Source organism: Paracidovorax sp. (assembly GCF_057642795.1).
The window spans coordinates 114,234-227,530 of record NZ_JBXYZY010000002.1 but is presented as its reverse complement, the minus strand read 5'-3'; the positions used below and the strand labels follow the sequence as shown (position 1 = coordinate 227,530).

The window sequence follows — 113,297 nt, the reverse complement described above, 5'->3', positions numbered from 1 at the left end:
TTGACCCAGAGCATGCGGGCAGTGTACGGGCGGCGGCGCCCGCAGGCCCGTACCGGGACAATGTGGCGCACAATTTCGGGCATGCATCTGTCCAGCCCCACCCCCTTCCCCGCCAACCGCCCGCGCCGCCTGCGCCGCGATGCCTTCACCCGCAACCTGGTGCGCGAGAACGCGCTCACGCCGCACGACTTCATCTACCCGGTGTTCGTCCACGAGGGCACCAACCTGCGCCAGGCCGTGACCTCCATGCCCGGCGTGGACCGGCTGAGCCTGGACCTGCTGCTGCCCGTGGCCGAAGACTGCGTCAAGCTCGGCATCCCCGTGCTGGCGCTGTTCCCCTCGCTGGACCCGGCGCTCAAGACGCCCGACGGCAAGGAAGCGCTCAACCCCGACGGCCTGATCCCGCGCGTGGTGCGGGCGCTGAAAAAAGAATTTCCTGACCTGGGCGTGCTGACCGACGTGGCGCTCGACCCCTACACCAGTCACGGCCAGGACGGCGTGCTCGACGAGACCGGCTACATCATCAACGACGAGACGGTGGAACTGCTGGTCGGCCAGGTGCTCGCGCATGCCGACGCCGGCGTGGACATCGTCGCGCCCAGCGACATGATGGACGGGCGCATCGGCGCCGTCCGCGACGCGCTGGAAGCACACGGCCATGTCCACACCCGCATCATGGCCTACAGCGCCAAGTACGCCAGCGCCTTCTACGGCCCCTTCCGCGATGCAGTGGGCACGCGCGGCGCCCTGGGCAAGGCGGACAAGAACGTCTATCAGATGGACCCGGCCAACACCGACGAGGCCTTGCGCGAGGTGGCGCTGGACATCGCCGAGGGCGCCGACATGGTCATGGTCAAGCCCGGCATGCCTTACCTGGACGTGGTGCGCCGCGTGAAGGACGAGTTCCGCGTGCCCACCTTCGCCTACCAGGTGAGTGGCGAATACGCCATGCTCAAGGCCGCCGCCGCCAACGGCTGGCTCGACCACGACGCGGTGATGATGGAAAGCCTGCTGGCCTTCAAGCGCGCGGGCGCGGACGGAGTGCTGACCTACTTCGCACGGGATGCGGCCCGACTGCTGCGCCGCGCCTGACACTACTAAACTGGTAGCTGTCGGCGCCCATAGGACGGGCGCTGGAGCCCGTCTTGACTGAAAACCCCACCGCCACCGCCGGCGCCATCCGCGTCTTCCACATCGAGCCCGGCAGCGTGAGCGAGCTGGCCGAGCTGCCCACCGCGCCGCCCGCGCGCGGCTTCTTCTGGATCGCCAGCACCCGCTCAGCCTTCGGCGCCTCGCTGCCACGGCTGCAGACCATGCTGCAGGCCACCGCCGGGCTGCAGCTGGTGGACCTGCACGTTTCCGACCTGCTGAACGCACAGCTGCCCTCGCACTACGACTACACCTCGCAGTACGACGTGCTGGTCTTTCGCCGGCTCACCGCCACCCAGTGCGCCACTGCCATCCCCCCCGGCGCGGGCACGGCCGGCACGCCGGACGGCAGGGGCGGTCCGCCGGTGCTGCGGCGCATCGACACCAGCCCCGTGGGGTTTGCCGTTTTCGACCAGGTGCTGCTCACCGTCCACCCTGAGGACTGCACCGTGCGCGACGCCTTCGCCGCGCGCTTGCTTGCGCCGCCCCAACCCGTGGTGGCGGCCTCGGCTTCCGCCGGCTCCATGGGCATGCACCAGCCGCAGGGCCTGGCGGCGGCACAGGCTGGCGCCTCGGAAACCGCCGCGCGCGACCAGCGCAACGCCCCGGTGGCCAATGGCCGCCTGCCCGCCAGCCCCGCCGACCTGATGCTGCGCGTGGTGAACCTGATCGTGGACAACTATCTCGACCTGCGCCGCGAGCTCTCGCGCCAGCTCGACCACTGGCAGTCCGAGCTACTCAAGCCCCGCGCGCGCTTCGCCAATTGGAGCGCGCTGCTCGACGCCCGCCTCACGCTGCACCAGCTCGACGAGATCTGCGAAGACCAGCGCGCCGCCGTGCAGGACTGGGTGGACACGCTGGAGACCTGGACGCCGCCCGACACCACGGCCGCGCTGCGCGAGCTGGATCTGCTGAAGGTGCGCAGCCGCGACGTGCTGGAGCACATCGAGCGGGTGGTGCACCACGTGCGCCGGCTCGAACAGAGCACCGAAACCGCCGTGCAGATGCACTTCAGCGTGCAGAGCAACCGCACCAACGACATCATGCGCACCCTTACGGCGCTCACCGCCGTGTTCCTGCCGCTCAACCTCATCGCCGGCATCTTCGGGATGAACTTCGAATTCATCCCCCTCGTCCACAAGCAGGATGGGTTCTGGTGGGCCATGGGCTCCATGACGGTGATTGCCGTCGCGCTCATCGCGCTGTTCTGGCGCAAGCGCTACCTAGCGCGCACCGGCCACCACTGACCTCCCGGCGCCGGGCCCGCCGTCGCACGCATGAGGCGCTCCCGGGCGCTCCCACCGCCGGTCCAACCGAAGCCGCCAGGCCCCGCGGAACCACGGGCACCCCGCATTAACCCTGACGCCATGTAGGCCATATCAAACACTGCCGGATCATTAATTGTCTAGTCAATTAATATCGACAGCATGAATTCCAACTCCGAAGACATCTCCGTCTATCTGGACCGCCCGGGACCCGCGCCACACCCCGTCGAGCAGCACCTGGGGTACCAGCTGCGGCGCATCGTGACGCTGCTAACCGCCCATATCGACCGGCAGGTCGAGCCCCTAGGCCTGACCGACGCCCAGTGGAAGCCGCTGCTGCGCCTGCTGCTGGACCAGACCGGCACCGTGGCGGCGCTGGCGCGCATCTGCCAGTTGGACGCAGGCGGCATGACACGTCTGCTCGACCGGCTGGAGACCAAGGGCCTGGTGCGTCGGGAACGCTCCCAGGAAGACCGCCGCGTCGTCAACCTCGAACTGACCGACGAAGGCCGCGCCGCCGCGCAACAGCTGCCGGATCTGCTGCTGGGCCTGCAGCGCTCCATGCTGCAGGGCTTCAGCGCCGAGGAAGAAGCGCAGCTGCGCGGCTATCTCTCACGGGTGTACGACAACGTCAGGACCCTCGAGCCCGGCAACGAAGCCGGCCCGGGCGCCTGAGTCGCAGCGCCCCAGCCCACCCGCCTTTCCCCTGAGCACAACATCATGAAAAACCAGCTCTTTCTCTCTTCCCCGCCCGACCGCGCTGCCGATACGTCGGCCGCCACGCCGGCACGCGGGTGCCTTCAGGGCGCCGCGCTCTACTTCGCCACGTTGGCGCTGGCCATCGCCGCCCTGCCCGGGCTGACCGGCTGCGCCGACATGTCCGGCATCGCCTCGCACGCCCAAATGCGCGACGCCGCCTCGCTGGGCCTGAGCCCCGCCACGCCCGCCGCCCCCGGCACATTGCAGGTCGATGCCTCCGTGCCGGCCGACTGGTGGCGCGGCTTCGGCGATGCGCAGCTGGACGCGCTGATCGACCGCGCCCTTGCCAACAACCCCAGCCTGAAGCAGGCCGAAGCCCGCGTCGCGCGCGCCAATGCCTTCACCGAGTCGGCCCGCGCCGCCGAAGGCCCGCGCCTGACCGGCAGCCTGGACGTGAACCGCCAGCTCTACAGCGCCAACGGCCCCTACCCGCCGCCGCTGGCCGGCAACATCTACAACAGCGGCACGGCGCGCCTGACCGGCAGCTGGGAGATCGACTTCTTCGGTGAACACCGCGCCGCTCTGCAGGCCGCGCTGGGCACGGCCAACGCCGCGCAGGCCGAGGCCCAGTCCGCCCGCCTGCTGCTGGCGGCCAACGTGGCGCGCAGCTACATCCAGTGGGCACGACTGCAGGCCCAGCTGACGGTGGCCGAGCGCACGCTGGCCCAGCGCAGAGAAACCCTGCAACTGGTGCAGGACCGCTTCACTGCCGGGCTCGACACGCAGCTCGAGCGCCGCCAGGCCGAGGGGGGCCTGCCCGAGGCCCGCCAGCAGATCGAGTCCCTGCGCGAGCAGATGGCTCTGGCCCGCAATGCACTGGGCGCTCTGGTCGGCGACCCCAACGCGGCGCAGACCCTTGCATCACCCTCGCTGGCTGCTATGCATTTCATAGCATCTCCGGCACGCCTGCCGGCCGACCTGCTGGGCCGCCGGCCCGACGTGGCTGCCGCCCGCTGGCGCGTGGAAGCCGCCACGCAGGACGTGGCGGTGGCACGAGCGCAGTTCTATCCCAACGTGAACCTCACGGCCTTCCTCGGTCTCTCCAGCATCGGCCTGGACACCCTCGCCCGGGCAGGCAGCAAGGAGTGGGGCGTGGGTCCGGCCATCCGCCTGCCGATCTTCGACGCCGGCCGCCTGCGCGCCAACCTGCGCGGCAAGTCGGCCGACCTGGATGCCGCCGTGGAGAGCTACAACGCCGCGCTGCTCGATGCAGTGCATGACGCAGCCGACCAGATAGCCTCGTCCAGTGCCATCGACCGCCAGATCGCCGAGCAGCGCCAGGCGCAGCAGGCCGCCGAATCCGCCTGGGCCCTGGCCCGCGAGCGCTACCAGGCCGGCCTGGGCAACTACCTGAACGTGCTTTCGGCCGAGACCGCCGTGCTGGCCCAACGCCGGCAAGCCGTGGACCTGGTCGCACGCCGGCTCGACACCCAGGTGGCGCTGATGCGCGCACTGGGCGGCGGCTGGCAGGACGGCGCGCAGCCCGGCACCAACGCGGCCGCAGCGCCCTGACGGCGCTCCTCCTCTCGAACAGGGCCCCAAGCGGCATGCGACACGACCGGCCCGACGCCCCGTATCTCCCCTTTTCTCCCAGACATCCATCATGAACGACGCATCGCAACCCTCTTCCTCCAAGCCGGCAGACAAGAAGGCCTCCCGCCGCAAGGCGCTCCTGACGCTGGCCGCCGTGGTCGTGCTGGCCGGCGCCGGCGCCGCCGTCTATGACTGGCTGGTCGCCAGCCATTACGAGGACACCGACAACGCCTACGTGCAGGGCAACCTCATCCAGATCACGCCCCAGACGGGCGGCACCGTCATGGCCATCCTGGCCGACGACACCGACTTCGTGAAGGCCGGCTCGCCTCTCGTCCAGCTGGACCCGGCCGACGCCCGCGTGGCCCTGCAGCAGGCCGAGGCCAACCTGGCCCAGGCCGTGCGGCAAGTGCGCACGCTCTACGTGAACAACAGCGCACTGTCCGCGCAGATCCGCCTGCGCGAGGCCGACGTGGCCCGCGCCCAGTCGGACCTGAGCCGCGCGCAGGACGACCTGCGCCGCCGGCAGTCGCTGTCGGGCAACGGCGCCGTCTCCAAGGAAGAGCTGGAACACGCCCGCAGCCAGGCCGATGCGGCCCGCACCGCGCTGGCCGCAGCGCAAGCCGGCGCCGCCGCCGCACGCGACCAGCTGACCAGCAACCAGTCGCTCACCCAGGGCCTGGCCGTCAAACAGCACCCCAGCGTGCAGGCGGCCGCCGCCAAGGTGCGCGAGGCCTACCTCGCCGAGCGCCGCACCGAGCTGCCCGCCCCCGTCGATGGCTACGTCGCCCGCCGCACCGTACAGCTGGGCCAGCGCGTGGCCCCGGGCGCGCCGCTGATGACCATCGTGCCGCTGAGCGGCGTGTGGGTGGACGCGAACTTCAAGGAAAACCAGCTGCGCAACCTGCGCATCGGCCAGCCCGCCACGCTCACCGCCGACCTCTACGGCAAGAAGGTGGAATACACCGGCACCGTCGCCGGCCTGGGCGTGGGCACGGGCGCGGCCTTCGCGCTGCTGCCCGCGCAGAACGCCACCGGCAACTGGATCAAGGTGGTGCAGCGCGTGCCGGTGCGCATCGCGCTCGACCCGGCCCAGCTCAAGGACCATCCCCTGCGCGTGGGCTTGTCGATGGACGTGACGGTGAACACCCAGCAGCGCGACGGCGCCCTGCTGCCCGCAACGCCGCGCTCCACGCCCGTGGCGCAGACCGCCGTCTATGGCGGCCTGGACGAAGGCGCCAGCGCCGAGGTCGATCGCGTCATCGCCGCCAACCTGGGCACCGGCGCAGCCGGCCACTGATCGCAGGCAGGCACCACCATGGCATCGCCCGAACAACGCCCCCTGCCGCCGCCTCCGCTGGAAGGCAGCGCGCGCATGTGGGGCACGCTGGCCCTCTCGGCCGCGACCTTCATGAACGTGCTGGACACGTCCATCGCCAACGTGTCCCTGCCCGCCATCGCGGGCGACCTGGGCGTGAGCCCCACGCAGGGCACCTGGGTCATCACCAGCTTCGCGGTGGCCAACGCCATCGCCGTGCCGCTCACCGGCTGGCTGTCGCAGCGCTTCGGGCAGGTGCGCCTGTTCGTGGCCAGCGTCACGCTGTTCGTGATCGCCTCGCTCATGTGCGGCCTCGCGCCCAACATGGCCACGCTGATCGCCTTCCGCGCGCTGCAGGGCTTCGTCGCCGGGCCGATGATCCCGCTGTCGCAGTCGCTGCTGCTGTCGAGCTATCCCAAGGCGCTGGCCGGGCTGGCGATGGCGATGTGGTCCATGACCACGCTGATCGCGCCGGTGATGGGGCCGCTGCTGGGCGGCTGGATCACCGACAACATGAGCTGGCCGTGGATCTTCTACATCAACGTGCCGGTGGGCATCGGCGCCGTGCTGGTCACCTGGGCCATCTTCCACAAGCGCGAGAGCGAGCGGCGTTCGCTGCCCATCGACTCCATCGGCCTGGCGCTGCTGGTGATCTGGGTGGCCGCCATGCAGGTGATGCTGGACATCGGCAAGGAACACGACTGGTTCGCCTCGCCCTGGGTGGTCGCCTGCTGCGTGGTGGCGGTGGTGGGCTTCCTGGCCTTCATGTTCTGGGAGCGCGGCGAGGACCACCCGGTGGTGGACCTTTCCCTCTTCAAGATCCGCAACTTCTGGGCCGGCGCACTGGCCACCTCGGTGGGCTACGGCCTCTTCTTCGGAAACGTGGTGCTGCTGCCGCTCTGGCTGCAGCAGTACATGGGCTACACCGCCACGCAGGCCGGCGAGGTGCTGGCGCCGGTGGGCCTGCTGGCACTGGTGCTCTCGCCCGTGGTGGGCAAGTACATCTCCAAGGTGGACCCGCGGCGCTTCGCCACGCTGGCCTTCCTGATCTTCGCACTGGTGCTGTGGATGCGGTCGCGCTTCAACACCCAGGCCGACCTGACCACCATCATGGTGCCCACCATCATCCAGGGCATCGCCATGGCGTTCTTCTTCATCCCGCTGGTGACCATCACGCTCTCGGAGATCACGCCCGAGCGCATCCCCTCCGCCTCCGGGCTGTCGAACTTCATGCGGATCACGGCCGGGGCCATCGGCACCTCCGTCTCGACCACGCTTTGGGAACGCCGCGCGGAGCTGCACCATGCGCAACTGACCGAAGGGCTGCAGCAGGGCGGCCTCGCCGTCACGCAGACGCTGCAGGGCCTGCAGGCCGGCGGCCTCACGCAGCAGCAGGCGCTGGGGCAGGTGGAGCGGCTGGTGAACCAGCAGGCTTTCATGCTGGCGGCCAACGACATCTTCTATGCATCGGCCGTGCTGTTCCTGCTGCTGATTCCCCTGGTCTGGCTGGCGCACCCGGTGCGCGCGAGCGAAGGCAGCGCCGACGCAGCCGCAGGCGCGCATTGACGACTGCCGGCGTCGCGGCAGCGCAAGGATGCGGGAGGCGCTAACCTCGGCCCTCTTCCTTTCCCCACCGCCACGCCACACCATGACCGCCCCCGACGCACCCCAAGCCCCCGCGCAACTCGTCGCCTTCGGCCTGGCCCTGGAGGGCCTGCAGCAGGGCACCCTGGCGCCGCATGCCTTCAGCGCGCAGGCGCGCGACCTCGCCGTGTTGCGGCAGACCTTGCCGCCGCGCTACGACGAGGTACTCCTGGGCCTGCTGGACCGGCTGGAGTCCGGCGCGCTCTTCGCCGAGGAAAGCTGCTCGTTCAGCCAGCAGGACCTGATCGACAGCCTGCGCCTGTGGGCCGGCAAGGCGGCCGGCGTGCTGAACGCCTGAACAGCGGGCCCACCGAGGGCGCAGCGCGCGCCTCGCATCGTTCTCTTCGGGCCGATGGCGCCCTGGGCGCGGAAGGCAGGCGCTTTTACAAGCCCCCCTAAAGGCTTGCTCTTGCCTGCCTGTCGAGGTCGGGCGTGCCATTGAATGATTCCCCCGCGAGCGTCGATCCGCAGATGCGCCGGCGGGACTGCCGCGCTTCCACGACGATCGCGCGACAAGACATCACCTCAGTACCCGGCATTGGTACGTGAGTGGGCGGCGGCGGCGCCGCGTCAGAAACTCTCCCACTCATCGTCATTGCCTTTGGTCACCGGGGCAGGTGCCTTGGCCGGCCCGGCTGCCGGGGCGCTGTCGGTGAGTTTGGCCGATGGCGCTGCCGTAGGCCTGCCGGCCCCCGCGGCCTTCACCCCCACCCGGACCGGGGTGGGCGTTGGGGTCGGGCTCGCTGCGGGGGCGACGGTACGGGGGGTGGGGTCTGACACGGCGCCGCGCGCGCTGGCACCCACGTTGAACACGGCCACCACGTCGGCCAGGCGCTGCGCCTGGTCGCGCATGGACGCGGCCGCGGCGGTGGACTCTTCCACCAACGCGGCGTTTTGCTGCGTCATCTGATCCAGGTGGGCCACGGCCTGGTTGACCTGGGCGATGCCATCGCGTTGTTCGCCAGACGATGCGGTGATCTCTCCGATGAGGTCGCTCACGCGGCGCACGCTGGAGACGATTTCATCCATGGTCTTGCCGGCCTGGGCTACCTGCTCGGAGCCGCTCTCGACGTTGTCGACCGATGTGCCGATGAGCGTCTTGATCTCCTTGGCGGCTTCGGCGCTGCGCCCGGCCAGGCTTCGCACTTCGCTGGCCACGACGGCGAACCCACGGCCTTGCTCGCCGGCGCGGGCAGCCTCCACTGCGGCGTTCAGCGCCAGGATGTTGGTCTGGAAGGCGATGCCGTCAATCACGCCGATGATGTCGCTGATCCTGCGCGAGCTCTCTGTGATCTGCTGCATGCTGGACACCACCTGGGCCACGACTTCCCCACCACGGGCTGCAGCCTGCGCGGCGGTGCCCGCCAGTTGGTTGGCTTGGCGGGCGGTGTCTGCGGATTGGGTGACGGTGGCAGTGAGTTCCTCCATGCTGGAGGCCGTTTCTTCCAGGTTGGCCGCGGTCTGCTCGGTGCGGACGGACAGGTCGTGGTTGCCGTTGGCGATCTCGATGGAGGCGCTGGAGACGGAGTCCACGCCCTGGCGCACTTCGCTCACCACGCTACGCAGGCGGGCCGACATGCCAGAGAGTGCGCGCAGCATCTGGCCGAGTTCGTCTTTGCGGCTGGATTGCAGTTCACGTGTCAGGTCGCCTGCGGCGATGGCGTTGGTCGTTTCGACGGCCAGCCACAGTGGCCGGGTAATGGAGCGCACCAGCCACCACGCCGTCAGCGTGCCCAGGCCGAACAGCAGCACGGCCGTAATGCCGCCGATCACCCCGGAACGGATGCGCCGGGCCATGGCCTCCTCGCGCACGGCGCCACGGCTGCGCTCCAGCACGGCGATGAAGTCATCCTGCGCCTTGAGATAGCGCTCCACCATGGGCGTCAACTGCTCATCGGCGTAGCGCTGGGTCTCCACGCCGTCGCCCGCACCTTTCAGCTCCCACGTCTTGGCCGTGGCGGCCAGTACCTGTTCGCGTGCGGCCAGCACCTTGCCGAGCGCGGCCTTTTCGTCCGGTTCGACAGCACTGGCAACAATGCTTTCCTGGATCTTGTTGATGCCGCCAATGATCTCCTTCACACGGGCGTCGTACTGCTGGGCCAGCACGGCATCGGTGGTGACGGCTCCACCGATCACCATATTGACCATGGCCTCCGTAGCACCACGCCAGCGCACTGCAGCCACCACACGCCCATCAATCTCCAGCACCTCATCCATGGCGCGGGCCATCGCGGAGTTGCCCCGATTTTGCGCCGTGGCAGACACCACGGCCATGGCGATCATCAGGCCCAAAAATGCAAGCCAGAGCTTGCGTGAAACAGAAATATCGTCGAGCCGCATCGTATTTCCAACATTCAGATGTGCACTCGGACCAGGGATCGACAAAGACGCCAGAAGTCCGAAACATTCAATTACAAAAGCGCAAGCGTAAGCGAATGTGCTCCCGTGATGCACCCTTGCGGCACGGGGGAAAACCCTTGAAACAGGCGGCAAACGGACCTTCCGGCGGCACTTTCCTCAGCGGCACGCCGTGCCTGCCGCAATGGCCACGCACGAGCTGATCCCCAGCTTGCTGCAGAACGGCCTCCGCTGCGTGGCGGAGGTCGAGCCCCGGTCGGCTCTCGAGGGCGAACCACAACAGCGCAGGATTTTGCTGCCCCGCGGCCGCCGCACGGGCTGCTTCCGAGTTCGGCTCCAGGCGGATCTTTGTGCCGGTGGTCGGTGCGCCGAAACCCCGCGGTCAACGCACAAGGGGCGCCTGGGCACCCGCCCCTCTCTATTGCTTGCGCCCTTGTCCGCCCGGCCTAGCGCGCAGCGCAGGCCTTGCACAGCTGCAGTGCCAGCCGCTGCAGGGCCTGCCAGCCGTCGGCGGGCCAGTCCGGCACCTTCAGGCCCTTGACGATGCCGTCCACCGTGTGGGCGGACTGCAGCAGACGTGCGGCAGCGGCATCGGAAAAGCGCGGCACGATGCGCTCGAAGAGCCGCTCCTTCGGGCCCCAGACGCGGTTTTCGCGCAGCGCCATGGGCAGGGGCTTGCCGGCGTTGACGGCGTCCTTCACGCGCTTGAGGGCCCGGATGTCCTCGGCCAGCGCCCAGTGCACCAGCACCTCGGCCTCGCCCTCGGCCTGCAGCCCGTCGAGCATGCGCTGCACGCGCAGCACCTGGCCGGAGAGCACGGCCTCGGAGAGCTTGAACACGTCGTAGCGCGCCACGTTGAGCACGGCGGATTCGACCTGGCTCCATGAGAGCTCGCCCGCCGGGTGCAGCAGGGCGAGCTTCTGGATCTCCTGGTGGGCGGCGAGCAGGTTGCCCTCCACCCGGTCGGCGAAGAACTGCAGCGTGCGCTGGCCCTCTTCGCCCGGCGCCACGCGCTGGCCCTGCGCGGCCAGGCGCTGGGCGATCCACTGCGGCAGCGCCGCGCGATCCACCGGGTCGATCTGCACCGAGGCGCCGTGCGATTCGAGCGCGGCGAACCAGGCGCCGGTCTTGGTGGCCTTGTCCAGGCGCGGCAGCAGCACCAGGGTGAGGGTGCTGTCGTTGCCATCGGCCAAGGCCGCGATCTGCTGCAGCGCGACGCTGCCGTCCTTGCCGGGCTTGCCCGAGGGGATGCGGATCTCCACGATCTGCTTGTCGGCAAAGAGCGAGAGCGAGCCACCCGCGGCCAGCACGGCGCTCCAGTCGAAGTGCGCGCCCGCCACGGTGTAGCTGCTGCGCTCGGTGTAGCCCTGGGCGCGCGCGGCGGCGCGGATGGCGTCGGCCGCCTCCTGCTGCAGCAGCGGCTCGTCGCCGTGCAGGGTGTAGAGCGGGCGCAAGCCCTTGTGCAGCTGCGCAGCCAGCTGGTTCAGCGCGATCTGCATGCCAACCCCTTCTTACCAGTCAAAAATGCGCGCAGCGCGCTACGGATGCACGCCGCAAGCTATCAAAAAAGTAGCAGCCCGACCTGGGGCTGCCAGCCGCGCTCACTCGGTGGCAGCGGCTGCCGGCGGCGTGGAGGCGCCGGCCGGTGCGTCGTCCGTGGCGGCGGCGCCGGACTTGACGGCCGCCAGGCGCCGCATGAGCTGCTGCACCAGGTCGGTCTGCATGTTGCGGTAGAGCAGCGCCTCTTCGCCTTCCTTGGAGAGGGCGACCGATTCGTTGTAGCTCACGTCGCGCTGCTGCATCAGCTGCGTCTCGGGAATCAGCTCCGCGCCCTGACGGTTGAGCAGGCGAAAGCGCAGGCCCAGCCGCAGTTGCAGCTCGCGGACCTGGCCGGAGGAGTTCACGCCGACGATGACGCGGTCGCGCTGCTCGGAAAGGATCTCGAGCACCGCATCCGCCTGCGGCTTCTGCGCGGCATCGAGCAGCAGCTGCAGCTTGCCGCCCGAAGCCAGCAGCGTGCGCTGCAGCTCCCGGGTCACGCCCAGGCCGGGCGGCGACTGCACGTAGAGCGAACGGAAGCTGAACTCCGGCGCGCCCCGCAGGTGAAAGCCGCAGGCGGCCAGCGGCGCGGCCGCCAGCAGGGTGAGGAGGGTACGTTTCTGCATGGGCTTGCCTGTCTTGCTGCGGGGTGGCGGTCGTGGGGCTCGCCGGCTCAGATCACGATGTTGACCAGACGGCCAGGCACCACGATGACCTTCTTGGGCGTGGCGCCGGCGGCGAACTTCTGGAAGTCCTCGCTCGCGACGGCCACGCGCTCGATCTCGGCCTTGTCGGCGGCGGCAGCCACGCGGATGGAGCCGCGCAGCTTGCCGCCCACCTGCAGCATGAGCTCGATCTCGTCCTGCACCAGCGCGCTTTCGTCCACCTGCGGCCAGGCGGCGTCGAGCAGGTCGCCCAGCACGCCGGCGTAGCCCAGGCGGCTCCAGAGCGCATGGGTGATGTGCGGCGTGGCGGGGTAGAGCACGCGCAGCAGGATGCCGAAGCCTTCGATCAGCGCGATCGTGGCGCCCGTGCTGTCCATGGCCTTGAAGCTCTCCAGCGCGTTGATCATCTTCATCGCACCCGAGACCACGGTGTTGTACTGCATGCGCTGGTAGTCATAGTCCACCTGCTTGAGCACCGTGTGGATCTCCAGACGCAGGGCCTTGGCCTCCTTGCCGAAAGGCACGTCCTGCAGGCTGCGGGCGCCGGCGACGCTGGGCAGAGCGGCCGAATGGTCGGCCACGGAGAGCTTGTAGCCGAAATTCCAGACGCGGCGCAGGAACCGGTAGCTGCCTTCGACGGCGGCGTCGTTCCACTCCAGCGTGGCTTCGGGCGGAGCCGTGAACATGGTGTAGAGGCGTGCCGTGTCGGCGCCGTACTTCTCGATCAGGTCCTGCGGGTCGATGCCGTTGTTCTTGGACTTGGACATCGTGCCCACGCCCTCGTAGTCGATCGGCGTGCCCACGGGCAAATCGCCCACTGCGTTCTTGAGCTTGGCGCCCACGATCTTGCCGTCATCGCCCAGCACATGCTCCACGTCGTGCGGCCAGAAGTATTCCTTGGCGCCCTTGTCGGTGCGGCGCGAATAGATGTGGTTGAGCACCATGCCCTGCGTGAGCAGGCGGGTGAAGGGCTCATCGACCGTGACCAGGCCCAGGTCGCGCATGACCTTGGTCCAGAAGCGCGCGTAGAGCAGGTGCAGGATGGCGTGCTCGATGCCACCGATGTACTGGTCCATGGGCATCCAGTACTTCGCGCCTTCGGCCACCATGGCCTCGCTGTTCTTCGGATCGCAATAGCGCATGAAGTACCAGGACGAGTCCACGAAGGTGTCCATGGTGTCGGTCTCGCGGCGCGCGGGCTTGCCGCACACCGGGCAGGTCACGCCGGCGTGGAAGCCTTCGTGCTTGTGCAGCGGGTTGCCCGAGCCGTCCGGGATGCAGTCCTGCGGCAGCACCACGGGCAGATCCTTCTCGGGCACGGGCACGGCGCCGTGCTCGTCGCAGTGGATGATCGGGATGGGCGTGCCCCAGTAGCGCTGGCGGCTCACGCCCCAGTCGCGCAGGCGCCAGGTGGTCTTGAGGTCGCCCAGGCCCTTTTCGTTCAGCGCGTGCGCCACGGCGGCCACGGCGTCCTTGTGCGAGAGGCCGCTGAAGCTGTCGGAGTTGACGGTGACGCCGCGCTGCTTGTCGCCGTACCAGTCCTGCCAGCGGTGGTAGTCGTAGGTCTCGCCATCGACCAGCACGACCTGCTTGATCTCGATGCCGTACTTCAGCGCGAAGGCGAAGTCGCGCTCGTCGTGCGCGGGCACGCCCATCACGGCGCCGTCGCCGTAGCTCATCAGCACGTAGTTGCCGACCCAGACCTCCACCGGCTCGCCGGTCAGCGGGTGGGTGACCGTGAGGCCCGTGCGCACGCCCTTCTTCTCCTGCGTGGCGAGCTCGGCCTCGGTCGTGCCGCCGCTCTTGCACTCTTCGATGAAGGCGGCGATCTCGGCGTTGCCGCGCGCGGCGTGGGCGGCCAGCGGGTGTTCCGGCGCCACGGCGCAGAAGGTGACGCCCATGATGGTGTCGGCCCGCGTGGTGAAGACGTACATGCGGCCGTCGCCGATCAGCGCACCGTCATCGCCGCGGATGTCGTGCGTGAAGGCGAAGCGCACGCCCTCGCTCTTGCCGATCCAGTTCTCCTGCATCAGCTTCACGCGCTCGGGCCAGCCGGGCAGCTGGTCGCCGGTGACGGAACCCAGCAGCTCTTCAGCGTAGTCGGTGATCTTCAGGTAGTAGCCCGGGATCTCGCGCTTTTCCACCAGCGCGCCGGTGCGCCAGCCGCGGCCGTCGATCACCTGCTCGTTGGCCAGCACGGTCTGGTCCACCGGGTCCCAGTTGACGACCTGGGTCTTGCGATAGGCGATGCCCTTTTCCAGCATCTTGAGGAACAGCCACTGGTTCCAGCGGTAGTAGTCCGGGTCGCAGGTGGCGATCTCGCGCGACCAGTCGATGGCCAGGCCCATCGACTGCATCTGCTTCTTCATGTAAGCGATGTTCTCGTAGGTCCACTTGGCCGGGGGTACGCCGTTTTTCAGCGCCGCGTTCTCGGCCGGCAGGCCGAAGGCGTCCCAGCCCATGGGCATGAGCACGTTCATGCCTTTCATGCGCAGCTGGCGCGTGAGCATGTCGTTGATCGTGTAGTTGCGCACGTGGCCCATGTGCAGCTTGCCGCTGGGGTAGGGCAGCATGGAACAGGCGTAGAACTTGGGCTTGCTTTCGTCCTCCGTCACGCGGTAGGCATCGGAAGCCGCCCAGTGGCTGTGCGCGTCGCGCTCGACATCGGTGTGTTGGTACTTGTCTTGCATGGATAGGCGGGGCCGGTGGGGCGCGGCCGCTGAAGAAGAAGAGAGGGGAAAGCGGAAATCAGCCGGCGATTTTAGGCGCGATGACAGCGCCGCCCCGCCCGCCCCGGCCCCGGGGCCAACCCACGCATCCATGCGGGCCGGGCAGGCCGGCGCATCGGCGCTGCGATCAGTGCTGATGCATGTGCTCGTGGCCGCCTTCGCCGCCGCTGGCGCCGGCGGCCTTGGGCGGCTGCACGTTGACCTTCACGGTGGTCTCGCCGGCCTTCTCGAACTTCAGCGTCAGGTCGAACCGGTCGCCCGCCTTGAGCGGCTGGCGCAGGCCCAGCAGCATCAGGTGGTAGCGCTGGCCCTGGCGCAGCTGCACTTCCTGGCCGGCGGGCAGGTCGATGCCGGTCACGGCGCGCATGCGCATGATGTCGCCCTCATGGCTCATCTCGTGCACTTCCACGCGCTCGGCCACGGGCGTGCTGGCGGACACCAGCCGGTCGGGCGCGGCGCCCTGGTTGCGGATGCCCTTGAGATAGGCCGCTCCGTTGGTCGTGCCCGCGAGCGAAGGCGGCGCATAGGGGTGGTCGATGACGAGCGGGCCCAGACGGAAGTCGTGGGCCTGGGCCGCGCCGCCCGCGCCCAGCGCGAGGGCAGCGGCGGCGACGGCGTTCAGCAGGGCTCGGCGCGCGAAGCCCCGGGCAATGGCGCTGCGCAAGGAGGGGATGGCTGTCATGGTCTGAATCTCCTGTGGAAACGTTGAAGGCAAGGAAAAACCGAAACGGAGCGGTAGCCGAAGCGGGGGCCGGGGCCACCCGTGAGCGGATGCGCTGCGCGCCGCACGGAGGGGCGCGCGGGGCTCAGGCGGAGCGGATGCGGGATGCCCGAAGGCGCGGGAACGAGGCGCCCCGCTCAGGCGGCGCTGCGCGCGGCTTGCGGCGGCGGCGTGAGAGGCCTGCGAGGACCCGCCTCAGGCAACGAAGGCCGGAGGCCCGCGCGGGGGCAGCGGCGCACCCGCGATGGCCGGCAGGGCGGCGGCCACGATCCACCGCAGCACATGGGCCAGCGGTTGCGGACGCACCCCCGACAGGGGCTGCGCCGGGGGGAGTGGCGCGCTGCAATGCAGGCAGAGGGGGCAGTCCAGCGCGTGAAAGGCGGACGGGGCGCCAGGCGCGTCCTCATCCCCCAAGACGACCAGCTTCGCGGTGCCGCCGGGCGTGCAGACCAGCTCCATCGCCTGCGGATGCACCAGCGGGGAAGCGGTGGCCACGCCTAAGGTCAACACGAACCACGCCAGGATCAGGCGGGCCAGCATTGATGAAGTGCGCAGCAGGTGCATGCGTGGAATTATGGCCGTGAAGCCATGCGGTGCGGCGGGGCACTTTGTCCAGCCGCGCACAGGGTCGGCCAGCCCTACCGGCCGGAGTCCGAGGATGGCGGCTCGGCCACGAAGGCGATACGCGAGATGCCCACGGACTGCGCCACGCCCATGACCTCCACCACGCGGCCATAGGGCACGCTCGTGTCGGCGCGCAGCTGCACCTCCGCACCCGGGCCGGCGTGCTCGGCGGCCTGGGACAGCCGGGCAGCGAGCACATCGGCCGGCACCGCCGCATCGTCCAGGAAGACCTGGCCCGTTCGGTCCAGCGACAGCGTGATCGCCCGGGGCGGCGTGCCCGCCGGCGCCAAGCCCTCGGCGTGCGGCAGGTCGAGCCGGATGGAGCTGGCCAGCAGCGGCGCCGTGAGGATGAAGATGACCACCAGCACGAGCATCACGTCCACCAGCGGCGTGACGTTGATGTCGCTGAAGGGCCGGGGCCCGGGGTTGCGCTCGAATCGGCCGAATGCCATGGAGGTCGCGCGGGCGGGGACGGTCAGTGGCCTGTGCCGGGTGCGTCCAGCAGCAGCTCGCGCAGGTCGTGCGCGAAGCCTTCGAGCTCGGCCTCGACCGCACCGAGGATGCGGCCGAACACGTTGTAGGCCAGTACGGCCGGCAGGGCGACGGCGAGGCCCGCGGCCGTCATCACCAGCGCCTCGCCCACCGGGCCGGCCACTCGCTCGATAGTGATCTGCCCGGCACCCGCGATGGCCGTGAGCGCATGGAAGATGCCCCACACCGTGCCCAGCAGCCCCACGAAGGGCGCCGTGGCGCCGACGGTGGCCAACAGCACTTGGCCGAACTGCAGCCGCGCCACCACACCCTGCAGCGCGCCGCGCAGCAGGCGAGTGAGCTGCTGCGAGCGGCTGCCACGCGTGGCCAGCGTGGCACCGGAGGCCGCGGCCTGGGAACCGCCGTTAGCTACGTTTTCAATAGCAACAACCAGCGGTAGCACCAGAGCATCCGGATCGAAAGGCTGCAGGCGCCGGGGCGCCTCGGCGAGCGAAGGCGCCTGCCAGAACGCGGCCGCGCTGCGCTGCACGTCGCGCCGGGCATGACGCAGCAGCCAGGCCTTCCAGCAGATCACGACCCAGCTGGAGACGGACATGGCCAGCAACACCAAGGCCACTGCTTGCGTCACCCCATCGCCCTGACGCCACCAGTGCAGCAGGTCCATGCGTGGCTTTCGGTGGGTCGGCGGGTAGCGCTGCGGCCGTGCTCAGCGCAGGCCGAGCACGTCGAACATATCGAACAGGCCCGTGCGGTGCGCCCGCAGGAACTGCACGGCCCGCAGGCTGCCCTGGGCATAGCCGGCGCGGCTGGAGGACTTGTGCGAGATCTCGATGCGCTCGCCCGTGCCGGCGAAGAGCACCGTGTGGTCGCCCACGATGTCGCCGCCGCGGATGGTGGAGAAACCGATGGTGGACGGGTCGCGCTCGCCGGTCACGCCTTCGCGCGCATAGACGGCGCAGTCCTTCAGATCACGGCCCAGCGCCTCAGCGATGACCTCGCCCATCTTGAGCGCGGTGCCCGAGGGCGCATCCACCTTGTGGCGGTGATGGGCTTCGATGATCTCGATGTCGTAGCCGGTGGACAGCGCCTTGGCGGCCATCTCCAGCAGCTTGAGCGTGACGTTCACGCCCACGCTCATGTTGGGCGCGAAGACCACGGCGGTCTTCTGCGCGAAGGCGGCGATCTCCACCTTCTGCGCCTCGGTGAAGCCCGTGGTGCCGATGACGGCCTTCACGCCGAGCTCGGCGCACAGCGCCAGATGCGCCAGCGTGCCTTCGGGACGGGTGAAGTCGATCAGCACGTCGGCATTGTGCAGGCCTTCGCGCAGGTCGGCCGTAATGGCGACGCCGCTGGGCTGGCCCAGGAAGGCCGTGGCGTCGGAGCCGATGGCGGCGCTGGTGGGCACGTCGAGCGCGCCGGCCAACACCAGACCCTCGGTGGTCCGCAGGGCTTCGATGAGCATGCGGCCCATGCGGCCAGAGGCGCCAGCGATGGCGACGCGGCAGGGAGCGGAAGAGGTTGCGGTCATGGCAGGAAAGAAATTAGCGGTGCCTGCGCCGGCCCGCCCGCGCAGGCCGGCATGCCTGCGGCCCGGGAGGGGCGCGGCGATCAGCGGGCGGAAGATTCGAGCGGCGGGTAGCTGGAGGGCGGCGGCGGCACCGGGGTCGCGGCCGGCTCGGCCTGGGGCGGCGCCTTGGGGAAGCGGGCCAGCTGGGCCTCGGTGGCTTCGAGTTCGGGGACCTTGGCCTTGGCACGCTTGGAGCCCAGCGAGGCGACGAATTCCGCCTCGGTGGGCATCTCGTCGCCTTCCACGTGGTCGAAGGCATCACCCTTGAAGAACACGGCGAGCTTGCGTTCCTGCACCTCGAGGCCCGGACGTTTCAAGGTGAAGACGTAGTCCCACCGATCGGCCCGGAACAGGCTGGTGACCAGGGGCGTGCCCAGGATTTCCTTGACCTGCTGGCGGGTCATGCCAGGCTGCAGGGCCTGCACCTGCTCGCGGGACACGAAGTTGCCCTGCACCACATCCACTTTATAGGGGGTGACCACGCTGGACACGCGGTTGCTGACACTGTCGAAGCTGCTGCAGGCTGCAAGGCCGGCGCCGATCAACAGGATGGCAGCCCAACGGGCGCTGCAATGGACGAGAGCGGACATGGAAAAGACCATAGCGATATGATCGGATCATTGTAGCGGCAGGTTTTCCGAGCCCCGCCCCGCCCTCTTGCGAAGGCCGCACACCGGGTGCAGGAACGCCTGGCGCCCTCCCGAAAGACCCCTTGTCATGACGAATATCGACGAACTCAAGAGCACCGGTCTGAAGGCCACCCTGCCCCGCCTGAAGATCCTTGAGATCTTCCAGAAAGGCGCCCAACGCCACATGACGGCGGAAGACGTGTTCCGCGTTCTGCTCGAGGAGCGCTCCGACATCGGCCTGGCCACCGTCTACCGCGTGCTCACGCAGTTCGAGCAGGCGGGCATCCTCAACCGCAGCAACTTCGAGAGCGGCAAGGCCATCTACGAGCTGAACGAAGGCCAGCACCACGACCACTTCATCTGCACGATGTGCGGCAAGGTCGAGGAGTTCTACGACGCCGAGATCGAGAAGCGCCAGCAGATCGTGGCCAAGGCCAAAGGCTGGGTGGTGCACGACCACTCCATGGCGCTCTACGGCCAGTGCGCCGACTGCGCCAAACTGCCTTCGCGCCAGTAATCAGGAACAGGCAACGGCCACTAGCACGCGGCCGGCCTTTGCGCAGGGCCGCGGCAGCCGGTCCGATCAGGAGCCGTCGCGCTCCATGGCGCGCCGGTGGCGCTCCACGAATTCCTGGTAGGTGTCGATGCCGCGGAGGTTGAGGATGGTGTTGCGCACGGCCGCCTCCACCAGCACGGCGATGTTGCGGCCCGCAACCACCTGGATGACCACCTTGAGCACCGGCACGCCCAATACGTCCTGGGTCAGCGGCTCATAGGGCAGGCGTTCGTATTCGCGCTCCAGCGTTTCCTTGCGCACCAGATGCACGATGAGCTTCAGGCGCATCTTGCGACGCACCGCCGTTTCGCCAAAGATGGCACGGATGTCCAGCAGACCGATGCCGCGCACTTCGAGCAGGTTCTGCAGCAGCTCGGGGCACTTGCCTTCGATGGTGGTCTGGTTGATGCGAAAGAGATCGACCGCATCGTCCGCCACCAGGCCGTTGCCGCGCGAAATCAGTTCAAGCCCCAGCTCGCTCTTGCCCAGACCCGATTCGCCGGTGATGAGCACACCCAGCCCCAGGATATCCATGAAGACGCCGTGCATGGTGATGCGGTCGGCGAAGTGCTTGGACAGATAGGCGCGCAGCACGTCGATCACGAAGGCCGACGACTCGTGCGTGGCGAACATCGGGATCTGCGCCCGCTCGCACATGGATAGCAGCGCATCGGGCGCAGCCTGCCCGTCAGCCAGCACCAGCACGGGCGGCTCGAGCGTCACGATGCGCGCAATGCGGCGCTTGCAGTCTTCGGGCGTCGAGGCGTTGACCAGGTAGGAGATCTCGCGCTCGCCCAGGATCTGCACCCGGTAGGGATGGATGTAGTTCAGGTAACCGACCAAATCGGCACCCGAACGTGCCGACCGGACGGCCACCTCGTCGAAACGCCGCTCGGATGCACCGAGCCCGGCCAGCCATTCCCACTTCAGCGGGCCGCGGAATTCCTCGAAGAGGACATCCGCGCTGACGACATTGGGCTTCACGACGCCACCATGAGAAGGTGTGGAGCCCGCCGCTCAGGCGGCCTGGGCAGACTGCCAGTTGGCAATCAACGCATGCAGCTGGGCCGCGTCGGTACTGGACTTGATGCGTTCGCGCAGCGCGCTGTCGCTTAGCAGTTCTGCGATCTCGGAGAGGATCTCCAGGTGCTTTTGCGTCGCGGCCTCGGGCACCAACAGAAAGATCAGCAGGGCAACCGGCTGTTCGTCAGGGGCGTCGAAGCCGATGGGATTCTGCAGCTGAAAGACCGCAGCCATCGGCGCCTTCAGGCCCTTGATCCGGCCATGGGGAATGGCCACGCCGTGACCGAGCCCCGTGGAGCCCAGCCGCTCGCGGGCGAACAGGCTGTCGGTGATCAGGGCCCGCGACAGGCCGTGCTGACTTTCAAACAGCAGGCCCGCCTCTTCGAAAGCACGCTTTTTGCTGGTGGCATCGACGCTCACCAGCACTTGGGCTGGCGGCAGTATGGAAGCGAGACGGTTCATGGTGTGAAAACGATTATGCACGTCCCGCGGAGGACCCTATCGAAAACCCTCGCAGTGTAACGACGAGCAACAGGCAAGGCCAGACAACGAAAAGCCGCCCCGAGAGGGCGGCTGTGTCACCGGACCGGCCGGCGCGGGGGTCACGAGCGAGGGTTGCCGTGACGCATCGGAGGGTGAGGGATAAACCGTCGCGGGAAGGATCAGGCTGCCGCGACGGCAGCAGTTTGCATGGAGGCGCGCTTCAGGGGAGCGTGACTGTGGTTCTGCAGGCGGTCCTTGTGGCGCACGACTTGGCGGTCGAGCTTGTCCACCAATTCATCCACGGCGGCGTAGAGGTCGGCATGGCAGGTTTCGGCGAACAGATCGCTGCCTTTCACATGAACATTGCATTCGGCACGTTGACGCTTGTCCTTTTCCTTCTGGTTTTCCACGCTGAGCAGCACCTTCACATCGACCACCTGGTCGAAATGGCGGGTGATGCGCTCCAGCTTGGAAGTCACGTAGCTGCGCAGGGCGGGGGTCACTTCCAGGTGATGGCCGCTGATCGTCAGGTTCATAGACGAATCTCCTATGTTTACCGTTGAAAACATGGCTGCCCTTGCCGGTCAGGGGCAGGCCGCGGAACTGAATGGATCCATGACTTGCTTGGGTTCACTATGCGCCCGCACCCCGCCGAACGCAAACCCGATCCCTGTGCCAGGCTGCGGGTTAATGGCCGAAGGTGCCGAACTGCCAAAAAAGCTTCACAATCTTCAGGTTGGCCGGAACGCAGCCCCCGGCCCTGGCCCTGCAGCCCCTCCGGCTGGCGCCGCGGGGCCGGCCGCTAGAATCCCTACGCCCGGCCCGAAGCCTCTGGCCGGGCGTTTTTTTCGCTTGCCTTCCGCCCCTTTTCCCGCAGCCATGACCTCAACCAGCGCTTCCGCCGCCCTGCATACCTCCGCCCTCACCTCGCTGCCGCTGCTGGCTCGCGGCAAGGTGCGCGACAACTACGCCGTGGGTGACGACCGCATCCTGATGGTGGCGAGCGACCGGCTCTCGGCCTTCGACGTGATCATGGGCGAACCCATTCCGGGCAAGGGCGAGCTGCTGACGCAGATGGCGCTCTTCTGGTTCGACAAGCTGGGCCACATCGTGCCCAACCACCTGACGGGCGACGACCCCGAAAGCGTGGTCACGCCGGCCGAAGCGCCCCAGGTGCGCGGCCGTTCGATGCTGGTGCAGCGCCTGCAGCCGATCCCGGTCGAGGCCGTGGTGCGCGGCTACCTGGCCGGCAGCGGCTGGAAGGAATACCAGGCATCGCGCTCGGTCTGCGGCGTGCCGCTGCCCGAGGGCCTGACCAACGCCTCGCGCCTGCCCCAGCCCATCTACACGCCGGCCGCCAAGGCCGCCGTGGGCGAGCATGACGAGAACATCACCTTCGAGCGCACCGTGGAGATGGTCGGCATCGACCTGGCCACGCGTATCCGCGACATCAGCATCTCGCTGTACGAAGCGGCCGCGGCCATCGCGCTCGAGAAGGGCATGATCATCGCGGACACCAAGTTCGAGTTCGGCCTGACCCCGAGCGGCGAGCTGGTGCTGATGGACGAGGTGCTCACGCCCGACAGCTCGCGCTACTGGCCGGTGGAAGGCTACGAGTCCGCGCTGGCCGCCGGCGAGAACCCGCCCAGCTACGACAAGCAGTTCGTGCGCGACTGGCTGGAACAGGCCCAGGTGGGCGGCAAGCCGTGGGACAAGACCGCCCCCGCACCGCGCCTGCCGCGCGAGGTGGTGGAAAAGACGGCCGCGAAGTACCGCGAGGCGCTGGAGCGCCTGACGGCAGCCTGATACCGCAGCGCCCACCCCAACAAAAAACGGCCCGCCAGGGCCGTTTTTTCATGGCGCCGGGAGCTGCAACCCCCCGGATCGATCAGCCGACGAGATCAGCTCAACACCACGCTGGACAGGCGCCGGCGGTACGTGGCAAGCACCGGGTCTTCGGGCGGGATCTGCCCTTCGGCGACCTTGACCTTGGGCGGCTCGATGATCTCCAGGATGGCCACATAGGTCTTGCGTGCGGCCTCGTCGTTCCAGGCCTTGTCGCGCATGAGGATCTCCAGCAATTCGTCCATGGCGTCGGTCCAGCGCTGCTGGGCCATCAGCCACTGCGCGCGGCCGAAGCGGGCGTCGAAGTCGCGCTTGTTGGCGGCGATCCGGGCATCGAAATCGGCACCAGCGCTCTCGAAACCTGCACCGAATGCTACCGAATCAATAGCATCCATCCAGGCCTTGAGCGCGCCGATCTTGCGCGACACGCCGGCCTTGGCGATGACCGGGGCGAAGGCGACCTTGGCGTCGTCCTCGCGGCCCATCTGCAGCAGCAGCTTGACGTAGTCGAAGCGCGCATCGTCGTTGGCCGGGTCGGTGGCGACGGCGTGCTGCAGCTTTTCCAGCGCGGCAGCGGGGTCTTCAGCGCCCGGGGCGGCCAGCGCTTCTTCGGGCTCTGCAGGGGCCTCTTCACCGGCGGGCGGCACGTGCTTGTCGAGGAAGGCGCGCACCTGGCCTTCGGGCTGAGCGCCCATGAAGCCATCGACCGGCTGGCCGTTCATCAGCAGCACGCAGGTGGGGATGCTGCGGATGCCGAACATGCCGGCGATCTGCTGCTCCTGGTCGGAGTCGATCTTCACCAGCTTGAAACGGCCGGCGTATTCGGTCTCCAGCTTTTCCAGCACGGGGCCCAGCGACTTGCAGGGGCCGCACCAGGGGGCCCAGAAATCCACCAGCACGGGCACTTGCATCGAGGCGGCGATGACCTCGGTTTCGAAATTCTCTACGGTGACATCGATCATTGGTTCAGGCCCGTTGGGTGTGCAGCCCCCAGGGGGCGCGCACAAAAGTAAAATCGCGGGTTCCACTTCAGCGCGCCGGAGCAAGACCGGCGCGCGCACTCCACATGAAACCCTTCCAGATCGGTGTGGTCATGGGCTCTTCCAGCGACTGGGAGACCATGCAGCACGCAGTGCAGATTCTCCAGCAATTCGGTGTCGCTCACGAAGCGCGCGTGGTCTCGGCCCACCGCATGCCCGACGACATGTTCGCCTACGCCGAGGCCGCTGCCGGCCTGGGCCTGAAAGCCATCATCGCGGGCGCGGGCGGCGCCGCCCACCTGCCCGGCATGATCGCCGCCAAGACCACCGTGCCGGTGCTGGGCGTGCCGGTCGCCAGCCGCCACCTGTCGGGCGTCGATTCGCTGCACAGCATCGTGCAGATGCCCAAGGGCGTGCCGGTGGCCACCTTCGCCATCGGCGCGGCGGGCGCGGCCAATGCGGCGCTCTTCGCCGTGGCCCTGCTGGCGAACGAAGACCCGGCCCTGCGCGCCCGGCTCGAAGCCTTCCGCGCCGAACAGACCGCCGCAGCCCGCGCCATGACCCTGCCCCCGGTGGCGGCATGAGCGTGCCGCCCGACATGAGCGCCGCCGGCCCATCCCAAGGCACGAAGGCCCCATTGCTTCCAGGCGCCACGCTGGGCGTGCTGGGCGGCGGCCAGCTGGGCCGCATGTTCGTGCATGCCGCGCAGGCCATGGGCTACTTCACCGCCGTGCTGGACGCCGACCCGAACAGCCCCGCCGGCCTGGTGAGCCATCACCACATCCGCACCGCCTACGAAGACCCGGACGGCCTGGCGCAGCTGGCCGGCCTGAGCGATGCCGTCACCACCGAATTCGAGAACGTGCCGGCGCAAGCCCTGCGCACGCTGGGCGCCGAGCGCCCGGTGGCGCCCGCGGCCGACGCCGTCGCCATCGCGCAGGACCGCGCCGCCGAGAAGGCCCACTTCGGTCGCTGCGGCGTGCCCTGCGCGCCCTATGCGGTGATCGCCTCGGCCGCAGAGCTGGCCGCCGTCGATGCGGCCCTGCTGCCCGGCATCCTCAAGACCGCCCGCATGGGCTACGACGGCAAGGGCCAGGCCCGCGTGCAGACGCGCGAAGAGCTGGCGGACGCCTGGCAGGCCATGGGCGAAGTGCCCTGCGTGCTCGAGAAGATGCTGCCGCTGGCGCTGGAATGCTCGGTCATCGTTGCCCGCGGCGCAGACGGCGCCTGCGTCCACCTGCCGCTGCAGCGCAACCTGCACCGCGCAGGCATCCTGGCCGTGACCGAGGTACATGAGGGCAACGTGCCTCCAGCCTTGGCAGAACAAGCGGTGGCTGCTGCGAAGTCGATAGCGGAAGGCCTGCGCTACGTGGGCGTGCTGTGCGTCGAATTCTTCGTGCTGCAGGACGGCTCGCTGGTGGTCAACGAGATCGCCCCGCGCCCGCACAACAGCGGCCACTACAGCCAGAACGCCTGCGATGTGTCGCAGTTCGAGCTGCAGGTGCGCACCATGGCCGGCCTGCCGCTCACGCAGCCGCGCCAGCACAGCGCTGCGGTCATGCTCAACCTGCTGGGCGACCTGTGGTTCCCGCAGGGTACGCACGCCCAGCCGCAGACGCCCCCCTGGGCCGCGGTACTGGCCCTGCCAGGCACGCACCTGCACCTCTACGGCAAGGCCGACGCCAAGCCCGGTCGCAAGATGGGCCACCTGAACGTGACCGCGGCCACCGCCGAGGCGGCCCGCGCCACGGCCCTGCAAGCCGCCGCACTGCTGGGCATCGAAGCCTTTTGAGCGGCGCTCCGCTCCGCCACTGCCCACCACACGCCATGATCCTCGACGGCCAGCTCCCCGAATCCATCGCCGCTGCCGCCAGCGCCCTGCGCAGCGGCGCGCTGCTGGGCCTGCCGACCGAGACGGTCTATGGCCTGGCTGCCGACGCCGCCAGCGATACGGCGGTGGCGCAGATCTTTGCCGCCAAGGGCCGGCCCAGCGACCATCCGCTGATCGTCCATGTGGCGGGCGCGGCCGGCATCGCGCACTTCGCGCGCGAAGTGCCGCCCTTCGCCCAGGCGCTGGTCGATGCGTTCTGGCCCGGGCCGCTCACCCTCATCCTGCCGCGCCGTCCCGGCATGGCCACGGCGGCCACGGGCGGGCAAGACAGCGTCGGCCTGCGCTGCCCCGACCATCCGGTGGCGCTGGCCGTGCTGCGCGCCTGCGCGTCGGACGATGGCACGCTGCCGGGCCCGCCCGTGCTGGGCCTGGCCGCGCCCAGCGCCAACCGCTTCGGCCGCGTCAGCCCGACCACGGCCCGGCACGTGGAGGAAGAATTCGGCGATGCGCTGCTGGTGCTCGACGGCGGGCCCTGCGGCGTGGGCATCGAATCGACCATCATCGACTGCACGCGCGGCGTGCCCGTGCTGCTGCGCCCCGGCGCCATCACGCGCGAGCAGGTGGCCGCCGCCTGCGGCATGGCACCGCTATCGAAAGAAGAGCTGCCTACCCATACACCGCGGGCGTCGGGCACGCTCGAAGCCCATTACGCCCCCGAGGCCCGCGTGCGCCTGATGGATGCCCGAGCCCTGCAGGCCGGGCTGGACGTACTGGGCGCCGATGCGGCGCATCTGGCCGTCTATGCCCGCACGCCGCTGCGCACGGCCTCGTCGCGGGTGGTGCAGCGCCGCATGCCGGACGAAGCAGCCGCCACGGCCCAGCAGTTGTTCGCCGCGCTGCGCGGTTTTGACGACGCCGGCGTGAAGCTGATCTGGATCGAGACCCCGCCCGACAGCCCCGACTGGGAAGGCGTGCGCGACCGGCTGCAGCGCGCCGCGGCCGCCGGCTGAGCGCCGGCGCACAGTCCACGCGCGCTCGGCTCTGATTCCGCTTGCGTCGGGACGACCTTTGCGCCGGCTTTGCATCTCTTTACCTGGCGCACGTCCGGGGACACAGGCCGAAAGCCGGTCCGCGCCGGCGTAATGATTAAACTCACGCCACCTTTCTGGAGAAAAAACACCATGGCAGCAAACTGGATGCGCCGCACCCTCGTGGTCGCCGCTTGCGCGGCGGCCGCGTTGATCGCGGCCTGCGGATCGAGCACCGTTGAATCGGCCTTCACGCCGACGCGGCTCATCGCCTTCGGCGACGGCCTGGCCGATGTCGGCCAAAACGGCGCCAAATACACCGTGAACGACGGCTCGATCAACAACTGGACGGTACAGCTGGCCTCGCGCTACGGCGTGACCATCGCCCCCCTGTCGGCCGCTGGCCTGAGCTATGCGCGCGGCAACGCCCGCGTGACGGCCACGCCGGATGCTGCGGGCAACGCCTCCACGCTGACCGTCAAGCAGCAGGTGGATGCGTTCCTGGCCGGCGGCAGCTTCGCCGATGGCGACCTGGTCCTGATCGACGGGGGCGTGAGCGACGTGATCGTCGGCATGCGTGCCGTGCTGGCAGGCCAGCAGACCTCCGACCAGTACCTGGCCGCCGCCCGCCAGGCCGGCAAGGACCTGGCCACCCAGGTGCGTCGCCTCTCCAACGCAGGCGCCAAGCACATCGTGGTGACCGGCACCTACGATCTCAGCCGCTCGCCCTGGGCCACTGCCATCAACAACACCGACCTGCTCGGCAGCGCCAGCAGCGCCTTCAATCAGGGCCTGCTGGTGGACATCGTGGATCTGGGCAGCACCGTGCTCTACGTGGACTCGGCCTACTACGTGAACGTGTTCCAGGGCTCGCCGTCCGCCTACGGCTTCGACAACGCCACCACGCCGGTCTGCACCTCGGTGGACCCGGGCCCCGGCATCGGCATCGGCGCGGGCGAGGTCAACTCCGCCCTCTGCAACACGTCCACGCTGCTGCCCGGCGCGAACCAGGACAAGTACCTGTTCGCCGACAAGGTGTACATCACGCCTTCGGCCCAGCGCCAGTTCGGCAACTACGCCTTCGACCGCCTGCGCGCGCGCTGGTAAGCCAGGCAAGACCCAGGAGCGGGGACGGCTGGCCAACGGTCCATCCCCCGCCCCCGGCTGGCTCAGTCGGGTTGATGGCCATGAAAAAAGCCGACCTCTGCGAGGTCGGCTTTTTTTGTTGGAGGGACTGTGCCGTCAGAACCGATAGCCAATGCCCACCGCGAACACGTTGGGGTTCAGGCGGATGTCCACGGTCTGGCCGGTGGACAGCGTCGTCTTGGTCTTCAGGAAGCTCTTGTAGTAGGCCGCATCGACGAACCAGCGCTCGTTGAAGTTCCACACGAAGCCGACCTGCGGCGTCAGGCCCCAGCGGTCTTCGATGCTGGCCGTGGTGGGGTTGGCGGGGGTGCCGCCGCTCAGCGCGCTCAGCGTGGCCGTGGTGCGCTCCTTGAAGAACTTGGCATAGGTCACGCCCAGGCCCAGGTAGGGACGGAACTTGGCATTGGCCTCGCCGAAGCGGTACTGCGCGAACACCGTGGCGGGAATCACCTTGGTCTCGCCGACCTGCCCCACGCCGGCGATGGCGCCGTCACCGTAGAACTTGTGCTTGAAGGGCAGGCCCAGGGGCACGTCCACCGCCCAGTTGTCGGTCACCATGTAGTTGATGCCGCCGGTCAGCGCGCTGGCAGACTCGACATCCACCTTGGTGCCCGGAAAGCTGGGCGCGCTCAGATCACCGCTTTTCACCTGGGGCGAGATGTGGGTTGCACCGAGGCGCACGCTCCAGGTGCCAGCGACCTGCGCCTGGGCTGCGCCGGCGAGCGCGAGGGTGGCGAGGGCCGCACCGGCCCAGACGATTTTTTTCTGTTGTTTCATGGCAGACGAGTCCTGATGGGTATCGCTCGGTAACGGTCAGAGGGTCAGAGCCAGCCGGCGGAGGCCAGGGTGCGCGAGACCAGTTGGCCGACCAGTTGATGGCCGTAAGGCGTGGGGTGGAAGCCATCGGCGAAGCCGTAGGTCTGCCACCAGGCAGCGCCTCCCGTGGCGCCGGCCGGCGGAGTCGCAGCCGACAGCGCCGCCGCCGTGCAGGTCGGGAAGTTGTAGGTGGGCAGGCCATCGCTGCCGATACCGGTGGCCGGGCAGGCCGGGGTGGTGACGTTGGTCAGCTGGTACTGGGCCGGATTGCTGGCCTGGTCCTTGAACGAGCTGTAGAGGTCGGCCACCGCCAGGCGGCTATCGCCGGCCAGGCCCGCGGCCAGCTTGGCGTTGAAAGCCTGCACCCATCCATCGAACAGGGCACCGGCCTGCGCGGCCGCGGCGGCACCGCTGCTCGCTGCTACCGACTGCAGCACCAGGCGGAAGCGCGGCGTCAGCGTGACGCCAGGCATGTTCACGACGGCCACGCGCGTGGCGCCCTTGGCCACGGTCTGCGCCTTGATGTTGGCGGCGAACTGGGTGCCCAGAGTCTGCATGTAGAGGCCGCCGACCTGCGCCAGGCCTGTGGCGCCGGCCGCGAAGGCGGCGTTGACCGTGGCGGAGTCGAGCAGCGAGCTGAGCACAGCGCGGTAGGCGGCACCCTTGTCGCGCTGGATGCTCAGGTAGGCGCCGATGAGGTCAGCGGCGTCGTTGCCGCCACCGTCGATCAGCACCAGCTCGGAGCCGTTGTAGCCGGCAGCGCCGGCGTCCTGCAGCTGACGTGTGATCGACACCGGCGAAGTGGGCGCGGTGAAGTTGTTGATGCGTCCGCCGCCGACCGCGTAATTGGAGCAGGCGGCGTTGACGTTGAAGCTCGTGCCCGTGAAGACGTAGCGCGGGCACAGCGTCTGGCTGTACGTGGCGGCCACTCGCTCGGGCCAGATGGCGGAGGAGCCGGCGCCGGTGGCCGCTGTGCCCTGCACGGTGAACTTGTAGCCGAAAGTGCCGCTGTCGGCCAGGCTGTCGCCCATGACGCGGACGGAAGAGACGCTGGTGGCAGTGCCGGTGTCCGACCCACCGCCGCCGCAAGCGGCGAGCAGGGCGGCGACAGCGGAAGCCACGGCCGCGCGAGCAGCCCATTGCATGCGAGGTTTCATCTAAAGCTCCTGTTATTAAATAGAACGATCGTTCTTTTTTACAAGGCACATCGTATGCGCAGCGCTGGCACACGCCTGCCCGGGTAAATACTGACGCGCGAAAAAGCCACTGACAGCGTTGCCGTCAGGGGCTTTCAGCGACTCCAGCCCTTGAGCCTCGCGTGCGGCCAGCTCAGTCGGTGTGCAGCCCGTCAGCCGCTGCCCATTCGACCAGTGCCTCGATCGCGGGCCGCGCAGCGGGCGCATTGGCGTGGTTGACGATGGCCACCAGCACATAGCGCCGGCCGCCGGCCCCCAGAACGTAGCCGGCCATGGCTGTGACGTCGCGCAGCGTGCCGGTCTTCAGGTGGGCGCTGCCGGCGGCGCGGCCCTGCACGCGGCGCAGCGTGCCATCGACGCCCGCGATGGGCAGCGACGCCATGAGCTCGGGCATCACGGGCGAAGCCCAGGCCGTCTGCAGCAGCCGCGCCAGAGCCGCAGGGCTGATGCGGCCGTCACGGCTCAGGCCCGCGCCGTTGTCCAGCACGGGCGCATCCGTGACCGAGCCCATGCGCTGGCGCCACCATTGGCCCAGCACGGCCCGAGCGCCGTCGAAGCTGCCCGTTCCGCCGCGCTGCAGCGCGAGCGTGAGGAACACCTGCTGCGTCATCACGTTGTTGCTGTATTTGTTGATGTCGCGCACCACCTCGGCCAGCGACGGCGAGCGCAGGCTGAAGGCCGGCTGCAGGCCAGCGGGTACCCGCCCTTCGCGCACCGCGCCCAAAAGGCGGCCGCCGACCTCGCGCCACATGCCTTCGATGGCCCGGGCCGCGAAGCCCGACGGATCGGCCGATGCCACGGCCCACTGGCGTTCTCCGCAGGCCGCGGGATACGTGCCCTGGAAGCCGATGCGCGCTGCCTCGCCCAGTTGGGCCTGCAAGCCGGCGCGCCAGTCACCGCAGGGCGTTCCCGGCGCGGCCAGGGGCACCGCGGGCTGCAGCTGCGCGGGCGCCAGCGGCGGCTCGTAGGCCACGCGGGCCACGCCGGCGGCCGCATCGGGCACGAAGGTCATGACCACGCTCTTGTAGTTGACCAGCAGCGCGTCGGGCGCGGCGTTGTAGGGGCGCAGCGGCTCGCCGTCGAACAGGCCCGGGTCCGTGGGCGGCACCTCGAAGGCGCTGCGGTCGAGCACGATGTCGCCCGCGATCGTCTGCACACCCTGGGCGCGCAGGCGCTGCATCAGCAGCCACAGGCGCTCGACCACCAGCTTGGGATCGCCCTGGCCCTTGATATAGACATTGCCGCGCAGGGTGCCGCCCTGGGGCACGGCATCCAGATAGACCGGCGTCTCCCACGTGAAAGCCGGGCCGAGCAAATCCAGCGCCGCATAGGTGGTGACCAGCTTCATCACCGAAGCCGGATTGGCCGGCACCTGGGCGCGGTAGGCCAGGCGCGGTGGCGCCTGCCCGCCCACCTCCACCACCAGCGCGGACAGGGCATCGCGCGGCACTTTGGCGCGCTGCAGGGCGGCGTCCACCGCCGGGGGCAGCGCGGAGGACGGTGCGATACCCTGCGCCCCGGCGGGCCCCGCATGGGCGCCGGCCAGCAGGGCGATGGCCGCATGCAGCGCCAGAGCGGCTGCAGCAGCAGCCGGAGCACGGCCGCATTGCGAGAGAAATTTCACCATGCGGGCAAGTCTAGGGCCTGAATGCGTCAGCGCCGGCGTGCGCCGACCGCATCCTGCCCGGGGCCATCGCGGCCCGCCGATAATCGGAGCCCGCCTTCCGGCTTTCCCCGGGGCCGGCCGTTCGCGCCAGAGCCCTCAGCGCCTTTTTTCGCCACGATGCATCTGCTAGCTCTCGACACCAGCACCGACACTCTGTCCATCGCCGTGCGCAACGGCGCGGAGGTGCGCGAGCATCGCGGCCCCGGCGGCGCGCAGGCATCGGCCACGCTGATCCCGGCCATCCACGCGCTGCTGGCCGATGCCGGGCTCTCCTTCGACACGCTGGACGCCGTGGTGTTCGGCCGCGGCCCGGGCTCGTTCACCGGGCTGCGCACCGCCTGCGCGGTCGCCCAGGGCCTGGCCTTCGGCGCGCGGGGCGGCCAGGGCGTGCCGGTGCTCCCCATCGACACCCTGCTGGCCGTGGCCGAGCAAGCCCGCGCCGAGCACGGCTGCACCCAGGTGATGGCCGTGCTGGATGCGCGCATGGACGAGGTTTATGCCGCCGCCTTCACCTACCAGGCGGGCGGCAGCTGGCTCTCGCCCGAAGACTTCACCCTCTGCGCCCCGCAGGCGCTGGTGGTGCCCGACGGCTTCACCGTCGCAGGCAACGCCCGGGCCGCCTATGCCGAAAGGCTCGCGCCCGGCGCCCCGCACGTGCAGGCTCTGCCCACGGCCGCGGCGCTGCTGCGGCTGGCGCCGGCGCTGCTGGCGGCCGGTGCTTCCCTGCCCGCCGCCGCCGCGCTGCCGCGCTACATCCGCGACAAGGTCGCGCAGACCACCGAAGAGCGCGCCGCCGCCAAGCTGGCCGCAGCGGCGGCCTCGGCCACCGCCACACGCATCCCGCCTGCCGCATGAGTGCCCTGCCCCGCCCGCCGAGCGCGCCGCCCGGCACCGAGGTGCGCTTCGAGCCGCTCACGCCGGAGCGGCTCGAAACCCTGCTCGAAGTCGAAAACACCGCCTATCCGCACCCATGGACGCGCGGCAACTTCATCGACGCGCTGGCCGCCGGCTACCAGTCGCAGCTGTTGCTGGCCGGCGAGACGCTGGTCGGCTACTTCGTCGCCATGCGCGGCGTGGACGAGGTGCATCTGCTCAACCTCACCGTGGCGCCCGAATTCCAGCGCCAGGGCTGGGCGCGGGTGCTGCTCGACGCGCTGGCCCTGTGGTCGCGCGGCCAGCAGGCCGAATGGCTGTGGCTGGAGGTGCGCGTGAGCAACCTGCGCGCGCGCCAGATCTATGCCGCACACGGCTATGCCGTGGTCGGCGAACGCAAGCGCTACTACCCGGCCCATGGGGGCCAGCGCGAAGACGCCATCGTGATGAGCCTGAAACTATGAGCCTGGACCTCGACGCCCGCCAACGCGCCATGCTGCTGGAGATGGGCATCTCCGTCTGGGCGCCCGCGCCCGGGATGGCGGCCCCGGCAGCCCGGCAAGCGGCTGAGCCCGAGTCAGCCTTCGCGCCGGCCGAACCGCCACCGGCAACGCCTCGCATGGCGCCATCGCACGACGCTGCGGCAGCGCAGCCACAGCGTGCCGCCCCGCCCGTTCCCGCGCCCCGCCCGGCCGCCTCTGCACCGGCCCAGGGCGCGCCCACCACCACGCAGACCGCCGCAGCCGGCCCGGGCCTGGTCTGGCACGCCCCGGCGGCGGCCTACCCGCAGGCCGACCCGGCCGCCACGCCTGCCGCGCTGGGTGCGGGCTGGCTGGTGGTGGTCGAGAGCGCCCTGCCCGGCCAGCCCCTGCAGGGCGATGCCGGCAAGCTGCTGGACAACATGCTGCGCGCCATGCAGTTGCACCGCCACCCGCGCACCTGGATCGCCGCGCTGGGCCGTGGAGGCGCCGCGACCGAAGGTGCTGCCGACCCGGCCGACGGCATGGCCCTGGCGCTGGAACAGCTGCGCCCGTCGATGGTGCTGGTGCTGGGCCTGGGCGCCGCACGCGCCGTGCTGGGCAGCCGCGAGCCACTGGGCCGGCTTCGCGCGGGCGTGCAGTCGCTCACCGGGCCGGGCGGCCTGCAGGTGCCGGCCATCGTGAGCTACGACCCGGCCTATCTGCTGCGCGCCCCCGACGCCAAGGCCGCGGCCTGGGCCGATCTGTGCCGGGCACTGGCCCTGGTGCGGGGCGCGGGCTGAAGGGCCCCGATGCCGATCGCCGGCGGGCGCGCCACCGGGCCTCTAAAGCCCTGCGCCGCGGCTGCGGCACGCGCCGGTGCAGCGGGCTGCGATGCCATAATCCGGCGCTTTCTCAATCATGGAGAACCCTCTCGTGGAAACCTACCCCAGTCGGTAGCTTTCAACGCCCGGCCGGTCGCCTGCCGCGGGGTTGAAAGCGCCTCTCGCCCGCCCCTCATCGCAGTCGCCAACCTCACACCGGGAGTGAGCCCCCATGCTCAACATCTTTACGCTGGCCAACGGCCGGCTGGTCCAGGAAGAGATCGAATCCCTGGAAGAGCTCGCGCAGTTCCAGCCCATCTGGGTCGATCTGGAATCACCCACCCTCGAAGAAAAGCGCTGGATCAAGCAGCACTACGGCCTGTCCATCCCGGAAGACGCGATGGACGAGGACATCGAGGAATCCGCCCGCTTCTACGCCGAAGACAACGGCGAGCTGCACATCCGCAGCGACTTTCTCATTGATGACGACGAAGACCCGCGCTCGGTGCGCGTCGCCTTCATCCTGAACCTGGTCAACGACTCGCTCAAGAGCAAGGGCGTGCTGTTCTCCATCCACGACGAGGACGTGCCCGTCTTCCGCCTGCTGCGCATGCGCGCACGCCGGGCACCGGGGCTGATCGAGGATGCGCGCGAGGTGCTGCTCAAGCTGTTCGACGCCGATGCCGAGTATTCGGCCGACACGCTGGAGAACATCTACGACGAGCTCAAGGAAGTCAGCACCCAGGTGCTGGCCGGCGACGTGACCGACACGCGTGCCGGCGAGGTGCTCTCGGCCATCGCGCGACAGGAAGACCTGAACGGCCGCATCCGCCGCAACGTGATGGACACGCGCCGCGCCGTGAGCTTCATGATGCGCAGCAAGATGCTGAACGCCGAGCAGTTCGAGGAAGCGCGCCAGATCCTGCGCGACATCGAATCGCTGGACAACCACACGGCCTTCCTCTTCGACAAGATCAACTTCCTGATGGACGCCACGGTCGGCTTCATCAACATCAACCAGAACAAGATCATCAAGATCTTCTCGGTGGCCAGCGTCGCGCTGCTGCCGCCCACGCTGATCGCGAGCGTGTACGGGATGAACTTCCAGTTCATGCCGGAGCTGCAGTGGGACTACGGCTATGCCTACGGCATCGCGCTGATGGTGGCGAGCGCCATCGGGCCCATGTGGTACTTCCGCAAGCGCGGCTGGTTGAAATAATCCCCCTGAGGCGCTGGCGCGCCATCCCCCCGAGGGGGACGACCCCTCAGAACGTGTTCACGATCTCGCAGGGGATCATGAACATGTTCTGAGGACCGGGGGTGCCGGATCCGTAGCGTCTGCTGGTGAAGGCACGCCCAGTGCCTGAAGCCGTCTTCGCGGGCATGCCAAGAGCCGGTGTTTTCATACCAAATCTGCCCGCAGCGCTTATTCCGCAAGCGCCACCAGCTATCCATTTCATAGCGACTGCATGAACTCGCCGATGATTTCGTCGGCGTAGCGGCTCGCGACCTCGGTGACGAAGCGGGAAAAGTCGACGTGTGCGGCGTCGTCGGCGCGGTCGGAAATGGTGCGCATGGCGGCAAAGGGCACACCGTAGTCTGCGCACACCTGGGCCACGGCGGCGCCCTCCATTTCCACGGCCAGCACATCGTGGCCGGCTTCTGAGAGGCCCTGGTGCAGAGTGCGTGCCGCAATGGCCGAGCCCACGAACACGTCGCCGCTGGCGATCAGGCCGGTATGGCGGCGCGGCGCGGCCATGCGCTGCAGACAGGCATCGGCTGCGGCCTCAAGACGCGACGTGAGTGCGGCGTCGCATTCCCAACGGGCGCGGCCATAGCCTGGCACTTCCCAGCGCGGAAAGAGCGGCGAGGCGTCCATGTCGTGCTGCACGAAGTCGCGCGCCACCACCACGTCGCCCACCGCCACGCCCTGGCCCAGGCCGCCGGCCACGCCGGTGAAGACGATGCGCGTGGCGTGGAAGCGCTCCACGAGCGCCGTGGCCGTGGTGGCAGCGGCCACCTTGCCGATGCCCGAGAGCGCGAGCACCACGACCTGGCCGTGCAGCGTGCCCTGCTGGAAGACGCGCCCGGCATGCGTGGTGCGGCTGATGGGGTACGCCGGGTCCAGCGCGGCGGCCAGCCCGGCCTGCTCGGCCGGCAGGGCGCTGAGGATGGCGGTGACGGGGCCGGCGCTCACGCCCGCTTGTCGCGCAGTTCGCGCCGCAGGATCTTGCCCACCGGCGTCTTGGGTAGTTCCGTGCGGAATTCGATCACCCGCGGCTGCTTGTAGCCCGTGAGGTTGGCCTTGCAGAATTCGCGCACGTGGGCCTCGGTCAGCTCCTCGCCGCCCGGGGCGGGCGGGCGCTTGACGATGACCAGTTTCACGGCCTCGCCCGTCTTGTCGTCGGGCACGCCCACCACGGCGCATTCCAGCACGCCGGGCATGCCGGCGACCACGTCCTCCACCTCGTTGGGATAGACGTTGAAGCCGCTGACCAGCACCATGTCCTTCTTGCGATCCACGATCTTGAAGAAGCCGCGCTCATCCATCACGCCGATGTCACCGGAGCGGAAGTAGCCGTCGGCCGTCATCACCTTGGCGGTCTCGTCGGGGCGCTGCCAGTAGCCGGCCATGACCTGCGGGCCCTTGATGGCGATCTCGCCCGCACGGCCGACGCCGGTCACCTCGCGGCCCTCATCGTCGATGAGCTTCATGTAGGTGCTGGGCAGGGGCACGCCGATGGTGCCGGTGAATTCCTTGGCCGTGATCGGGTTGCAGCTGGCCGAAGGGCTGGTCTCCGAGAGGCCGTAGCCCTCGCAGATCGGGCAGCCGGTCTTCTCGAGCCAGAGCTTGGCGACCGCGCCCTGCACCGCCATGCCGCCGCCCAGCGAAACGCGCAGGTTCTTCCAGTTCACCGTGCCGAACTGCGGGTGGTTCGCGAGGCCGTTGAACAGCGTGTTGACGGCAGGAAAGCTGTGGAAGGTGTGCTTGGACAACTCCTTCAGCACCGCTGGCAGGTCGCGCGGATTGGGAATGAGGATGGTCTTGCCGCCGGTGCGCAGCGACAGCATCATGTTCACGGTGAACGCGAAGATGTGATAGAGCGGCAGTGCGCAGACGGTGGTGGGCTGCTCGCCGGCCGGCACCCGGGCCATGGCCGGCAGGTTCCAGGCCTCGGACTGCAGCACGTTGGCGATCACATTGCGGTGCAGCAGCACGGCGCCCTTCGAGACGCCGGTGGTGCCGCCCGTGTACTGCAGCAGCGCCACGTCGTCGGGCTGCAGGCTGGGCTGGGCGAGGGGCATGCCCGCCCCCTGCGTCAGCGCGTCGTTGAAGCGCACCGCGCCGGGCAACTGGAACAGAGGCACCAGCTTCTTGACGTTGCGCACCACGTAGTTGACCACCGCGCCCTTGAGAAAACCGAGCCGGTCGCCCATCGAGGCCAGCACCACGTGCTCGACCGGCGTGTGCGCGAGACAGGACTGCAGGGTGTGCGCGAAGTTCTCGATGATGACGATGGCCTTGGCGCCTGAATCCTTGAGCTGGTGCTCCAGCTCGCGAGGCGTGTAGAGCGGGTTGACGTTGACCACCACCAGCCCCGCGCGCAGCACGGCGGCGACGGCGACCGGGTACTGCGGCACGTTGGGCATCATCAGCGCGACGCGATCGCCCTTGGCGAGGCCCAGGCTCTGGAGGTAGGCGGCGAGATCGCGGCTCTGGGCATCGGTCTCGGCATAGCTGACGTCCTTGCCCATGAAGCTATAGGCCACGCGGTCGCCATACTTGCGGAAGGACTCCTCCATCAGCGCCACCAGGGAAGCGTATTGCGAAGGATCGATGTCGGCAGGCACGCCAGGGGGGTAGCTGCCGAGCCAGGTGCGGTCATTCATGTCCATTGTCTCCAGGTAGATTCCCGGCGCCGTCACGCCGGAGGTTGGTCACCTGACCGTTGCCGAGTCGAATTCAGCACGATCGTTCTTTTTTTCGGATTATGCCCTCTCCACCTGCAATTCAGGCCTTGAGCGCGGCGAGCACCTCGTCCAGCATCTTGCGGGCATCGCCGAAGAGCATGCGGTTGTTCTCCTTGTAGAAGAGCGGGTTGTCCACGCCGGCATAGCCCGAGGCCATGGAGCGCTTCATCACGATGGAATGCCCGGCCTTCCACACCTCCAGCACCGGCATGCCGGCGATGGGGCTGGCCGGGTCGTCCTGCGCCGCGGGGTTCACGATGTCGTTGGCTCCGATGACGATGGCCACGTCGGTAGCGGGGAAGTCGGCGTTGATCTCGTCCATCTCCATCACGATGTCGTAAGGCACCTTGGCCTCGGCCAGCAGCACGTTCATATGGCCCGGCATGCGGCCCGCCACGGGGTGGATGGCAAAGCGCACCTGCACGCCCCGGCCGCGCAGCGTCCTGACGATCTCATTGACCGTGTGCTGCGCCTGGGCCACGGCCATGCCGTAGCCGGGCACGATGACGACGCTGCGGGCCTCGCGCAGCATCTCGGCCGTTTCGGCAGCCGTCACGGGCACCACATCGCCCTGCGGCTCGGCGCCCTGGGCTGCAGGCGCCGCGCCGCCGCCCGTGCCGAAGCCGCCCGCAATCACGCTCAGGAAATTGCGGTTCATCGCATTGCACATGATGTAGCTGAGGATGGCGCCCGAGGAGCCCACCAGCGCGCCGGTGACGATCAGCAGGTCGTTGCCCAGCATGAAACCCGTGGCCGCCGCCGCCCAGCCGGAATAGCTGTTGAGCATGGAGACCACGACCGGCATGTCGGCCCCGCCGATGGCCATCACCATGTGCACGCCGAACAGCAGCGCGATGGCCGTCATCACCGCCAGCGGCAGCATGCCATCGGCCACCGAGCCGGCCTGCAGGAAGGCCCGGCCGAACCACACCACCACCAGCAGCGCGGCCAGGTTGAGCCAGTGGCGACCCGGCAGCAGCAGCGGCTTGCCGCCGATACGGCCGTTGAGCTTGCCGAAGGCGACGAGCGAGCCCGAGAAGGTGACGGCGCCGATGAGGATGCCGACGTAGATCTCCACCTCGTGGATGGCCTTTTCGGCGCCGGCCAACGGCATGGAGGTGTCCACGTAGCTCGCGAAGCCCACCAGGCAGGCCGCCAGGCCGACCAGGCTGTGCATGAGCGCCACCAGCTCGGGCATCTGCGTCATCTTCACGGCCCGGGCGGCGTAGAGGCCGACACCGCCGCCGATGGCCAGCGCGCCGACGATCCAGGCGATGCCCGTGGCCCCGACCCGCGGGCCGAACACCGTAGCCAGCACGGCGAGCGCCATGCCGGCCATGCCGAAGAGGTTGCCGCGGCGCGCGGTTTCGGGGTTGGACAGTCCGCCCAGGCTCAGGACGAACAGAATGGCGGCGCCGAGATAGGCCACCGTGGCGAGGTTGTGGGACATGGTGCGGTGCTCCTCGTCGTGGCTGCCGTTATTTCTGGAACATGGCCAGCATGCGCCGCGTGACCGCGAAGCCGCCAAACATGTTGACGGCCGTGAGCACCAGGGCGGCGAAGGCCAGCCAGAGGATCAGCCCGTCCGGGCGCCCGTTGGCCGCAGCCTGCGGCGGCGCGATCTGCACCAGGGCGCCGATGGCGATGATGCTGGAGATCGCGTTGGTCACGCTCATGAGCGGCGTGTGCAGCGCGGGCGTGACGTTCCACACCACCATGTAGCCGATGAAGCAGGCCAGCACGAACACCGTGAAGTGCCCCAGGAAGGCCGCCGGCGCATGGGCGCCGATGAACCAGAAGGCCACGGCGGCGACGGCGAACAGGAGGGCCAGCGTCTTCGCCGGGAGCGGGCCGGCGCTGCCATGGCCGTGGCCGCCTGCCTTCTTCTCGGCCACGGGGGCCGCCGCGGGCCTGGCGGCGGCCGGTGCCGGCGCGGCCTTGAGCGGCGGCGCGGGCCAGGTGATCTCGCCCCCCTTGACGACGGTGAGGCCGCGGATAGCGTCGTCCTCCATGTTGACCACCGCCACCCCGTCCTTGGCCTTGCAGAGTTCCTCGGCCAGGCGCAGCAGGTTGGTCGCATAGAGCGTGGACGACTGCTTGGCCAGGCGCGAGGGCAGATCCGTGAAGCCGATGATGGTCACCCCGTGCCGCACCACGGCTTCGCCGGGCACGGTGAGCTCGCAGTTGCCGCCCTGCTCGGCCGCCATGTCCACGATGACGCTGCCGGGCTTCATGCCCTGCACCATCTCGGCGGTGATGAGCTTCGGGGCCGGCTTGCCGGGGATGAGCGCGGTGGTGATGATGATGTCCGCGTCGCGGGCCTGCTCGGCGTACATCCGCCGCTGCGCGGCCTGGAAGCCCTCGCTCATGACCTTGGCGTAGCCGCCGCCGCCTGCGCCGTCCTCCTCGTAGTCCACCTTCACGAACTCGCCGCCCAGCGACCTGACCTGGTCGGCCACCTCGGCACGCGTGTCGTTGGCACGCACGATGGCGCCCAGGTTGGCCGCCGTGCCGATGGCAGCGAGGCCCGCCACCCCGGCCCCGGCGATGAAGACCTTGGCCGGCGGCACCTTGCCCGCGGCGGTGATCTGGCCGTTGAAATAGCGCCCGAAGGCGTTGGCGGCCTCGATCACGGCGCGGTAGCCGGACACGCCCGCGGTGGAGGTGAGCGCATCCATCTTCTGCGCCCGGCTCAACGTGCGCGGCAGGCAGTCGATGGCGAGCACCGTGGCCTGCCTGGCGGCCAGCTGCGCCATGAGTTCCGGGTGCTGTGCCGGCCAGACGAAGCCCACCAGCAGGCCGCCCGGGCGCATCAGCGCCACTTCGGCGGCGCTGGGCGGGCGCACTTTGAAGACGATATCCGAGGCGGCCCAGAGGGCTGCGGCATCGGGCAGCACCTCGGCGCCAGCGGCACGGTAGGCGTCATCGCTGCAGTGCGCGGCCTCGCCGGCACCGGCCTCGACGGCGACCGAGAAGCCCAGCGCCACGAGTTTCTGGACCACTTCGGGCACCGTCGCCACGCGCTTTTCGCCGGCAAAGGTTTCGCGCGGCACGCCGATGCGCTGCGCTGTCGGGCTGGGGCTCGCCTGCATGGGAAGTCTCCTGGAGTGTCGCCATGAATCTCCGGGCAACACGCCAGACGTGCCACCCACCGCGTCAACCGGCGGCCAGCTTACATGAAGTCACATTCCGCCCCGTCCCGCAGGCGCTAAGGCCGATGCGAAGGCCCACAACGCAAAACCGGCAGCGCGCGGCTGCCGGTCTGGCGGGGAGGGAAACGCGATGCGATCAGTTCACGATCTGCGACAGCTCGCCCTTCACGTAGCGCTCTGCCATGACCTGCAGGGTGTGGCCCTTGATCTTGGCTCCCTGGCCTTCGCAGCCGAATTCGATGTAGCGCTGCTTGCAGACCTGCTTGGCGGCTTCGCGGGCGGGCTTGAGCCACTCGCGGGCGTCGAACTTGTCAGGGTTCTCGGCCAGGAACTTGCGCACCGCGCCAGTCATGGCGAGGCGGATGTCGGTGTCGATGTTGATCTTGCGCACGCCGTACTTGATGGCTTCCTGGATCTCCTCGACCGGCACGCCGTAGGTTTCCTTCATCTTGCCGCCGTACTGGTTGATGATCGCCAGCAGTTCGGCGGGCACCGACGAGGAGCCGTGCATCACCAGGTGGGTGTTGGGGATGCGGGCGTGGATTTCCTTCACGCGGCTGATGGCAAGGATGTCGCCCGTGGGCTTGCGGCTGAACTTGTAGGCGCCGTGGCTGGTGCCGATGGCGATGGCCAGCGCGTCGAGCTGCGTGGCCTTGACGAAGGTGGCGGCCTCTTCGGGATCGGTCAGCATCTGGCTGTGGTCCAGCTTGCCCACGGCGCCGATGCCGTCTTCCTCGCCGGCGTCGCCGGTCTCGAGGTTGCCCAGGCAGCCGAGTTCGCCTTCGACCGTCGCGCCGACCTTGTGGGCCATGTCCACGACCTTACGGGTGACGTCGACGTTGTAGTCGAACGACGACGGCGTCTTGCCGTCGGACATCAGGGAGCCGTCCATCATCACCGAGCCGAAGCCCAGGTTCAGGGCGCCCTGGCACACCTCGGGACTGGTGCCGTGGTCCTGGTGCATCACCAGGGGGATGTGGGGGTACATCTCGGCAGCGGCCAGGATCAGGTGCTTGATGAAGGGCTCGCCGGCGTACTTGCGGGCGCCTGCGCTGGCCTGCAGGATGACCGGGGCGCCCACTTCGTCCGCGGCGGACATCACGGCCTGGACCTGCTCCAGGTTGTTCACGTTGAAGGCGGGAATGCCGTAGCTGTGTTCAGCGGCATGGTCGAGCAGTTCGCGCATCGAGACGAGAGGCATGGGTCAGATCCGTTCAGAGTGGGAAAGAAGGAAGGGCTCTGGGAGCCGGTGCAGTATGGCCGCACGGCGCCTGTAACCGCTTGGTAACCACTGATTTTACTGCCCCGCCGTGTCGGCGGAAACGCCGAAAGTGAGGCGATAGCAGGTGGTGAAAGGCGCGGGCGCCGGAGCGGACCCGAACCGCCCGCCATGCACGCGAGCCACGCGGGTCACGATCTCGTGGCCCAGGTGCAGGCTGTCCACTGCGCCGGCACAAGGCGCGGCGCCCGCTCGGGCCCCATCGTCGCATACCTGCAGCCAGGCGGCCCTGCCGCCCTCAGCGTCGGCATCCGTGGCGGGGCCGGCCTGCACCTCGATGCAGGTACCTGCAGGCGTGTGGCGCAGCGCGTTTTCGATCAGGTTGCGCAAGGCCAGCTCCAGCAGCACGGCGTTGCCCTGCACCTGCACCGGCGCATCGATCACGATGGCGATGCTGCCGCCGTGCTCCCAGGCCGCCTGCGCGTAGTCGGCGCCCACGCTGCGCGCCAGCGCGGCCAGGTCCACCGGCGCGGCCACTTCCTGCAGGCGGGTGCGGCTGGTGCGCGCCAGCGCCAGCAGCTGGTGCAGCACATGGCCGGCGCGCAGCGCCTGCTTGCCGATGCTGTCCAGCGCCGCCGCCTGCTGGTCGGCCGGCAGCCCCCGCGCCAGCGCATCGGCATGGAGCACGATGGACGATAGCGGCGTGCGCAGCTCGTGTGCCACCTCGTTGGCCAGCCGGCGTTCGCGTGCCAGCAGCACCTGCTGGCGGTCCAGCAGCGTGTTGATGGAGGCGACCACCGGCGCGAATTCGCGCAGCGGCACCCGCGCGGCGAGCCGCTGCGCGCCCGACACGTCGAGCGCGGCCACGTCGTCCGACAGGGTGTAGAGGGGGCGCAGACCGCTGCGCACGGCCAGGCCCAGCACCAGCGCCACCACGGGCAGCAGCCAGAGTCCGGGCAGCACCATCTGCCCGGCGATGTCCTGGGCCAGCGCATCGCGCTCCTGGACTTCGAGCAGCACCATGACCTTGCGGTCACCCGCCTGGCTCCACTGCGCGAAGCCGCGCCAGGTGCCGCGCTCGCCCTCCGGCTCGAATTCGGAAAAGCCGAGCGGCGTGTCGAAGGGCGGCAGCGGCGCTGCGCCGGTGCGCGTGAGCAGCCGGCCTTCGGCATCCCACATCGCCACGCCCAGGGACTGCTGGTAGTCGTGCGCCTTCAGCCTAGGCAGCCGGGTGCGCTGGGTGGTGCGCGCGGCGTCCACGGCGGCGCCTGGCTCCAGGTTGAGCAGCAGCGCCGCCACGCTGGCCAGATGGCCGTCCGTCAGCTCGTCGGCTTCCTGCACGCCGGTCTGGTAGGCCATGGCGACGAAGCTGGCCCAGACCACGACCAGCGCGCCCAGCGTGCCGCACAGCAGGCGCCAGGTCAGCGAGGGCTGGCGCCTGGCCGACACGGAGTCCGGGCGGCGGGCTGCTGGTTCGGAAGATGCGTCGGCCATGGATCTCACTCCGCGGGGATGAAGTAGCCCACGCCGCGCATGGTCACGATGCGCTCGTTGCCCAGCTTGCGGCGCAGGTGGTGGATATGGACCTCGACGGCGTTGCTCTCCACCACGGTCTGCCAGTTATAGAGACGCTCTTCGATCTGCTGGCGCGAGAGCACCCGGCCGCGCGACTCCAGCAGCACCAGCAGCACCGAGAATTCGCGCGGCGACATCTCCACCAGCTGGCCGGCGCGGCGCACGGTGCGCGCGGCCGGGTCCACCTCCAGGTCGCCGTGACACAGGGTGGGTGCAGCCCGGCCGGCCGAGCGCCGCAACAAGGCGCGCAACCGGGCCTCCAGTTCATCGACATCGAAGGGCTTGACCAGGTAGTCGTCGGCGCCCAGGTCCAGCCCGGCAATGCGCTGGCGCACCTGGTCGCGCGCGGTGAGGATCAGCACCGGCGTGGCCGGATCCGGCAGGTGGGCGGCGCTCGCCGCGCCGACTTGCGCCGTGGCGCGCAGGCGCTGCAGCAACTCGCCGCCGTCGCCATCGGGCAGCCCCAGATCCAGCAGCACGGCGGAGAAGGACTCCGCACACAACGCGCTCCACGCGCTCGCGAGACGGTCGCACACGTCCACCGCATAGCCACGCTGCTGGAGCGTGGCGCTCAGGCCGGCGGCAATGCCGGCATCGTCTTCGACCACGAGGATTCGCATGCGGCGATTGTGCTTGCGAATGCCGTCTGGCCCGTGCCATAAGAAGCCGTTAAGCCGGCCGGGCTATGGTGCGCGGCCATGATGCCCCCCGCCCCGCCGCCGCCCCTTGCCGCCCTGACGCTGCGCTCGCGTTTCCAGCGCCTTCCGCACATCGACGGAGCGCTGCTGGCCATTCTGGCGGGGGCCGCGTTGCTCGCACTCTGGGACTCGACCGGCCTGGACCTCACGCTCGCCCGCTGGTTCGGCTCGGCCAACGGCTTTCCGCTGCGGGATGTCTGGCTGTACTCGCGCCTGCTGCACGACGACGCGCGTCTGCTGGGCTGGGTCATCGCCACGGCGTTGATCGTGGGGGTCTGGCTGCCCTGGGGACCGCTGCGCCGCATTGATCTGGAGCGCCGCGTGGCGCTGGCCGTGGCACTGCTGCTATCGCTGGCGGTGGTGTCGATCGCCAAGCGGCTGAACCACACCAGCTGCCCCTGGGACCTGGCGGAGTTCGGTGGCGTAGCGCGCTACGTATCCCACTGGCGCTGGGGCGTGACCGACGGCGGCAGCGGCCACTGTTTTCCCGGAGGCCATGCGTCGGCCGGCTTCGGCTTCCTGGCGCTCTACTTCGCCTGGCGCGACGACGCGCCGCGGCTGGCGCGCATCTGCCTGGTGGCGGCCCTGGCGGGCGGCTTCGCGCTGGGCTGGGTGCAGCAGGTGCGCGGCGCGCATTTCATGAGCCACAACCTCTGGACCGCCTGGCTGTGCTGGACCACGGTCTGGGCCGTGGATGCGGGGCGCCAACGCTTCTTCGCGTCGCCGCGGCCGGCAGGCGCCGGCATGCCGGCCGCCTGAGAACCCGCACGGCAACGGTGCAGCTGCCGGCTCAGTTCGCCCGGCAGATCTTGAGCATGTTGGTGCCGCCCGGCGCGCCCATGGGCTCGCCGCAGGTGATGACGTAGAGATCGCCCTGCTGCACGATGTTGCGGGTCTTGAGGTGGCCTTCGGCCTGCTCCAGCGCGGTGTCGCGGTCGGCGCTGGTGTCCATCAGCAGCGGGCGCACGTTGCGGTACATCGCCATCTTGCGCTGCGTGGCCACCTTGGGGGTGAGCGCGTAGATCGGGATGTGGATGCGGTGGCGGCTCATCCAGAGCGCGGTGGAGCCGCTGTCGGTCAGCGCCACCAGCGCCTTGGCACCCAGGTGGTGGGCCGTGAACAGCGCGCCCATGGCGATGGACTGGTCGATGCGGCCCAGCGTCTGGCCGATGAAGTCGGAATCGCGCTCGGGATCTTCGGCGGCCTCGGCGGCGGCGCAGATCTTGGCCATCTCCTCCACCGTCTCCAGCGGGTAGCGGCCGGCGGCGGTTTCGGCGCTGAGCATCACGGCGTCGGTGCCGTCGAGCACGGCGTTGGCCACGTCGCTCACCTCGGCACGGGTCGGCACGGCGTTGGTGATCATGCTCTCCATCATCTGCGTGGCGGTGATGACGACCCGGTCCATGTCGCGCGCCATGCGGATCATCTTCTTCTGCAGCGCGGGCACGGCGGCGTTGCCCACCTCCACGGCCAGGTCGCCGCGCGCCACCATGATGCCGTCGGACACGCGCAGGATCTCTTCGAGCAGCGGCACGGCCTCGGCGCGCTCGATCTTGGCGATCAGGCCCGGGCGGTGGCGGTATTCGGCCGCCGCCACGTTGCACAGCTGGCGCGCCATTTCCATGTCGGTGGCGTTCTTGGGAAAGCTCACTGCCACGTAGTCGGCCTGGAAGCTCATGGCGGTCTTGATGTCCTCCATGTCCTTGGCCGTGAGCGCGGGCGCGGTGAGGCCGCCGCCCTGCTTGTTGATGCCCTTGTTGTTGGAGAGCTCACCGCCGATCTTCACCGTGGTGTGCACGGCCTCGCCGCGCACCGCATCGACGACCAGCACGATCAGTCCGTCGTTGAGCAGCAGCACGTCGCCGGCCTTCACGTCGCGCGGCAGCTCCTTGTAATCGAGGCCCACACCGTTCAGGTCGCCCGGCTCGGTGCGCGATGCGTCCAGCACGAAGGGCTGGCCCGCCTGCAGCATCACACGGCCTTCGGCGAACTTGCCCACGCGGATCTTGGGGCCCTGGAGGTCGGCCATGATGGCCACTTCGCGGCCGGCACGCTGCGCGGCCTCGCGCACGGCGGCGGCGCGGTCGATGTGGTCCTGCGCCTTGCCGTGGCTGAAGTTCAGCCGCACCACGTTGACGCCGGCGCGGATCATGCGCTCCAGCAGCTGCGGGTCGCTCGAGGCGGGGCCCAGGGTGGCGACGATCTTGGTGGCGCGGCGGATCTGCATGCGTTGTCTCTCTTTCTTTATGGGATGGCATGGAACGCGGTCTTGTAACCGCGTTTCAATTCTGGCACGACGCCGGTTACATGCCAGTTTCATGCGGCATGGCGCGGCCCGGGCCAGTTCCGCGCACCGCGAACTGCCCCCGGATCACTCAACGCATCAGCGCTTCGATCTCTTCCGCCCGCACCGGCACGCCCCGGGTAATCAGCTCGCAGCCGGTCTCGGTGACGATGGCGTCGTCCTCGATGCGGATGCCGATGTGGTGGAAGGCCTCGGGCACGCCGGGCGCGGGGCGCACGTAGAGGCCGGGCTCGATGGTCAGCACCATGCCCGGGCGCAGGATGCGGCTGGGGCGGTTGGTGATGGTCTCGCCCGAGAGCGGGTCGCGCCGCTCGCTGGTCTGGCCGATCTCGGTGGGTTCCACGTAGCTGCCGCAGTCGTGCACGTCCATGCCCAGCCAGTGGCCGGTGCGGTGCATGTAGAACGGGAAATAGGCCCGCTTTTCGATCACGTCCTGCACGGTGCCCACCTTGTTCCTGTCGAGCAGGCCCAAATCCAGCAGCCCCTGCGACAGCACGGCCACGGTGGCGTCGTGCGGGTCGTTGAAGCGGGCGCCGGCCCGGGTGGCGGCCACGGCCGCTTCCTGGCTGGCCAGCACCAGGTCGTAGAGCGCGCGCTGCGGGCCGGTGAAGCGGCCATCGGCCGGGAAGGTGCGGGTGATGTCGCTGGCGTAGCCGTCGAGCTCGCAGCCGGCGTCGATCAGCACCAGCTCGCCCGCGCGCACCGGGGCGGCGTCGGCGCGGTAGTGCAGCACGCAGGCATTGGCGCCGGCCGCGACGATGGAGTTGTACGCCACGGCCTGCGAGCCCTGGCGGCGGAATTCGTGCAGCAGCTCGGCGTCGAGGTGGTATTCGCGCACGTCCTCGCCGGCGCGCAGCATGCGGGCGCTGCACTGCATGGCGCGGATGTGGGCCTGGGCACTGATGGCGGCAGCGCGGCGCATCACGTCCTGCTCGTAGGCATCCTTCACCAGCCGCATCTCGTCCAGCAGCGTGCAGAGGTCGCCCTGCTCGCCCGGGCAGAGCGCGCCGAAGCGCACCCGCGCCCGCACCTTGCCGAGCCAGCCTTCCACGCGGGCGGCCAGGCCCTCATGCGTGGCGAAGGGGAACCAGACGCGGCTGCGGTTTTCCAGCAGGCGCGGCAGCTGCGATTCCAGCGTGGCCGACGAGTGCGCGGCATCCACGCCCAGGGCGGCGATGGCGGCCTCGGGGCCCAGGCGGTAGCCGTCCCATATCTCGCGCTCCAGATCCTTGGGCTGGCAGAACAGCGTGCTGGTGCCGTCCGCAGCCAGCACCAGGCAGGCGCCGGGCTCGGTGAAGCCGGTCAAGTAATAGAAGTAACTGTCGTGCCGGTAAAGAAAGTCGCTGTCGCGGTTGCGCGCGCTTTCCTTGGCCGTGGGGACGATGGCGATGCCGCCTTCACCCAGCTGCGAGGCGAGGCGGGCGCGGCGCTGGGCATAGAGCGCGGTGTTCGGCAGGGGGGTCATTCGCGCATTTTGGATCGAACGAAAGGCCCGCCCGGTGCCGAGGTGTCCACTTTACATTTCGCTGCAATCGCGGGCGATGGATCTGCCCGCGCCCGCCCCGGCGCAGGCTTTCAGCGATTGAGCTCCGCCAGCCGCTCGGGCGTGCCCACGTCGGTCCAGCGGCCGGTGTAGAGCGCGCCCGTGACGCGGCCCGCATCCATGGCGCGGCGCAGCAGGGGCGCGAGCGGCGCGGGCTGGCCCTGCGGGTTGCCGGGCGGGATGTCGCACCAGGGAGCAGTGAAAAGCTCGGCACGCAGCAGGGCAATGGTGCTGTAGGTGTGGCGCGGGCCGGGGTGATCGGCCGGCAGGTTGAGCACACGCCCGTCGGGCGCCAGGCCGAAATCGCCGCGCGGGTGGTGCGCCGGGTTCGGCACCAGCCACAGGTGGGCCAGCGCGTCGCCGGCGGCGAAGCGGGCTGCGGCCTCGGGCGCGAAGACGAAGTCGGGCGCGAACACGTCGCCCGCCGCCAGCCAGAACACCGGGCCCAGCTGCGGCAGCGCGCGGGCGATGCCGCCGGCGGTCTCCAGCGCGCCGCCGAAGTCGCGGCCTTCATGGGAGTATGAAATCGATAGCACACTGCGCCCATCGGATGCGGGCTGCAGGCCGAATTCGCTACCGAAGGCATCGCCGATCTGCGCGCCCAGCCAGGCGGTGTTGATGACCGCGCGCGGCACACCGGCCGCCGCCAGGGCGCGCAGGTGCCATTCCAGCAGCGGCCGGCCCCGCACGGGCAGCAGCGGCTTGGGCGTGGCGTCGGTCAGCGGGCGCATGCGCTCGCCGCGGCCGGCGGCCAGCAGCATGGCGGGAGGCTGCGCGGGCAGCGGACGGGTCGGGGCGGCGTGATCGGCGGGGGTGGGCAGGTCGGACATGCGCCGCACTGTAGTGCAGGGCGAGGCCCCCGCGGGCATGCCAGCGGCGGCCCGCCCGGCCGGACGGCAAAGGGCGCCGGTAAAATGCGCGTTTTCTCCCACAGCCCTTCCGGAGCCGCCCTCGATGGCCAATTCTCAACAGATGGCGAATGCGATCCGCGCACTCGCAATGGATGCAGTTCAACAGGCCAATTCCGGCCACCCCGGCGCCCCGATGGGCATGGCCGACATGGCCGTGGCGCTCTGGGGACGCAACCTCAAGCACAACCCGGCCAACCCGCAGTGGGCCGACCGCGACCGCTTCGTGCTATCCAACGGCCACGGCTCCATGCTGCTGTATGCGCTGCTGCACCTGACCGGCTACCCGCTGCCGATCGAAGAGCTGAAGAACTTCCGCCAGCTGCACAGCAAGACGGCCGGCCACCCCGAATACGGCATCACGCCCGGCGTGGAAACGACGACCGGCCCGCTGGGCCAGGGCATCACCAACGCCGTGGGCTTCGCGCTGGCCGAGAAGCTGCTGGCCACCGAATTCAACCGCGAAGGCCATGCCATCGTGGACCACCACACCTTCGTGTTCCTGGGCGACGGCTGCCTGATGGAAGGCATCAGCCAGGAAGCGATCTCGCTGGCCGGCGCCTGGAAGCTGAACAAGCTCATCGCGCTCTACGACGACAACGGCATCTCCATCGACGGCCAGGTCGCCCCCTGGTTCATCGACGACACCCCCGCCCGCCTGCGCGCCTGCGGCTGGAACGTGCTGGGCCCGGTGGACGGCCATGACGCCGACGCCGTGGACGCCGCCATCCGCCAGGCCAAGACCAGCACCGACAAGCCCACGCTGATCGTCTGCAAGACGGCCATCGGCAAGGGCTCGCCCAACCGCGCCGGCACCTCCAAGGCCCACGGCGAACCGCTGGGCGCCGACGAGATCACGCTGACGCGCAACGCCATCGGCTGGAGCAGCGCACCGTTCGAGATCCCTGCCGAGGTCTATGCGGATTGGGACGCCAAGGCCGCCGGCACCGCCGCCGAAGCCGCCTGGAACGAGCGCTTCGCCGCCTATTCCGCCGCCTTCCCCGAACTGGCCGCCGAATTCACCCGCCGCATGGCGGGCGACCTGCCCAAGCACTTCGCGCAGACCGCCGTCGACACCGTGGTCGGCGCGCACACCAAGGCCGAAACCGTGGCCTCGCGCAAGGCGTCACAGCTGGCGCTGGAATCGTTCACGGCCAAGCTGCCCGAACTACTGGGCGGCTCGGCCGACCTGACCGGCTCGAACCTCACCAACACCAAGAGCACGCCCGCCCTGCGCTTCGACGAAGCCGGAAAAGTCGTGCAGGTGGAACTGGCTGTGGGCGCCGAAACGGCGAAGGTCGGCGGCCGCCACATCAACTACGGCGTGCGCGAATTCGGCATGGCCGCGATCATGAACGGCATCGCCCTGCACGGCGGCTTCATCCCCTACGGCGGCACCTTCCTCACCTTCAGCGACTACAGCCGCAACGCCATCCGCATGGCCGCGCTGATGAAGCTGCGCGTGGTGCATGTGTTCACGCACGACTCCATCGGCCTGGGCGAAGACGGCCCCACGCACCAGTCCATCGAGCACGTGGCCAGCCTGCGCCTGATCCCCAACCTGGACGTCTGGCGCCCGGCCGACACGGCAGAAACCGCCGTGGCCTGGAGCGTGGCCCTGTCCAACCGCGACAAGCCCACCGTACTGGCCCTGTCGCGCCAGAACCTGCCCTATGCCCCCAAGCGCGACCTGGGCGACATCTCGCGCGGCGCCTACGTGCTCTCCGAGCCGGCTGACGCAGGCATCAAGAAGAAGGCCCAGGCGGTGATCATCGCCACCGGCTCCGAAGTGCAGCTGGCGCTGGCCGCGCAGAAGCTGCTGGCCACGATGAAGATCGCCGTGCGCGTGGTCTCCATGCCCAGCACCACCACCTTCGACCGCGAAGACGCCAAGTACAAGGCCAGCGTGCTGCCGGCCGGCGTGCCGCGCATCGCCGTCGAGATGGGCTCCACCGACGGCTGGTGGAAGTACGGCGTCGCCGCCGTGGTCGGCATCGACACCTTCGGCGAATCGGCCCCGGCGCCGGTGCTGTTCAAGCACTTCGGCTTCACGCCCGAGAACGTGGCCGACACCGTGCGCGTGGCCATCGGCGCCGCTCGCCTGAAGAAGCAGCCCGCCGCCAAGAAGAAGGCGCACTGATCCATCCCCCGCCCGTCGCGCCGGCCCGCAGCGGGCGGGCGTGTCGTGGTGGCGGTTCCGAGTTTTCAACTTTGCAACTTTGGAGAGACAAACCATGACGATCAAGATCGGTATCAACGGCTTCGGCCGCATCGGCCGCAACGTGCTGCGCTCGGCCGTGCAGAACTTCAGCGACATCGAAGTCGTTGCCATCAACGACCTGCTGGAGCCCGACTACCTGGCTTACATGCTGCAGTACGACTCGGTGCACGGCCGCTTCGACGGCCAGGTCTCCGTCGAAGGCAACACCCTGGTCGTCAACGGCAAGAAGATCCGCCTGACGCAGGAACGCGACCCCGCGAACCTGAAGTGGAACGAGGTCGGCGCCGACATCGTGATCGAATCCACCGGCCTCTTCCTGGACAAGACCACCGCGCAGAAGCACATCGACGCCGGCGCCAAGAAGGTGCTGCTGTCGGCCCCGTCCAAGGACGACACGCCCATGTTCGTCTATGGCGTGAACCACCAGACCTACGCCGGCCAGGCCATCATCTCCAACGCTTCCTGCACCACCAACTGCCTGGCCCCGCTGGCCAAGGTGCTGAACGACAAGTGGGGCATCAAGCGCGGCCTGATGACCACGGTGCACGCCGCCACCGCCACGCAGAAGACGGTGGACGGCCCCTCCAACAAGGACTGGCGCGGCGGCCGCGGCATCCTGGAAAACATCATTCCCTCCAGCACGGGCGCTGCCAAGGCCGTGGGCGTGGTGATTCCCGAACTCAACAAGAAGCTGACCGGCATGTCCTTCCGCGTGCCCACCTCCGACGTGTCGGTGGTGGACCTGACGGTGGAACTGAACTCGGAAGCCACCTACGAAGAGATCAAGGCCGAGATGAAGGCCCAGTCCGAAGGCGCGCTGAAGGGCGTGCTGGGCTACACGGAAGACAAGGTCGTCGCCACCGACTTCCGCGGCGACACCCGCACCTCCATCTTCGACGCCGACGCCGGCATCGCCCTGGACAAGACCTTCGTCAAGCTCGTGTCCTGGTACGACAACGAATGGGGCTACTCCAACAAGTGCCTGGAAATGGTGCGCGTGATCGCTGGCAAGTAATCACCAGCCCCACCAGCCCCTGACGCTTGTTCAGCAAGCGCAGGGCGCTATCAAAAAAGAGCCAGGCCGCCCCCGTGCCTGGCTTTTTTATGGCCGCCGCGCGCATCTATAGTGGAGCGTTGCCGGCCCACTTACTGCCCATGAGCTCTTCCAAGATTCGATCCCTCTCCATCCGCAAGCAGGTCTTGCTGGTGTGCCTGCTGATCCTGGGACTGTGGCTGCTGGCGGTGTTGCTGAGCTTGCTCCCGGCGGTCAAGGAATACACCAACCAGCCCGTCGCCGATGCGTTCAGCGGCATCAATGCCTTGTTTGCGGGCTGCGCTTTCGGCGGCGTGATCCTCACCATCTGGCTGCAGATCAGCGAGTTGCAGGATACGCGGGAAGAACTGCAGAAAACCGCGCAGGCCAACCTGGAGATGGCGCACGCCAACGTCGCCATCGCCCGGCATGCGGGGGAACGCTCGGTCCTTGACTTGTTCCAGACTTATTGCAGCGAGTACTTCCAGCAGGTGAAGGACAGCTCCATGAGCGTGCTCATTCCCTGCGTGGCCAGCAAAGCCTATTGCGACTTCGTCGTCAGCCGCCTGTTCGTGGCCGGGCAGTTGCCGCTGCCGGAGGCCGCCTGGCCCGAGATTGCGCGCGTGTCGTACTGCAGCAGCCCGGATGAGTTTCGCCAGCAGGAGCAGCGCTGGCGCTACAAGCTCGACGAGCTCATCAACTTCTTCACTCTGCTCACCGGCCAGAGCAACTCGCGCGACATCATCTCGCGCTGCGACTTCTCCTATTCCTGGTGGCGGCCGCTGCTGTGGATGCTGGCCACGCTGCAGGAGGAGCGCTACGCCGCTCACGAGGACGTGCGCCGCTATGCCACCCCGCTGTATTTGAAGTCGGTGGTGCAGCGCCTGGACGAAGTCTATGGCTTCGCTCCGCTGGAGACGCCCCAGCAGGTGTGGGCGTTCTTTACCGCCCACCCCAAGGTGCGCGGCTACGGCATGGACCCAGCTTATCTGGCGCTGGCGCAGGCCGCGCCCCCGGGTGAAGGCATCGTTGGGCAGACCGAGCCGGCAACCGTACCTTGATGAGCTGACGCTGGCTGACCGGGCGCGTCGTGCAGCGGTTGCCGGCCGATCCACCGCCACGTTCACGGCACCGGTAGCGCGCTCACCTCGGACGGCGGCGAGGCGGCGAGGCTCGCAGTCCCCACCAGCTATCGGAAGCGCAGACAGCCGAGCCCCACCGGTCCCTTGGTCAGCTTGAGCGCCCAGGCGGATCGGCAGACCTCGTCAGCCCCTGGCGGGCAGGCCGCGATACTGTCGCCATGACTTCACAAGACGTTCTGCACTTCTGGTTCGTCCAGAGCACGCCCGCCCAATGGTTCAAAAAGGACGCGGCCTTCGACGCCGCCCTCCGCGAACGCTTCGGCGCGCTGCATGCCCGCGCGGCGCAGGGCGAACTCTGGGACTGGCGCCATGACGCCGCCGGCCGGCTGGCCGAGGTGATCGTGCTGGACCAGTTCTCGCGCAACCTGCTGCGCGGCCGGCCCGAGGCCTTCGCGCAGGACGGCATGGCGCTGGTGCTGGCGCAGGAGGCCGTCGCCCGCGGGCTGGACGCGCAGCTCGCGCCCGAGCGCCGCGCCTTTCTCTACATGCCCTTCATGCACAGCGAATCGGCGCGCATGCAGGAGGAATCGGTGCGGCTCTTCACCGCCCTGGGCCAGGCCAACAACCTGGACTACGCCCACCAGCACCAGGCGATCGTGCAGCGCTTCGGCCGCTTTCCGCACCGCAACGCCACGCTGGGCCGGGCGACGACGGACGAGGAGGCCGCCTTCCTGCAGCAGCCGGGCAGTTCGTTCTGAGGCACCAGCCCGCAAGGCCCGGAATAGGCATCAAAACAGCCTTCTGCCCTTTATTCACAAGGGTGAGTTGCTACATTGAACATAGCGATTGGCAAGACAAGCGGCAAGGTCTTGCCCAGCGGATTCCCGCAAAACACTGTAAATTAGCACAGTGCTCACGGAATCCAAACTCGCCATCCTCGCCGACGCCGCCAAGTACGACGCCTCCTGCGCGTCCAGCGGCACGTCGGCGCGCAATTCGGTGGGCGGGCGCGGCATCGGCTCCACCGAGGGCATGGGCATCTGCCACAGCTACGCGCCGGACGGGCGCTGCATCTCGCTGCTCAAGATCCTGCTCACCAACTACTGCCAGTACGACTGCCTCTACTGCGTGAACCGCATCAGCAGCAACGTGCCGCGGGCGCGCTTCGCGGTGCAGGAGGTGGTGGATCTCACGCTCGACTTCTACCGCCGCAACTGCATCGAGGGGCTGTTCCTCTCCAGCGGCATCATCCAGAGCCCCGACTACACCATGGAGCGCGTGGTGGAGGTGGCCCGCGTGCTGCGCGAGGAGCACGACTTCCGCGGCTACATCCACCTCAAGACCATTCCCGACGCCTCGCCCGAGCTGCTGCAGCGCGCCGGCCGCTATGCCGACCGGCTCAGCATCAACATCGAGCTGCCCACCGAACAGGGCCTGGCGGCCCTGGCGCCCGAGAAGGACGGCGCCGCCATCCAGCGCTCCATGGGCCGGTTGGCGCTGCACATCGACGACGCCCGCCAGCAGGCCCGCGACCAGCGGGGGCGCCCGGGCAGCCCGCAGATCGTCTCCCTGCCCGGCCGCACGCGCCGCGCCGAGGCTCCGCGCTTCGCGCCCGGCGGGCAGAGCACGCAGATGATCGTGGGCGCCGACGCGGCCGACGACCGCACCATCCTCGCCACCAGTGCCCGGCTCTATGGCGGCTACGGGCTGCGGCGGGTCTATTACTCGGCGTTCAGCCCGATTCCCGATGCCTCGCGCGCCCTGCCGCTGGCCGCGCCGCCGCTGGTGCGAGAACACCGGCTCTACCAGGCCGACTGGCTGATGCGCTTCTACGGCTTCACGCACGACGAGATCGTGCCGCCGGCCCCGGCCCTGGGCAGCGGCGACGAGCCTCGCGGCAGCGGCATGCTGTCGCTGGAGATGGACCCCAAGCTCGCCTGGGCCGTGGCCCATCCCGAATGCTTTCCGGTGGACCTGAACACCGCCCCGCGCGAACGCCTGCTGCGCGTGCCCGGCCTGGGCGTGCGCACGGTCGAAAAACTGCTGGCCGCCCGCCGCGTGCGCCGGCTGCGCCATGCCGACCTGGGCCGACTGCACATGCCGCTGGCCAAGGTGCTGCCCTTCGTCGCCGTGACCGACCACCTCCCGCACGACCGACTGCGCGCGCCCGCCCGCCTGCGGGCCCAGCTGGCGCCCGCACCGGTGCAGGCATCGCTCTTCGCCTGAAGGCCAAAGCCGCCGCCATGCAGCGCAGCATCACCCTGAGCCACGCGGCCGACTGGCCGGGCTTTCGCCAGGCCGCCCGCGCCTGCCTGCAGGCCGGCCTGCCGCCCGAGGCCGTGCATTGGCAGGTCGCGGGCGATGCCGAAAGCGATCTGTTCGCGGCCGATCCGCTGCCGGAAGCAGCGCCGGCCGACGCAGCCAGCGATGCCAACGAGGGGCAGACCCAGCCCCCCACAGCCCGCGTGCCCCGCGCCTTCCTGGCGCTGGCCGAGCACGCGGCCCTGCACAGCGACCCGGAGCGCCACGCGCTGCTCTACCGCGCCCTGTGGCGCCTCGCGCACGAGCCGGCCCTGCGACACGATGCGCTCGACCCCGATCTGGCGCGCCTGCAGCGCCTGGCGGCCGCCGTGCGGCGCGACATGCACAAGATGCGCGCCTTCGTGCGCTTTCGCGCCGTGGACGACGGCCAGGCCCAGCCGCTGCACGTGGCCTGGTTCGAGCCGGACCATCACATCGCCCGGGCCAATGCCGCGTTCTTCGTGCAGCGCTTCACGCAGATGCGCTGGGCCATCCTCACGCCCGACTGCAGCCTGCGCTGGGACGCGGGCACGCTGCAGACCGGGCCCGGCGCCACGCGCGCCGAAGCGCCGCCGCCCGATGCGGGCGAGGCGCTCTGGCTCACCTATTACCGGCACACCTTCAACCCGGCGCGCCTGAAGCTGGACATGATGCGGCGCGAGATGCCAACGCGCTACTGGAAGAACCTGCCCGAGGCGGCGCTCATCGACGGGCTGGCGCGCGATGCGCACGAGCGCAGCGCGCGCATGGTGGCGGCCGGCGGCACGGTGCCGCAGCGGCGCATCACCGCCACCCGGTAGGCGCGACCCCGCTCAGAACGTGTTCACGTTCTCAGGCCAGGCCGCTTTCGGCCGTGCGGATGGTCTCGCGGCCGGCGCGGTCGCGCAGGCGGCCCTGATCGGTGTCGAGGGCGCGGACCAGCTTGTCGATGGCAGCGGTGAAAGCCTCGGGCACCTTGGCCGCATCGGCGTTCACGGCCACCGGCGGGCGGCCGGAGACGCGTGCCTCGATATTGCAGCGCTTGTCGGCGCCATTCGAGCGGCCGCCGTCCAGATCGGAGAAATGCACCTCCACCCGCGTCAGATGGTCGCGGAAGCGGGCCAGCCGGCTGATGGTTTCCGTTTCGATCCAGCGGTTCATGGCCTCGCTGCCCTCGATGTGATCGTCGGTCTGTACTTGTACTTGCATGGCGGACTCCTTGTGGTTGGCACCTTCAGTGTGGGGCTGTAGCGCCGCGCTTCAACCGGGTTTTGCGAATGCTTGCCAAACGTTGCGTTTGCTCAAGGTCTCTTCACGCTTGCGCCCTCGTGCGCCCCCGCGCCCGAACCCTGCCGCGCAGCGCCCGTGCGGCCACCCAGACGGTCACCGCACCCCACCCGGCCAGCACCGCCGCGGCCGGAAACACCGGCGGCCACCACAGCCCACGCTGGAACAGCATCCACGAAGTGCCCACGGCCCCCGCAGACAGCAGCAGAGACAGGGGCGCCGCCGCCACCGGCCAGCGCCAGCCGGCGGCCAGCAGCAGGGGCAGCACGAGCATCAGCACCACGGGCGACCAGCCGGAATCCACGCTGCGCAGGCGGGCGCCGGTGAACTGGTTGTCGATCAGCGTGGCGTGCAGTTCCATGGGCGGGAACGGGCGCGCATCGCTCCAGCCCCAGCCGAAGGGCGAGCGCAGGTCCGCCTGCACGGCGCCGACGAGCACCACCTTGCCCCGAAAGAAGTCCGGCGGCAGCCGGCCGGGCAGCAGCGCGTCCTCGTAGGGCCGCGTGTCGAAAGTGCCGGCCGGCCCGCGATACACCACGTATTCGGAGAGCGCCGTCGCCCGCGCCTCGCGCGCGGCGCGGGCATCGGCCAGGGCCGCCAGGCGACTCGCCAGGCTGTGAACGTGCACAGCGGCCCGGCGCACCACGCCGTCGCCGTCGGGCAGCAGCGATGCATCGCCCACCAGCGCCCCCGCAGCGACGAAGCGTTGCAGCGGCAGGCTGGCATCCCCCGCCCCCGCAGAGGGCAGCACCACGGCGGACGATGCGGCGATCGCCCGCTCGAAAGCGGCGTCGTCGTCGGGCGTTGAGGGCTCGGAGAACGGCAGGTCGAACCCCACCGCAGCCGCACCGCCGGCATGCAGACGCTCCAGCAGCTGCGCATGCGTGCGGCGTGAGGGCCCGCCAGAAGGCGATGCACCGTCCACGGCCAGCAGCACCACGGGCAGCGTGCTGCGGCCGGGCGCGGACAGGCGGGTGAAGGCGTCGAAGGCCATCGTCTCCAGCCGGCCCCAGGGCTGCGACAGGCTGGCGGCCCAGACCAGCAGCACGGCCAGCGCGCCCACCGCCGCCACCTGCGCGAAAGGCGGCCGGCGCGCACGCAGGCGCCTGGCCGAGAAGAGCGAAAAACCTTGCATGGGCAAAGTATCGCGCCGCGGCACCGGCAGCCGGGAACGAAATGCATCCAGGCCATAGCGCCACACGCAGGCCCGACGCGGCGCAGGGGCCCGTTCCTACAGCGACACGGCGCGTTCGGCGTTACAACCGGAACCATGCTTTCTGCACAGCGGACCCCAGCGCCAGCGCGCCCAGCCACGACCTCCACCTCCGCCCGCCTGAAGATCGGCCTTTCCGCCTGCTTCTCGCACGCCGACCCAGCCCGCTCCCTCTTCACCAACAAGACGCTGCAGTACGTGGAGCAGTCCATTGCGCACTGGATCATGTCGGCCGGCGCCATGGTGGTGATGGTGCCCTGCCCCACCGGCGAGACCGCGCGCGGCGACGTCACGCTGGCGCACTATGCCGAATGGCTGGACGGCGTGGTGATGCATGGCGGGGCCGACGTGTGGCCCGGCAGCTATGGCGAGGTGCCGCTCAAGGACGCCTGGCTGGGCGACCGCGTGCGCGACCTCTACGACCTGGCGGTGGTCGAGGCCTTCGAGCAGGCGGGCAAGCCCATCTTCGGCGTCTGCCGGGGGCTGCAGCTCATCAACGTGGCCTTTGGCGGCACGCTCTACCAGGACATCGAGACCCAGCACCCGGGCGCGCAGCAGCACCGCAACGCCGTCACGTACGACCAGCATTTCCACGAGATCGACATGGTGCCGGGCACGCGGCTTTCGGCGCTCTACCCGCAGCAGCAGCGCGTGGTGGTCAACAGCATCCACCACCAGGGCATCAAGAACCTGGCGCCGGGCTTCGACGTGGAGGCCTGGAGCTACCCCGACGGCGTGCCCGAGGCGATCCGCCGCCGCCCCAGCCGGGGCAAGGGCTACATCGCCGCGACGCAATGGCACCCGGAGTTCCGCGCCAAGGAAACGGAAGCGCTGGACGACACGCCCATCCTGCAGGATTTCCTCGCCGCCTGCGCGATGGCCAAGGTGCGCCCGGCGCCCGGCCACAGCCCGTTCCAGATCCGCGACCGCGCTTCACGGCTCTTGCGCCAGGCACTGCTGCTGCGCCGCTGAGAGCCGCTCAAAAAGCCCTTCTGGCATCGTTGCCGCATCTTGCGGTAGCGCCGCTACGGGCTGCGATGCGGCGCCTCGCCAGAACCGCTTCGCTGGGCTTTGTGAGCCGCTCTGGAAATATGCGGCGTTCTCAGGCGCTGGCGCGGCAGACGCGCAGCACATCCGCCCCGTAGGCTTCGAGCTTCTTGGCCCCCATGCCGGTGATGCCTTGCAGGTCGTCCAGCGAAGCGGGGTCGCGCTCGGCGATGGCGGCCAGCGTCGCGTCGTGGAAGATCACGTAGGCCGGCAGGTTGTGCTCGCGCGCCACCTCGGCGCGCCAGGCCTTGAGGTTGATGAAACGCACCTGCCCGTCGGGTCCCCGGTTGGCCGCGGCGGCCGGCGGCGCCGTGCTGCGGCGGGTGCGCTTGGCCGGCGCGCTGGCCGTGGATTCGCGCAGCAGCACCGGCGTCTGGCCCTTGAGCACGGGGCGCGAGCCGTCGGTGAGGCTCAGCGTGTCGAAGCTGTGGCCGCTTTCCAGCATCACCTTGTGCAGGCCCACCGCACCCGTGGCCAGCAGCTGGCGCAGCACGCCGCGCAGCTGCGCCTCGGAATATTCCTTGCCCAGCCCGAAGGTGGAGAGCTTGTCGTGCCCAAACTGCTTGACCTTCTCGGTGTCCTTGCCGCGCACGATGTCCATGATGTGGCCTGTGCCGAAGGTGAGGCCGCTGGCCTCGTGCACGCGGTAGATGGTCGAGAGCAGCTTGCGCGCCGCGTCCGTGCCGTCCCACACCGCGGGCGGGTTCAGGCAGTTGTCGCAGTTGCCGCAGGGCTCCGAGGCCTCGCCGAAATAGCCCAGCAGCCGCACGCGCCGGCAGTCGGTGGCTTCGGCCAGGCCCAGCAACGCATCGAGCTTGCCGCGCATGACCTGCTTGAATTCCTCGCCCGCCGGACTCTCGTCGATCATGCGGCGCTGGTTCACCACGTCCTGCAGGCCGTAGGCCATCCAGGCATCGGCGGGCAGGCCATCGCGGCCGGCGCGGCCGGTCTCCTGGTAGTAGCCCTCGATGTTCTTGGGCATGTCCACGTGGGCGACGAAGCGCACGTCCGGCTTGTCGATGCCCATGCCGAAAGCGATGGTGGCCACCATCACGATGCCCTCCTCGCGCAGGAAGCGGTCCTGGTTCTCCTGGCGCACCTCGGGCGGCAGGCCCGCGTGGTAGGGCAGCGACTTCAGGCCCGCATCGACCAGCGCGGCGGACATCTCCTCCACGCGCTTGCGCGACTGGCAATAGACCACGCCCGCGTCGTCGGGATGCTCTCGCTCGATGAAGCGCAGCAGTTGGGCGAGCGGCTCTTTCTTCTCTTCGATGCGATAGCGGATGTTGGGCCGGTCGAAGCTGGAGACGAAGTGCTGCGCGCCTTCGAGCTGCAGCCGCTCCACGATGTCGGCGCGGGTCAGCTCGTCGGCCGTGGCGGTGAGGGCGATGCGCGGCACGCCGGCATAGCGTTCGTGCAGCACGGTGAGCGCGCGGTACTCGGGGCGGAAGTCGTGGCCCCACTGGCTCACGCAATGCGCCTCGTCGATGGCGAACATCGACAGCTGCCCGCGCTGGTGCAGGCCGTCCAGCAGCTCCAGGAAGCGCGGCGTGGTCAGCCGCTCCGGTGCGGCATAGAGCATGGTGATGTCGCCGCGCGCCACGCGCCGCTCCAGCTCCTGGGTCTGCTGCCAGTCGAGCGTGGAATTGAGATAGGCGGCATCCACCCCGGCCTCGTGCAGGGCGCCGACCTGGTCGTGCATGAGCGCGATCAGCGGCGACACGACGATGGCCACGCCCCGGCCCGCATCGCGCCGCACGATGGCCGGCACCTGGTAGCACAGCGACTTGCCGCCGCCCGTGGGCATGAGCACCAGCGCGTCGCCACCGGCGATCACGTGCTCGACGATGGCCTGCTGAGGGCCGCGGAACTGGTCGTAGCCAAAGACGTCGTGCAGGACGAAATGCGCGGGGGACACTACTGGGATACTCACTTTTTGATAGCTATAGGCGCCCGGAAGACGGGGGCCAGAGGCCGATTCGACCCCGAATCCGCCACGGCTGCGCGGCAGGGGCCGCACGCGGGGGAAAGCCCAGTATTGTGCGCCGGCCGGCCAGCGCGCCCCGCACCACCTTCCTACAATTGCGGGATGAACCTGCCCCGCTACACCCGAGCCGCACAACTGCCCGCCATCCTGGCCCAACGCATCGCCATCCTCGACGGCGCCATGGGCACCATGATCCAGCGTTTCAAGCTGGGCGAGGCCCAGTACCGGGGCGAGGGCTACCAGGGCGCCGATGGCGCGGGCGACCGGTTCAAGGATTTTCCGCGCGACGTGAAGGGCAACAACGAGCTGCTCTCGCTGACCCGGCCCGACGTGATCCGCGACATCCACGAGGCCTACCTGGCCGCGGGCGCCGACCTGATCGAAACCAACACCTTCGGCGCGACCACCATCGCGCAGGAGGACTACCACATGGCCGACCTCGCGCGCGAGATGAACCTCGCCTCGGCCAGGCTGGCGCGCGCCGCCTGCGACAAGTTCTCCACGCCCGACAAGCCCCGCTTCGTGGCCGGCGCCTTGGGCCCCACCCCCAAGACGGCCAGCATCAGCCCCGACGTGAACGACCCCGGTGCGCGCAACGTCGATTTCGAGCAGCTGCGCGCCGCCTATTACGAACAGACCGCAGCCCTGGTCGAGGGCGGCGCCGACGTGCTGCTGGTCGAAACCATCTTCGACACCCTCAACGCCAAGGCCGCACTCTTCGCCATCGACGAGTACTTCGAGGCGAGCGGCGAGCGCCTGCCGCTCATCATCAGCGGCACCGTCACCGACGCTTCCGGGCGCATCCTCTCGGGCCAGACCGTGACCGCCTTCTGGCACAGCGTGCGCCACGCCCGCCCGCTGGCCGTCGGGCTGAATTGCGCGCTGGGTGCCACGCTGATGCGCCCCTACATCCAGGAGCTGAACCGGGTGGCGGAAGACACCTTCATCAGCTGCTACCCCAACGCCGGCCTGCCCAACCCCATGAGCGACACCGGCTTCGACGAGACGCCCGAGGTCACCAGCCGCCTGGTGCATGAGTTCGCCGCCGAGGGCCTGGTGAACATCGTGGGCGGCTGCTGCGGCACCACGCCGGACCACATCGCCGCCATTGGCCGCGCCGTGGCGCCCGTACCCACGCGCCGCCTGTTCTACCCCGAAGCGGCCTGAGAACGTGTTTACGATCTCCCAGGGGTCGCGCAGCTACGTCGGCGGGATGGGATGCAAGGCGCGGTGCGCAGTGGATAGCACGGCGATCCACAAGCGCCGCAACGCCGCAGACCGCCCGTCGACGTAGCTGCCCTTGGGGTTGGAGCGAAATCGTAAACACGTTCTGACGCCCGAGGCGGGCCACCCGCACTGCGGACCCGCCGTTCTCCTACCGGCCGGGCCGGCCGCCGCCGTTAACATCCGCCGTCCCTCACTCCGGTGGTCTGCCGTGCGGTCCTTGCGCGTTCAACTGATCCTGTTCTGGGCCTTCCTGATGGCCGCCTGCGCGCTGGTGGCGGCCATCATCGTCGTGCTCTACCAGACGGGCCCCGGCGCCCAGGTGGCCGCCAGCCAGGCGAGCGCCATCCAGGCCTGCGAGAACATCGCCAGCCGCTATGCCCGGTCGGTGCCCGGCGTGGCGGCCGACGCGCCCCAGGCCGACCTGCTGCGCGTGCTGCTGCACGTGGTGCTGCTGGAGTCGCCGCAGGTCGAAGGCGGCGTCTGGAGCGCCAGCGCCACCCCGCCGGGCGGCAGCATGCTGGCCTATGCCTACCCCACCTATGAAGGCAGCAGCGCCAAGATCGACGTGCCCGCCGCCGAATCGCCGCTGATCTTGGAGACCGCCCGCCAGGCCGGCAGCACCGGCCGCACCGCCGTGAACCTGGTGCGCGGCAGCCGCGAGGTGCTGATCGTCGCCGCCTGCCCGCTGGCCGCCCACCCGGGCACGGCCGTCTGGACCATGACGCGCGCCCACTCCGGCGCCATCACCGCGCAGAAGAGCCTGCGCACCGCCATCGCGCTGCTGGCGCTGCTGGTGGTGGCCTCGGGCGTCTGGCTGGGCTGGGTGCTGCTGCGCGGGCAGCGCCAGATCCGGCGGCTGGAAGAGGCCCTGGCCAGCGCGGCGGACGGCACCGTCCCCCGGCTGGAGCGCACCGGCATCCGCGAGCTGGACCGCATCGTCGATGGCTTCAACGCCTTCGGCACGCGCCTGCAGGACGCCCGCGCCCGCCTCAAGGAAGCCCTGGCCCAGCGCCATCGCGACCTGCGCCTGACGGCCCTGGGCCGCATGACCGCCTCGGTCGCGCACGAGATCCGCAACCCCATCGCCGCCATGCGCCTGAAGGCCGAGAACGCCCTGGCCGCGCCGCCGGCCCGCCATGCCGAGGCGCTGGGCGCCATCGTCACGCAGATCGACCGGCTCGAAGGGCTGGTGCAGAGCCTGCTGGCCCTGGTGCAGCCGCTCCACCTGCAGCCCCGCAGCGTGGCGCTGACCGCGTGGCTGCAGGAGCGGCTCGACACGGCCCGCCCCGCCGCCCAGGCGCGCGGCGTGCGGCTGGCGCTGCAGGGCGGTGCGCCGGGCGACGCGGCCGAAGCCGTCTTCGACCCCGCGCATGCCGCGCGCGCGCTCGACAACCTGCTGGACAACGCCGTGCGCCACGCGCCCGAGGGCGGCGAGGTGCGGCTCTCGGCCCGCGTGGATGCTGACCGCTCCACCTGCACGCTGGTGGTGGAAGACGACGGCCCCGGCGTGCCCGAGGCGCTGCAGGCCCAGCTCTTCGAGCCCTTCGCCACCGGCCGCGCCGACGGCAACGGCCTGGGCCTGGCACTGGCCCGCGAAGTGGCGCTGGCCCACGGCGGCGAACTGCATTACGCGCCCCGCCATGCCGACGGCAGCGGCGGCGCACGATTCACACTGGAGCTGCCATGGCGCGCCTCTTAGTCGTCGATGACGACGACGCCTTCCGCGAATCCCTGGTCGAAACCCTGCAGAGCCTGGGCCACGAAGTGCATGCCGCCGGCGGCGGCGAAGAGGCGTTGCGCCGGGTCGAAAGCCACCGCTACGGCGCCATCTTCCTGGACCAGCGCATGCCCGGCATGGACGGCCTGCAGACGCTGGCCGCGCTGGCCGCACGCACGGCGCGGCTGCCGCCCGTGCTGGTGCTGACGGCCTATGCCAGCGGCTCCGGCACCATCGAGGCGATGCGCCTGGGCGCCTTCGACCACCTGACCAAGCCGGTCAGCCGTGCCGCCGTGGTGGAGGTGCTCGACCGCGCCCTGCGCGCGGGCGCCGAAGCCGGCGATGCCCTGGCCGCGCCCGCGCCGGACACCGATGCGGCGCAAGACGGCGAACTCATCGGCATCAGCGAATCCATGCGCGAAGTCCACAAGCGCATCGGCCTGGCCGCCGCCAGCGAGGCGCCGGTGCTCATCGAAGGCGAGACCGGCACCGGCAAGGAGCTGGTGGCGCGCGCGCTGCACCGGCATTCGGCACGCTCGGGCGGCCCCTTCGTCGCGCTCAACTGCGCGGCCATCCCCAAGGAACTGCTGGAAAGCGAGCTGTTCGGCCACGTCAAGGGCGCCTTCACCGGCGCGCAGGCCGACCGGCTCGGCTGCTTTCGCGCGGCCGAGGGCGGCGTGCTGCTGCTCGACGAGATCGGCGACATGGCGATGGACGTGCAGGCCAAGCTGCTGCGCGCGCTCCAGGAAAGCGAGGTCACCCCGCTGGGCAGCCACCGGCCGGTGAAGGTGAACGTGCGCGTGGTGGCCGCCACCCACCGCGACCTGGCCGCCGCCGTGCGCGAGGGGCGCTTCCGCGAAGACCTGCGCTTTCGGCTGGACGTGCTGCACATCGTGCTGCCGCCGCTGCGCGAGCGGCTGGCCGACATCGTGCCGCTGGCTGAGCACTTCCTGCGCCGCGCCGCCGCGCCGCAGCCCGCCCGGCGCCTGTCGGCCGAGGCCGCCCGCGCGCTGCTGGACCACCCCTGGCCCGGCAACGTGCGCGAGCTGCGCAACGCCATGGAGCGCTGCCAGGCGCTGCAGCGCGGCGCGGTGGTCTCGGCCGCCGACCTGGACCTGCGCGCAGACACAGGGGCCGTCGCTGCCGCAGCCGCCCTGCCCGCCGCCTGGCTGGATGCGCCGCTACCTGAAGCCGTCGAGCGGCTGGAGCGGCTGATGCTGGAGCACGCGCTGCGCCAGTCCGACGGCAACCGCTCGCAGGCCGCGCGGCGCCTGGGCATCCACCGCCAGCTGCTCTACAGCAAGCTCGCGCAGTACGGGCTGGGCTGAACAGGGTGGCCGCCCGGGCGACACGGCACCGCAGCAGGCGTCCGAAAACCGGACAGACTGTCGCCATTCCACCCAGGCCCATGGCCGACGCTCCGGCGCAAGTGCTTGATTTGCAAGGGTTTCGCAGGTGGCACGCATCTTGGGATACCTGTGGCGTCACCAACCCTCAAGGATGATTGCCATGCCACCGAATTCCCACCCCATCGACCGTAACGGACTGGCCCGCGCAGCCCTCGCCAGCGCCGCCGCCCTGCTGCTGGCCGCCGGCGCCCAGGCCCAGCCGGCCCCAGCTCCGCGCGGCCCGGCGCCGCTGCTGGTGCAGACCGCACCGATGGAGCAGGCCACGGTCAGCGGCACCGTGCAGCGCTGGCTGGTCAACCCCAACGGCGAAGCCGACGGCCTGCTGCTGCAGGACGGCACGCAGATCGCCTTCCCGCCGCATCTGTCGGCCGAGCTGACCGCCTGGCTGCGCGTGGGCGACGCGGTACAGGCCACCGGCTGGAACCGCCGCGACATCGGCGTGCTGCGCGCCGTGAGCCTGCAGTCGCAAGGCCGCGTGGTGCAGGACACGCCCCCCGTGCCCGGCCAGCGCCCGCTGCCCCCGCCGCAGGAAGCGCTGACCGCGCTGCAGGCCGACGGCCGCGTGGCCCGCGTACTGTTCAACAGCCGGGGCGACGCCCACGGCCTGCTGCTGGAAGACGGCACCGTCGTGCGTTTTCCGCCGCACATGGGCAGCGCCGTGATGCCGCTGCTCAAGACTGGTGCCACCGTCTCGGTGCGCGGCTGGGGCACGCGCAACGCGCTGGGCACCGGCATCGAGGCCGCGCAACTCGGCGCATCGCCCAGCACGCTGCAGGACATGCTGGCCCCACCCGGCGGCCCCGGCGCCCCCGGCCTGCCCGGCGCGCCCATCGGCCCCGTCGGCCCGCGCCCCTGACGAGCCGCCATGCACGGCGCCAAAGGAGCCCGCACATCCCGGCCTGCCCTCAGTAACGCCGCAGATCGGGTCGCTGCAACGCCGGTATCTGCAGCCGCTCAAGAGCCCGCGCTGCGGCGTCGAAGGCGTAGCGTTCGATACGGGCGACTTCATCCACACCCGGCCCAACGGCTGCGCGGCGCTGGCGCCCACGGCGAGCCGCTGGCCGGACGACCGCCCCCTCAGGAGTGACACCCCATGACCGCCGCACCCACCCCGACTGGCTCGACAATCCGGGCCTCTTCGTCGGTGCCACCTTCTGCCAATGCGGCAAAGACAGCGGCGGCGGCTACCGGCACCTCGCTGTCCGCGCTGGCGTGGATGGCCTTCTTCATGGCCGACGTGCGCGACGGCCTGGGCCCGTTCCTGGCCACCTACCTGCAGGCCCAGCGCATCGACCAGACCCTGATCGGCGTGGTGCTCACCGCCGGCGGCCTGGCCGGCATGGCCGCCACGCCGCTGGCCGGCGCCTTCGTGGACCGCACCCGGTCCCAGCGGGCGCTGGTGGCGGTGGCGGCCCTGCTGGTGCTGGGCGCGAGCGCGCTGGCCTTCTCCACGCGCTCCTCCGGCCTGCTGATCGCCTCCCAGGTGCTGACCGGCACGGCCGGCGCGGTGCTGGCGGCGGCCCTTGCCGCGCTCACGCTCGGGCTGGCGCGCAGCAGCGGCCTGCGCCACCAGACCGGCCGCAACGAGGCCTACAGCCACGCCGGCAACATCGTCTCGGCGCTGGGCGCCGCCGCCTTCGCGCACTGGCTGGGCGCACCGTGGATGCTGGCCGTCATGACGGCCATGGCCGTGGGCGCGCTGGCCTGTCTGCGCGCCATCCGGCCCGGCGACATCGACCATATGGCCGCGCGCGGCGGCGATGCCGAGCCCGCTGCCGCGCCAGCCCCGTCCGCATCCGCCAACGACCCGCGCGCCGTGGCCCCCGAGGGCCTGCGCGCCTTCCTTCGCCACCGGCCGCTGTGGTGCTTCGGCCTGGCCTGCGCGCTCTTCCACCTGGGCAATGCGGCCATGCTGCCGCTGCTGAACCAGCGGCTGGCCGCCACCGTGCCCGACGCGTCCCCGCTGCTGTGGACGGGCATCGCCATCGTCGTCGCGCAGCTCACCATGGTGCCGGTAGCGCTCTGGGTCTCGCGCAGCCGTCACTGGGACCTGCAGGTCTTCATCTACCTCGCCATCTGCGCGCTGCCCGTGCGCGGCATGATCGCCTGGGCCATCCCCGACGCCTGGGCCAACATTCCCGTGCAGGTGCTGGACGGCATCGCCGCCGGCGCACTGGGCGTGGCCACGCCGCTGATGGTGGAACGCTACGTACGCGGCAGCGGCCGCTACAACACCGCCCTGGGCCTGGTGATGACCCTGCAGGGCGTGGGCGCCGCCATGAGCCCGGCCGTCGCCAACACCGTCGTGGGCGCGGGCGGGCATTTCGGCCTGGCCTTCGCCGTGCTCGCCGGCTGCGCGCTGCTGGCGCTGCCCGTCTTCTGGATCGCCCAGCGCACGGCCGCCCAGCGCAACGCCGCGGGACCCACGGCCGGCGCCGGCGTGCCGGCCTGAACCGGCACAAACCGCTCGCCGCACGCCAAGGGCGGCTGACGGTCCACGCCGCATGCCGTACGCTCGGGCCCTCCGGCCGCAGGTGGCGGCCGGCCCTTCGCTGGAGCCGCCCATGCCCGCTGCCGCCTTCGCACACGTCGCCCGTACCGGCCTGGTGGCCCTCGTGGTCTGCGGCTGCACCACCCAGGGGGTGCCACCACCGCAACCCGCACCGGAAAGCCCCGACTCCGCCGCGCAGGAAGCGCTGCGCGCCCGCTACCCCGCCGACCTGCGGGACTGCCGCGCCCAAGCCAGCCAGGTCGGCGTGCTGCAAGAGACGCTGAACGGCATGGTCGAAGGCGCCGTGGCCGCCGCCGCCCTGGTCTGGGCCCTGGGCCGCAGCCACACCGCGGTGCAGGACTGGGCCGCGGGCGGCGCGGTGCTGGGCGCGGGCCAGTACGGCGCCGAAGCCCTGCAGCGCCAGCAGCGCCTGCTGCAGACCTGCATGGCGGCGCGCGGCCATGGCGGCGGCCCGCAGCCCTATGCCTACGGGCCCGTGGTACCCGCCATGCCTGCGGCCCCCTTCGTGCCGCCCCGCCCTACCGGCACCGACACCTTCAACGCCGAACGCCTGGCCCGCGACCGCGCCTGCAGCGCACAGCCCCTGGCCACGCTGGCCGCCAAGGGGCCGGGCTTCGAGACTTACACCGTACCTTGCGACAACGGCGACGCGCTGGCCGTGCGCTGCGAGTTCGGCAACTGCCGCGTGCTGCGATGAGCGACAGCCAGCGGCAGCGAGCCGCCACCTCGGCATCTCCCGACGATCTCGCAGGGGAGCGCCCGGAGGCCCTGAGATCCAGCTCAACGTCTCCTGACCATCAGAGCGAGCATTGCGCACGTTCTGCAAGGCTGTCCTGAACGCGCGTGCACGCCGGGTCGGGTGCGTGCACCATGGCGGTCCCGGCGCACGCCGCCGCATCCCTCTGGAGGAGACAGCCATGGCCCAGGCCACCCACGAGGTTTTCAACCAGTTCCCGGAGCTCACCGACTACGACCTGCTCGCCACCGATGCCGCGCTGCAGGAAGCGCTGCAGCGCGCAGGCGCCGGCCACGCCCTGCCCGCGCTGGGCGACTACGCCCGCCGGCTCGGCAGCGCCGGCACCTACGCCCTGGCCGAGCAGGCCAACCACCACAAGCCCGTGCTGCACCGCTTCGACAGCCGGGGCCACCGCATCGACCGGGTGGAGTTCCATCCCGCGTGGGACGCGCTCATGGCGCTCTACCGCGGCCAGGGCCTGGTCTCCATGCCGTTCGACAGCGACCGGCCCGGCCGCTGGTCCGCCTGGGCCGCCGGCTTCTACCTGCACGGGCAGGTGGAGCAGGGCACGCTCTGCCCGGCCACGATGACGCAGGCCGCCATCCCGCTGCTGCGCAAGGAGCCCGCGCTCTGGGCGCAGCTGGAGGGACGGCTCCACAGCCGCACGCACGACCCGCGCGACCTGCCCGCGCACGCCAAGGCCGGCATCTGGCTGGGCATGGGCATGACGGAAAAGCAGGGCGGCTCCGACGTGCGGGCCAACACCACCGTGGCCACGCCGCTGGGCGCGGGCGGGCGCGGCGGCGAATACTTGCTACGCGGCCACAAGTGGTTCTTCTCCACCCCGCAGAGCGATGCGCACCTGGTGGTCGCGCGCACAGGCGAAGGCGGGCCTTTCGCCTGCTTCTACGTGCCACGCCGCCTGGAAGACGGCACGCTCAACGGCGTGCATGTGCAGCGCCTGAAGGACAAGGTGGGCAACCGCAGCAACGCCAGCGGCGAGGTGGAGTTCGACGGCGCCTGGGGCGTGCTCCTGGGCGAGGAAGGCCGCGGCATTCCCACGATCATCGAGATGGCCACCTACACGCGCCTCAACTGCGTGGCCGGCAGCGCCGCCATCCTGCGCCAGGCCACCGTGCAGGCGATCGCGTACGCGCGCCGCCGCCACGCCTTCGGCAAGGCCCTGGCCGAGCAGCCCCTGATGCGCGCCGTGCTGGCCGACCTGGCGCTGGAGAGCGAGGCCGCGGTGGCCCTGCTGATGCGCCTGGCCGAGGCTTTCGAGCGCGATGCCGACGGCAGCGCGAGCCCCGCCGACCACGCCTGGAAGCGCGTGATGACGCCGGCCGCCAAGTTCTGGGTCTGCAAGCGCGGCGTGGAACTGGCGGGCGAGGCGATGGAGGTGTTCGGCGGCAACGGCTACGTGCAGGAGGGCGTGATGGCGCGCCTCTTCCTGGAGTCACCCGTCAACTCCATCTGGGAGGGCTCGGGCAACGTGATGTGCCTGGATGTGCTGCGGGCCCTGGCCCGCGAGCCCGGGGCGGCCCAGGCGCTGCTGGAAGAGCTCGCGCCCGCCGCTCGGGGCGAGCCGCGCATCGCCGCCGCGCTGGGCGCATTGCAGGCCCTGATGGCCTCACCCCCCGAAGCGCTCGAAGCCCTGGGCCGCGTGCTGGTGCAGCGCCTGGTGCTGGTGGCCCAGGCCTGCCTGCTGCGCCGGCATGCGCCGCAGGCGGTGTCCGACGCATTCATCGCCACGCGCCTGGGCGGTGCGGACGCGGCTCGCGTGGCGGGCGCCATCGACACGCGCGGGCTGGATGTGGAGCGCATCCTGGAGCGCGCTTTCCCCGCATGAAGGGCCGTGGCCCGGCAGCGCGCTGACGGCCGCCGTGGGAGCTGCCGGCCATGGGTCGGCAGGGCGCGCCATAAAATGCGATCCATTCTCATTCGCAGGCTACCGCCATGTCCGCGCCCTCCTCGCCCCATGCTGCCGCCACCCAGGCCCTGTACCAAGAGCACCATCGCTGGCTGGTGGGCCGGCTGCGCCACAAGCTGGGCTGCGCGTGGGACGCGGCGGATCTGGCGCAGAGCACCTTCGTGCGCGTGCTCACCGCCACCGGCCAGCGGCTGGACGACGTCGCCGAGCCGCGTGCCTATCTCACCACCATCGCCCAGCGCCTGCTGTCCAACCACCTGCGGCGCCGGCAGATCGAGCGCGCCTACCTGGATGCGCTCGCCCAGCTGCCCGAGGCCGTGGCGCCGCCGCCCGATGCGCGCCTGATGGTGCTGGAAACGCTGCTCGCCATCGACCGCCTGCTCGACGGCCTGCCCACCATGGCCCGCCGCGCCTTCCTGCTGTGGCGGCTGGAGGAGCTGACGCAGGACGAGATCGCCGTACAGCTGGGCATCTCGCGCACCAGCGTGCGGCGGCACCTGGCGGCCGCTGCAACGCGCTGCTACTTCCACGACCCGGCGCAGGACAAGGCATGACGGCCTCTCACCACCCCGGCGCGCACGATGCCGCCGTCTCGCCCCGCGTGGCACGCGAGGCCGTGGACTGGCTGCTGCAGCTGCACCCCGGCAACGGCACCGAAGCGCGCAGCGCCCACCAGCAATGGCAGGCCTGGATGGCCGCCGACCCGGCGCATGCCCGCGCCTGGCAGCGCATCGCCGAGGTGGACGGCCAGCTGCGCGGCGTGCCGGCCGCCGTCGCCCTGCCCACCCTGGCCGCGCCCGGCATGGGCCGCCGCCGCGCGGTGCAGCTGGCCGCAGCGCTGACGGCCGGCGCCGGCGGCCTGCTGGCGGCGCGGCAGACCACGCCCTGGCAACAACTGGCGGCAGATCTCTGCACCGCCACCGGCGAGCGCCATGCGACGGTGCTGGCCGACGGCACGCGGCTGCAGCTCAACACCGCCTCCGCCGTGGACGTGCGCTACGGCCCTGCCGAGCGGCTGATCGTTCTGCGCGCCGGCGAGATCCTGGTACACAGCGCCCCCGACGCCTCCGGCCGGCCGCTGCGGGTGCGCACGGCGGCGGGCATGGTGCGCGCCATCGGCACGCGCTTCACGGTGCGGCACCTGGCGGACGGCAACGGCATCCCCTTCGTGCTCGGCGCCCCCTCCGCCGCCATCGCCCTCGTCGCGGTGCTGGAAGGCGCGGTCGAACTGACACCCGCTGCCGCGCCGACCGCCACGCTGCAGTTGAACGCCGGCCAGCAGGCGCCGCTGACTGCGGCCTCGGCCGGCCCGCCCGAGCCGCTCCCCGAGGGCGCCGCCGCCTGGAGCGAGGGCATGCTGGTCGCCGATGCGATGCCGCTGGCCGGCTTCATCGCAGAGCTATCGCGCCACCGCCCTGGCGTGCTGCGCTGCGCGCCTGAGGTCGCCGGCCTGCGCGTGTCAGGCGCCTACCCGTTGGCCGACACCGACCGGGTGCTGGCCGCCCTGGCCCGTGCGCTGCCGGTGCAGGTGCAGTCGCGCACACGCTGGTGGGTGACGGTGGCGGCGCGCGATGGCTGATCGCGGGCGCCAGCAAAGCTATTAATTTGATAGCTACCAGCGCTTGATGAACAAGCGCCACCGGGCTTTTTCATTCGAAGCCAGCAAAAAGATGGCCCAAAGCGCAGCCATGGGTGTCAAGGAAAGCAAGGCCAGCGCGGACGGCGGCAACACCACCCCGCCCCAACCGCCCTGCGCCCATTGCTTCTCCCCCGCTTGCCTGAAAGATGCCCTCCACCATGACTGCGCCCGCACCCGCCGCCGCCACCACCTCCTCCATCGCTCCCCATCCCCCGCACGCCCCGGCCCCGTGGCTGGCCGCGCCCCTGCTGTGCGCGGGCCTCGCACTGGGCTGCGCCCTGGCCGCGCCTGCGGCCCAGGCCCAGCCGGGCCGCACGGCCAGCGCCGACGCGCCGCGCCAGCGCTATGCCATCGCCCCCGGCCCGCTGGGCGCGGCGCTCAACCGGCTGGGGCGTGAATCGGGCACGCTGATCAGCTTCAGTCCGCAGCTCACCGACGGCCTGTCCTCGCCCGGCGTGTCGGGCGAACACTCGGTGGCGCAGGCGCTGGCCGCGCTGCTGGCCGGCACGCCGCTGCAGGCCGTGCCGGCGGCGGACGGCAGCTACACCCTGCGCCCCATGGCCACCGCCACCGAACGCCCCGCCGCGGGCGCCACGCTGGGTGAAGTGCGCGTGACCGCCAGCGCCCCGCTCACGCCCGACGACCTGCCCGCGCCCTATGCCGGCGGCCAGGTCGCACGCGGCGGCCGGCTGGGCCTGCTGGGCCAGACGGACGTGATGGACGCCCCCCTGCACATCACCAGCTACACCGCCCAGGCGCTGGCCGACCGGCAGGTGACCACGCTGGGCGAGGCCCTGGCGGCCGACCCGTCGGTGCGCAGCGCCGCGCCCAGCGGCGACGTGGCCGACGCCTTCTTCATCCGCGGCTTCGCCATCGGCGACAACAACATCGGCGAGGTGGCGTTCGACGGCCTCTACGGCGTCGCGCCCAACTACCGGCTGCTGACCGACTATGCGGAGCGGGTGGAAGTGCTCAAGGGCCCGGCCGCCATGGTGTACGGCATGTCGCCCAACAGCGGCGTGGGCGGCGGCATCAACGTGGTCCCCAAGCGCGCCACCGAAGACCTGACCCGCCTGCGCGCCGACTACGGCACGCGGTCGCAGGTGGGCGGCCATGTGGACGTGGCGCGCCGCCTGGGCGAGGACCGGCGGTTCGGCGTGCGCTTCAACGGCAGCTGGCGCGACGGCCGCACGCCCCTGGACCACCAGCGCCGCGAAGCCACGCTGGGCGCGCTGGCGCTGGACTACACCAGCGACCGCACCCAGGTCACGCTGGATCTGATCGACCAGCGCGAAAACGTGGACGCGCCCACGCGCCGGCCCTCGCTGGCCGCCGGACTGGCGGTGCCACCCGCGCCCGATGCGCGGCGCAACATCACCCAGCGCTGGGAGTGGTACGACAGCACCGAGCGCTCGGCCCTGCTCAAGGCCCGGCACGATCTGAACGCGCAGTGGTCGCTGTTCGGCAGCCTGGGCGCGGCCCGCTCCGAGGTGGACCGGCTCTTCAACACGCCGACCATCACCAACGCCGCGGGCGACACCCGCGTGACGCCCACCCGCGCCCGCTTCGACGTGCGCCGCCAGGTGGCCGAAGCCGGCCTGCGCGGGCGCTTTTCCACCGGCGGCGTGGCGCACCAGGCCACCCTGCAGTGGAGCCGCTACGAAGACCGCTACCGCATGGGCTCGGTCGCTGGCACGGCCTACACCTCGAACCTGTACGCGCCCATCGAGCGGCCGGCGCAGGACGTGGCCGCGCCTGGCACCGTGCCGATGCGCTCGGCCAACGTGCTGCAGGGCCTGGCGCTGGCGGACACGCTCTCGCTCTGGGACGACCGCTTGCTGGTCACCCTGGGCCTGCGGCGCCAGCAGGTGGATTCGGACAATTTCGATGCCGCCGGCGTGCGCACCGGCACCTACCGCCAGAGCGCCACCACGCCGATGGCGGGCGTGGTGGTCAAGCCGTGGCAGGGCGTGTCGGTCTATGCCAACTACATCGAAGGGCTCAGCAAGGGCGATACGGCGCCCAGCAGCACCGTCAATGCGGGCGAGGTGTTCGCGCCCTACCGCTCGCGCCAGCAGGAAGTGGGCGTGAAGTTCGACCGCGGCGGCCTGATCACCACGGCCAGCGTGTTCCAGATCCGGCGGCCCAGCGGCCTGCTGGTGGCCAACCGCTTCACCGTGGATGGCGAACAGCGCAACCGGGGCCTGGAACTGACCGTGCAGGGCGAGCCCGCGGCCGGCTGGCGCCTGTACGGCGGCGCCACCTGGATCGACGCGGAGCTGACCCGTACCGCCAGCGCCGCCACGCAGGGCCGCACCGCCGTGGGCGTGCCGCGCGCCCAGTTCATGCTGAACGCCGAACACGACCTGGGCGCCGTCCCGGGCCTGACGCTGACCGGCGCACTCACCCACACCCGCTCGCAGTTCGCCGACCAGGCCAACCTGCAGCGGCTGCCGGCCTGGACCACCGTGGACCTGGGCCTGCGCTGGCGCACCGCACTGGCCGGCCGCGCCACCACCTGGCGCGCCACGGTGCGCAACGCCACCGGCCGCGACTATTGGGCGGGCGCGTCCACCTGGGGCACGTTGCTGCAGGGCGCGCCGCGCAGCGTGCTGGTGTCGGCGACGATGGACTTCTAGCCCGCTCTCCGCTGCGAAACAAAAAGAAAAAGGGGCGAGGCGCACGCCCTGCGGCGTTCGCCTCGCCCTCCGCAAAAGACTCAGGCTCAGGCAGCGCTGGACAGCACCAGCTGCACGCCCGTCAGGCCATAGACCGGCGTGGCGCGGAAGCCCGGCACGATGATCTGGCTGAACTGGCCCTGCACGCCTTGCGCGCGCAGCACGGTGAGGGTGTCGCCCGCCTTGGGCGTGTAGCCGGCGCGGAAGGACACCACCAGCGTGCCGCCCAGCACGGCGGTGCCGGAGGTGGACAGGGCGCCCGCATTGGCCGAGCCCAGCTGCGCCTGCAGCGTGCCGCCAGCGGTCTGGGCGTAGCCGCCCTGCAGCTGCAGGGTGCCCGCGCCGCCCACGGCCAGCGTGCCGCCACCCACATAGACGGCGCCCGTGCCCAGGGCCTGGGCGCTGTCGGCGCGCAGGGTGCCGGCCACCAGTTCGATGCCGCCGCTGAAGCGGTTGTTGCCGGCCAGCGCCAGCGTGCCGGAGCCGCGCTTGGTCAGCTTGCCGGGGCCGCCGATGTCGTTGCGCCACACGTCCAGCGCATTGAAGCCGCCCAGGCCCGCGTCCATGCTCACGTCCACGTCGCCATTGAAGGCGCCATAGCCGTCCGCCGCGGCGAAGAGATTCAGGCGGCCGAAGCCTTCGGCGTCGTCCATGATGGGGTAGCCCGAGGGCAGCGCGGTGGTCTTGAGCACCACGCGGCGCTGCGCGTCGGTCAGGTAGGGCTGGCGCGTTTCCAGCAGCACTTCGGCGCCCTTGGGCACCACGGCCGGGCGGTTGGTGTCGCCGTTCTGCGCGAAGCCGAAGACCAGGCGGCGCTGATAGGCGCTACGGTTGGCGGCGGCGTCGGCGAAGCGGTCCTGCGCCGCGCCTTGCGAGTGCGCGAAGGCCAGCAGAGCCTCGGGCGTGGCGGCGCCGGTGGACTTCATCAGCGTCTGCAGGGCCTGGGCGCGCGCGGCCTTGCGCGCGTCGGGCGTGGCCGCGTAGATGTTGCCCAGCGCAGAAGCCTCGCCCAGCAGGCGGCCGCCGATCACGTCCATGGGCGAGTGCATGCCGGCCATGATGCGGTTCTCGCCCAGCTCCAGGCCGCGTGCGAGCATTTCCTGGAAGCGCTCGGGCACCAGGTAGGCCATGGCGACGGCGTTGCGCACCGCCTCGGCCGAGTGGCCGCTGGGGAACCCGCCGTCGGTGGCTGGCGAGCTGCTCTTCGCGGGCTCCAGCGTGGGCGCGACCTGCACGCTGGCGCTCCAGCGCCACGGACGGGCGTACTTGTAGAAGCGCTTGGCGGGCTCGGTGGAGGCGTTGTTGCCCATGCTGTTGACGAAATCGATCACCAGGCCGAAGTCGGCATTGGCGCTGCCGCCCACGCCGGTGTTGTTGCCCTGGTCGTCATAGCGCACGGTGGTGGCGTCGGCCGGGATGCTGGTGATGGTGGTGGTCTGCCGCGCCGCCTGGCGCCAGGCGGCGGTGAGCGGGCCCATGCCGTCGGTCACGCTGTAGTTCTTGCCCCGGCGGTCGTCGTAGTAGGCGGCGTCGGCCTGGGCCGGCGTGCGGGCGGCCGTGGTGCGGACCACGAAGCCGACGTTCTCCTTGTGGAAAGCCGCGTTCTTGACCGTGCCGTCCGTGGCGTCGCCCGGAATGCCGGACCACTTGGAAGTGGTGATGGCAGGGAAGCCGTCGCGCGCCGGAGCCGTCTGCCCGGCATCGACCAGGCGGGTGCTGGGCTCCCACAGGTCGAGGAAGCCGCTGAGCACGCGCACGCCGGCGTTCGTTTCCACCGTGGCGTAGCGCGCATCGCCGCGCTGGTTGGTGGCGGCGGCATCGACGAAGGCCGTGACGGAAGGCACGGGCGCCGATTCGGCAAAACCCACGCCGGCCGGGGCCATGGGGGTGGCAGCGTCACCACCACCGCCGCACGCGGTCAGGGCCAGCAGGGCCGGCAGCAGGGCGGCGCGCAGCGCGCGCAGGGTGAAGGCGCTGGAGCGCACAGGGACAAAAGCCGCAGCGTCGGCAGCGGCCCAGGGAGAGGCGAAAGGCATGGGGAAAAGACGGCCCACGAGGGCAGGCCCAAGTTCAAGGAGAGGACGAGAAAGTTATCCCGCTCCTATGACTGGGCCATGACACACCGCCCTGCGCGGCCGGCGGCGTGCGGCGAGGGGACGCGCAGGGCGCGCGCGTCAGCGCGGCCAGAGCACCCAGAGCCGCAGGTTCTGCTTGAGCCGCCCGGCGATGTCGCCAGCCTCCTGGCCCCAGCCGGTGAAATAGTCGGCGCGCACGGCACCCAGGATGGCGCTGCCCGTGTCCTGCGCCATCACCAGCCGCTGCAGTTGCGTGGTCGGCCCGCTGGAGGCCAGCCACACCGGCGTGCCGTAGGGAATGCTCTGCCGGTCCACGGCGATGGAGCGGCCCGGCGTGAGCGCCACGCCCTGCGCGCCCTTGGGGCCGAAGGCGGCGTCCAGCCCGTCCAGCGGTTCTTCACGGAAGAACACGTAGCGCGGATTGGCCCAGAGCATCTCGTTGACGCGGCCAGGGTTCTGCAGCGTCCAGGCGCGGATGCCGGGCCAGGTGGCGTCGCGCACCAGGCCCTGGTCGAGCAGCCAGCGGCCCACGCTCTGGTAGGGCTGATCGTTGGTGCCGGCGAAAGCCACACGCACCAGGCGCACGCTGCCGTCGGGCTCCACCAGGCGCAGCCGGCCCGAGCCTTGGATGTGCAGCACCATGGCTTCGACCGGGTCGCGCACCCAGGCGATGGCACGGCCAGCGAGCTGGGCCTGCGCCTCGGGCAAGGTGTCGATCTGCTGGCGGGTGTACCAGGGCTTGCGGCTGCCCAGGCCCGCCGGCGCCCGGTAGATGGGAATGTTGAAGCCGTTGCCCGGCAGACGCGAGGCGTCCAGATAGGGCTCGTAATAGGCGGTGAGCATGCCGTCGGGGTTGCCGGACGGTGACTCGACACGGTAGGGCTGCAGCCGCGCACGCATCCAGGCGCGCTGTTCGTCCGCGCTGCCGATGGACAGTCGCCGCACCTCCGGGCATAAGGGAGCAAGGGCCGGCGAAGGGCGCTCGCAGTTCTTGATCCAGGCGTTCCAGGCCTCGGTCAAGTTGTCTTCGGAAAAGCCCGGCAGGTCGTCCCAGGACACCGGCACCCAGCGGCTCTTGGGCTGCGCGAGCGTGCCCGGCACCGCGGCGGACGGCGCGGCAGGCACGCCGGCATAAGGCGGCGGAGGTGCGGCGGGAGTGCCGGATTCTTCGATCAGGGGCGGGCGGCTGGAGCAGGCCGCGAGCGTTCCTACAATCAGCGCCGTCATACAAAGGCGCAGGAGACGGGATTTCATGTGGCTGATTTTGCTTGAAGCCTTGATCGCGCTGGCCGTGCTGGTGGCGATCGTGTGGTGGACCATGTTCTCGGGACGCCGTCGGGGCGAGCTCGTGCATCCGCCCACCGAGCCCGAACGCCCTGCCCCCACCCGCCCGGGCGGACAGCCGCCAGCCCCCCCACCCTCGCCGGCGGACTGACCGGGGGCGACAGGCGCCCTGGTCCTACAGCGCGGCATCAGGCATCTGGTTACTGTACAGCCCTACCTCGCAAGCACTGGGCCGTATGGGTGCCAGGCTCGCGAAGCCGGTATCAGAAAAGTCTTTTACTTCAAGGAGTTCGTCATGCGTCTGCGCCATCCCCTTCTCATCAGCGCCACTGCAGCCCTCGTGCTGGTCACCGGCTGTGCCAACATGAGCGACACCCAGCGCACCACCGCGATCGGTGCGGGCGCCGGCGCTGCAGGCGGCGCGGTGCTGGGCGCCGTGACGGGCGGCAACGCAGGCACGGGCGCATTGATCGGCGCAGGCGTGGGCGCGCTGGGCTCGTACATCTGGTCGCAGCACATGGAGCGCCAGAAGCAGGAAATGCAGCAGGCCACGGCCGGCACCGGCGTGGTGGTCACGCAGACCGCCGATAACCAGCTCAAGCTGGACATCCCCAGCGACATTTCCTTCGCCACCAACCGCTCGAACATCCAGCCGAACTTCGCGCCCCTGCTGGACCGCTTCGCAGAAGGCCTGCGCAACAACCCCAACACCGAAGTGCGCATCGTCGGCTACACCGACTCCACGGGCACCGACGCCATCAACAACCCGCTGTCGCTGGACCGCGCCAGCAGCGTGCGCAACTACCTGACGGCCCGTGGCGTGAACGGCGGCCGCATCCAGGTGGAAGGCCGTGGCTCCACCCAGCCCGTGGCCAGCAACGACACGAGCGAAGGCCGTGCGCGCAACCGCCGCGTCGAGATCTTCGTGGGCGAGCGTTCGCGCGGCTGAAGCTATTGAACCCTGGGGCCCGAGGGCCCCACACCGAGACAGGCCTTGCGCCTGTCTTTTTTTTGGGCCTGGACAGCCTTCGATGCGGCGCCTGGCCTGAAGCTATGAGCCAGGTTGTGCATGCCGCTCTTGGCCGCGACCGAAGCCGAGGCCTGCGGCAAGCAGGCCCGTCAGTGCACTGAACGCAGCAGGTTCGCCAGCTCCACGGCCGACTTGACCTGCATCTTGTCGAAGACACGCGAGCGGTGGACCTCGACCGTGCGCACGCTGATATCGAGCTGGTCGGCGATGAGCTTGTTGGGCAACCCCTCCACCACCAGCCGCATCACGTCGCGCTCGCGCTCGGTCAGCTCGGCCACGCGGTCCTGCAGCTCATGCTGGGCGCGGCGCTCCTGCAGGTAGCTGGCTGACTGCGCCAGCGCAGCCTGGATGCGATCCACCAGCAGGTTGTCGGAAAAAGGTTTCTCGCAGAAGTCGAATGCGCCGCGCTTGACCGTGGCCACCGCCGTGGGCACATCGGCATGGCCGGTGAGGAAGATCACCGGCATGGCCGCGATGTCGCCACGCTCGGCCAGCTGATCGAAGAGCGCCAGGCCGCTCATGCCGGGCATGCGTACGTCCAGCAGCAGGCAGCAGGGCTGACGCTGCGGCGGGCGGCTGTGCAGCATCGCGGCGAAGGATTCGGCGCTGTCATAGCATTCGCTGGGGACACGGCGCGAGCGCAGCAGCCAGGCCAGCGCTTCGCGCACACCGGCATCGTCATCGACGATGTACACGGTGGCATTGGAGACAGGTTCCATGGGTCAGGACAGGGTGGAGACTCGTGCGGAAGGCGGACAGGCGCCGGCAGCGCCCTCTTCCTGGAGAGCCGGCAGCGTGAAGGTGAATACCGTACCACGGGGATCGCGCGGCGCATAGCCGAGCAGGCCGCCGTGCTGCTCGACCACGGTGCGGCACAGCGATAGCCCCAGCCCCATGCCCTCGACCCGGGTCGTGAAGAAGGGCTGGAAGAGTTGGGCGCCCACCTCTTCGGGAATGCCGACGCCGCCATCGGCCACCGAGAACTCCAGCCAGGCCTGCTGCGCGGCGGAGGCCGCACGGGCCACGCCCAGCCGCAGCACGCGCGGGTGGATCTGTGGGTCGTCCATGGCCTGCATGGCATTGCGCGCCAGGTTCAGCAGCACTTGCTCGACCATGGTGCGGTCGCACAGCGCCGGCGGCAGGCCGGCTGCGATGGCCACCTGCACCTGTACGCCCAGCTTGCGCGCCTGCAGGCGCACGAGGGGCATCACGGCATCGAACAGGTCCTCGGCGCTGACGGCCTCGCGGGTCTGGTCGCGGCGGCGCACGAAGTCGTGCACGCTCTTGATGACGCGCCCGGCCCGTTCGGCCTGCTGGGCGATGCGCTGCATGGCGGTGCGCACCTCGCGCAGGTCGCCACGCAGTGGCTCGGGCAGGAGCGGCGGCGCCGCGCCGGCAGCATCGCCCGCCACCGGGTCCAGCAGGTTGACGGAGCCCGTGGCGTAGCTGGAGATGGCGGCCAGCGGCTGGTTCAGCTCGTGGCTCAGCAGCGAGGCCATCTCGCCCACGGTGGCCAGGCGCGCCGTGGCCTGCAGCCTCTCGTGCGAGGTGCGCGAGAGCTCTTCCACCCGGCGCTGCTCGCTCACGTCCAGGCACGACCCCATCCAGCCAGTGTGCAGGCCGTCCGCGCTGATGAGCGGCGCCTCGTAGATCATGACCGGAAAGCGCGTGCCGTCGCTCCGCATGAAGACGGTCTCATAGCCCTCGCGCGGCGGGACCTGCTCGCCCGAGAGGCGCACCATCTGCCGAGCCGCGTATTCGTGCGCGAATTCGGGTGGCCAGTAGGGCGGCGAAGTGTCCTGCCCCTGCCCCAGCAGCTGCGCGGAGGAAAAGCCCACCATCTCGCAAAAGGCCGGGTTGACGTAGGTGATACGCCCTTCCAAATCGCGGGCGCGCAGGCCGGTGACCAGCGAATCCTCCATGGCCTTGCGGAAGGCCAGCGCGTCGCCCAGATCGCGTTCGGCACGCAAGCGCCGGCGGTTGTCGCGCACCAGCACCACCAGCACGGTGACCAACGCCACGGACATGGCCGTGACCAGGGCCGTGAGCACGTTGGGGAACACGCTGGGCGCGGTGTGCCAGCTGTCCATGCGCAGCATCACGGCCGTGCCCGGCAGATCCATCAGCTGCTGCGCCTGGAACATGCGCGAGCCGCGGCGCGTGGCACCCACCATGGCCAGGCGGGTGCCGTCGGGCTCGGTGAAAGAGACTTCCTGCCCACGCTTGAGCCCCGGCGCCACCAGATCCACCAGCACGTTCTGCAGCGCATAGGTGGCGATCAGGAAGCCCTTGGCCTGCCCTCCATCCTGCAGCGGCACGCACAGCTCCATCATCTCGGCGCCCAGGCCGTCGAGCTGCGGCTGGAAGTAGCTGCCCGAATACGAGGGTCCGCCCACGCGCCGCGCGTTGGCGCAGGCCAGCGCGATGTCGGTCTGCACGCCCATGCGGGCATCGGCCTCCCAGCGCAGCGAGCGATAGGGCGTCTCGGCATGGGCGCGCAGACGCAGCTGGGGGTCGCGCCATTCCAGGCGCACCAGTTCGCGCCGCTGGCTCAGCAGGCCGCTGGCGCGGTGCTCCCACGCCGCGGGGTCGGGATCGCCGGCATGCAGCGCCTGCAGGCTCTGCAGGTTGTGGGCGAAGGCCGCGCGCAGGTCGGTCACCGCATCGGCCGTGTCGCGTTCGAGCCGGCTCTGCACCTGGCTGGCCTCGTAGCGGCCCGCCAGCCACACCAGGGTGACCAGCATGGCCGCGACCAGCGCCACCAGCAGGGTCCAGAGCGACCAGCGCCTCCAGGCGCCGCGCCATCGACGCCAGCCCTGCGGCCGCGGCCGGGCGGTGGCGGCAACCGCGGCCGACGCGGGCGGATGCGCGAGGGATTCCTTCGTCTCGGCGCTCACAGCACACCGTGCTCCAGCGCCGGCAGCTGCTGACGCACCTGGCGCAGCCGCGCGGCCTCGATCTCGCCGCAGACGACACCGGCGCCTTCGGGCAGAACCGCCTGCACCGTGCCCCAGGGTTCCACCAGCATGCTGTGGCCCCAGGTGCGACGGCCGTTCTCGTGCGTGCCGCCCTGCGCGGGCGCCAGCACGTAGGCCAGGTTCTCCACGGCGCGGGCGCGCAAGAGCACCTCCCAATGGGCCTGGCCGGTGGTGTGGGTGAAGGCGCTGGGCACCAGCAGCAGATCGGCGCCGGCTTGCGCGTGGCGGCGGTAGAGCTCGGGAAAGCGCAGGTCGTAGCACACCGACAGGCCCACGCGCCAACGCGTGCCGTCGCGCGCGGTCATCTCGAAGCGCACCGGGTCGGCGCCGGCTTCGATGACGGCAGCCTCGTCGAAGCGTTCGCGCCCGTTGTCGAAGCGAAAGAGGTGGATCTTGTCGTATCGCGCCACGCGCTCGCCCGTCGGGGCGAACACCAGCGTGGTGTTGCGCACCTGGGTGGCGCTGCCGGCATCGAGCGGCAGCGTGCCGCCCACCACCCAGAGGCCCAGCTCGCGCGCAGCGGTGGCCAGCATGGCCTGCACCGGGCCTTCGCCCAGGGGTTCGCGCAGCGCCAGCTTGTCGGTGTCGCGCGCGCCCAGGAAGCTGAAGTATTCGGGCAACACGGCCAGCTCGGCCCCTTGCGCAGCGGCGTCTTCGAGCAGGCGGCGGGCCTGGGCGAGGTTGTCGGCCTGGCACATGCCAGAGACCATCTGCAGTGCAGCGATTTTCATGAGGCGTCTCCCGAAGGCGGTGGCGGAGAGGCGGCTCCCGACGCCTCGCCCTGCCCGCCCGCGGGCCGGCGGCGCGAGACGCGCTCGATGCGCGGATCGTCCCAGGTGCCGTCGATGTGGAACTGCTGCGTGGCAGCCTGAATGAGCGGCCCGCGCAGGAAGATCTGCGCGAGGAAGCTGCCCAGCCCCACCACGGGGTTGATGGCCGTGGCCACCAGTGAGGCGGTCATGGCATTGATCTCGGGCACCACCACCACATGCAGGTCCTGCGTCTCGTGCGCGATGTCGGCGCTGCCCTCCATCAGCACGGCGGCGTTCACGCCCTTCATCTGCAGATTGTTGGTGGTAGCCACGCCCCGCTCGATGCGCACGTCGCCGCGCACGAAATCGAACGCGAAGCCCTGGCTGAACACGTCGCGGAAGTCCAGCGCGAAGCGGCGCGGCAGCGACTGCAGGCTGAGCACGCTCAGCAGCTTGGCGATGCCCGGCTCGGCCTTGAGGAACTGGCCGGCCTCCACATCGACATGCATCTGGCCGGACATGGAGCGGTAGTCCGGACTGATGGGCGCGCCGTTCCAGGCGACCTGACCCGCGAGCTGGCCCTTGCCGCGCCTGATCACGCCCTCCATGCCCAACCGGGCCAGCAGTTCGCCCGAATCGCGGATGTCGAGCCGAAAATCCATCACCGTGCGGCGCTGGGGTCCGCTGACGCTGCCTCCGACGCCGCGGGCGCCGGGTACCAGGGCCCAGCTGCCGCTGGAGGTGAAGGTGGCCTCGGGCGCCACCAGGTTGAATCTGGACAGCAGCCATTCACGCTTGCCCTCGGCATCGCGGTTCTGCGCCTCGATCTCGATGCGGCCCAGCCGCCGGCCGCGCAGCTCGAAATCCTGCACCACGATGTCCAGCGAGGGCAGTGCGCCGGGCTGCGAGTTGTCATCGCCCAGCAGCAGGTCGTCCACCTGCTTGACCGCCGCCTGCGGGATGGTCAGGCGCGAGAGCCGCGCATAGAGGCGGCCCTGGGCCGCGCCCTCGCCCTGGCGGTATTCGAAGTAGCCGTCCAGCTCGGACGCATCCACGTTGGCTCGCCAGGTCGTGCCCTGGCGCGAAACGCCGGCCACCACGTCGTGCAGCGTACGCCCCTGCCGCGTGACGGTGGCCGCACGCACGGCGAGTTGCTGGGGCAGGTATTCCAGCGTCTCGCCGGTGGAGGCCTGGGACGCAGCGGGGGAGGCCGCTGCGCCGGTGGATGCAGCCGGCTCCGGCGGCAGAAAGGCGGTCTGCCAGGCATCGACATCCACGTGCTGCAGCTGCACGTTGGCGGCAACGCCGGCAGCGGGCATGGGCACCGACTCGCCCGGAGCCAGGCCCAGCGCGATGGCGCCACTGAGCACGTGCGGCGCCGGGCCGCTCAGGTCGCGCAGGTAGCGCGCGGAACCCACGCCGCCCAGGTCCACCACCAGCTCGTCGCGCAGCGGCGCGGTGCTGCTGGCGGCGGAAGCCTCGGTCAGGCGGTTCTCGTAGCGCACCGGCAGCGCGGTATCGGCGGGCTTGCCCAGCGGTGCCGGCAGCGCCAGTGCCATGCCTTGCAGGCTGGTGGCGACCTGTACTTCGGCCACGCCGCGGCGCACCCCGATGGTCACGCTGTAGGGCGTGCTGCCGCTCGCCAGGCGAGCCATGTGCGAGACGCCGCCCAGCCCGCTCGCCTGCCGCAGCCCTTCGGCCGTGACCACGCCCTGGGCGCGCACCTGCACGGGCGCTTCGGCACCCGGACTGGCGGGCGGGCGCATGCCGCCCTCGAAGCGGACTTCGCCGCCCAGCGAGCGGCCGCGCACGCCCGCCAGCGTGAAGCCGGCATCGGTGAACTGCACACTGCCCTGGGCGCGCTCGACCAGGGGCGTCTGCGGGGTGATGCGCAGGTCGTTGCCCGCCAGCGCCAGGCTGCCGCGCACGGTAGAGGTATCGATGTGGCTCACCGGCAGGTTCAGTTGCAGCTGGAGGGCCGCCGGGCCGGTGGCGCTGGCCTGATCCAGCGCGCCGCCGATGAGCTGGCCCACGTGCGATCCGCGCACCAGCCCCAGCATGTCGGCCAGCGGCCCGCGCACGTCGGCCGTCACGCCGACCACGCTGTGGCCCAGGTCGGGAATGCGCGCATTCACCTTCTGTACGCGCACCTGCGGCCAGCCGGAGAAGCTGCCGCTCGCGTCCTTCACGCTCATTCCGGCGCCGTCGAAGATCAGCTCGCCGTCCAGCCCCGTGAGCGAAGGCCAGGGCAAGTGGCCACTGCCCTGCTGCAGGCGCGGCGGCACGTAGGCGAAGTTGACGCCGCGCAGCTTGGCGGCGATGCGGAACTCACCCTGCCCCGGATGGCTGGCGGGGATGTGCTCCACGTCGCCCTTGACGCGAAACTGCACCTGGCTGGCCGAGCCGGAGGTGATGGCGTCGCGCAGATAGTGGCGCGTCTCCTGCGGAATCGCGAGCGGCAGGTACCGGTACACGCGCGTGCCGTCGGCGCGCTGCAGCGAGCCGGTGAGATCGATCACGCCCGGCGAGCGTTCGAGGTCGTCGGTGTGCCAGGCGAGCCGCGCCTCGCCCTCGGCATCGGCGTTGGCGAAGCGCAGGTCGCTGGCCTGCACGGCCAGGCGCTTGCCGTCCCGCTGCCAGCGCAGCGAGGCGCCCAGGCGCTGCACCGGCACCAGCGGGTCTTCGAAAACGCCCGGCAGCAGCAGCGCTCCGTCTGCGATGGCCAGGCTGGCGGTGCCGCCGGTCTGCGTCAGGTCGAAGTCCACCGTCGCGCCGCGCACGCCCTCCACGCGCGGGATCGCGCTGGTCCCCCGCTCGGGCGCGGCCAGCGCCAGGCCCGAGACGCGGCCCCGCGCCTGGTATTGCTGGGGCGCCGTGAGCGGTCCGCGCCAGCTGGCCTGCACCGAGTCCACCAGGCCCTCGGGTGCGTAGGTGGCCAGCGCGCGGTGCGCCGCCTCGCCCAGCGGCAGGCGGCTGGCAATCTCCGAAAGCGCGGCCAGGTCCAGCCGGTCGGCCTGCAGCTCGCCCCGGTCCTGCTGGCGCGCGGCGCCGCCCATGTGGCGCAGCATGAGATTGCCCCCCGGCCAGCGCAGGCCATCGTCGGTGAGGAACTGCAGGCCGGTGGTGGAGATCTCGAAGCCGTCTGCGAAGCGCCGCCCGCCCACGCGCCCGGCGACCGAGCGCAGCTCCAGCGGCTGCAGCCGCGCGCCCAGGGTGGTGTTGACGCCGGCCAGGGCCAGGTCGGCCATGCCGCCCGCGAGCTGGCCGCGCTGCACGTCGGCCCAGGCACGCACCGCGCCATGGCCGCCGGCCACCCGTGCGCCCAGCAGGTCCACGTAGCGGTTCAGACTGGAGACGTCCACGCGGGCGAAGTCGGCATAGAACTGACCGCTCCAGCGCTCCCAGGCGCCGGCATGGGCGCTCAGGAGCGGCGAGCGGAACTTGCCGCGCAGCGTGAAACGATCGCCCCATGGGGCCGGGGGCGTGGCGTCGAGCCGCATGTGGTGGCGCCAATGGCCATTGCGCAGCACCAGATCGACCTGCGAGAGCGCCAGCGGCGGCGCGCCGCGCTGCTCGTCGGTCCAGCGCACGGTGCCGCCGCGGATGGCGACTTCCTTCTGCGAAAACAGCCAGTCGGCCGCGCTGCTGTTGCCGCTGCCGTCGTCGGCCGGGTTGCCGCCGAAAGGCATGCCCGCCACGAAGATGCGCCCGCGCGCATCGCGCCGCACATCCAGCTCCGGGCCTTCCAGATACAGCTGCTCGAAGCCGAGCTTGAGCAGCGATCGCGGCGAAATGGCCGCGACCACGCGCGGCAGGCGCAGCGCCTCGCGGCCCTGGGCGTCGAGCAAGGCGACATCCTTCAGCTCGATGGTGGGAATCAGCCCGTCCGAGCGGGCGGCCAGCGCGCCGATGCGCACGGGAACCCCCAAAGCCCGCATGGCCCGGGTTTCCAGCGCAGGACGGAAATCTCCGATTCGCGGCACAATCCAGCCATGAAGCACGCCCCAAGCGGCTGCCAGCAGCAACCAGAAGGCCAGCAGCAGCCCCAGCGACCATCGAGCGAACACCGCAACGCATCTGAGCATTCGTGTGGGGTGTGGTGGCGTCTCGGCGTCGGTCATGGCGGGTGTTGTCGGTGTCTGGAATTATGACCCGCACCCTTTCCCCTGGTTCAGTGCAGAACCGTGTCAATCCGTACGCTCCGGCGCAGGCCCGGGCTGCCGCCGGACGTTCCCGCACCGCTCCCTGATCCTTTTCCATGCAGCAGTCGCCTCCGAACTCTCCCGGCCAGGGATTTGCCGAACATTCGCGTTTCCTGCAGCGTCTGCATCGCCGCTACGCGGACGAATTGCCCCTGCTACCCGAAGGTCTTCCCACCCGCGAAACCATGGGTGCTGCCCTGGAGGCACTGACGGCGCGCGGACATGAGACCGGCGCCGCGCTGCGCATCCTGCGCCAGCTGGTGATGGAGCGGCTGATGCGGCTCGACTGCGAGCAGCAGGCCCCGCTGCAGGACATCACCCGCGCCATGACCTGGCTGGCCGAGCTGGCGCTGGACCGCGCCTGCGTGCAGGTGCGCGCCGAGCTCGACGCCCGCCACGGCACGCCCCGCGGGCCCGACGGCCAGCCGGTGCAGCTGTGGATCGTGGGCATGGGCAAGCTGGGGGCGCGCGAGCTGAACGTCTCCAGCGACATCGACCTGATCTACGTCTATGAGCACGACGGCGAAACGGCCGGCAACGCCGAGGGGCGCGGGCGCATCTCCAACCACGAATACTTCGGCCAGGCGGTCAAGGCCATCTACACGCTGGTGGGCGACACCACCGAGCACGGCTTCGTCTTCCGGGTGGACCTGGCTCTGCGGCCCAACGGTAACTCGGGCCCGGCGGCCGTATCGCTCGCCGCGCTGGAGGAATACCTGCAGGTGCAGGGCCGCGAATGGGAACGCTTCGCCTGGCTCAAAAGCCGCGTGGTGGCCCCGCGCGACGCGGTGATCGGCGAGCCCGTGCAGGCGCTGCGCGGCGTGGTGCTGCCCTTCGTCTTCCGCCGCTACCTGGACTACAGCGTGTTCGACGCGCTGCGCTCGCTGCACCGCCAGATCCGCGAACACGCCGCCAGGCGCAGCGCCGGCCACCCGGAGCGCTCCAACGACGTGAAGCTCTCGCGCGGCGGCATCCGCGAGATCGAATTCACCGTGCAGCTGCTGCAGGTGGTGCGCGGCGGGCAGTTCCCCGAGCTGCGCTGCCGCCCCACGCTGGAGGCGCTGCAGCGCATCGCCCGCGCCGGCCTGATGCCGCAGGAAACCGCCGACGCGCTGGCCAACGCCTACACCTTCCTGCGCCAGGTGGAGCACCGCATCCAGTACCTGGACGACCAGCAGACCCACGTGCTGCCCACGCGCGACGACGACCTGGCCTGGATCGCCCAGAGCCTGGGCCTGGGCACCTGCGCCTTCCTGCACCAGCTGGATGCGCACCGCGAACTGGTGGCGCAGGAATTCGACACCCTGCTGGGCGGCGCCGGCAAGAAGCAGTGCAGCGGCGGCGGCTGCGGCGGCCCGCGTGCCGGCAACCCGCCCCCGCCCGAACTCGAATCGCTGCTGAACCAGCTGCCGCCGGCCGTGCGCGAGCGGCTGGCCGAATGGCGCACCCACCCGCGCGTGCAGTCGCTGAGCGACGAGTCGCGCGAACGGCTGCTGCGGCTGGTGCAGCGCACCGCGCGCTGGCTGGCCGACGGCCAGATCAACGAAGACGCCGTGGTGCGGCTGATCGGCTGGCTCGAATCGCTGCTGCGGCGCGACATCTACCTGGCGCTGCTGCTGGAGCGCCCCTCGGTGCACGAACACCTGCTGCACCTGCTGGGCGCGGCCAAATGGCCTGCGCGCTACATGCTGCAGCACCCCGGCGTGATCGACGAGCTGGCCGGCGAGGCGCTGCTGGCCGAGCGCTTCGTGCCACAGGACTTCGAGCGCGAACTGGCACTGCGGCTGCAGTCCCTGCGCACCACCGGCGAGGACGACGACGAGACCCTGCTGAACCTGCTGCGCCGCGCCCAGCATGCCGAAACCTTCCGCACCCTGGCGCGCGACGTGGAGCACCGCATCACCGTCGAGCAGGTGGCCGACGACCTCTCCGCACTGGCCGACAGCGTCCTGCGCGTGACCGCCCAGTGGTGCTGGAGCCGCCTGAAGAACCGCCACCGCGAGGTGCCGCAGTTCGCCATCATCGGCTACGGCAAGCTGGGCGGAAAGGAGCTGGGCTACGGCAGTGACCTGGACATCGTCTTCGTCTTCGACGACGACGACGAACGCGCCTCCGAGGTCTATGCCGCGTTCGTGCGCAAGCTCATCAACTGGCTCACGGTGAAGACCGCCGAGGGCGACCTCTTCGAGATCGACACGGCCCTGCGGCCCAACGGCAACTCCGGCCTGCTGGTGACCAGCTTCACCGCGTATTCCAACTACCAGCAGCGGCGCGGCAGCAACACCGCCTGGACCTGGGAACACCAGGCCATGACGCGCGCGCGTTTCCTGCTGGGCACCGAAGACCTCGCGCCGCCCGGCGCCCTGCCGCTCGGACCCGAGGGCACCGACGCGCCGGCCGGCAGCGGGCGCGGCCTGCGCGAGCGCTTCGACGCCGTGCGCGAGGCCGTCATCACCGCGCCGCGCGACCCCGCCGCACTGCGCGAGGAGATCGTCACCATGCGCGAGCGCGTGCGTGCCGCGCACCCGGTGCCCGCCGGGCAGTTCGACGTCAAGCACAGCGCGGGCGGCATGGTGGACGCCGAATTCGCCGTGCAGTACCTGGTGCTGTCGCAGTCGGCCAGCCACCCCAGCCTGCGCGAGAACGTGGGCAACATCGCGCTGCTGCAGCGCGCCGAGGCCGCAGGCTTCCTGCCCGACGGCGTGGGCGCCGCCGCCGCCGCGGCCTACCGCACGCTGCGCCAGGTGCAGCACCGCGCCCGCCTGAACGAACAGCCCACCCGCGTGGACCCGGCCACGCTCGCCGCCGAGCGGGACACCATCCTCGCGCTCTGGCGGGCGGTGTTCAAGCCAGCCTGATCCAGGCCTGATACGGGCCTGCCCCCGCGCCAGGCATCAAGCCGGATCGCCGCGCGGCCCTTCACCTGCAAGGGCTGCCAGCTACACAAACCATAGCCATCCGCCGCCCCGCCCACGTGGGGCGCGGCGTGCGGCTGCGCGCGGCCCGTGCAGCGGCTGCGGCGCACCTGCGAATTTTCCGCATAAGCATGCGCCGAATCCTTTGCTGCGCTGGCGCGGCGAACGGGCTTCAATGCACCTCAAGCCCCCGGCACGGCGGTCGTGCCGGGGGCTCCCACCGCATTCAAGGAAGGTGCATTTCCCATGACCCGCAAATACAAGGTAGTGGCCGTCTCCGGCAACGTGCAACGCCCCTCGCGCACGCTGGTGCTGGTCGAGGAGCTGATCGCCGCCATCAGCGACGTGCTGCCCATCGAGGCGCGCACCATCGAGCTGGGCCCGCTCGCACCGCAGATCGGCGGCGCGCTCTACCGCAGCCACCTGCCCGCCAGCGTGGAGGCGGATCTCGCCGCCATCGAATCGGCCGATCTGCTGATCGTGGCCAGCCCGGTCTATCGCGGCTCCTACACGGGCCTCTTCAAGCACCTGTTCGACTTCGTGCACCACGAGGCACTGATCGACGTGCCCGTGCTGCTGGCCGCCACCGGCGGCAGCGACCGCCATGCGCTGGTGATCGACCACCAGCTGCGCCCGCTCTTCAGCTTCTTCCAGGCACGCACGCTGCCGCTGGGCGTGTATGCGTCGGAGCAGGACTTCGCGGGCTACGCCATCGGCAGCGAGGCGCTGAAGGCGCGCATCGCGCTGACCGCGCAGCGCGCAGCGCCGCTGGTGGGGCTGCCCCACGCCGCCGCCCATGCAGCCCCCGCGCTGCGGCTGGCGCAAGCCGCCTGAGCCCATCGCGCCGTCCCTGACCACCACCCGAATCACGACACGCATCGGCATCAACAACCAGGAGCCTGTCCATGAGCCACGACTCGCACGAAACCTCTTCGTCCAACCCCCTGAAGTTCGCCTACTGGGTGCCCAACGTCAGCGGCGGCCTGGTGGTCAGCACCATCGCCCAGCGCACCGACTGGAGCCTGGAATACAACCAGCGCCTGGCGCAGGCGGCCGAGCGGGCGGGCTTCGACTACGCCCTGAGCCAGATCCGCTTCACGGCCGGCTACGGCGCCGAGCACCAGCACGAATCGGTGTCGTTCAGCCAGGCCCTGCTGCATGCCACCACCCGGCTCAAGGTGCTGGCCGCCATCCTGCCCGGCCCCTGGAGCCCCGCCGTGGTGGCCAAGCAGATCGCCACCATCGACCACATCTCGCAGGGCCGCATCGGCATCAACGTGGTGAGCGGCTGGTTCAAGGGCGAATTCCAGGCCATCGGCGAACCCTGGCTGGAGCACGACGAGCGCTACCGCCGCTCGGAAGAGTTCATCCGCGCGCTCAAGGGCATCTGGACGCAGGACAACTTCACCTTCAAGGGCGACTTCTACCGCTTCAACAACTACACGCTCAGCCCCAAACCCGTGCAGAAGCCCCACCCCGAGATCTTCCAGGGCGGCAGCTCGCGCGCCGCGCGCGACATGGCCTCGCGGGTTTCGGACTGGTACTTCACCAACGGCAACACGCCCGAGGGCGTGAAGCAGCAGATCGACGACCTCCGCGCCAAGGCGGCCGAAACCGGCCACTACGTGCGCATCGGCATCAACGCCTTCGTCATCGCCCGCGATACCGAGGAAGAGGCCCGCGCCGTGCTCAAGGACATCATCGACCACGCCCACGTCGAAGCCGTGCATGCCTTCGGCGACGCGGCCAGGCAGGCCGGCCGCGCGTCGCCCGAGGGGGAGGGCAACTGGGCCCAATCCACCTTCGAAGACCTGGTGCATTACAACGACGGCTTCCGCACCAACCTGATCGGCACGCCGCGCCAGGTGGCCGAACGCATCGTGGCGCTCAAGGCCGTGGGCGTGGACCTGATCCTCGCCGGCTTCCTGCACTTCATCGAAGAGGTCGAGTACTTCGGCGAGAAGGTGCTGCCCCTGGTGCGCGAACTGGAAGCCGCCCGGGACCGCGAACTGCAGCAAGGCCGCACCGCCGCACCGACAGCGGCAGTGGCGGCAGAGGAACCCGTAGCCGCCTGACGTAAGCCGCCGGCCGAGGCAGCGTGCAGCCCCGGTGGCAGGCCTTCCACCGGCGTTCTTTGAACATGATCGCCGTGTTGACCGCCCTGGTGGCGCTGGTTCAGCAGCGCCGCGACCGCTCCGTGGGCGGGATTGCAGCGAGGCCGCCTCCGGGCGGCCTTTGTCATGGCGGGGCGGGGGAAATGCCACCCAGCCCCTTATCTGCCTTCGCTTTTAGCGATCGAAAACATAGCGAACAGCCGGTGAAACGAGTCCGTCCGACCGCCGCGTCCGGCGGGCGCTCCCCCGTTTTTCCGAGGGTTTGCAGCAAATCAAACAAACGTTTGATTTGCATGCTCTAATCCACGCCATGTCACCCGCCGCCTCCGCCCCGGCTGCCCCATCGGTCGCCGCCGATACGCCGCCCGCCCGCGAGCGCCTGCTGCAAGCGGCGCTGCAGCTCTTCGCCGAGCACGGCTACGCGAAGACCTCGATCCGTGCCATCGCCCAGGCCGCGCAGGCCAACGTGGCGGCGGTGAGCTATTACTTCGGCGACAAGGCCACGCTGTATGCGGCGCTGTTCAGCGAATCCTTCGGCGACATGCAGCCGTTGGTGGATGCGTTTTCGAGCGAACGCCTGAGCCTGCGCGAGGCGATGGCCTGCTACTTCGGCGGCATGCTGGAGCCCCTGCAGCACGGGGAGCGGGCGCGGCAGTTCATGCGCCTGCATATCCGCGAGATGCTGGAGCCCACCAGCCAGTGGGAGCGCGAGATGCAAGCCAGCGTGCGCGTGCCGCACGAGGCCCTGGTGGGGCTGCTGGCCCGACACCTGAATCTGGCGGCGTCCGACGACGGGCTGGAGCGGCTGGCCTTCAGCATCTCGGGCCTGGCGATGCAGGTCTGGTGCCAGCAGGATGTGCTGATCGCCCTGCGCCCGCAGTTGCTGGACGCGCCCGACGCCTTGCAGGCCTGGGTGCACCGCCTGACCGCCTACGCCCTCGCCCTGGTGGCCGCCGAAGCCGCGCTGCGCGGCCTGGCGCCGCCCCCCATGCCGCACCAGCCATGACGCCCACCCTGCCTCCCCCCCGCCCGCCCGCTCCCTCCGCAGCCGCCGAAACCCGCCCTGCGCGGCTCGCGGCGATGGCCGCCGCCCTGCCCCTGGCGCTGCTGCTCACGGCCTGCGCCGTGCAGCGCCCGCCCGCGCAAGTGGCCGCCCCCGCGCCTGCCGCCTGGCAGGCCCCGCTGCCGCACCACGGCCAGGTGGCCGACCTGGCACGCTGGTGGGAACAACCCGGCGACCCGCTGCTGCCCGAGCTGATCCGCGCCGCGCAGGGCGTGAGCCCCACCGTGGCCCAGGCCGGCGCGCGCATCGCCCAGGCGCGGGCCACGCAGACCGCCTCGCGCGCGGCGCTGCTGCCTTCGCTGGACGCGCAGGGCAGCGCCAGCCGGGGCTTCAACCAGTCGGTGAACGGCCTGGCCACCACCGCCCAGGGCGCGCTGCAGTCCAGCTGGGAGATCGACCTCTTCGGCGGCAATGCCGCCGCCAGCGATGCCGCCGCCCAGCGCCTGGCCGCGGCCGGCGCGCAGTGGCACGAGGCGCGGGTGTCCGTCGCGGCCGAGGTGGCGCAGCAGCTCAGCGACTGGCGCCACTGCACGCGCCAGCTGGCGGTGGCCGAATCGGATGCCCGCTCGCGCGGCGAGACGGCGCGGCTGACCGGCGAAAGCGAGCGCGCGGGCTTCACGGCCCCCGCCACGGCGGCGCTGGCGAGCGCCAGCTTCGCCGACGCCCAGGTGCGCGCCGCGCAGCAGCGCATGCAGTGCGAGATCGGCGTGAAGACGCTGGTGGCGTTGACCGGCTGGGACGAGCCCGCGCTGCGCCAGCGCCTGGCCGCCACGCCCGCGCCGGAGGCGCCGGACGCGCTCTTCGACATCCCCGCGCTGCCCGCGCAGACCATCGCCCAGCGGCCCGACGTGTATGCGGCCGAGCGCGAGGTGGCCGCTGCCAGCGCCGAGGTGGGCAACGCCCGCGCGCAGCGCTATCCGCGCCTGTCGCTCACCGGCTCCATCGGGCGCGGCATGGTGCGCATGGGCGGCAACGAGGTGACGAGCAACACCTGGTCCATCGGCCCGCTGGCGCTGTCGCTGCCCCTGCTGGACGGCGGCCGCCGCGCCGCGCAGGTGGATGCGGCCAGCGCGCAATACGAGCAGGCCGTGACGGCCTACCGCGCCACCGTGCGCAAGGCGGTGAGCGAGGTCGAGCAGGCCCTGGTGCGGCTGGACAGCACCGCCCGCCGCAGCGCCGACGCGCAGCGCGCCGCCGCCGGCTACCGCCAGTCGTTCGAGGGCACGCAGGCGCGCTGGCGCGCGGGCCTGGCCAGCCTGGTGGAGCTGGAAGACGCGCGCCGCACGGCGCTGGCCTCCGAAACGGCGCTGGTCGGGCTGCAGCAGGAGCGCATGGCCGCCTGGGTGGCGCTCTACCGCGCCGCCGGCGGCGGCTGGGACCGCAGCCTGCCCACCGCCACCCCATCGCCCCCAACCACCACGGCCACCCCGCCGGCCCCCGGCGCCTGAGCCGCACGCCGCCCCGGCCCCGCCCCACCGACTGCCTCTTTCCGGGCCGCATGGCCCGCACGAACGGAACACATCCCATGCAGCGCAAGACTCTCACGCTTTCCCTCGTCGCCCTGGCCCTGGGTGCCCTGCTGGGCGCCGGCGGGGCCTGGCTGGCCGCACGCCCGGCACCCGGCCAGCAGGCCCCGGCCGCCAAGACCGCAGCGCCGCGCCCGGCCCTGGTGGTGACGCCGATCCGCCCGGTCACGTCGGCCGTGGACCTGCGGCTGGAGGCCAGCGGCAGCGTCGCCGCCTGGCAAGAGGCCATCGTGGGCGCCGAAAGCAGCGGCCTGCGGCTGGCCGAGGTGCGCGTGAACGTGGGCGACGTGGTCGCCAAGGGCCAGGTGCTGGCCGTGCTCGCGCCCGAGACGGTGCAGGCCGACGTGGCCCAGGCCCGCGCCAGCCTGATGGAGGCGCAGGCCAGCGCGGCCGAGGCCACCGCCAATGCCGAGCGCGCCCGCACGCTGACCGAATCGGGCGCCTTGAGCCGCCAGCAGATCCAGCAGTACGCCACGGCCAGCGCCACGGCAAAGGCGCGCGTGGAGGCGGCCCAGGCCGCGCTGCAGGTCCAGCAGCTGCGGCTGCGCCACACGCAGGTGCTGGCGCCCGATGCCGGCGTGATCTCGTCGCGCACCGCCACGGTGGGCGCGGTGGTCAACGGCGGCGCCGAGCTGTTCCGCCTGGTGCGGCGCGGCCGGCTGGAGTGGCGCGCCGAGGTGACGTCGGCCGACCTGCCACGCATCCGCCCCGGCCAGACGGCCCTGGTCACCTCCGCCAGCGGCGTGCAGGTGCGCGGCACGGTGCGCATGGTGGCGCCCACGGTGGACCCGCAGACGCGCAACGGCCTGGTCTATGTGGATCTGCCGGGCCGCGAAGACGCCGACGCCAGGCCAGGCCGCACCAGGGCGGAGGGCGCGCCGCAAGGCAGCGCAGGCGCCTTCTTCCCGGGCATGTTCGCCCGCGGCGCCTTTCTGCTGGGCGCGCGCGAGGCGCTCACCGTGCCGCAATCGGCCGTGGTGGTGCGCGACGGCTTCAGCTATGTGTTCGAGCTGCCCGCCGAGGACCGCGTGACGCTGCGCCGCGTGCAGACCGGCCAGCGCGTGGGCGACCGGGTGGAGATCACCTCGGGCCTGGCAGCCGACAGCGTGCTGGTCGAGCGCGGCGGCGCCTTCCTCAACGATGGCGACCGGGTGCGCGTGGAGGCCGCGTCTTCCACACCCAAACAGCCTGCGGCGCCCACGGCCCCTTCACAGCCCGCTAGCAAATAAGGAGCAAACCGCCATGCCCTGCCGCGCTCCATCCGCCATCTTCCGGGGGCCCTGCCCATGAATCTCTCCGCCTGGTCCATCCGCAACCCCATTCCGGCCGCGATGCTCTTCGTGCTGCTCACGCTGGCCGGGCTGCTTTCCTTCCACTCCATGAAGGTGCAGAACTTCCCCGACATGGATCTGCCGGTGGTGGTGGTCAGCGCCGCGCTGCCGGGCGCCGCGCCCGGGCAGCTCGAATCCGACGTGGCGCGCAAGATCGAGAACGCCATCGCCACCACGCAGGGCTTGAAGCACATCACCACCACGCTGACCGACGGCAGCGCCAGCATCGCCGCCGAATACCAGCTGGAAAAGCCGGTGCAGGAGGCGGTGGACGACGTGCGCTCGGCCGTCAGCCGCGTGCGCGCCGACCTGCCGGCCGACCTGCGCGACCCGGTCATCACCAAGCTGGAGCTGTCGTCGCAGCCCATCCTGGCCTTCGCCATCGCGTCCGACCGCATGGATGCCGAATCGCTCTCGTGGTTCGTGGACGACACGCTCGCGCGCCGGCTGCTGGCCGTGCGCGGCGTGGGCGCGGTCAACCGCGTGGGCGGCGTGAGCCGCGAGGTGCGCGTGGCGCTGGACCCGCTCAAGCTGCAGGCGCTGGGCGTGACGGCGGCCACCGTCTCGCGCCAGCTGCGCGCCGTGCAGCAGGAAAGCGCGGGCGGCCGCGCCGACCTGGGGGATGCCGAGCAGCCGCTGCGCACCATCGCCACCGTGCAGACGGCCCAGCAGATCGGCGCGCTGCAAATTCCGCTTTCCGACGGCCGCAGCGTGCGGCTGGACCAGGTCGCCGCGGTGAGCGACACGGTGGCCGAGCCACGCAGCGCGGCGCTGCTGGACGGCAAGCCGGTGATCGGCTTCGAGGTCTCGCGCAGCCGCGGCGCAAGCGAGGTGGAGGTGGGCGCGGGCGTGCAGGGCGCGCTCGACGCGCTGCTGGCCGAACACCCGGACCTGCACCTCACGCGCACGGCGGACTTCGTCACCATCGCGCAGGACGAATACGACAGTTCCATGCGCCTGCTGTACGAAGGCGCCATCCTGGCCGTGGTGGTGGTGTGGCTCTTCCTGCGCAACTGGCGCGCCACCATCGTCTCGGCCGTGGCGCTGCCGCTGTCGGTGATTCCGGCCTTCATCGGCATGCAGATGCTGGGCTTTTCCATCAACATCATCACGCTGCTGGCGCTGTCGCTGGTGGTGGGCATCCTGGTGGACGACGCCATCGTGGAGGTGGAGAACATCGTGCGCCACCTGCGCATGGGCAAGAGCCCCTATCAGGCAGCGATGGAGGCGGCCGACGAGATCGGCCTGGCCGTGATCGCCACCACCTTCACGCTGATCGCGGTGTTCCTGCCCACGGCGTTCATGAGCGGCATCGCCGGGCGCTTCTTCAAGCAGTTCGGCTGGACGGCGGCGCTGGCGGTGTTCGCCTCGCTGGTGGTGGCGCGGCTGCTCACGCCCATGATGGCCGCCTATCTGCTCAAGCCCCTGGCGGGCGAGGAGAAGGAGCCGCGCTGGCTGGCCGCCTACATGCGCGCATCGGCCTGGTGCCTCAGGCACCGCATCGCCACCGTGGCCGGGGCGCTGGTGTTCTTCGCCGCCTCGCTGGCGCTGATCCCGCTGCTGGCTTCGGGCTTCATTCCGCCCGACGACAACGCGCAGACCCAGGTCAGCCTGGAGCTGCCGCCCGGCAGCCGACTGGCCGACACCGAGGCCGCCGTGGCCCAGGCCACGGAGCGGGTGCGACGCGTGGGCCACATCGAGAGCATCTACACCGCCATCGGCGGCGGCTCCACCGGGGCCGACCCGTTCGCGGGTGGCAGCGGCGCGGGCGACCCGCGCAAGGCCACCCTGACGCTGCGGCTGGCGCCGCGCGGCGAGCGCCCGCGCAAGCAGGCCATCGAACGCGAGCTGCGCGCCGCCCTGGCCGACCTGCCCGGCGTGCGCGTGAAGATCGGTCTGGCCGGATCGAACGATAAGTACGTGCTGGCGCTGGCGAGCGACGACCCGCAGGCGCTGGCCGCCGCGTCGCGCGCCGTGGGCACCGAGCTGCGCACCATCCCCGGCGTGGGCGGTGTCAGTTCCACCGCCAGCCTGGTGCGCCCCGAGATCGCCGTGCGCCCGGACTTCGCCCGCGCCGCCGACCTGGGCGTGACCAGCAGCGCCATCGCCGAGACGCTGCGCGTGGCCACGGTGGGCGACTACGACCAGTACCTGCCCAAGCTCAACCTCGCGCAGCGGCAGGTGCCCATCGTCGTGCGGCTGGACGACTCCGCCCGGCGCGATCTCTCGGTGCTGGAACGGCTGGCCGTGCCCGGGGCGCGCGGACCGGTGCGCCTGGGCGAGGTCGCCACGCTGGAGCTGGCCGGCGGACCGGCCGTCATCAGCCGTTACGACCGCTCGCGCAACGTCAACTTCGAGATCGAGCTGGGCGACGCCGGCCTGGGCGAGGTGGCCCAGGCCATCCAGGCGCTGCCTGCCGTGCGGGCCCTGCCGGCCAGCGTGCGCCTGATCAACGTGGGCGATGCCGAGATGATGGGCGAGCTGTTTGCGAGCTTCGGCCTGGCCATGCTGACCGGCGTGGTCTGCATCTACATCGTGCTGGTGCTGCTGTTCAAGGACTTCCTGCAGCCGGTCACCATCCTGATGGCGCTGCCGCTGTCGCTGGGCGGCGCCTTCGTGGGCCTCCTGATCGCGGGCAAGAGCTTCTCGATGCCCTCGCTCATCGGGCTGATCATGCTGATGGGCATCGCCACCAAGAACTCCATCCTGCTGGTGGAGTACGCGATCGTCGCGCGCCGCGAGGGCAAGGGCCGGCTGGAAGCGCTGCTCGACGCCTGCCACAAGCGCGCCCGCCCCATCATCATGACCACCCTGGCCATGGGCGCCGGCATGATGCCCATCGCCCTGGCGCTGGGCAGTGCAGACATGAGTTTCCGCTCGCCCATGGCGGTGGCAGTGATCGGCGGGCTCATCACCTCCACCGTGCTCAGCCTGCTGGTGGTGCCGGCCGTGTTCACCTATGTGGACGATTTCTCGCAATGGTTCGGGCGCGTGGTACTGCGCCGCAAGCCCCCGGCTTACGCACCGGCGGGCCACGACAACCGCCCTTGATACACGCATGGATGCCTGAAACCCTTACACCACCTTCGCAACACGCTATTAATTTTGTAGCCATTGAGCGCTCGCCCCGTCGCCGGCGCCGGCCGGCCATCGCCGGAACAGCCCGGGCAGCCTGCGGGTTTGCCGCCCATTGCCGCGGCCGGGGACCAGGATAATCCCCAGCCTGCCCCCGCAGTCCCGCCATGCAACTCACTCCGCTGAACATCAACACCATTCCGCTCGGCCAGCCCCTGCCGTTCAACCTGCGCGACGAAGCAGGCGCGCTGCTGGCGCACAAAGGCTTCGTGGTGCGCAGCCGGGACGACCTGGAAGCCATGCTCAGCCGGGGGCTGCAGCTATGCGTGGACACCGAGGAGTCGGGCGAAAGCTACCGCGCCTATCTGGCCCAGCTGCAGCGCATGCTGCTGACCGCCAACTCGCTGGGCCAGATCGCCGCCGTGAAGATGGAAAGCACCGGCCAGCGGGCGCGTACCGTGGCAGCGCCCGGCCCCGTGCAGTGGGACGAGCTGGAGCAGCGCGCCGCCAAGCTGCTGCGCACGCCCTCGCAGACCGATTTCCTGGACCGCTTCTACGTGCTGCACGACGAGCTGGAGCGCCAGGTGCTGCATTCGCCCAACGCCAGCCTCCTGGCGCTGCTGCACATGTCGTCGCAGGAAACGCGCACCTACAGCGCCACCCATGCCCTGCTGGTGTCGTGCATCGCCATGCTGGTCGCGCGCGAAACGCTGGCCTGGCCCGAGGCGCGCGTGCGCACCGTGGGCTGCGCGGCGCTTTCGATGAACGTCGCCATGACCGCGCTGCAAGACCAGCTGGCGCTGCAGACGCAGCCGCTCACGTCCGAGCAGATCCACGCCATCGAAACCCACAGCGAGCGCTCCTGCGCGCAGCTGCGCAGCCTGGGCGTGACCGACCCGCTCTGGCTTGAGGCCGTGGCGCAGCACCACCACCGCCTGGCCGGGCCGCTGGACGCGCTGGGCGAGGCGCAGCAGATGGCCCGCCTCATCCAGCGTGCCGACGTGTTCGGCGCCCGCATCGCGCCGCGCGCCAGCCGCCAGCCGCTGGCGGTGACGCTCGCCATGCAGGGCGTCTATCGCGACGAGGAGCAGCGCGTGGACGAAGCCGGCGCGGCGCTGGTCAAGACCTTGGGCATCTTCCCGCCGGGCGCCTACGTGCGACTGGCCTCGCAGGAAGTGGCCGTGGTGCTGCGCCGCGGCGCCAGCGCCACCACGCCGCGCGTGGTGGTGGTGCTCAACCGAAGCGGCATGCCCACGGGCGAGCCGATCCCCCGCGACACCGCCCAGTCCGCCTGGAAGATCGCCGCTCCCATCGCTCAGCGGGACTTGCGCGTGCAGATCCCGCTGGAGCGCCTGCTGACCCTGGCCGAACGCGGCTGACACCGCCCTCGCCGGGGCGGCACGCCGCCGTGGCACTTGCAGGCAGAGCGCCGGCAGGCGAGCATGCGCGCTGGCCCGCCGCAACACGGCGGGTGATCCAAACCGCTGCGGGATGCGTAAAGCCCTTTTGCGTCACCCAGCAGCCCCGCGCACCCGGCTCCCGCCGCCGCGCGCGCTCCTTGAGGAACCTGCCCATGTCCCGCTCCTGCCTGCCCCTGCTTGCCGCCCTGCTGCTGGCGCCCACCGCCTTCGCTGCCGATGCCCCGGGCGCTGCCGCCAACGGCGCGGGCCCGTCCGCCGCCCCAGCCACGGCCTGCCCCGCGCTGCTGAACCACCGCTTCGACCGCCTGCAGGACGAGGCGCCCCAGTCCCTCTGCCAATACGCCGGCAAGGTGCTGCTGGTGGTCAACACCGCCAGCTACTGCGGCTTCACCGGGCAATACAAGGGGCTGGAGGCGCTCTACGCCAAGTACCGCGACCGCGGCCTGGTCGTGCTGGGCTTCCCGTCCAACGACTTCGCGCAGGAGCGCGACAGCAATGCACAGATTGCCCAATTCTGCGAAAACACCTATGGCGTGAAGTTTCCGATGTTCTCCAAGAGCGCCGTGCGCGGAGCCGACGCGTCGCCCTTTTACCGCCAGCTCGCCGAACAGGGCGGCCAGGCCCCGCGCTGGAACTTCCAAAAGTATCTGATCGGCCGCAACGGCAAGGTCGTGGGCAGCTTCGGCAGCACAGTCGATCCGCAGAGCCCCAAGGTGGTCGAGCTGATCGAGCAGCAGCTGGCGGCGCGGCCCTGAAGGAGCGCACCGTCAGCAGGCCCAACACGGGAGGCTGACGGGAGCTTTACAACAATTTGTTTTTCGTCAAAAAATCTGGAACTTTCGGGAAATCGCACCACTCTATGAGCCAAGGGTCGCGAAAAAGCGACTCACCCCATTGCCTGACCACGATCCGACACGCCACCCACGAGACCGACTGCCACCGTTTACTGTTGCGAAGCCTTTCATGCCCTGGCGCCTCTGACTGAAATCCCCTAGCGCTTCTCCTCCCTCCCTCTCTTCATTCGCTTCGGGACGCTTCGCAACTTTTTTATGCCGCGCCACAACGCGCCGCCTGCCTCGCAGGTGGCGCGTTGTGCTTTGTGGGGTCCGCCAGGCGGGAAGGGAGCGAGGGACCGGTCAGCGCGGCCGGGTGTCGGCGAAGCTGGGGCGCTGGGCCAGCTTGTCCATCAGGCGAGCCAGGTTGGGGTGGCTGGCGCGCCAGTCGATGCGGTCGGGGAAGCGGAACGTGAGCCATTCCAGCGCGCAGCCCACGGCGACGTCCGAAAGACTCAGGTGGATGCCGCTGCAGAAAGGCTTGTCGCCCAGGCCTTGCGCCATGGACTGCAGGCCGGCGCGGACCTTGTCCAGCTGGTAGTCGATCCAGGCGGCGCTGCGCTCGCCCTCGGCACGGCCGCTCCAGACGGATTCGAGCCGCGCCAGGATGGCCGCGTCCATCACGCCGTCGGCCAGCGCCTCCCAGGTCTTGACCTCGGCGCGCTCGCGGCCCTGGGTGGGAATGAGCCGGCCCACGGGCGACAGCGTATCCAGGTATTCCACGATCACCCGCGAATCGAACACGGCCTCGCCGCCATCCATCACCAGGCAGGGCACCTTGCCCAGGGGGTTGGCCTCGCCGATGGTGGTGCCGGGGGCCCAGACGTTCTCTTCCACGAAACGGTAATCGAGCTTCTTTTCGGCCATCACCACGCGCACCTTGCGCACATAGGGGCTGGAATGGGTACCGATGAGTTTCATGGCAAGACCGGGCGAGGCAAATGAAGGGGCCGCCGATTCTAGGGGCTCCGCCTGCCGAGCGCGCACGGCCCCCAGGCCCTGTCGGCAGCCGCCTACAATCACGCGCCATGAGCCTCTCCACGATCACCGCCCTTTCGCCGCTCGACGGCCGCTACGCCGCCAAACTCAGCCTGCTGCGCCCCATCATGAGCGAGCACGGCTACATGCACCGCCGCGTGCAGGTGGAGGTGGCGTGGTTCATCGCGCTGTCGGACGCCGGCTTCGAGCAGTTCAAGCCCCTGACCACCGGCGCACGCGCCTACCTGCTGAGCCTGGTGAAGAACTTTTCCGAGGCCGATTCGCAGGCCATCAAGGACATCGAGAAGACCACCAACCACGACGTGAAGGCGGTCGAGTACTGGATCAAGTCCAAGTTCGAGGCCCGGCCCGAACTGCAGCGCGCCGCCGAGTTCGTACACTTCGCCTGCACCAGCGAAGACATCAACAACACCAGCCACGCGCTGCAGCTGCGCTCGGGCCGCGACCAGGTCATCCTGCCGGGTCTGGACCGCATCGTCCTGAAGCTGCGCGAAATGGCCCACGCCTACGCCGACGTGCCCATGCTGAGCCGCACCCACGGCCAGACCGCCAGCCCCACCACCGTGGGCAAGGAACTGGCCAACGTCGTCGTGCGCCTGCAGGGCGCCTGCGAGCGCATCGCCGGCGTGAAGATGCTGGGCAAGATGAACGGCGCCGTGGGCAACTACAACGCCCACCTCTCGGCCTGGCCCGAATTCGACTGGGAGGCCTTCAGCAAGAAGGTCGTCGAGACGCCCGAGCCGCTGGGCCTGGGCCTCACCTTCCAGCCCTACTCCATCCAGATCGAGCCGCACGACTACATGGCCGAGCTGTTCGACGCCATCGCCCGCGCCAACACCATCCTGGTCGATCTCTCGCGCGACATCTGGGGCTATGTGTCACTGGGCTACTTCAAGCAGCGGCTGAAGGCCGGCGAGATCGGCTCGTCCACCATGCCGCACAAGGTCAACCCGATCGACTTCGAGAACGCCGAAGGCAACCTGGGCCTGGCCAACGCGCTGCTGCGCCACCTCTCCGAGAAGCTGCCGATCAGCCGCTGGCAGCGCGACCTCACCGACAGCACTGTGCTGCGCAACATCGGCGTGGCCATGGGCTATGCCGCCCTGGCGTACACATCGCTGATGACCGGCCTGAACAAGCTGGAGCTGAACGAGGAAGCCCTGGCCGCCGACCTGGACTCCAGCTGGGAAGTGCTGGCCGAGCCCATCCAGACCGTCATGCGCCGCTACGGCGTGCAGGGCGCCTACGAGAAGCTCAAGGAAGTCACCCGCGGCAAGACCGTGACGGCCGAGGCGCTGCACGCGCTGATCGCCGGCCTGGAGATCCCCCAGGCCGACAAGGACCGCCTGCTGGCCATGACGCCGGGCAGCTACATCGGCAAGGCCGCCGAACTCGCCCGCCGCGTCTAAGCCCCATTCTTCAGCCCCCAAATAGCTGCCAGTGCTTGTGGATCAAGCGCTGGCAGCTATTGTTTTATGAGCAAGTGAGCGCCACACATGGCCATCAAGTCCACCATCTTCAAGGCGAACCTCGCCATCGCCGACATCGACCACGGCTACTACGCCGACCATGCCCTGACCCTGGCGCGCCACCCCAGCGAGACCGACGAACGCATGATGGTGCGGCTGGCGGCGCTGGCGCTCAACGCCTGGCAGCTGCAGGCGGTGTGCCAGGGCGACGGCACGCTGGCCTTCGGCGCGGGCCTGTCGGACCCGGACGATCCGGACGTCTCCATCACCGACTTCACCGGCCGCAAGCGCCTGTGGATCGAGGTCGGCCAGCCGGAAGACAAGCCGCTGGCCAAGGCCTCGTCCAAGGCCGACGCGGTGCTGGTCTATTGCTTCAACCATGCTGCCGAGATCTGGTGGAAGGGCATCCAGACCAAGCTCACGCGGCAGGACAAGCTGCAGGTCTGGCGCATTCCGACCGAGGCATCGCAGGAGCTGGCCAGCCTGGCCGAACGCAGCATGCAGCTGCAGGCGACGGTGCAGGAAAACGGCCTCACGCTCAGCAGCAACCTGGGCAGCGTGCAGGTGGAGCCGGTGCGCTGGAAGTGATCCGGCCCGGGCCGGTGGATACAAGTCAAACCGGCCGCTAGCCCGCACAAAATCTGCGCAGATAGCTATCAAAATAGAAGCAAACCCGGAAGCAAGAGCAGCCCGCTAGGCAGGCATCAGCGCCCCGCACTGCCAGCATTGCTCGAAGCCGCCCTCCACCTCTTCGCCGCAGGCCGGGCAGCGCCAGCGCCGCTGCGGGAGGTTCTGCAGCTCGGCCAGCAGCAGGCGGGCGCGCTCGGCATGCTCTTCGTGCTCCAGCCAGATCTCGGGCAGGCATTCGCTGGGCGGCAGGTGGCCGGCCGCCGCGTTCAGGTACAGGCGCTGCACCGACGCGGGCATGCCGGCCTCGCACAGCAGATCGCTCCACAGCATGGCGATGGCGGCGTTCGGAGCCTGGGTGAGCCGCAGCATGGCCGTCGTCGTCGTGGCGTGCGCTTGTGAAGCGGGCGTCAGCGCCGCTCGGCGGCCCGCTCGGCATAGCGGGTGAAGCGCCAGGCCGTGCCTTCCTGCGTGATGCGCCGCCACACCACGCGCTTTTCGACGGGGCTCATCGCCAGCCAGTGCTGCACCTCGGCGAAGCTACGCCCGCAGCCCTTGCACTGCTCGTCGCCCTGGCTGGTGGAGCAGATGGCGATGCAGGGCGTGTCAGGCGTGGTGTCGTACCAGTGCAGCCAGGCCTGCAGCGCGGCCGGGGGCATGGCGGCCCCGGCGATCTCTTCCTCATGGCGATAGACCATCAGCGCATAAACCTCGGCCAGGGCCAGCAGCTCGGGGCACAGCGCCGCACCCTCGGCATGGGCCGGCGGACGCAGGCCGCGCCAATGGTTGATGGCCGCCTCCACGTCGGTGATGTGGATGCGGGCAGCGGAGGAGGGCGGAGGGCTGGAAGACAAGGAGAACGGAACCAAGGGCGCGCGGAAGGGGGCCGATCATACCGTTGGCCTCGCCCCTGCGCCTTCCCGCCGCGGCAGCGGCCCTGCCTGGCCCATTGCTTCATTTTTCATAGCAAACAGCGCAATGCCGGCCACGGCCACGGCCCGCCATGACCCTGCATGGCGGCCGCATCGGCACCGCCACGGCTTGCCGGCCGGTGGCGGCCTGTGTTCCAATGCGCGCTTCGAAGGGGAGTAGCTCCCGACCCGTTTCTCCGGCAGCCAGCGCGGCCTGCAGAGGATGGGCTCGACGGGTTTGTCGTCAGTACGAAGCGCACAGCTTCCGGCAACCCGGGCCTGGTGGCATCCATCGCCACCGGCTGAGCAAGACCTTTGATGGGGCCTCCTGGGGGCCCGATCAAGGCCGGCCTCCTCTTTTCGCCCACCGCGCACAGCGGGCGCAGACGCCAGATCGAAGTCCCCATCACCGCCCCCGGAACGCCGCAAGGCGCTCCAGGTCACCGGAAGGACTCGGCACTGCAGGGCAGCGGGTCTCTTCCTTTTTTCGCCGTTGGTTCTAACGATCGTTTGAGGGAATTTATGGACTTTTTGACTTCACCCGAGTTCTGGGTGGCGCTGGGTCAGATCATCATCATCGACATCCTGCTGGGTGGCGACAACGCGGTGGTGATCGCCCTGGCCTGCCGCAAGCTGCCGCCCGCGCAGCGCACCAAAGGGATCATCTGGGGCACGGCCGGCGCCATCGTGTTGCGCGTGGTGCTGATCGCCTTCGCCATGACGCTGCTGAACCTGCCGTTCCTCAAGTTCGTCGGCGCCATCCTGCTGGTGTGGATCGGCATCAAGCTGCTGGCCCCCGACGAGGAAGGCCACGGCGACGTGGCCGGCAGCGACAAGCTCTTCGCCGCCATCAAGACCATCATCGTGGCCGACCTGGTCATGAGCGTGGACAACGTGATCGCCATCGCCGGCGCCGCACAGAACGCGGGCGAGCACTCGCTGCTGCTGGTGGTGCTGGGCCTGCTGATCTCCATCCCGATCATCGTCTGGGGCAGCCAGCTGGTCATCAAGCTCATGGAGCGCTTCCCCGTCATCATCGTGGTGGGCGGCATGCTGCTGGGCTGGATCGCGGGCGGCATGCTGGTCACCGACCCGGCCTTCGTCAACCCCGACCGCTGGACCTGGGCGCCCAAGCTGGGCACCATGGATGCGCAAGGCATGGCCGTGATCTCCGACACCCTGTACTGGACCGCGCACATCGCGGGCGCGCTGCTGGTGCTGGTCGTCGGCAAGCTGGTCGTCGCCCGCCGCGCCAAGGCCGGCGCAGCCGCCGGCCACTGAACCACAGGCCGCGCGTGCGCCCCTGCCGGGCCCCGGGAACCCCGAGGCCCGGCAGGGGTTACCACCCGGCAAGGCCCGCAGTCCAGCCACACTCGGGCCTTCAGCCGGCCATTCCAGCAGCCCGACAACCAAGGAGCCCCACCATGAACCAGAAGATCATCGTGTACGTGGACGACGCCGCACATGCGCAGCAGATCCTGCGCCCGCTGCTGGCTCGGCAGTCGCAGGATGCTCGCGGCGGCGCCATGCACTGGGTGCTGGTGGCCTGCGCGCCGCGCATGACGCACCGCATCAGCAAATGGGTGAGCCACAGCGCCCGCGAGAACTGGCGCGCCAAGTGGGCCGACAAGCTCTTCGCGCAGCTGGTGCCCGCGCTGCAGGCGGCGGGATCGGAAGTCTCGACCGTGCTGGCCAAAGGGCCACTGCCCGAACTGCTCACCCAGCTGCAGGCCGAGCACGGCACCGACGCCCAGGTGGTGGATGCCCGCCGCCCCAAACAGGAAGCCATGGTTCCTGCTGTGGCGGCCGCAGAGCCGGTGGTGGTGGTGGTGAAGAAGCCTTTGCGCAACTGGTCGCTGCCGGGCACGCTCGCCAGCCTGGCCGCGGTGCTGTTCCTGGTGGCGGAATGATCTAGCCAGCGCGCGGCTGGCAGCTGAACCGCTGATCCCGATCTGCCTCGGCGCCCTCAGGGGCCGCCCGCCGTGCAAACGGCGTGGCGGCCCTTTGTTTTGGCGACCGCGCCTTCGCAGCGTCGCCCGAGCGCGGGCCGCGCCTGCAGCCATGAGCCACACGCTGCTGCTATCCTTTCGTGCATGAAACTGCTTCTCAAATGGCTGCTGAGCGCAGTCGCCCTGCTGTGCGTGGCCTACATCTATCACGGCGTGGAGGTGCGCAGCTTCCCGTCGGCGCTGCTGGCCGCCTTCGTGATCGGGCTCTTCAACGTGGTGCTGCGGCCGGTGCTGGTGGTACTGACGCTGCCGGTCACCATCGTCACCGTGGGTCTTTTTCTCTTTGTCATCAACGCACTGATGTTCTGGGCCGCCGCCAGCGTGCTGGGCAACGGCTTCCAGGTGCACGGCTTCAGCGCGGCGCTGATCGGCTCGCTGCTCTACTCGCTGCTGGGCCTGGTGATCGAATCAGCGCTCGGCGGCCTGTTCCTTAAGAAGTGACTGCATCGCACGCAGCCGCGTGTCGATGATCGACGCCTCGACATAGTCGGACGCCGCGGCGCTCTTGCGCGACAAGTCCTGGCCCGCCCTGAAGCGGTCCATCGCCGCCTGATAGTCATAGCGCGCAGCCTGGGCCTCGGCCTCGGCGCGCACCGAACGCAGGGCATCGCCCTGCTGCTGCCATACCGCCGCCAGCAGCTGCCACACCGTGGCATCGCGCGGATAGCTCGCCACCCAGGTCTGCAGCGGCCCGATCATCTCGGCGCTCGCATTCGCCCGCAGCAGCGCCTGGGTGCGCAGGATCAGCTCCGGCCGGCCGACACCGGAAGCCCCGACCGAGGCACCAGCGCCACCCATCACACCCCCGCGCTCCGCCCGTTCCAGATCGGCCACCGACAAGGAAGCCGATGCTGCGGCAGGAGATGATCCCGTGGCCGCTCCGCCAGGGCCGCCTGCCGCACCGGCGCCAGGCGCCTGGGCCAGCCGCTGCGCCGCCATGCGCGCATCGCCAGCGGCCATGTCCACTTCAGCCGCGAGCAGGCGCGCCTGCCGTTCGGCGGCCGGGTCGCCCCGCACCACGCCATCCAGGCTCTTCAAGCCTTCGCGCGCCGCGGCCACCTCGCGCAGCTGCACGGCGCTCAACACGGCGGCATACCAGGCGGCGGCCCGCTGCGCCGCCGGCCGCGAGGCAAAGCCGGTCGTGCGCGGCTCGGCCTCCCATTGGCGCCACGCATCCACCCCGGGGCGCATCAGCACCCGGGCACGCGCGGCGACCATGGCATGTTCCAGCGTGGGCGGCGGCGCAGGCGGCGTGCCCGCCGGCACGCGTGAATGCATGTCGGCAATGCGCTGCGTGGTCAACGGGTGGCTGCGCAGATACGGCCAGCTGCCGTTGTCGTTGAGGCGGTTGGCCTTCTGGAGCTTGTCGAACATGCTCACGAAGCCCTGCGGCGCGAAGCCGGCCGGCGCCATGATGCTGTAGCCCACCCGGTCGGCCTCGCGCTCCATGTCGCGCGAGAAGTTCAGCTGGTTCTGCACCGCCAGGGCCTGGCCGCCCACCATCATCGCCTGCGCCGCCCCCGGGTTCTTGCTCGCGGCCAGGGCCCCCAGCACCATGGCGCCGAGCACCAGCGGCGTCTGCCGGCTCTGCTGCGCGATCAGGCGCGAGATGTGGCGCTGCGTGACGTGGCTGAGCTCATGCGCCAGCACCGAGGCCAGCTCGTCGCGCGTGGAGACCACCGCCACCAGCCCCAGATGCACGCCGAAGTAGCCCCCGGGCAGCGCGAAGGCATTGACGGTGCGGTCACGGCCCAGCAGCACCTCCCAGGCGAAACGTTCCTCCAGCTCGGGCGAGAGCTCGCCCCGCTCCCGCGAGGCCTTGAGCAATTGCATGAACAGGTGCTGGACGTATTCGTTCAGCACGGCATCGTCGATGTAGTCCGGGTCGCGGTAGAGCTCCCGAATGATGCGATCCCCCAGCCGGCGCTCCTCGCTGGTCGTCATGTCGGCACCGTCGCCCATGGAGGGCAGGCCGCGCTGGGACTGCGATGACGCCTGCGCCGGAGCCTGGGCCGACGCGCCCCCCGCCGTCATGGCCTGAATCGCTATCAAAAACGAAGCTGTCAACGCTTGCCTGGCCTGCGCTGCCGCCCGTTTCCGCATGGAATCCGGGGACACCGGCGCCCGGGACACGCCTGCGGCAGCGGACAAAGGACGGGCTCGGAAGAAAACAGGCATGCGCCGTATGATGCCCCGATCCGCAGTTGGTTTCGCGGCCGTGGCATCAGGACTCTGCGCTGGCCGCAACGCGCCGTCCCGCCACACGCCCGGATTCGTCGCCTCCGGCCGACCCCATCGGCTGGCGGAAAACCACGCTGACGGACAGGCCGACGCAGTACCGTCCCAACATCGGGCCCCGCGCAGGCCGAACAACCACACCACTCTTCTTCTCCTACCCAGCGACCCATTGATCAGACGGGCCGACCGAGCGATCGGCGCCCCATCCAGCCATGAGCGACAAGCACTCCGCCCCCCCGACCCCCACGCCTTCCCCCCTCACCCACTTCGACGCCCAGGGCCAGGCCCACATGGTGGACGTCGGCGCCAAGCCCGCCACCCACCGCACGGCCATCGCCAGCGGCCGCATCGAAATGCAGCCCGCCACCCTGGCCCTGATCGAATCAGGCACCGCCAAGAAAGGCGACGTACTGGGCATCGCCCGCATCGCCGGCATCATGGCCGCGAAGAAAACCAGCGATCTGATCCCGCTGTGCCACCCCTTGGCGCTCACACGGGTGGCGGTGGAATTCGCCGTGCTGAGCGAAGGCACGCCCGGCATCCAATGCACCGCCACCGTGGAAACCGTGGGGCCGACAGGGGTGGAAATGGAGGCGCTGACGGCGGTGCAGGTGGCTTTGCTGACGATCTACGATATGTGCAAGGCGGTGGATCGGGGGATGGTCATGCAGTCGATCGCCGTGGTGAGCAAGACCGGCGGTAAAAGCGCCTACTTCTCAGCTTCGGCCGCCGCCGCTGGCTGATCGGGAGCCAGGGGCCAGGGAACCTTGGCAAGCGCTGGAAACTGCATCTCCAGCATCTTCCAGCGTTGCCCTATCGTCTGGCACTGAGAGGGTGGGGCCAGCCTGCATATTTTCTCCTGCCATTGCCTGCTCTCGTCCAGGCGACCTTGTATGGCCAGGGCGGCAGACAGCTTCATCATATTGAGCGAGCTCGGCAGAATATTCACAACGGTCTTGAGCCACTCCACATCTTGCGTAGGCATAGGTGTGCGTAGCTCATACTTCTCCGCAATGAATACTTGGCGCATGTGAGAAAGCATGGGGAGATCTGGCAGTCGCGCCTGCTCTTCCGATATCCATATTCCGGAAATTCGCAGCCTCACGGACCGCCAGGAGTCCTCCATTCGGAATGCATCCAGAATGATTGCCGAGCCGACCACTGCATAGGTGACGATCAGCGGAACCAACGTCCATCGCTCAAATGACCTGTGGTTTCCTTTGGCCATACCGGCATGCAGCACCCCCAGGCAGAGCATGGCAGGAAAAAGAAAATAAGCATACTGGAATGGGTATTCCAGCATAGAGTGAATACTAAACGCCACAAATACCACGCAAAACGGCAGCACCTGGGCATTCAGCCGCTGGGAAATGCACTTCAATGAAAAAATCAGCAAAGCCCCCCCCAGAAGCAGGCCCAAGGGGAATCCGCACCAGATGATCAGATCGAGGAAGACATTATGGGACTGCGCAAACAGCATATGGTCGAGCACCGCCGGCGTCTTTTCCAGCGCGAGTTGCGCCGCGACCACCTGATTCCAGCCATACCCCAGCCAGGGATTCAGTGCAGCACCGCGAAGCAGCATCATCCATTGGGTGGGGCGAGGCTCGCCTGCCAGGCGCTTCAACGCATCCATACCATCACCCAGCCCCAGGGCCGCGTTGATGGAGGGCCACAAAAGCATCAGCACAGAGGCTGTCAGGATGCAACTGGCCAGTTTAACGATGAGCCGTCTTTGAATGCCGATGGTCTTCCGGTGCCAGACCAGCAAGAACATCAGCGCCGCCAGTTCTAGGATGCCCGTGCGAGATTGCGTAAGGACAATGCCGAAGAGCAGCCAGATGGTTGCGAGCAGGAACACAGGCTCTCGCACCTTGTTTCTGGCCAATGCCCACAATTGAGCCGCAATACCCCACACCAACAAGGTTGAGGTCTGGTTGGGCTGAGCCAGGTTGGAAATCGCCCTGATGGGGGAACCTGCCATCACCCATGTTTCCATGGACTCACCTTCGACCAGACTGAGCCATTGACAGATATTGATGCCGACAGAAGCAATCGATGCTATGCCGATGGCTAAAAAAATCGTATCACCGATCTCCGCACGCTTTCCGGCACCCCACACCGTTCCAAGCCATAAAGCAACGGCAGCTCCTGCAACGTAAGCAAATCCGATCCACACCTGTCCGGAGTATGGGAGCACGCCCAAGCGATATTGCAGCCAGGGGATCAAAGAGCACGCCAGAAAGAGCATGCAGGGCATGCTGACCGAAAACCGCCGTTCAGTCACCCAGGTAAACAGCAGCAGGCAAAAGAACCAAGTCGCCATCCATGCATCCGACTGCATGGATGTCCACGGTTCGTAATGATTAGGGAGCAGCCAGGCACACCCCAGCAACAGCCCTCCCAAAAAGATCCAAATGGGCTTCAGCGATATTTTTTGATAGGCAGGCATGCTCGGCCACAAAAACAAAAAGGGGCCGAAGCCCCTTTTGAATAAACATATGAAAATTAGCGGCACTCGCTAGGCACGTATTTGCTCTTGGCCGTATCGCTAGTCGTGCATTTCCAAACGATGTTGGTGCCAGGCACATTACCAGCAGTCAAGCCAGTTCCAGCAGGAGCATTGGGAGTCAACGAAAGCGTCACAGAGCCAGCACGGGAAGTGGTGGTGACGGTAATCACCCCGGTACCCGATGCGATACCCACAGAGGCCACGTTGGTCGTAGCGGAAGGTGCCGTCCACCCCAAAGACAAGTCGGACGCGCCATTGGCCGCATTCTCAGCCACGGTCGTCTTTGCGGCAGAGGCAGCCACCAAGCCCTCGGACACGCGCGCGCGCACCGTGTAATCCTGATAAGCCGGCAGTGCCACGGCAGCCAAGATACCAATGATCGCCACGACGATCATCAGTTCGATCAGGGTAAAACCCTTTTGCAGATTACGCTTCATAAAATACTCCAGAGAGTCGGTCAAAAAAAAGAGAAACCTGCCGAAGAGTTCTTCAGGTTCCCGGAAGTTCAGCAGGTTGCATGCCAGCCGGGCCCTCGGTCGCGCGCCCCAACATTCGGCAACACGCGCGCACGGCGGTTTACACGAAGGAGAGAATACCGCCGAAAGTGACAATCCTGTCAGACGGATTTGTCATTTCAAGGGGCCGCCAGCACGTGAGCCACGCGAGCTCAGTTGACGACGACGAACTCCATTGCCGTCCCTGCGAGTTCGATGCGGTCGCCATGCCTGAGCGGCATCCCCTCCGCGCCCAGTGCCGTGCCGTTCAGGATCGCTGTCTGCTCGCCTTCCACATGGGCCAGCTCAAACGATTCGTCATGCCGCCGGGTGATCGAGGCCACCGCCACGC

The 113,297-nt window shown here is 69.9% G+C and carries 97 protein-coding genes (2 of these 97 cut by a window edge); 52 read left to right on the top strand and 45 right to left on the bottom strand.

Features of this window, described 5'->3' with window-relative positions; genetic code table 11:
- Window positions 1-14 carry the 5' end (the start) of a HemJ family protein gene (locus AC3A84_RS03760; RefSeq protein ID WP_288510222.1) on the bottom strand. 415 nt of this gene lie to the left of the window's left edge, so only the first 14 of its 429 coding nucleotides appear in the window; the start codon lies at window positions 12-14; the stop codon falls past the left edge of the window.
- A 67-nt stretch (window positions 15-81) separates the two neighbouring features.
- Between AC3A84_RS03760 and hemB the strand changes: the two genes are divergently transcribed.
- The 7 genes from hemB to AC3A84_RS03725 all read left to right on the top strand — a co-directional run bounded on the left by hemB (window position 82) and on the right by AC3A84_RS03725 (window position 7,966).
- Window positions 82-1,092, top strand: a complete 1,011-nt coding sequence (gene hemB, locus AC3A84_RS03755; protein ID WP_487968404.1) for a porphobilinogen synthase — start codon at window positions 82-84, stop codon at window positions 1,090-1,092.
- 53 nt (window positions 1,093-1,145) lie between these two features.
- On the top strand, window positions 1,146-2,396 hold the full coding sequence (locus tag AC3A84_RS03750) for a magnesium transporter CorA family protein (RefSeq protein WP_487968403.1): 1,251 nt from the start codon (window positions 1,146-1,148) through the stop codon (window positions 2,394-2,396).
- A gap of 180 nt (window positions 2,397-2,576) precedes the next feature.
- On the top strand, window positions 2,577-3,089 hold the full coding sequence (locus tag AC3A84_RS03745) for a MarR family winged helix-turn-helix transcriptional regulator (protein WP_487968402.1): 513 nt from the start codon (window positions 2,577-2,579) through the stop codon (window positions 3,087-3,089).
- A gap of 45 nt (window positions 3,090-3,134) precedes the next feature.
- On the top strand, window positions 3,135-4,685 hold the full coding sequence (locus AC3A84_RS03740; protein WP_487968401.1) for an efflux transporter outer membrane subunit: 1,551 nt from the start codon (window positions 3,135-3,137) through the stop codon (window positions 4,683-4,685).
- 91 nt (window positions 4,686-4,776) lie between these two features.
- The gene (locus AC3A84_RS03735; protein ID WP_487968400.1) at window positions 4,777-6,006 is read left to right on the top strand and encodes an EmrA/EmrK family multidrug efflux transporter periplasmic adaptor subunit; all 1,230 of its coding nucleotides are present in this window, start codon (window positions 4,777-4,779) and stop codon (window positions 6,004-6,006) included.
- Between the two features lie 18 nt (window positions 6,007-6,024).
- A complete protein-coding gene (locus AC3A84_RS03730) occupies window positions 6,025-7,590 on the top strand; it encodes a DHA2 family efflux MFS transporter permease subunit (protein ID WP_487968399.1) in 1,566 nt (521 codons plus the stop codon).
- An 82-nt stretch (window positions 7,591-7,672) separates the two neighbouring features.
- A complete protein-coding gene (locus tag AC3A84_RS03725; protein WP_487968398.1) occupies window positions 7,673-7,966 on the top strand; it encodes a hypothetical protein in 294 nt (97 codons plus the stop codon).
- A 272-nt stretch (window positions 7,967-8,238) separates the two neighbouring features.
- Here AC3A84_RS03725 and AC3A84_RS03720 read toward each other — a convergent pair whose 3' ends face one another.
- From AC3A84_RS03720 to AC3A84_RS03675, 10 genes are all read right to left on the bottom strand, one after another.
- Complete coding sequence (locus AC3A84_RS03720) at window positions 8,239-10,008, bottom strand: methyl-accepting chemotaxis protein (protein WP_487968397.1); 1,770 nt, start codon at window positions 10,006-10,008, stop codon at window positions 8,239-8,241.
- Window positions 10,009-10,472: 464 nt separating this feature from the next.
- Window positions 10,473-11,525 (bottom strand): DNA polymerase III subunit delta, encoded by a 1,053-nt coding sequence (gene holA, locus AC3A84_RS03715; RefSeq protein ID WP_487968396.1) that lies wholly within the window; start codon window positions 11,523-11,525, stop codon window positions 10,473-10,475.
- A 102-nt stretch (window positions 11,526-11,627) separates the two neighbouring features.
- Window positions 11,628-12,191, bottom strand: a complete 564-nt coding sequence (locus AC3A84_RS03710) for an LPS-assembly lipoprotein LptE (RefSeq protein ID WP_487968395.1) — start codon at window positions 12,189-12,191, stop codon at window positions 11,628-11,630.
- Window positions 12,192-12,238: 47 nt separating this feature from the next.
- A complete protein-coding gene (gene leuS / locus AC3A84_RS03705; RefSeq protein ID WP_487968394.1) occupies window positions 12,239-14,920 on the bottom strand; it encodes a leucine--tRNA ligase in 2,682 nt (893 codons plus the stop codon).
- A 166-nt stretch (window positions 14,921-15,086) separates the two neighbouring features.
- The gene (locus tag AC3A84_RS03700) at window positions 15,087-15,641 is read right to left on the bottom strand and encodes a copper chaperone PCu(A)C (RefSeq protein ID WP_487968393.1); all 555 of its coding nucleotides are present in this window, start codon (window positions 15,639-15,641) and stop codon (window positions 15,087-15,089) included.
- 234 nt (window positions 15,642-15,875) lie between these two features.
- A complete protein-coding gene (locus tag AC3A84_RS03695; RefSeq protein ID WP_487968392.1) occupies window positions 15,876-16,244 on the bottom strand; it encodes a DUF2946 family protein in 369 nt (122 codons plus the stop codon).
- A gap of 74 nt (window positions 16,245-16,318) precedes the next feature.
- A complete protein-coding gene (locus AC3A84_RS03690; protein WP_487968391.1) occupies window positions 16,319-16,756 on the bottom strand; it encodes an ExbD/TolR family protein in 438 nt (145 codons plus the stop codon).
- 23 nt (window positions 16,757-16,779) lie between these two features.
- Window positions 16,780-17,460, bottom strand: a complete 681-nt coding sequence (locus AC3A84_RS03685) for a MotA/TolQ/ExbB proton channel family protein (RefSeq protein WP_487968390.1) — start codon at window positions 17,458-17,460, stop codon at window positions 16,780-16,782.
- A gap of 42 nt (window positions 17,461-17,502) precedes the next feature.
- Window positions 17,503-18,324 (bottom strand): 4-hydroxy-tetrahydrodipicolinate reductase, encoded by an 822-nt coding sequence (gene dapB, locus AC3A84_RS03680; protein ID WP_487968389.1) that lies wholly within the window; start codon window positions 18,322-18,324, stop codon window positions 17,503-17,505.
- A gap of 80 nt (window positions 18,325-18,404) precedes the next feature.
- Window positions 18,405-18,953 carry an outer membrane protein assembly factor BamE gene (locus AC3A84_RS03675; RefSeq protein ID WP_487968388.1) on the bottom strand — a complete coding sequence of 183 codons (549 nt, stop codon included), beginning with the start codon at window positions 18,951-18,953 and terminating at the stop codon, window positions 18,405-18,407.
- Window positions 18,954-19,080: 127 nt separating this feature from the next.
- On the opposite strand from AC3A84_RS03675, the gene fur reads away from it, so the two are divergent.
- The gene (gene fur / locus AC3A84_RS03670) at window positions 19,081-19,509 is read left to right on the top strand and encodes a ferric iron uptake transcriptional regulator (RefSeq protein WP_487968387.1); all 429 of its coding nucleotides are present in this window, start codon (window positions 19,081-19,083) and stop codon (window positions 19,507-19,509) included.
- A 66-nt stretch (window positions 19,510-19,575) separates the two neighbouring features.
- On the opposite strand, the gene hprK is transcribed toward fur, so the two are convergent.
- From hprK to hpf, 3 genes are all read right to left on the bottom strand, one after another.
- Complete coding sequence (hprK, locus tag AC3A84_RS03665) at window positions 19,576-20,532, bottom strand: HPr(Ser) kinase/phosphatase (RefSeq protein WP_487968386.1); 957 nt, start codon at window positions 20,530-20,532, stop codon at window positions 19,576-19,578.
- Window positions 20,533-20,565: 33 nt separating this feature from the next.
- Window positions 20,566-21,033 (bottom strand): PTS sugar transporter subunit IIA, encoded by a 468-nt coding sequence (locus AC3A84_RS03660; RefSeq protein WP_487968385.1) that lies wholly within the window; start codon window positions 21,031-21,033, stop codon window positions 20,566-20,568.
- A gap of 200 nt (window positions 21,034-21,233) precedes the next feature.
- Entirely contained in the window at window positions 21,234-21,590 is a 357-nt protein-coding gene (gene hpf / locus AC3A84_RS03655) for a ribosome hibernation-promoting factor, HPF/YfiA family (RefSeq protein ID WP_487968384.1), read from the bottom strand.
- Window positions 21,591-21,933: 343 nt separating this feature from the next.
- Here hpf and AC3A84_RS03650 point away from each other — a divergent pair, with 343 nt between their 5' ends.
- On the top strand, window positions 21,934-22,860 hold the full coding sequence (locus AC3A84_RS03650; RefSeq protein ID WP_487968383.1) for a phosphoribosylaminoimidazolesuccinocarboxamide synthase: 927 nt from the start codon (window positions 21,934-21,936) through the stop codon (window positions 22,858-22,860).
- 95 nt (window positions 22,861-22,955) lie between these two features.
- On the opposite strand, the gene trxA is transcribed toward AC3A84_RS03650, so the two are convergent.
- Window positions 22,956-23,861 (bottom strand): thioredoxin, encoded by a 906-nt coding sequence (trxA, locus tag AC3A84_RS03645; RefSeq protein WP_487968382.1) that lies wholly within the window; start codon window positions 23,859-23,861, stop codon window positions 22,956-22,958.
- A 104-nt stretch (window positions 23,862-23,965) separates the two neighbouring features.
- Here trxA and purE point away from each other — a divergent pair, with 104 nt between their 5' ends.
- The 4 genes from purE (at window position 23,966) to AC3A84_RS03625 (ending at window position 27,845) form a co-directional block, all read left to right on the top strand.
- Window positions 23,966-24,463: a 5-(carboxyamino)imidazole ribonucleotide mutase gene (gene purE, locus AC3A84_RS03640; protein ID WP_343591465.1), complete on the top strand. Its 498-nt coding sequence runs from the start codon at window positions 23,966-23,968 to the stop codon at window positions 24,461-24,463.
- Between the two features lie 14 nt (window positions 24,464-24,477).
- The gene (locus tag AC3A84_RS03635; protein ID WP_487968416.1) at window positions 24,478-25,671 is read left to right on the top strand and encodes a 5-(carboxyamino)imidazole ribonucleotide synthase; all 1,194 of its coding nucleotides are present in this window, start codon (window positions 24,478-24,480) and stop codon (window positions 25,669-25,671) included.
- Window positions 25,672-25,706: 35 nt separating this feature from the next.
- Window positions 25,707-26,720 carry an L-threonylcarbamoyladenylate synthase gene (locus AC3A84_RS03630; protein WP_487968381.1) on the top strand — a complete coding sequence of 338 codons (1,014 nt, stop codon included), beginning with the start codon at window positions 25,707-25,709 and terminating at the stop codon, window positions 26,718-26,720.
- Between the two features lie 171 nt (window positions 26,721-26,891).
- The gene (locus AC3A84_RS03625) at window positions 26,892-27,845 is read left to right on the top strand and encodes an SGNH/GDSL hydrolase family protein (RefSeq protein ID WP_487968380.1); all 954 of its coding nucleotides are present in this window, start codon (window positions 26,892-26,894) and stop codon (window positions 27,843-27,845) included.
- A 135-nt stretch (window positions 27,846-27,980) separates the two neighbouring features.
- Here the strand turns inward: AC3A84_RS03625 and AC3A84_RS03620 are convergent, their stop codons facing one another.
- The 3 genes from AC3A84_RS03620 to dacB form a co-directional block, all read right to left on the bottom strand.
- Window positions 27,981-28,661, bottom strand: coding sequence for an OmpW/AlkL family protein (locus AC3A84_RS03620; RefSeq protein ID WP_487968379.1), 681 nt, complete (start codon window positions 28,659-28,661; stop codon window positions 27,981-27,983).
- A 44-nt stretch (window positions 28,662-28,705) separates the two neighbouring features.
- Entirely contained in the window at window positions 28,706-29,857 is a 1,152-nt protein-coding gene (locus AC3A84_RS03615; protein WP_487968378.1) for an SGNH/GDSL hydrolase family protein, read from the bottom strand.
- A gap of 172 nt (window positions 29,858-30,029) precedes the next feature.
- Complete coding sequence (gene dacB / locus AC3A84_RS03610; RefSeq protein WP_487968377.1) at window positions 30,030-31,523, bottom strand: D-alanyl-D-alanine carboxypeptidase/D-alanyl-D-alanine endopeptidase; 1,494 nt, start codon at window positions 31,521-31,523, stop codon at window positions 30,030-30,032.
- 156 nt (window positions 31,524-31,679) lie between these two features.
- Between dacB and tsaB the strand changes: the two genes are divergently transcribed.
- From tsaB to corA, 4 genes are all read left to right on the top strand, one after another.
- Entirely contained in the window at window positions 31,680-32,417 is a 738-nt protein-coding gene (gene tsaB / locus AC3A84_RS03605) for a tRNA (adenosine(37)-N6)-threonylcarbamoyltransferase complex dimerization subunit type 1 TsaB (RefSeq protein ID WP_487968376.1), read from the top strand.
- Entirely contained in the window at window positions 32,414-32,899 is a 486-nt protein-coding gene (gene rimI / locus AC3A84_RS03600) for a ribosomal protein S18-alanine N-acetyltransferase (RefSeq protein WP_487968375.1), read from the top strand. Before tsaB ends, rimI begins: the two co-directional genes overlap by 4 nt.
- Complete coding sequence (locus AC3A84_RS03595) at window positions 32,896-33,696, top strand: uracil-DNA glycosylase family protein (RefSeq protein ID WP_487968374.1); 801 nt, start codon at window positions 32,896-32,898, stop codon at window positions 33,694-33,696. Before rimI ends, AC3A84_RS03595 begins: the two co-directional genes overlap by 4 nt.
- Window positions 33,697-33,949: 253 nt before the next feature.
- Window positions 33,950-34,936: a magnesium/cobalt transporter CorA gene (gene corA, locus AC3A84_RS03590; protein WP_487968373.1), complete on the top strand. Its 987-nt coding sequence runs from the start codon at window positions 33,950-33,952 to the stop codon at window positions 34,934-34,936.
- 237 nt (window positions 34,937-35,173) lie between these two features.
- On the opposite strand, the gene AC3A84_RS03585 is transcribed toward corA, so the two are convergent.
- The 7 genes from AC3A84_RS03585 to AC3A84_RS03555 form a co-directional block, all read right to left on the bottom strand.
- Entirely contained in the window at window positions 35,174-35,914 is a 741-nt protein-coding gene (locus AC3A84_RS03585; protein WP_487968372.1) for a 5'-methylthioadenosine/adenosylhomocysteine nucleosidase, read from the bottom strand.
- Window positions 35,911-37,608 carry a long-chain-fatty-acid--CoA ligase gene (locus tag AC3A84_RS03580; protein WP_487968370.1) on the bottom strand — a complete coding sequence of 566 codons (1,698 nt, stop codon included), beginning with the start codon at window positions 37,606-37,608 and terminating at the stop codon, window positions 35,911-35,913. The genes AC3A84_RS03585 and AC3A84_RS03580 overlap by 4 nt, the downstream gene beginning before the upstream one ends.
- Before the next feature lie 121 nt (window positions 37,609-37,729).
- Window positions 37,730-39,139 carry a Re/Si-specific NAD(P)(+) transhydrogenase subunit beta gene (gene pntB, locus AC3A84_RS03575; RefSeq protein WP_487968369.1) on the bottom strand — a complete coding sequence of 470 codons (1,410 nt, stop codon included), beginning with the start codon at window positions 39,137-39,139 and terminating at the stop codon, window positions 37,730-37,732.
- A 28-nt stretch (window positions 39,140-39,167) separates the two neighbouring features.
- Window positions 39,168-40,781 carry a Re/Si-specific NAD(P)(+) transhydrogenase subunit alpha gene (locus AC3A84_RS03570; RefSeq protein ID WP_487968368.1) on the bottom strand — a complete coding sequence of 538 codons (1,614 nt, stop codon included), beginning with the start codon at window positions 40,779-40,781 and terminating at the stop codon, window positions 39,168-39,170.
- Window positions 40,782-40,977: 196 nt separating this feature from the next.
- Window positions 40,978-42,042, bottom strand: coding sequence for a class II fructose-bisphosphate aldolase (gene fba / locus AC3A84_RS03565; RefSeq protein ID WP_487968367.1), 1,065 nt, complete (start codon window positions 42,040-42,042; stop codon window positions 40,978-40,980).
- A gap of 96 nt (window positions 42,043-42,138) precedes the next feature.
- Window positions 42,139-43,554: a histidine kinase dimerization/phospho-acceptor domain-containing protein gene (locus AC3A84_RS03560; protein ID WP_487968366.1), complete on the bottom strand. Its 1,416-nt coding sequence runs from the start codon at window positions 43,552-43,554 to the stop codon at window positions 42,139-42,141.
- 5 nt (window positions 43,555-43,559) lie between these two features.
- Window positions 43,560-44,255: a response regulator gene (locus tag AC3A84_RS03555; protein ID WP_487968365.1), complete on the bottom strand. Its 696-nt coding sequence runs from the start codon at window positions 44,253-44,255 to the stop codon at window positions 43,560-43,562.
- A gap of 78 nt (window positions 44,256-44,333) precedes the next feature.
- Between AC3A84_RS03555 and AC3A84_RS03550 the strand changes: the two genes are divergently transcribed.
- A complete protein-coding gene (locus AC3A84_RS03550; RefSeq protein WP_487968364.1) occupies window positions 44,334-45,092 on the top strand; it encodes a phosphatase PAP2 family protein in 759 nt (252 codons plus the stop codon).
- 31 nt (window positions 45,093-45,123) lie between these two features.
- Here the strand turns inward: AC3A84_RS03550 and pyk are convergent, their stop codons facing one another.
- From pyk to AC3A84_RS03535, 3 genes are all read right to left on the bottom strand, one after another.
- Window positions 45,124-46,560 (bottom strand): pyruvate kinase, encoded by a 1,437-nt coding sequence (gene pyk / locus AC3A84_RS03545; RefSeq protein WP_288508958.1) that lies wholly within the window; start codon window positions 46,558-46,560, stop codon window positions 45,124-45,126.
- Window positions 46,561-46,708: 148 nt separating this feature from the next.
- Window positions 46,709-48,103, bottom strand: coding sequence for an aminopeptidase P N-terminal domain-containing protein (locus AC3A84_RS03540; protein WP_487968363.1), 1,395 nt, complete (start codon window positions 48,101-48,103; stop codon window positions 46,709-46,711).
- A gap of 110 nt (window positions 48,104-48,213) precedes the next feature.
- Window positions 48,214-49,011, bottom strand: coding sequence for a nucleotidyltransferase family protein (locus tag AC3A84_RS03535; protein WP_487968362.1), 798 nt, complete (start codon window positions 49,009-49,011; stop codon window positions 48,214-48,216).
- A gap of 124 nt (window positions 49,012-49,135) precedes the next feature.
- On the opposite strand from AC3A84_RS03535, the gene tkt reads away from it, so the two are divergent.
- The 6 genes from tkt to AC3A84_RS03505 all read left to right on the top strand — a co-directional run bounded on the left by tkt (window position 49,136) and on the right by AC3A84_RS03505 (window position 56,526).
- The gene (gene tkt / locus AC3A84_RS03530; protein ID WP_487968361.1) at window positions 49,136-51,229 is read left to right on the top strand and encodes a transketolase; all 2,094 of its coding nucleotides are present in this window, start codon (window positions 49,136-49,138) and stop codon (window positions 51,227-51,229) included.
- Between the two features lie 94 nt (window positions 51,230-51,323).
- Entirely contained in the window at window positions 51,324-52,325 is a 1,002-nt protein-coding gene (gap, locus tag AC3A84_RS03525; protein ID WP_092941110.1) for a type I glyceraldehyde-3-phosphate dehydrogenase, read from the top strand.
- Between the two features lie 140 nt (window positions 52,326-52,465).
- Window positions 52,466-53,404: a hypothetical protein gene (locus AC3A84_RS03520; RefSeq protein WP_487968360.1), complete on the top strand. Its 939-nt coding sequence runs from the start codon at window positions 52,466-52,468 to the stop codon at window positions 53,402-53,404.
- Between the two features lie 239 nt (window positions 53,405-53,643).
- Window positions 53,644-54,183: a DUF924 family protein gene (locus AC3A84_RS03515; protein WP_487968359.1), complete on the top strand. Its 540-nt coding sequence runs from the start codon at window positions 53,644-53,646 to the stop codon at window positions 54,181-54,183.
- A 151-nt stretch (window positions 54,184-54,334) separates the two neighbouring features.
- A complete protein-coding gene (locus tag AC3A84_RS03510; protein WP_487968358.1) occupies window positions 54,335-55,651 on the top strand; it encodes a putative DNA modification/repair radical SAM protein in 1,317 nt (438 codons plus the stop codon).
- A gap of 17 nt (window positions 55,652-55,668) precedes the next feature.
- The gene (locus tag AC3A84_RS03505; protein ID WP_487968357.1) at window positions 55,669-56,526 is read left to right on the top strand and encodes a TIGR03915 family putative DNA repair protein; all 858 of its coding nucleotides are present in this window, start codon (window positions 55,669-55,671) and stop codon (window positions 56,524-56,526) included.
- 31 nt (window positions 56,527-56,557) lie between these two features.
- Here AC3A84_RS03505 and AC3A84_RS03500 read toward each other — a convergent pair whose 3' ends face one another.
- Both AC3A84_RS03500 and AC3A84_RS03495 read right to left on the bottom strand, forming a co-directional pair.
- Window positions 56,558-56,914: an HPF/RaiA family ribosome-associated protein gene (locus AC3A84_RS03500; RefSeq protein ID WP_487968356.1), complete on the bottom strand. Its 357-nt coding sequence runs from the start codon at window positions 56,912-56,914 to the stop codon at window positions 56,558-56,560.
- Between the two features lie 103 nt (window positions 56,915-57,017).
- Window positions 57,018-58,127: a CHASE2 domain-containing protein gene (locus tag AC3A84_RS03495; protein WP_487968355.1), complete on the bottom strand. Its 1,110-nt coding sequence runs from the start codon at window positions 58,125-58,127 to the stop codon at window positions 57,018-57,020.
- A 135-nt stretch (window positions 58,128-58,262) separates the two neighbouring features.
- On the opposite strand from AC3A84_RS03495, the gene AC3A84_RS03490 reads away from it, so the two are divergent.
- A complete protein-coding gene (locus AC3A84_RS03490) occupies window positions 58,263-59,177 on the top strand; it encodes a gamma-glutamyl-gamma-aminobutyrate hydrolase family protein (RefSeq protein ID WP_343590558.1) in 915 nt (304 codons plus the stop codon).
- Between the two features lie 130 nt (window positions 59,178-59,307).
- On the opposite strand, the gene recQ is transcribed toward AC3A84_RS03490, so the two are convergent.
- Window positions 59,308-61,170: a DNA helicase RecQ gene (gene recQ / locus AC3A84_RS03485; protein ID WP_487968415.1), complete on the bottom strand. Its 1,863-nt coding sequence runs from the start codon at window positions 61,168-61,170 to the stop codon at window positions 59,308-59,310.
- A gap of 171 nt (window positions 61,171-61,341) precedes the next feature.
- On the opposite strand from recQ, the gene AC3A84_RS03480 reads away from it, so the two are divergent.
- The 10 genes from AC3A84_RS03480 to AC3A84_RS03435 all read left to right on the top strand — a co-directional run bounded on the left by AC3A84_RS03480 (window position 61,342) and on the right by AC3A84_RS03435 (window position 75,048).
- Window positions 61,342-62,406 (top strand): homocysteine S-methyltransferase family protein, encoded by a 1,065-nt coding sequence (locus AC3A84_RS03480; RefSeq protein WP_487968354.1) that lies wholly within the window; start codon window positions 61,342-61,344, stop codon window positions 62,404-62,406.
- A 268-nt stretch (window positions 62,407-62,674) separates the two neighbouring features.
- Entirely contained in the window at window positions 62,675-64,165 is a 1,491-nt protein-coding gene (locus tag AC3A84_RS03475) for a sensor histidine kinase (protein ID WP_487968353.1), read from the top strand.
- Window positions 64,150-65,511, top strand: a complete 1,362-nt coding sequence (locus AC3A84_RS03470; RefSeq protein WP_487968352.1) for a sigma-54-dependent transcriptional regulator — start codon at window positions 64,150-64,152, stop codon at window positions 65,509-65,511. The genes AC3A84_RS03475 and AC3A84_RS03470 overlap by 16 nt, the downstream gene beginning before the upstream one ends.
- 181 nt (window positions 65,512-65,692) lie before the next feature.
- Window positions 65,693-66,448, top strand: a complete 756-nt coding sequence (locus AC3A84_RS03465) for a hypothetical protein (protein WP_487968350.1) — start codon at window positions 65,693-65,695, stop codon at window positions 66,446-66,448.
- A gap of 237 nt (window positions 66,449-66,685) precedes the next feature.
- The gene (locus AC3A84_RS03460; protein WP_487968349.1) at window positions 66,686-68,044 is read left to right on the top strand and encodes an MFS transporter; all 1,359 of its coding nucleotides are present in this window, start codon (window positions 66,686-66,688) and stop codon (window positions 68,042-68,044) included.
- A gap of 112 nt (window positions 68,045-68,156) precedes the next feature.
- A complete protein-coding gene (locus tag AC3A84_RS03455; protein WP_487968348.1) occupies window positions 68,157-68,801 on the top strand; it encodes a glycine zipper family protein in 645 nt (214 codons plus the stop codon).
- A 220-nt stretch (window positions 68,802-69,021) separates the two neighbouring features.
- Window positions 69,022-70,689: an acyl-CoA dehydrogenase family protein gene (locus tag AC3A84_RS03450; protein WP_487968347.1), complete on the top strand. Its 1,668-nt coding sequence runs from the start codon at window positions 69,022-69,024 to the stop codon at window positions 70,687-70,689.
- Window positions 70,690-70,796: 107 nt separating this feature from the next.
- The gene (locus AC3A84_RS03445) at window positions 70,797-71,324 is read left to right on the top strand and encodes a sigma-70 family RNA polymerase sigma factor (RefSeq protein WP_487968346.1); all 528 of its coding nucleotides are present in this window, start codon (window positions 70,797-70,799) and stop codon (window positions 71,322-71,324) included.
- On the top strand, window positions 71,321-72,349 hold the full coding sequence (locus AC3A84_RS03440) for a FecR domain-containing protein (RefSeq protein ID WP_487968345.1): 1,029 nt from the start codon (window positions 71,321-71,323) through the stop codon (window positions 72,347-72,349). Before AC3A84_RS03445 ends, AC3A84_RS03440 begins: the two co-directional genes overlap by 4 nt.
- 218 nt (window positions 72,350-72,567) lie before the next feature.
- On the top strand, window positions 72,568-75,048 hold the full coding sequence (locus tag AC3A84_RS03435; protein ID WP_487968344.1) for a TonB-dependent receptor: 2,481 nt from the start codon (window positions 72,568-72,570) through the stop codon (window positions 75,046-75,048).
- 86 nt (window positions 75,049-75,134) lie between these two features.
- Here the strand turns inward: AC3A84_RS03435 and AC3A84_RS03430 are convergent, their stop codons facing one another.
- On the bottom strand, window positions 75,135-77,123 hold the full coding sequence (locus AC3A84_RS03430) for a phosphatase PAP2 family protein (protein WP_487968343.1): 1,989 nt from the start codon (window positions 77,121-77,123) through the stop codon (window positions 75,135-75,137).
- Window positions 77,124-77,261: 138 nt separating this feature from the next.
- The gene (mltA, locus tag AC3A84_RS03425; protein WP_487968342.1) at window positions 77,262-78,482 is read right to left on the bottom strand and encodes a murein transglycosylase A; all 1,221 of its coding nucleotides are present in this window, start codon (window positions 78,480-78,482) and stop codon (window positions 77,262-77,264) included.
- Here mltA and AC3A84_RS03420 point away from each other — a divergent pair.
- The gene (locus AC3A84_RS03420; protein WP_487968341.1) at window positions 78,415-78,597 is read left to right on the top strand and encodes a hypothetical protein; all 183 of its coding nucleotides are present in this window, start codon (window positions 78,415-78,417) and stop codon (window positions 78,595-78,597) included. The two genes, mltA and AC3A84_RS03420, sit on opposite strands and share 68 nt — an antisense overlap.
- Window positions 78,598-78,741: 144 nt before the next feature.
- The gene (locus AC3A84_RS03415) at window positions 78,742-79,395 is read left to right on the top strand and encodes a YiaD family glycine zipper/OmpA-like lipoprotein (protein WP_487968339.1); all 654 of its coding nucleotides are present in this window, start codon (window positions 78,742-78,744) and stop codon (window positions 79,393-79,395) included.
- A 170-nt stretch (window positions 79,396-79,565) separates the two neighbouring features.
- Here AC3A84_RS03415 and AC3A84_RS03410 read toward each other — a convergent pair whose 3' ends face one another.
- The 4 genes from AC3A84_RS03410 to AC3A84_RS03395 are packed head-to-tail and all read right to left on the bottom strand — an operon-like array spanning window position 79,566 to window position 87,327.
- A complete protein-coding gene (locus AC3A84_RS03410) occupies window positions 79,566-80,195 on the bottom strand; it encodes a response regulator transcription factor (protein ID WP_487968338.1) in 630 nt (209 codons plus the stop codon).
- 3 nt (window positions 80,196-80,198) lie between these two features.
- Entirely contained in the window at window positions 80,199-82,373 is a 2,175-nt protein-coding gene (locus tag AC3A84_RS03405; protein WP_487968337.1) for a two-component system sensor histidine kinase NtrB, read from the bottom strand.
- Complete coding sequence (locus AC3A84_RS03400; RefSeq protein WP_487968336.1) at window positions 82,370-83,185, bottom strand: carbon-nitrogen hydrolase family protein; 816 nt, start codon at window positions 83,183-83,185, stop codon at window positions 82,370-82,372. The genes AC3A84_RS03405 and AC3A84_RS03400 overlap by 4 nt, the downstream gene beginning before the upstream one ends.
- On the bottom strand, window positions 83,182-87,327 hold the full coding sequence (locus tag AC3A84_RS03395) for a YhdP family protein (protein ID WP_487968335.1): 4,146 nt from the start codon (window positions 87,325-87,327) through the stop codon (window positions 83,182-83,184). The genes AC3A84_RS03400 and AC3A84_RS03395 overlap by 4 nt, the downstream gene beginning before the upstream one ends.
- A gap of 137 nt (window positions 87,328-87,464) precedes the next feature.
- Between AC3A84_RS03395 and glnE the strand changes: the two genes are divergently transcribed.
- From glnE to sfnG, 3 genes are all read left to right on the top strand, one after another.
- Window positions 87,465-90,266, top strand: a complete 2,802-nt coding sequence (gene glnE / locus AC3A84_RS03390; protein WP_487968334.1) for a bifunctional [glutamate--ammonia ligase]-adenylyl-L-tyrosine phosphorylase/[glutamate--ammonia-ligase] adenylyltransferase — start codon at window positions 87,465-87,467, stop codon at window positions 90,264-90,266.
- Window positions 90,267-90,569: 303 nt separating this feature from the next.
- Entirely contained in the window at window positions 90,570-91,157 is a 588-nt protein-coding gene (msuE, locus tag AC3A84_RS03385) for an FMN reductase (protein ID WP_487968333.1), read from the top strand.
- Between the two features lie 71 nt (window positions 91,158-91,228).
- The gene (sfnG, locus tag AC3A84_RS03380) at window positions 91,229-92,398 is read left to right on the top strand and encodes a dimethylsulfone monooxygenase SfnG (protein ID WP_487968332.1); all 1,170 of its coding nucleotides are present in this window, start codon (window positions 91,229-91,231) and stop codon (window positions 92,396-92,398) included.
- Between the two features lie 163 nt (window positions 92,399-92,561).
- Here the strand turns inward: sfnG and AC3A84_RS03375 are convergent, their stop codons facing one another.
- Window positions 92,562-92,732 carry a hypothetical protein gene (locus AC3A84_RS03375; protein WP_487968331.1) on the bottom strand — a complete coding sequence of 57 codons (171 nt, stop codon included), beginning with the start codon at window positions 92,730-92,732 and terminating at the stop codon, window positions 92,562-92,564.
- A gap of 15 nt (window positions 92,733-92,747) precedes the next feature.
- Between AC3A84_RS03375 and AC3A84_RS03370 the strand changes: the two genes are divergently transcribed.
- The 6 genes from AC3A84_RS03370 (at window position 92,748) to AC3A84_RS03345 (ending at window position 101,608) form a co-directional block, all read left to right on the top strand.
- Window positions 92,748-93,443 (top strand): CerR family C-terminal domain-containing protein, encoded by a 696-nt coding sequence (locus AC3A84_RS03370; protein ID WP_487968330.1) that lies wholly within the window; start codon window positions 92,748-92,750, stop codon window positions 93,441-93,443.
- 74 nt (window positions 93,444-93,517) lie between these two features.
- Window positions 93,518-94,948 carry an efflux transporter outer membrane subunit gene (locus AC3A84_RS03365; RefSeq protein WP_487968414.1) on the top strand — a complete coding sequence of 477 codons (1,431 nt, stop codon included), beginning with the start codon at window positions 93,518-93,520 and terminating at the stop codon, window positions 94,946-94,948.
- 77 nt (window positions 94,949-95,025) lie between these two features.
- Window positions 95,026-96,255 carry an efflux RND transporter periplasmic adaptor subunit gene (locus AC3A84_RS03360; protein WP_487968329.1) on the top strand — a complete coding sequence of 410 codons (1,230 nt, stop codon included), beginning with the start codon at window positions 95,026-95,028 and terminating at the stop codon, window positions 96,253-96,255.
- Window positions 96,256-96,312: 57 nt separating this feature from the next.
- Window positions 96,313-99,408, top strand: coding sequence for an efflux RND transporter permease subunit (locus AC3A84_RS03355; RefSeq protein WP_487968328.1), 3,096 nt, complete (start codon window positions 96,313-96,315; stop codon window positions 99,406-99,408).
- Window positions 99,409-99,599: 191 nt separating this feature from the next.
- Window positions 99,600-100,811, top strand: a complete 1,212-nt coding sequence (locus AC3A84_RS03350; RefSeq protein ID WP_487968327.1) for an HD-GYP domain-containing protein — start codon at window positions 99,600-99,602, stop codon at window positions 100,809-100,811.
- A 194-nt stretch (window positions 100,812-101,005) separates the two neighbouring features.
- Window positions 101,006-101,608, top strand: coding sequence for a glutathione peroxidase (locus AC3A84_RS03345; protein ID WP_487968326.1), 603 nt, complete (start codon window positions 101,006-101,008; stop codon window positions 101,606-101,608).
- 381 nt (window positions 101,609-101,989) lie between these two features.
- Here AC3A84_RS03345 and AC3A84_RS03340 read toward each other — a convergent pair whose 3' ends face one another.
- Window positions 101,990-102,607 carry a glutathione S-transferase N-terminal domain-containing protein gene (locus AC3A84_RS03340; protein WP_487968325.1) on the bottom strand — a complete coding sequence of 206 codons (618 nt, stop codon included), beginning with the start codon at window positions 102,605-102,607 and terminating at the stop codon, window positions 101,990-101,992.
- Window positions 102,608-102,714: 107 nt separating this feature from the next.
- Between AC3A84_RS03340 and purB the strand changes: the two genes are divergently transcribed.
- Together purB and AC3A84_RS03330 are read left to right on the top strand one after the other, a co-directional pair.
- Window positions 102,715-104,094, top strand: a complete 1,380-nt coding sequence (gene purB, locus AC3A84_RS03335; protein ID WP_487968324.1) for an adenylosuccinate lyase — start codon at window positions 102,715-102,717, stop codon at window positions 104,092-104,094.
- Between the two features lie 87 nt (window positions 104,095-104,181).
- Window positions 104,182-104,742, top strand: a complete 561-nt coding sequence (locus AC3A84_RS03330) for a YaeQ family protein (protein ID WP_487968323.1) — start codon at window positions 104,182-104,184, stop codon at window positions 104,740-104,742.
- 105 nt (window positions 104,743-104,847) lie between these two features.
- Here the strand turns inward: AC3A84_RS03330 and AC3A84_RS03325 are convergent, their stop codons facing one another.
- Window positions 104,848-105,153: a DUF7577 domain-containing protein gene (locus AC3A84_RS03325; RefSeq protein ID WP_487968322.1), complete on the bottom strand. Its 306-nt coding sequence runs from the start codon at window positions 105,151-105,153 to the stop codon at window positions 104,848-104,850.
- A gap of 38 nt (window positions 105,154-105,191) precedes the next feature.
- The gene (locus AC3A84_RS03320; protein WP_487968321.1) at window positions 105,192-105,635 is read right to left on the bottom strand and encodes a DUF3717 domain-containing protein; all 444 of its coding nucleotides are present in this window, start codon (window positions 105,633-105,635) and stop codon (window positions 105,192-105,194) included.
- Window positions 105,636-106,214: 579 nt separating this feature from the next.
- Between AC3A84_RS03320 and AC3A84_RS03315 the strand changes: the two genes are divergently transcribed.
- From AC3A84_RS03315 to AC3A84_RS03305, 3 genes are all read left to right on the top strand, one after another.
- On the top strand, window positions 106,215-106,973 hold the full coding sequence (locus tag AC3A84_RS03315; protein WP_487968320.1) for a TerC family protein: 759 nt from the start codon (window positions 106,215-106,217) through the stop codon (window positions 106,971-106,973).
- Between the two features lie 143 nt (window positions 106,974-107,116).
- Window positions 107,117-107,602, top strand: coding sequence for a hypothetical protein (locus AC3A84_RS03310; RefSeq protein WP_487968319.1), 486 nt, complete (start codon window positions 107,117-107,119; stop codon window positions 107,600-107,602).
- 183 nt (window positions 107,603-107,785) lie between these two features.
- Complete coding sequence (locus AC3A84_RS03305; protein WP_487968318.1) at window positions 107,786-108,142, top strand: phage holin family protein; 357 nt, start codon at window positions 107,786-107,788, stop codon at window positions 108,140-108,142.
- Here the strand turns inward: AC3A84_RS03305 and AC3A84_RS03300 are convergent.
- Window positions 108,110-109,804 (bottom strand): M48 family metalloprotease, encoded by a 1,695-nt coding sequence (locus tag AC3A84_RS03300; protein WP_487968317.1) that lies wholly within the window; start codon window positions 109,802-109,804, stop codon window positions 108,110-108,112. The two genes, AC3A84_RS03305 and AC3A84_RS03300, sit on opposite strands and share 33 nt — an antisense overlap.
- Before the next feature lie 347 nt (window positions 109,805-110,151).
- On the opposite strand from AC3A84_RS03300, the gene moaC reads away from it, so the two are divergent.
- Window positions 110,152-110,682 (top strand): cyclic pyranopterin monophosphate synthase MoaC, encoded by a 531-nt coding sequence (moaC, locus tag AC3A84_RS03295; RefSeq protein WP_487968316.1) that lies wholly within the window; start codon window positions 110,152-110,154, stop codon window positions 110,680-110,682.
- Here moaC and AC3A84_RS03290 read toward each other — a convergent pair.
- The 3 genes from AC3A84_RS03290 to AC3A84_RS03280 form a co-directional block, all read right to left on the bottom strand.
- Window positions 110,649-112,391 carry a PglL family O-oligosaccharyltransferase gene (locus AC3A84_RS03290; RefSeq protein WP_487968315.1) on the bottom strand — a complete coding sequence of 581 codons (1,743 nt, stop codon included), beginning with the start codon at window positions 112,389-112,391 and terminating at the stop codon, window positions 110,649-110,651. The two genes, moaC and AC3A84_RS03290, sit on opposite strands and share 34 nt — an antisense overlap.
- A gap of 56 nt (window positions 112,392-112,447) precedes the next feature.
- The gene (locus AC3A84_RS03285) at window positions 112,448-112,888 is read right to left on the bottom strand and encodes a pilin (RefSeq protein WP_487968314.1); all 441 of its coding nucleotides are present in this window, start codon (window positions 112,886-112,888) and stop codon (window positions 112,448-112,450) included.
- A gap of 230 nt (window positions 112,889-113,118) precedes the next feature.
- On the bottom strand, window positions 113,119-113,297 hold the final stretch of the coding sequence (locus AC3A84_RS03280; RefSeq protein WP_487968313.1) for an FHA domain-containing protein. Its footprint extends 520 nt past the window's final position; 179 of the gene's 699 nt are visible here — the last part of the coding sequence; its start codon lies beyond the right edge, outside the window — the gene reads right to left on this strand; the stop codon is at window positions 113,119-113,121.

Bases quoted from the DNA above. Each gene is read 5' to 3' on its own strand.
- tkt (WP_487968361.1), top strand. From the start codon at position 49,136: ATGGCCAATTCTCAACAGATGGCGAATGCGATCCGCGCACTCGCAATG.
- AC3A84_RS03360 (WP_487968329.1), top strand. From the start codon at position 95,026: ATGCAGCGCAAGACTCTCACGCTTTCCCTCGTCGCCCTGGCCCTGGGT.
- fba (WP_487968367.1), bottom strand. From the start codon at position 42,042: ATGCCTCTCGTCTCGATGCGCGAACTGCTCGACCATGCCGCTGAACAC.
- AC3A84_RS03345 (WP_487968326.1), top strand. From the start codon at position 101,006: ATGTCCCGCTCCTGCCTGCCCCTGCTTGCCGCCCTGCTGCTGGCGCCC.
- mltA (WP_487968342.1), bottom strand. From the start codon at position 78,482: ATGGTCCACCACACGATCGCCACCAGCACGGCCAGCGCGATCAAGGCT.
- glnE (WP_487968334.1), top strand. From the start codon at position 87,465: ATGCAGCAGTCGCCTCCGAACTCTCCCGGCCAGGGATTTGCCGAACAT.
- pyk (WP_288508958.1), bottom strand. From the start codon at position 46,560: ATGCAGATCCGCCGCGCCACCAAGATCGTCGCCACCCTGGGCCCCGCC.
- AC3A84_RS03735 (WP_487968400.1), top strand. From the start codon at position 4,777: ATGAACGACGCATCGCAACCCTCTTCCTCCAAGCCGGCAGACAAGAAG.
- AC3A84_RS03330 (WP_487968323.1), top strand. From the start codon at position 104,182: ATGGCCATCAAGTCCACCATCTTCAAGGCGAACCTCGCCATCGCCGAC.
- AC3A84_RS03710 (WP_487968395.1), bottom strand. From the start codon at position 12,191: ATGCAGAAACGTACCCTCCTCACCCTGCTGGCGGCCGCGCCGCTGGCC.
- AC3A84_RS03435 (WP_487968344.1), top strand. From the start codon at position 72,568: ATGACTGCGCCCGCACCCGCCGCCGCCACCACCTCCTCCATCGCTCCC.
- sfnG (WP_487968332.1), top strand. From the start codon at position 91,229: ATGAGCCACGACTCGCACGAAACCTCTTCGTCCAACCCCCTGAAGTTC.
- dapB (WP_487968389.1), bottom strand. From the start codon at position 18,324: ATGACCGCAACCTCTTCCGCTCCCTGCCGCGTCGCCATCGCTGGCGCC.
- AC3A84_RS03355 (WP_487968328.1), top strand. From the start codon at position 96,313: ATGAATCTCTCCGCCTGGTCCATCCGCAACCCCATTCCGGCCGCGATG.
- AC3A84_RS03430 (WP_487968343.1), bottom strand. From the start codon at position 77,123: ATGCCTTTCGCCTCTCCCTGGGCCGCTGCCGACGCTGCGGCTTTTGTC.
- AC3A84_RS03365 (WP_487968414.1), top strand. From the start codon at position 93,518: ATGGCCGCCGCCCTGCCCCTGGCGCTGCTGCTCACGGCCTGCGCCGTG.
- gap (WP_092941110.1), top strand. From the start codon at position 51,324: ATGACGATCAAGATCGGTATCAACGGCTTCGGCCGCATCGGCCGCAAC.
- dacB (WP_487968377.1), bottom strand. From the start codon at position 31,523: ATGGTGAAATTTCTCTCGCAATGCGGCCGTGCTCCGGCTGCTGCTGCA.
- moaC (WP_487968316.1), top strand. From the start codon at position 110,152: ATGAGCGACAAGCACTCCGCCCCCCCGACCCCCACGCCTTCCCCCCTC.
- AC3A84_RS03370 (WP_487968330.1), top strand. From the start codon at position 92,748: ATGTCACCCGCCGCCTCCGCCCCGGCTGCCCCATCGGTCGCCGCCGAT.
- AC3A84_RS03695 (WP_487968392.1), bottom strand. From the start codon at position 16,244: ATGCACCTGCTGCGCACTTCATCAATGCTGGCCCGCCTGATCCTGGCG.
- rimI (WP_487968375.1), top strand. From the start codon at position 32,414: ATGAGTGCCCTGCCCCGCCCGCCGAGCGCGCCGCCCGGCACCGAGGTG.
- AC3A84_RS03685 (WP_487968390.1), bottom strand. From the start codon at position 17,460: ATGGACCTGCTGCACTGGTGGCGTCAGGGCGATGGGGTGACGCAAGCA.
- AC3A84_RS03740 (WP_487968401.1), top strand. From the start codon at position 3,135: ATGAAAAACCAGCTCTTTCTCTCTTCCCCGCCCGACCGCGCTGCCGAT.
- AC3A84_RS03550 (WP_487968364.1), top strand. From the start codon at position 44,334: ATGATGCCCCCCGCCCCGCCGCCGCCCCTTGCCGCCCTGACGCTGCGC.
- AC3A84_RS03450 (WP_487968347.1), top strand. From the start codon at position 69,022: ATGGCCCAGGCCACCCACGAGGTTTTCAACCAGTTCCCGGAGCTCACC.
- AC3A84_RS03625 (WP_487968380.1), top strand. From the start codon at position 26,892: ATGGCAGCAAACTGGATGCGCCGCACCCTCGTGGTCGCCGCTTGCGCG.
- AC3A84_RS03660 (WP_487968385.1), bottom strand. From the start codon at position 21,033: ATGAACCGTCTCGCTTCCATACTGCCGCCAGCCCAAGTGCTGGTGAGC.
- AC3A84_RS03470 (WP_487968352.1), top strand. From the start codon at position 64,150: ATGGCGCGCCTCTTAGTCGTCGATGACGACGACGCCTTCCGCGAATCC.
- holA (WP_487968396.1), bottom strand. From the start codon at position 11,525: ATGCAGATCGCGCTGAACCAGCTGGCTGCGCAGCTGCACAAGGGCTTG.
- AC3A84_RS03415 (WP_487968339.1), top strand. From the start codon at position 78,742: ATGCGTCTGCGCCATCCCCTTCTCATCAGCGCCACTGCAGCCCTCGTG.
- AC3A84_RS03555 (WP_487968365.1), bottom strand. From the start codon at position 44,255: ATGCGAATCCTCGTGGTCGAAGACGATGCCGGCATTGCCGCCGGCCTG.
- AC3A84_RS03300 (WP_487968317.1), bottom strand. From the start codon at position 109,804: ATGCGGAAACGGGCGGCAGCGCAGGCCAGGCAAGCGTTGACAGCTTCG.
- AC3A84_RS03490 (WP_343590558.1), top strand. From the start codon at position 58,263: ATGCTTTCTGCACAGCGGACCCCAGCGCCAGCGCGCCCAGCCACGACC.
- corA (WP_487968373.1), top strand. From the start codon at position 33,950: ATGCTCAACATCTTTACGCTGGCCAACGGCCGGCTGGTCCAGGAAGAG.
- AC3A84_RS03745 (WP_487968402.1), top strand. From the start codon at position 2,577: ATGAATTCCAACTCCGAAGACATCTCCGTCTATCTGGACCGCCCGGGA.
- AC3A84_RS03375 (WP_487968331.1), bottom strand. From the start codon at position 92,732: ATGCAAATCAAACGTTTGTTTGATTTGCTGCAAACCCTCGGAAAAACG.
- AC3A84_RS03570 (WP_487968368.1), bottom strand. From the start codon at position 40,781: ATGCAGGCGAGCCCCAGCCCGACAGCGCAGCGCATCGGCGTGCCGCGC.
- AC3A84_RS03560 (WP_487968366.1), bottom strand. From the start codon at position 43,554: ATGGCCGACGCATCTTCCGAACCAGCAGCCCGCCGCCCGGACTCCGTG.
- AC3A84_RS03290 (WP_487968315.1), bottom strand. From the start codon at position 112,391: ATGCCTGCCTATCAAAAAATATCGCTGAAGCCCATTTGGATCTTTTTG.
- AC3A84_RS03675 (WP_487968388.1), bottom strand. From the start codon at position 18,953: ATGTCCGCTCTCGTCCATTGCAGCGCCCGTTGGGCTGCCATCCTGTTG.
- AC3A84_RS03725 (WP_487968398.1), top strand. From the start codon at position 7,673: ATGACCGCCCCCGACGCACCCCAAGCCCCCGCGCAACTCGTCGCCTTC.
- AC3A84_RS03535 (WP_487968362.1), bottom strand. From the start codon at position 49,011: ATGTCCGACCTGCCCACCCCCGCCGATCACGCCGCCCCGACCCGTCCG.
- AC3A84_RS03595 (WP_487968374.1), top strand. From the start codon at position 32,896: ATGAGCCTGGACCTCGACGCCCGCCAACGCGCCATGCTGCTGGAGATG.
- AC3A84_RS03515 (WP_487968359.1), top strand. From the start codon at position 53,644: ATGACTTCACAAGACGTTCTGCACTTCTGGTTCGTCCAGAGCACGCCC.
- AC3A84_RS03540 (WP_487968363.1), bottom strand. From the start codon at position 48,103: ATGACCCCCCTGCCGAACACCGCGCTCTATGCCCAGCGCCGCGCCCGC.
- trxA (WP_487968382.1), bottom strand. From the start codon at position 23,861: ATGATCGATGTCACCGTAGAGAATTTCGAAACCGAGGTCATCGCCGCC.
- AC3A84_RS03700 (WP_487968393.1), bottom strand. From the start codon at position 15,641: ATGACAGCCATCCCCTCCTTGCGCAGCGCCATTGCCCGGGGCTTCGCG.
- AC3A84_RS03730 (WP_487968399.1), top strand. From the start codon at position 6,025: ATGGCATCGCCCGAACAACGCCCCCTGCCGCCGCCTCCGCTGGAAGGC.
- AC3A84_RS03400 (WP_487968336.1), bottom strand. From the start codon at position 83,185: ATGAAAATCGCTGCACTGCAGATGGTCTCTGGCATGTGCCAGGCCGAC.
- AC3A84_RS03395 (WP_487968335.1), bottom strand. From the start codon at position 87,327: ATGACCGACGCCGAGACGCCACCACACCCCACACGAATGCTCAGATGC.
- AC3A84_RS03690 (WP_487968391.1), bottom strand. From the start codon at position 16,756: ATGGCATTCGGCCGATTCGAGCGCAACCCCGGGCCCCGGCCCTTCAGC.
- AC3A84_RS03420 (WP_487968341.1), top strand. From the start codon at position 78,415: ATGTGGCTGATTTTGCTTGAAGCCTTGATCGCGCTGGCCGTGCTGGTG.
- hemB (WP_487968404.1), top strand. From the start codon at position 82: ATGCATCTGTCCAGCCCCACCCCCTTCCCCGCCAACCGCCCGCGCCGC.
- AC3A84_RS03315 (WP_487968320.1), top strand. From the start codon at position 106,215: ATGGACTTTTTGACTTCACCCGAGTTCTGGGTGGCGCTGGGTCAGATC.
- pntB (WP_487968369.1), bottom strand. From the start codon at position 39,139: ATGTCCCACAACCTCGCCACGGTGGCCTATCTCGGCGCCGCCATTCTG.
- AC3A84_RS03310 (WP_487968319.1), top strand. From the start codon at position 107,117: ATGAACCAGAAGATCATCGTGTACGTGGACGACGCCGCACATGCGCAG.
- hpf (WP_487968384.1), bottom strand. From the start codon at position 21,590: ATGAACCTGACGATCAGCGGCCATCACCTGGAAGTGACCCCCGCCCTG.
- leuS (WP_487968394.1), bottom strand. From the start codon at position 14,920: ATGCAAGACAAGTACCAACACACCGATGTCGAGCGCGACGCGCACAGC.
- AC3A84_RS03580 (WP_487968370.1), bottom strand. From the start codon at position 37,608: ATGAATGACCGCACCTGGCTCGGCAGCTACCCCCCTGGCGTGCCTGCC.
- AC3A84_RS03500 (WP_487968356.1), bottom strand. From the start codon at position 56,914: ATGCAAGTACAAGTACAGACCGACGATCACATCGAGGGCAGCGAGGCC.
- AC3A84_RS03460 (WP_487968349.1), top strand. From the start codon at position 66,686: ATGACCGCCGCACCCACCCCGACTGGCTCGACAATCCGGGCCTCTTCG.
- purE (WP_343591465.1), top strand. From the start codon at position 23,966: ATGAAACCCTTCCAGATCGGTGTGGTCATGGGCTCTTCCAGCGACTGG.
- AC3A84_RS03305 (WP_487968318.1), top strand. From the start codon at position 107,786: ATGAAACTGCTTCTCAAATGGCTGCTGAGCGCAGTCGCCCTGCTGTGC.
- AC3A84_RS03615 (WP_487968378.1), bottom strand. From the start codon at position 29,857: ATGAAACCTCGCATGCAATGGGCTGCTCGCGCGGCCGTGGCTTCCGCT.
- AC3A84_RS03340 (WP_487968325.1), bottom strand. From the start codon at position 102,607: ATGAAACTCATCGGTACCCATTCCAGCCCCTATGTGCGCAAGGTGCGC.
- AC3A84_RS03650 (WP_487968383.1), top strand. From the start codon at position 21,934: ATGACCTCAACCAGCGCTTCCGCCGCCCTGCATACCTCCGCCCTCACC.
- AC3A84_RS03480 (WP_487968354.1), top strand. From the start codon at position 61,342: ATGAACCTGCCCCGCTACACCCGAGCCGCACAACTGCCCGCCATCCTG.
- AC3A84_RS03285 (WP_487968314.1), bottom strand. From the start codon at position 112,888: ATGAAGCGTAATCTGCAAAAGGGTTTTACCCTGATCGAACTGATGATC.
- AC3A84_RS03505 (WP_487968357.1), top strand. From the start codon at position 55,669: ATGCAGCGCAGCATCACCCTGAGCCACGCGGCCGACTGGCCGGGCTTT.
- AC3A84_RS03455 (WP_487968348.1), top strand. From the start codon at position 68,157: ATGCCCGCTGCCGCCTTCGCACACGTCGCCCGTACCGGCCTGGTGGCC.
- AC3A84_RS03350 (WP_487968327.1), top strand. From the start codon at position 99,600: ATGCAACTCACTCCGCTGAACATCAACACCATTCCGCTCGGCCAGCCC.
- AC3A84_RS03325 (WP_487968322.1), bottom strand. From the start codon at position 105,153: ATGCTGCGGCTCACCCAGGCTCCGAACGCCGCCATCGCCATGCTGTGG.
- AC3A84_RS03620 (WP_487968379.1), bottom strand. From the start codon at position 28,661: ATGAAACAACAGAAAAAAATCGTCTGGGCCGGTGCGGCCCTCGCCACC.
- AC3A84_RS03410 (WP_487968338.1), bottom strand. From the start codon at position 80,195: ATGGAACCTGTCTCCAATGCCACCGTGTACATCGTCGATGACGATGCC.
- purB (WP_487968324.1), top strand. From the start codon at position 102,715: ATGAGCCTCTCCACGATCACCGCCCTTTCGCCGCTCGACGGCCGCTAC.
- AC3A84_RS03440 (WP_487968345.1), top strand. From the start codon at position 71,321: ATGACGGCCTCTCACCACCCCGGCGCGCACGATGCCGCCGTCTCGCCC.
- tsaB (WP_487968376.1), top strand. From the start codon at position 31,680: ATGCATCTGCTAGCTCTCGACACCAGCACCGACACTCTGTCCATCGCC.
- AC3A84_RS03465 (WP_487968350.1), top strand. From the start codon at position 65,693: ATGCCACCGAATTCCCACCCCATCGACCGTAACGGACTGGCCCGCGCA.
- AC3A84_RS03635 (WP_487968416.1), top strand. From the start codon at position 24,478: ATGAGCGCCGCCGGCCCATCCCAAGGCACGAAGGCCCCATTGCTTCCA.
- AC3A84_RS03495 (WP_487968355.1), bottom strand. From the start codon at position 58,127: ATGCAAGGTTTTTCGCTCTTCTCGGCCAGGCGCCTGCGTGCGCGCCGG.
- AC3A84_RS03630 (WP_487968381.1), top strand. From the start codon at position 25,707: ATGATCCTCGACGGCCAGCTCCCCGAATCCATCGCCGCTGCCGCCAGC.
- fur (WP_487968387.1), top strand. From the start codon at position 19,081: ATGACGAATATCGACGAACTCAAGAGCACCGGTCTGAAGGCCACCCTG.
- msuE (WP_487968333.1), top strand. From the start codon at position 90,570: ATGACCCGCAAATACAAGGTAGTGGCCGTCTCCGGCAACGTGCAACGC.
- AC3A84_RS03720 (WP_487968397.1), bottom strand. From the start codon at position 10,008: ATGCGGCTCGACGATATTTCTGTTTCACGCAAGCTCTGGCTTGCATTT.
- AC3A84_RS03445 (WP_487968346.1), top strand. From the start codon at position 70,797: ATGTCCGCGCCCTCCTCGCCCCATGCTGCCGCCACCCAGGCCCTGTAC.
- AC3A84_RS03520 (WP_487968360.1), top strand. From the start codon at position 52,466: ATGAGCTCTTCCAAGATTCGATCCCTCTCCATCCGCAAGCAGGTCTTG.